This window comes from Neobacillus drentensis NBRC 102427 (assembly GCF_001591445.1).
Classification (GTDB): Bacteria; Bacillota; Bacilli; order Bacillales; family Cytobacillaceae; genus Neobacillus; species Neobacillus drentensis.
In genome coordinates this window covers 1-99,426 of sequence record NZ_BCUX01000024.1, presented here as the reverse complement: position 1 = coordinate 99,426, position 99,426 = coordinate 1, and the positions used below count along the sequence as shown (strand labels likewise).

101 protein-coding genes are annotated in these 99,426 nt (G+C 40.1%); 35 read left to right on the top strand and 66 right to left on the bottom strand.

The genetic code is table 11. The features are described from left to right. Positions 1-82: 82 nt before the first annotated feature. From BDR01S_RS13655 to BDR01S_RS13635, 5 genes are all read right to left on the bottom strand, one after another. Positions 83-1,228: a DEAD/DEAH box helicase gene (locus BDR01S_RS13655; protein WP_066251210.1), complete on the bottom strand. Its 1,146-nt coding sequence runs from the start codon at positions 1,226-1,228 to the stop codon at positions 83-85. Positions 1,229-1,333: 105 nt separating this feature from the next. Further along, entirely contained in the window at positions 1,334-1,633 is a 300-nt protein-coding gene (locus tag BDR01S_RS13650; protein WP_066363196.1) for a DUF5658 family protein, read from the bottom strand. Between the two features lie 119 nt (positions 1,634-1,752). After that, positions 1,753-1,962, bottom strand: coding sequence for a heavy-metal-associated domain-containing protein (locus BDR01S_RS13645; protein WP_066251204.1), 210 nt, complete (start codon positions 1,960-1,962; stop codon positions 1,753-1,755). Between the two features lie 16 nt (positions 1,963-1,978). Beyond that, a complete protein-coding gene (locus BDR01S_RS13640; RefSeq protein WP_066251202.1) occupies positions 1,979-2,431 on the bottom strand; it encodes a flavodoxin in 453 nt (150 codons plus the stop codon). A 118-nt stretch (positions 2,432-2,549) separates the two neighbouring features. After that, positions 2,550-2,801, bottom strand: coding sequence for an amino acid decarboxylase (locus BDR01S_RS13635; protein WP_066251201.1), 252 nt, complete (start codon positions 2,799-2,801; stop codon positions 2,550-2,552). 264 nt (positions 2,802-3,065) lie between these two features. Between BDR01S_RS13635 and BDR01S_RS13630 the strand changes: the two genes are divergently transcribed. Then, positions 3,066-3,398 carry a hypothetical protein gene (locus tag BDR01S_RS13630; RefSeq protein WP_157406168.1) on the top strand — a complete coding sequence of 111 codons (333 nt, stop codon included), beginning with the start codon at positions 3,066-3,068 and terminating at the stop codon, positions 3,396-3,398. A gap of 75 nt (positions 3,399-3,473) precedes the next feature. Here BDR01S_RS13630 and kynB read toward each other — a convergent pair whose 3' ends face one another. From kynB to BDR01S_RS13605, 5 genes are all read right to left on the bottom strand, one after another. Further along, a complete protein-coding gene (gene kynB / locus BDR01S_RS13625) occupies positions 3,474-4,091 on the bottom strand; it encodes an arylformamidase (RefSeq protein WP_066251195.1) in 618 nt (205 codons plus the stop codon). Between the two features lie 109 nt (positions 4,092-4,200). Then, complete coding sequence (locus BDR01S_RS13620) at positions 4,201-6,177, bottom strand: WG repeat-containing protein (protein WP_235846565.1); 1,977 nt, start codon at positions 6,175-6,177, stop codon at positions 4,201-4,203. Positions 6,178-6,291: 114 nt separating this feature from the next. After that, complete coding sequence (locus BDR01S_RS13615) at positions 6,292-6,657, bottom strand: SCP2 sterol-binding domain-containing protein (RefSeq protein WP_066251193.1); 366 nt, start codon at positions 6,655-6,657, stop codon at positions 6,292-6,294. A 169-nt stretch (positions 6,658-6,826) separates the two neighbouring features. Continuing rightward, complete coding sequence (locus BDR01S_RS13610; RefSeq protein WP_066251188.1) at positions 6,827-7,840, bottom strand: 4Fe-4S binding protein; 1,014 nt, start codon at positions 7,838-7,840, stop codon at positions 6,827-6,829. A 218-nt stretch (positions 7,841-8,058) separates the two neighbouring features. After that, positions 8,059-9,042: a Gfo/Idh/MocA family protein gene (locus BDR01S_RS13605; protein WP_157406170.1), complete on the bottom strand. Its 984-nt coding sequence runs from the start codon at positions 9,040-9,042 to the stop codon at positions 8,059-8,061. 202 nt (positions 9,043-9,244) lie between these two features. On the opposite strand from BDR01S_RS13605, the gene BDR01S_RS13600 reads away from it, so the two are divergent. Beyond that, positions 9,245-10,900, top strand: coding sequence for a glutamine--tRNA ligase/YqeY domain fusion protein (locus BDR01S_RS13600; protein WP_082797419.1), 1,656 nt, complete (start codon positions 9,245-9,247; stop codon positions 10,898-10,900). A gap of 37 nt (positions 10,901-10,937) precedes the next feature. On the opposite strand, the gene BDR01S_RS13595 is transcribed toward BDR01S_RS13600, so the two are convergent. From BDR01S_RS13595 to yfkAB, 19 genes are all read right to left on the bottom strand, one after another. Then, the gene (locus BDR01S_RS13595) at positions 10,938-11,999 is read right to left on the bottom strand and encodes a PAS domain-containing sensor histidine kinase (protein WP_235846564.1); all 1,062 of its coding nucleotides are present in this window, start codon (positions 11,997-11,999) and stop codon (positions 10,938-10,940) included. 19 nt (positions 12,000-12,018) lie between these two features. Beyond that, positions 12,019-12,468, bottom strand: coding sequence for a GAF domain-containing protein (locus tag BDR01S_RS13590; protein WP_066251182.1), 450 nt, complete (start codon positions 12,466-12,468; stop codon positions 12,019-12,021). A 15-nt stretch (positions 12,469-12,483) separates the two neighbouring features. After that, the gene (locus tag BDR01S_RS13585) at positions 12,484-13,137 is read right to left on the bottom strand and encodes a response regulator (protein ID WP_066251180.1); all 654 of its coding nucleotides are present in this window, start codon (positions 13,135-13,137) and stop codon (positions 12,484-12,486) included. A 13-nt stretch (positions 13,138-13,150) separates the two neighbouring features. Beyond that, entirely contained in the window at positions 13,151-13,816 is a 666-nt protein-coding gene (locus tag BDR01S_RS13580; RefSeq protein WP_066251178.1) for a sensor histidine kinase, read from the bottom strand. A gap of 52 nt (positions 13,817-13,868) precedes the next feature. After that, a complete protein-coding gene (locus tag BDR01S_RS13575) occupies positions 13,869-14,150 on the bottom strand; it encodes a hypothetical protein (RefSeq protein WP_066251175.1) in 282 nt (93 codons plus the stop codon). Continuing rightward, positions 14,137-14,448, bottom strand: coding sequence for a hypothetical protein (locus BDR01S_RS13570; protein WP_066251172.1), 312 nt, complete (start codon positions 14,446-14,448; stop codon positions 14,137-14,139). The genes BDR01S_RS13575 and BDR01S_RS13570 overlap by 14 nt, the downstream gene beginning before the upstream one ends. After that, entirely contained in the window at positions 14,441-14,632 is a 192-nt protein-coding gene (locus BDR01S_RS13565; protein WP_066251170.1) for a hypothetical protein, read from the bottom strand. Before BDR01S_RS13565 ends, BDR01S_RS13570 begins: the two co-directional genes overlap by 8 nt. Continuing rightward, complete coding sequence (locus tag BDR01S_RS13560; protein WP_066251168.1) at positions 14,622-15,146, bottom strand: QcrA and Rieske domain-containing protein; 525 nt, start codon at positions 15,144-15,146, stop codon at positions 14,622-14,624. The genes BDR01S_RS13565 and BDR01S_RS13560 overlap by 11 nt, the downstream gene beginning before the upstream one ends. Before the next feature lie 11 nt (positions 15,147-15,157). Then, positions 15,158-15,718, bottom strand: coding sequence for a 4Fe-4S dicluster domain-containing protein (locus BDR01S_RS13555; RefSeq protein ID WP_007086371.1), 561 nt, complete (start codon positions 15,716-15,718; stop codon positions 15,158-15,160). Further along, a complete protein-coding gene (locus BDR01S_RS13550; RefSeq protein WP_066251163.1) occupies positions 15,719-17,887 on the bottom strand; it encodes a molybdopterin oxidoreductase family protein in 2,169 nt (722 codons plus the stop codon). Further along, on the bottom strand, positions 17,874-18,956 hold the full coding sequence (locus BDR01S_RS13545; RefSeq protein ID WP_066251162.1) for a hypothetical protein: 1,083 nt from the start codon (positions 18,954-18,956) through the stop codon (positions 17,874-17,876). The genes BDR01S_RS13550 and BDR01S_RS13545 overlap by 14 nt, the downstream gene beginning before the upstream one ends. A 159-nt stretch (positions 18,957-19,115) precedes the next feature. Next, positions 19,116-20,297, bottom strand: coding sequence for a hypothetical protein (locus BDR01S_RS13540; protein WP_066251161.1), 1,182 nt, complete (start codon positions 20,295-20,297; stop codon positions 19,116-19,118). Between the two features lie 164 nt (positions 20,298-20,461). After that, entirely contained in the window at positions 20,462-21,652 is a 1,191-nt protein-coding gene (locus BDR01S_RS13535) for an HD-GYP domain-containing protein (protein ID WP_066251159.1), read from the bottom strand. Positions 21,653-21,873: 221 nt separating this feature from the next. Beyond that, positions 21,874-23,115, bottom strand: a complete 1,242-nt coding sequence (locus tag BDR01S_RS13530; RefSeq protein WP_066251158.1) for an ATP-binding protein — start codon at positions 23,113-23,115, stop codon at positions 21,874-21,876. A gap of 181 nt (positions 23,116-23,296) precedes the next feature. Further along, entirely contained in the window at positions 23,297-24,709 is a 1,413-nt protein-coding gene (gene bcaP / locus BDR01S_RS13525) for a branched-chain amino acid transporter BcaP (protein ID WP_066251155.1), read from the bottom strand. Positions 24,710-25,504: 795 nt separating this feature from the next. After that, complete coding sequence (locus BDR01S_RS13520) at positions 25,505-26,122, bottom strand: C39 family peptidase (protein WP_418303037.1); 618 nt, start codon at positions 26,120-26,122, stop codon at positions 25,505-25,507. A 315-nt stretch (positions 26,123-26,437) separates the two neighbouring features. After that, positions 26,438-26,884, bottom strand: coding sequence for a threonine/serine exporter family protein (locus tag BDR01S_RS13515; RefSeq protein WP_066251150.1), 447 nt, complete (start codon positions 26,882-26,884; stop codon positions 26,438-26,440). Between the two features lie 17 nt (positions 26,885-26,901). Further along, positions 26,902-27,663 carry a threonine/serine exporter family protein gene (locus BDR01S_RS13510; RefSeq protein WP_066251148.1) on the bottom strand — a complete coding sequence of 254 codons (762 nt, stop codon included), beginning with the start codon at positions 27,661-27,663 and terminating at the stop codon, positions 26,902-26,904. A gap of 58 nt (positions 27,664-27,721) precedes the next feature. Then, a complete protein-coding gene (yfkAB, locus tag BDR01S_RS13505) occupies positions 27,722-28,846 on the bottom strand; it encodes a radical SAM/CxCxxxxC motif protein YfkAB (protein WP_066251145.1) in 1,125 nt (374 codons plus the stop codon). Between the two features lie 216 nt (positions 28,847-29,062). On the opposite strand from yfkAB, the gene BDR01S_RS13500 reads away from it, so the two are divergent. Continuing rightward, positions 29,063-29,863 (top strand): formate/nitrite transporter family protein, encoded by an 801-nt coding sequence (locus tag BDR01S_RS13500; protein WP_066251143.1) that lies wholly within the window; start codon positions 29,063-29,065, stop codon positions 29,861-29,863. A gap of 156 nt (positions 29,864-30,019) precedes the next feature. Here BDR01S_RS13500 and recQ read toward each other — a convergent pair whose 3' ends face one another. From recQ to BDR01S_RS13460, 8 genes are all read right to left on the bottom strand, one after another. Then, the gene (recQ, locus tag BDR01S_RS13495) at positions 30,020-32,152 is read right to left on the bottom strand and encodes a DNA helicase RecQ (RefSeq protein WP_066251140.1); all 2,133 of its coding nucleotides are present in this window, start codon (positions 32,150-32,152) and stop codon (positions 30,020-30,022) included. 163 nt (positions 32,153-32,315) lie between these two features. Continuing rightward, a complete protein-coding gene (locus BDR01S_RS13490; protein ID WP_066251138.1) occupies positions 32,316-32,513 on the bottom strand; it encodes a hypothetical protein in 198 nt (65 codons plus the stop codon). Between the two features lie 130 nt (positions 32,514-32,643). After that, complete coding sequence (locus BDR01S_RS13485) at positions 32,644-33,738, bottom strand: CaiB/BaiF CoA transferase family protein (RefSeq protein WP_066251134.1); 1,095 nt, start codon at positions 33,736-33,738, stop codon at positions 32,644-32,646. Between the two features lie 15 nt (positions 33,739-33,753). Continuing rightward, complete coding sequence (locus BDR01S_RS13480; RefSeq protein ID WP_066251131.1) at positions 33,754-35,328, bottom strand: fatty acid--CoA ligase; 1,575 nt, start codon at positions 35,326-35,328, stop codon at positions 33,754-33,756. A gap of 182 nt (positions 35,329-35,510) precedes the next feature. Next, positions 35,511-36,668, bottom strand: a complete 1,158-nt coding sequence (locus BDR01S_RS13475; RefSeq protein ID WP_066251128.1) for a thiolase family protein — start codon at positions 36,666-36,668, stop codon at positions 35,511-35,513. Positions 36,669-36,682: 14 nt separating this feature from the next. Continuing rightward, positions 36,683-37,828 carry an acyl-CoA dehydrogenase family protein gene (locus BDR01S_RS13470; RefSeq protein ID WP_066251126.1) on the bottom strand — a complete coding sequence of 382 codons (1,146 nt, stop codon included), beginning with the start codon at positions 37,826-37,828 and terminating at the stop codon, positions 36,683-36,685. Positions 37,829-37,969: 141 nt separating this feature from the next. Continuing rightward, entirely contained in the window at positions 37,970-39,493 is a 1,524-nt protein-coding gene (locus BDR01S_RS13465; protein WP_066251122.1) for a long-chain-fatty-acid--CoA ligase, read from the bottom strand. Between the two features lie 179 nt (positions 39,494-39,672). Continuing rightward, a complete protein-coding gene (locus BDR01S_RS13460; protein WP_066251119.1) occupies positions 39,673-41,418 on the bottom strand; it encodes a sigma-54-dependent Fis family transcriptional regulator in 1,746 nt (581 codons plus the stop codon). A gap of 140 nt (positions 41,419-41,558) precedes the next feature. Here BDR01S_RS13460 and BDR01S_RS13455 point away from each other — a divergent pair, with 140 nt between their 5' ends. Beyond that, positions 41,559-41,765, top strand: coding sequence for a zinc ribbon domain-containing protein (locus BDR01S_RS13455; protein ID WP_066251116.1), 207 nt, complete (start codon positions 41,559-41,561; stop codon positions 41,763-41,765). A gap of 48 nt (positions 41,766-41,813) precedes the next feature. Here the strand turns inward: BDR01S_RS13455 and BDR01S_RS13450 are convergent, their stop codons facing one another. Next, complete coding sequence (locus BDR01S_RS13450) at positions 41,814-42,581, bottom strand: 3-hydroxyacyl-CoA dehydrogenase (RefSeq protein WP_066251114.1); 768 nt, start codon at positions 42,579-42,581, stop codon at positions 41,814-41,816. Between the two features lie 308 nt (positions 42,582-42,889). Between BDR01S_RS13450 and BDR01S_RS13445 the strand changes: the two genes are divergently transcribed. Next, positions 42,890-43,846, top strand: a complete 957-nt coding sequence (locus tag BDR01S_RS13445; RefSeq protein WP_066251112.1) for a D-2-hydroxyacid dehydrogenase — start codon at positions 42,890-42,892, stop codon at positions 43,844-43,846. A gap of 83 nt (positions 43,847-43,929) precedes the next feature. Here BDR01S_RS13445 and BDR01S_RS13440 read toward each other — a convergent pair whose 3' ends face one another. The 7 genes from BDR01S_RS13440 to BDR01S_RS13410 all read right to left on the bottom strand — a co-directional run bounded on the left by BDR01S_RS13440 (position 43,930) and on the right by BDR01S_RS13410 (position 53,587). Further along, on the bottom strand, positions 43,930-44,622 hold the full coding sequence (locus BDR01S_RS13440) for an ABC transporter permease (protein WP_066363193.1): 693 nt from the start codon (positions 44,620-44,622) through the stop codon (positions 43,930-43,932). After that, a complete protein-coding gene (locus BDR01S_RS13435; protein ID WP_066251106.1) occupies positions 44,615-45,538 on the bottom strand; it encodes an ABC transporter ATP-binding protein in 924 nt (307 codons plus the stop codon). Before BDR01S_RS13435 ends, BDR01S_RS13440 begins: the two co-directional genes overlap by 8 nt. A gap of 128 nt (positions 45,539-45,666) precedes the next feature. Next, positions 45,667-46,602 (bottom strand): sensor histidine kinase, encoded by a 936-nt coding sequence (locus BDR01S_RS13430; protein WP_066259703.1) that lies wholly within the window; start codon positions 46,600-46,602, stop codon positions 45,667-45,669. A gap of 3 nt (positions 46,603-46,605) precedes the next feature. After that, positions 46,606-47,304 carry a response regulator transcription factor gene (locus BDR01S_RS13425; protein WP_066251105.1) on the bottom strand — a complete coding sequence of 233 codons (699 nt, stop codon included), beginning with the start codon at positions 47,302-47,304 and terminating at the stop codon, positions 46,606-46,608. 34 nt (positions 47,305-47,338) lie between these two features. Beyond that, on the bottom strand, positions 47,339-48,559 hold the full coding sequence (locus BDR01S_RS13420) for an RtcB family protein (protein ID WP_066251103.1): 1,221 nt from the start codon (positions 48,557-48,559) through the stop codon (positions 47,339-47,341). 136 nt (positions 48,560-48,695) lie between these two features. After that, entirely contained in the window at positions 48,696-51,449 is a 2,754-nt protein-coding gene (locus tag BDR01S_RS13415) for a dynamin family protein (protein WP_066251101.1), read from the bottom strand. A gap of 401 nt (positions 51,450-51,850) precedes the next feature. Beyond that, positions 51,851-53,587 (bottom strand): acyl-CoA dehydrogenase family protein, encoded by a 1,737-nt coding sequence (locus BDR01S_RS13410; protein ID WP_066259702.1) that lies wholly within the window; start codon positions 53,585-53,587, stop codon positions 51,851-51,853. A 98-nt stretch (positions 53,588-53,685) separates the two neighbouring features. On the opposite strand from BDR01S_RS13410, the gene BDR01S_RS13405 reads away from it, so the two are divergent. Continuing rightward, entirely contained in the window at positions 53,686-54,192 is a 507-nt protein-coding gene (locus BDR01S_RS13405) for a hypothetical protein (RefSeq protein WP_066251099.1), read from the top strand. 70 nt (positions 54,193-54,262) lie between these two features. On the opposite strand, the gene BDR01S_RS13400 is transcribed toward BDR01S_RS13405, so the two are convergent. From BDR01S_RS13400 to BDR01S_RS13390, 3 genes are all read right to left on the bottom strand, one after another. Next, the gene (locus tag BDR01S_RS13400) at positions 54,263-54,985 is read right to left on the bottom strand and encodes an amino acid ABC transporter ATP-binding protein (protein ID WP_066251095.1); all 723 of its coding nucleotides are present in this window, start codon (positions 54,983-54,985) and stop codon (positions 54,263-54,265) included. Continuing rightward, positions 54,982-55,638, bottom strand: coding sequence for an amino acid ABC transporter permease (locus tag BDR01S_RS13395; RefSeq protein WP_066251092.1), 657 nt, complete (start codon positions 55,636-55,638; stop codon positions 54,982-54,984). Before BDR01S_RS13395 ends, BDR01S_RS13400 begins: the two co-directional genes overlap by 4 nt. 99 nt (positions 55,639-55,737) lie before the next feature. Continuing rightward, positions 55,738-56,565 (bottom strand): basic amino acid ABC transporter substrate-binding protein, encoded by an 828-nt coding sequence (locus BDR01S_RS13390; protein WP_066251090.1) that lies wholly within the window; start codon positions 56,563-56,565, stop codon positions 55,738-55,740. A gap of 476 nt (positions 56,566-57,041) precedes the next feature. On the opposite strand from BDR01S_RS13390, the gene BDR01S_RS13385 reads away from it, so the two are divergent. From BDR01S_RS13385 to leuD, 16 genes are all read left to right on the top strand, one after another. After that, entirely contained in the window at positions 57,042-58,034 is a 993-nt protein-coding gene (locus tag BDR01S_RS13385; RefSeq protein WP_066251088.1) for an NADPH:quinone oxidoreductase family protein, read from the top strand. Positions 58,035-58,202: 168 nt separating this feature from the next. Next, a complete protein-coding gene (locus BDR01S_RS13380) occupies positions 58,203-58,592 on the top strand; it encodes a hypothetical protein (protein WP_066363190.1) in 390 nt (129 codons plus the stop codon). A gap of 186 nt (positions 58,593-58,778) precedes the next feature. Then, entirely contained in the window at positions 58,779-58,916 is a 138-nt protein-coding gene (ykzB, locus tag BDR01S_RS25775; RefSeq protein ID WP_166256179.1) for a protein YkzB, read from the top strand. A gap of 96 nt (positions 58,917-59,012) precedes the next feature. Next, complete coding sequence (locus BDR01S_RS13375) at positions 59,013-59,339, top strand: MerR family transcriptional regulator (protein ID WP_174523450.1); 327 nt, start codon at positions 59,013-59,015, stop codon at positions 59,337-59,339. A gap of 213 nt (positions 59,340-59,552) precedes the next feature. Continuing rightward, positions 59,553-60,812 (top strand): ammonium transporter, encoded by a 1,260-nt coding sequence (locus BDR01S_RS13370; RefSeq protein ID WP_066251085.1) that lies wholly within the window; start codon positions 59,553-59,555, stop codon positions 60,810-60,812. A 73-nt stretch (positions 60,813-60,885) separates the two neighbouring features. Beyond that, complete coding sequence (locus BDR01S_RS13365; protein ID WP_066251083.1) at positions 60,886-61,833, top strand: DUF294 nucleotidyltransferase-like domain-containing protein; 948 nt, start codon at positions 60,886-60,888, stop codon at positions 61,831-61,833. Position 61,834: 1 nt separating this feature from the next. Further along, the gene (locus BDR01S_RS13360) at positions 61,835-62,566 is read left to right on the top strand and encodes an exonuclease domain-containing protein (RefSeq protein WP_066251080.1); all 732 of its coding nucleotides are present in this window, start codon (positions 61,835-61,837) and stop codon (positions 62,564-62,566) included. A 409-nt stretch (positions 62,567-62,975) separates the two neighbouring features. Continuing rightward, positions 62,976-63,884, top strand: a complete 909-nt coding sequence (gene ilvE / locus BDR01S_RS13355; protein ID WP_066251078.1) for a branched-chain-amino-acid transaminase — start codon at positions 62,976-62,978, stop codon at positions 63,882-63,884. Between the two features lie 11 nt (positions 63,885-63,895). Then, the gene (gene ilvD / locus BDR01S_RS13350; protein ID WP_066251075.1) at positions 63,896-65,566 is read left to right on the top strand and encodes a dihydroxy-acid dehydratase; all 1,671 of its coding nucleotides are present in this window, start codon (positions 63,896-63,898) and stop codon (positions 65,564-65,566) included. Between the two features lie 482 nt (positions 65,567-66,048). Then, complete coding sequence (ilvB, locus tag BDR01S_RS13345; RefSeq protein ID WP_066251072.1) at positions 66,049-67,776, top strand: biosynthetic-type acetolactate synthase large subunit; 1,728 nt, start codon at positions 66,049-66,051, stop codon at positions 67,774-67,776. Continuing rightward, on the top strand, positions 67,773-68,294 hold the full coding sequence (ilvN, locus tag BDR01S_RS13340) for an acetolactate synthase small subunit (protein ID WP_066251070.1): 522 nt from the start codon (positions 67,773-67,775) through the stop codon (positions 68,292-68,294). Before ilvB ends, ilvN begins: the two co-directional genes overlap by 4 nt. 27 nt (positions 68,295-68,321) lie before the next feature. Continuing rightward, positions 68,322-69,356: a ketol-acid reductoisomerase gene (gene ilvC, locus BDR01S_RS13335; protein ID WP_066251068.1), complete on the top strand. Its 1,035-nt coding sequence runs from the start codon at positions 68,322-68,324 to the stop codon at positions 69,354-69,356. Next, positions 69,343-70,887 carry a 2-isopropylmalate synthase gene (locus tag BDR01S_RS13330; RefSeq protein WP_066251064.1) on the top strand — a complete coding sequence of 515 codons (1,545 nt, stop codon included), beginning with the start codon at positions 69,343-69,345 and terminating at the stop codon, positions 70,885-70,887. The genes ilvC and BDR01S_RS13330 overlap by 14 nt, the downstream gene beginning before the upstream one ends. A gap of 32 nt (positions 70,888-70,919) precedes the next feature. Next, on the top strand, positions 70,920-72,026 hold the full coding sequence (gene leuB / locus BDR01S_RS13325; protein WP_066251061.1) for a 3-isopropylmalate dehydrogenase: 1,107 nt from the start codon (positions 70,920-70,922) through the stop codon (positions 72,024-72,026). A 104-nt stretch (positions 72,027-72,130) separates the two neighbouring features. Further along, entirely contained in the window at positions 72,131-73,552 is a 1,422-nt protein-coding gene (gene leuC / locus BDR01S_RS13320) for a 3-isopropylmalate dehydratase large subunit (protein ID WP_066251056.1), read from the top strand. 3 nt (positions 73,553-73,555) lie between these two features. After that, entirely contained in the window at positions 73,556-74,137 is a 582-nt protein-coding gene (leuD, locus tag BDR01S_RS13315) for a 3-isopropylmalate dehydratase small subunit (RefSeq protein ID WP_066251053.1), read from the top strand. A gap of 43 nt (positions 74,138-74,180) precedes the next feature. Here the strand turns inward: leuD and BDR01S_RS13310 are convergent, their stop codons facing one another. Further along, positions 74,181-74,495, bottom strand: a complete 315-nt coding sequence (locus BDR01S_RS13310; RefSeq protein ID WP_066251051.1) for a DUF3892 domain-containing protein — start codon at positions 74,493-74,495, stop codon at positions 74,181-74,183. A 162-nt stretch (positions 74,496-74,657) separates the two neighbouring features. On the opposite strand from BDR01S_RS13310, the gene BDR01S_RS13305 reads away from it, so the two are divergent. Together BDR01S_RS13305 and BDR01S_RS13300 are read left to right on the top strand one after the other, a co-directional pair. Next, on the top strand, positions 74,658-75,398 hold the full coding sequence (locus BDR01S_RS13305) for an RDD family protein (RefSeq protein WP_235846567.1): 741 nt from the start codon (positions 74,658-74,660) through the stop codon (positions 75,396-75,398). A 239-nt stretch (positions 75,399-75,637) separates the two neighbouring features. Next, a complete protein-coding gene (locus BDR01S_RS13300; RefSeq protein WP_066251045.1) occupies positions 75,638-77,197 on the top strand; it encodes a glycosyl hydrolase family 28-related protein in 1,560 nt (519 codons plus the stop codon). Here BDR01S_RS13300 and BDR01S_RS13295 read toward each other — a convergent pair. After that, positions 77,188-77,778, bottom strand: a complete 591-nt coding sequence (locus BDR01S_RS13295) for a DUF1836 domain-containing protein (RefSeq protein ID WP_066251042.1) — start codon at positions 77,776-77,778, stop codon at positions 77,188-77,190. The two genes, BDR01S_RS13300 and BDR01S_RS13295, sit on opposite strands and share 10 nt — an antisense overlap. A 130-nt stretch (positions 77,779-77,908) precedes the next feature. On the opposite strand from BDR01S_RS13295, the gene trhA reads away from it, so the two are divergent. Further along, positions 77,909-78,556, top strand: coding sequence for a PAQR family membrane homeostasis protein TrhA (trhA, locus tag BDR01S_RS13290; RefSeq protein WP_066251039.1), 648 nt, complete (start codon positions 77,909-77,911; stop codon positions 78,554-78,556). Between the two features lie 110 nt (positions 78,557-78,666). Further along, the gene (locus tag BDR01S_RS13285) at positions 78,667-79,488 is read left to right on the top strand and encodes a YitT family protein (protein ID WP_066363188.1); all 822 of its coding nucleotides are present in this window, start codon (positions 78,667-78,669) and stop codon (positions 79,486-79,488) included. Between the two features lie 331 nt (positions 79,489-79,819). Here the strand turns inward: BDR01S_RS13285 and BDR01S_RS13280 are convergent, their stop codons facing one another. The 11 genes from BDR01S_RS13280 to BDR01S_RS13230 all read right to left on the bottom strand — a co-directional run bounded on the left by BDR01S_RS13280 (position 79,820) and on the right by BDR01S_RS13230 (position 88,606). Next, entirely contained in the window at positions 79,820-80,194 is a 375-nt protein-coding gene (locus tag BDR01S_RS13280) for a DUF488 domain-containing protein (RefSeq protein WP_066251037.1), read from the bottom strand. Positions 80,195-80,301: 107 nt separating this feature from the next. Further along, entirely contained in the window at positions 80,302-80,532 is a 231-nt protein-coding gene (locus BDR01S_RS13275; protein ID WP_066251034.1) for an excisionase family DNA-binding protein, read from the bottom strand. Positions 80,533-80,611: 79 nt separating this feature from the next. Continuing rightward, positions 80,612-81,547 (bottom strand): dipeptidase, encoded by a 936-nt coding sequence (locus tag BDR01S_RS13270; protein WP_066251032.1) that lies wholly within the window; start codon positions 81,545-81,547, stop codon positions 80,612-80,614. Positions 81,548-81,643: 96 nt separating this feature from the next. Beyond that, on the bottom strand, positions 81,644-82,102 hold the full coding sequence (locus tag BDR01S_RS13265) for an SRPBCC family protein (protein ID WP_066251027.1): 459 nt from the start codon (positions 82,100-82,102) through the stop codon (positions 81,644-81,646). 140 nt (positions 82,103-82,242) lie between these two features. Further along, positions 82,243-83,511, bottom strand: coding sequence for an ArgE/DapE family deacylase (locus BDR01S_RS13260; RefSeq protein WP_066251024.1), 1,269 nt, complete (start codon positions 83,509-83,511; stop codon positions 82,243-82,245). Beyond that, positions 83,508-84,758 (bottom strand): Zn-dependent hydrolase, encoded by a 1,251-nt coding sequence (locus tag BDR01S_RS13255; protein WP_066251021.1) that lies wholly within the window; start codon positions 84,756-84,758, stop codon positions 83,508-83,510. The genes BDR01S_RS13260 and BDR01S_RS13255 overlap by 4 nt, the downstream gene beginning before the upstream one ends. A gap of 17 nt (positions 84,759-84,775) precedes the next feature. After that, the gene (allB, locus tag BDR01S_RS13250) at positions 84,776-86,134 is read right to left on the bottom strand and encodes an allantoinase AllB (RefSeq protein WP_066251019.1); all 1,359 of its coding nucleotides are present in this window, start codon (positions 86,132-86,134) and stop codon (positions 84,776-84,778) included. Positions 86,135-86,147: 13 nt separating this feature from the next. After that, positions 86,148-86,507: a hydroxyisourate hydrolase gene (uraH, locus tag BDR01S_RS13245; RefSeq protein ID WP_066251016.1), complete on the bottom strand. Its 360-nt coding sequence runs from the start codon at positions 86,505-86,507 to the stop codon at positions 86,148-86,150. Continuing rightward, on the bottom strand, positions 86,504-87,457 hold the full coding sequence (gene pucL, locus BDR01S_RS13240) for a factor-independent urate hydroxylase (RefSeq protein WP_082797421.1): 954 nt from the start codon (positions 87,455-87,457) through the stop codon (positions 86,504-86,506). Before pucL ends, uraH begins: the two co-directional genes overlap by 4 nt. 13 nt (positions 87,458-87,470) lie before the next feature. After that, positions 87,471-87,977 (bottom strand): 2-oxo-4-hydroxy-4-carboxy-5-ureidoimidazoline decarboxylase, encoded by a 507-nt coding sequence (uraD, locus tag BDR01S_RS13235; protein WP_235846562.1) that lies wholly within the window; start codon positions 87,975-87,977, stop codon positions 87,471-87,473. Further along, positions 87,974-88,606, bottom strand: coding sequence for a nucleotidyltransferase family protein (locus BDR01S_RS13230; protein ID WP_066363187.1), 633 nt, complete (start codon positions 88,604-88,606; stop codon positions 87,974-87,976). The genes uraD and BDR01S_RS13230 overlap by 4 nt, the downstream gene beginning before the upstream one ends. A gap of 254 nt (positions 88,607-88,860) precedes the next feature. Here BDR01S_RS13230 and BDR01S_RS13225 point away from each other — a divergent pair, with 254 nt between their 5' ends. The 4 genes from BDR01S_RS13225 (at position 88,861) to BDR01S_RS13215 (ending at position 91,649) form a co-directional block, all read left to right on the top strand. Next, positions 88,861-89,331: a nucleoside deaminase gene (locus tag BDR01S_RS13225; RefSeq protein WP_066251006.1), complete on the top strand. Its 471-nt coding sequence runs from the start codon at positions 88,861-88,863 to the stop codon at positions 89,329-89,331. Between the two features lie 24 nt (positions 89,332-89,355). Next, positions 89,356-91,092, top strand: a complete 1,737-nt coding sequence (ade, locus tag BDR01S_RS13220) for an adenine deaminase (protein WP_066251004.1) — start codon at positions 89,356-89,358, stop codon at positions 91,090-91,092. A 91-nt stretch (positions 91,093-91,183) separates the two neighbouring features. After that, on the top strand, positions 91,184-91,351 hold the full coding sequence (locus tag BDR01S_RS25770; protein ID WP_166256488.1) for a hypothetical protein: 168 nt from the start codon (positions 91,184-91,186) through the stop codon (positions 91,349-91,351). Between the two features lie 85 nt (positions 91,352-91,436). Further along, positions 91,437-91,649, top strand: coding sequence for a hypothetical protein (locus BDR01S_RS13215; RefSeq protein ID WP_066251001.1), 213 nt, complete (start codon positions 91,437-91,439; stop codon positions 91,647-91,649). Between the two features lie 81 nt (positions 91,650-91,730). Here BDR01S_RS13215 and BDR01S_RS13210 read toward each other — a convergent pair whose 3' ends face one another. The 3 genes from BDR01S_RS13210 to BDR01S_RS13200 form a co-directional block, all read right to left on the bottom strand. Next, a complete protein-coding gene (locus tag BDR01S_RS13210; protein ID WP_066250998.1) occupies positions 91,731-92,699 on the bottom strand; it encodes a bile acid:sodium symporter family protein in 969 nt (322 codons plus the stop codon). A gap of 57 nt (positions 92,700-92,756) precedes the next feature. Then, positions 92,757-93,758 (bottom strand): hypothetical protein, encoded by a 1,002-nt coding sequence (locus BDR01S_RS13205; protein ID WP_066250995.1) that lies wholly within the window; start codon positions 93,756-93,758, stop codon positions 92,757-92,759. Positions 93,759-93,836: 78 nt separating this feature from the next. After that, a complete protein-coding gene (locus BDR01S_RS13200) occupies positions 93,837-94,310 on the bottom strand; it encodes an Hsp20/alpha crystallin family protein (RefSeq protein ID WP_066250994.1) in 474 nt (157 codons plus the stop codon). Positions 94,311-94,569: 259 nt separating this feature from the next. Here BDR01S_RS13200 and BDR01S_RS25765 point away from each other — a divergent pair, with 259 nt between their 5' ends. The 4 genes from BDR01S_RS25765 (at position 94,570) to BDR01S_RS13180 (ending at position 95,603) form a co-directional block, all read left to right on the top strand. Next, positions 94,570-94,779 (top strand): hypothetical protein, encoded by a 210-nt coding sequence (locus BDR01S_RS25765; RefSeq protein WP_235846561.1) that lies wholly within the window; start codon positions 94,570-94,572, stop codon positions 94,777-94,779. 28 nt (positions 94,780-94,807) lie between these two features. Then, a complete protein-coding gene (locus BDR01S_RS13190; RefSeq protein WP_066250989.1) occupies positions 94,808-95,074 on the top strand; it encodes a hypothetical protein in 267 nt (88 codons plus the stop codon). Continuing rightward, complete coding sequence (locus BDR01S_RS13185) at positions 95,071-95,304, top strand: hypothetical protein (RefSeq protein ID WP_066250985.1); 234 nt, start codon at positions 95,071-95,073, stop codon at positions 95,302-95,304. Before BDR01S_RS13190 ends, BDR01S_RS13185 begins: the two co-directional genes overlap by 4 nt. A gap of 62 nt (positions 95,305-95,366) precedes the next feature. Next, a complete protein-coding gene (locus BDR01S_RS13180; protein WP_066250981.1) occupies positions 95,367-95,603 on the top strand; it encodes a hypothetical protein in 237 nt (78 codons plus the stop codon). Positions 95,604-95,819: 216 nt separating this feature from the next. On the opposite strand, the gene BDR01S_RS13175 is transcribed toward BDR01S_RS13180, so the two are convergent. Continuing rightward, positions 95,820-96,209 (bottom strand): cupredoxin domain-containing protein, encoded by a 390-nt coding sequence (locus tag BDR01S_RS13175; RefSeq protein WP_066250978.1) that lies wholly within the window; start codon positions 96,207-96,209, stop codon positions 95,820-95,822. A gap of 182 nt (positions 96,210-96,391) precedes the next feature. Here BDR01S_RS13175 and BDR01S_RS13170 point away from each other — a divergent pair, with 182 nt between their 5' ends. Continuing rightward, positions 96,392-96,781 carry a YuzC family spore coat inner layer protein gene (locus tag BDR01S_RS13170; protein WP_066250975.1) on the top strand — a complete coding sequence of 130 codons (390 nt, stop codon included), beginning with the start codon at positions 96,392-96,394 and terminating at the stop codon, positions 96,779-96,781. 64 nt (positions 96,782-96,845) lie between these two features. Here the strand turns inward: BDR01S_RS13170 and BDR01S_RS13165 are convergent, their stop codons facing one another. After that, positions 96,846-99,077 (bottom strand): GGDEF and EAL domain-containing protein, encoded by a 2,232-nt coding sequence (locus tag BDR01S_RS13165; protein WP_066250972.1) that lies wholly within the window; start codon positions 99,075-99,077, stop codon positions 96,846-96,848. Positions 99,078-99,426 lie beyond the last annotated feature (349 nt).

The following is a 99,426-nucleotide window of genomic DNA, read 5'->3' as shown; positions in this document are numbered from 1 at the left end:
TTCTTCCTAAAATGAAAGTCAAAAAGACCCTACCGTTGTGCGATATGGCCTTTTCCCTCAAAATAAATCCACTACCCTAACATTATCTCCGTAATTTCTGGTCCCTTTGTCCTTCTTCAGCAATCAGACCTTTGTAAAACACTCTTTTATGCACAGGAACATTTAACTCACGGCAATATTGTTTCAGCTCTCGTTCTTCCCGATCGGTAACAAGTGAAATCACAACGCCATTTGCACCCATTCTTCCTGTTCTTCCCGCTCTGTGCACATATTGCGATATATCCTTTGGAGAATCGATATGGACCACATGGGTAACCCCTTGAATATCAAGTCCTCTTGCCGCTACATCGGTAGCAATTAGCATATTCATTTTTCCATCACGGAACGTCTTTAATGCAGCCTGTCGTTCGAGCTTTTTCATGTCGCTATGGAGGATGCCAATCGATAGGTCTTTAAAATGTAATTTTTCCTTGAATACCTCAATTTCGCCGATATCATTAATAAACGCAAGCGATTTACTATTTTCTAAGCGAGTAATTTTTTCGAGGAGTTTAATTTTATCTCTCGGCTCGCATAGAAAATAAATATGTTCCACTTCTCCTGAAGAAGCAAGTTCATCCTTTTCGATGCGAAGAACTTCTGGGTCCTTCGTCATTTCCTTAGCCAATTTTTCCGTTGCTGGTTTCATGGTAGCAGAAAACAAAACAACTTGGCGGTCATTCATAGTAGATTTTACAATATTTTGGACAGTATTCAGATGCTCGTGAATGAGTAGCTGGTCTCCCTCATCGAGAACAACCAATTTTACTTCATGCATTTTTACTTTTTTCTGTTTGATCATTTCAAACAAACGCCCGGGTGTTGCAAAAATAACATGTGGACGCTTTTTTAATTTTTCAAGTTGGCGTTTTATGTTGGCCCCGCCAATAATTGAAGTTCCTCTGACTCCACTGCCTTCCGACCATTTTTGGAATTCTTGATAGACCTGCATGACCAACTCTTGAGAGGAAGCTAACACAACGGCTTGCAGGGATTGTAAACTAGGGTCGATTTTATTTAATAATGGCAGTAAATAAGCTAGCGTTTTACCGGTACCTGTCGGTGACTCGGCAATTAAATTCTTGCCTTCAAGGATCATTGGAATAGCTGCCTCTTGAATGGAAGTCGGTTGTTGAAATCCCGATTTATTCCACGCTTCCTGCAAGAAGGGATTTAAGGTATTTAACATATTGAACTCCTTTAATTAAAAATCATTTTACTTATTATTTGTCTTTCTATATCGTATTGATACTAACTGAATTACCTTGGAGTGTCTAGTGAATGAGGGTCATAGTCATGATGTAGAATTAAAATAGAGGGCAATCCAAACCATATGATAAACCAGGACGGAGAGATAAAGAACACATGTGGAAACCAAAAGAGTCTTAATCCACCCTTTTAATGGACGCAAGTAAAACAAACCAAGCAAGAGAAGAGGCAGAAAGATTTTTATGATGTAAAAATAGGACCAACTTTTTTCAATAACAAGCTTCATCATCGGATTTCCCTCTTCAATAATACCCGAAACAATCCCAAAATGGGTCAAAACGGCATCCAGCAATCCAGCAAATAGCAGGAATAGACAGAGTCTCATTATTTCACCTACCTTGATTTTTACAAGATGTAAAGCGTTTGTAATTTCATTTTAACGAATATTCAGTTCTTAATAAAGACTTTTATTTCCAAAAAAAACTGCCCTCATTGAGCAGTACATTAATCAAAAGTTCTAAGAGTCATTTTATAAAGGTTACGATTGATTTCCTCCGATAGAATAAGACTCTCGTTAAAGTTTATTTTTATTTTCCCACTACCTGATAATATCTTTACTTTTTCAATCCCATTGGTTCTTTGCATCTCTCTTTTAATCTTTCCAATACACCCTGAGCAAGCGACCTCGTTTAATGCCAATTCAATAATACTCATTAGAGCAGAACCCCTTTCATTTTAGAAATGATTTTTCTACAAATAATTTGCCAAATCCAATACATTGTTCTATTTCTGCAGTTGTTGGTACGAGGTCAATCTTTAAACCATCAAGAACAACATCCGCACCCAATTCCACTAATTTTTCAGTTAAAATTTCAACGGCCCTGCCCCAATGCTCATACGAAGAGTCACATGAGCCGAATGCGGCAGCCACTTTTCCTGTTAAATTTAATGAATCCATTTCATGATAAAAATCGAGAAACTCATCTGGAAGATCGCCATTTCCCCAAGTGTAGGCGCCTAAAAGAATGGCATCATAGTTCCGAAGTTCTTCCACGTCTATTTCTAAAATATCTTTTATAACAACAGTTAAACCCGCTTCTTCAATACCTTTTCCTATATGACAAGCAATTTCTTCTGTATTTCCCGTCATACTTGCATAGACAATTAAACAAGCTGCATTCATGATTCAATCACCTCTTGTTTTTCTTTAATTGTAATGCGAATCATTCTCATTCACATTGATTTACATCAAGAAATGCAAATCACTTCAAAGATGGATCAAAACAGATACTATAAAGTCATTAGTTAATTTCATCTAGCTTTATTGCCATAAGTCTAAAATGCATGGGTTCAAGTTCATTGACAATTACATTCATTCCAAATGATTGTAAACTGGCAATAAGCGGCTCCCCTCGATGTGGCAAGTGAATTTCAAATATAGTACCTACTGGTGCAGCCTTTACAAAATTCATTATTTCTCGGCGTGGATGTTCACCTTTTGCAATTCGCTCCCGGATATCCATGACTGCTTTTTTATTAACGATTTCAAACATTATTCTCGTCCCCTTTTATTAAGAATTTCAGATTATAATTAGTTTATCACCATAGGATTCTAATGAAATTGATTTATATCAAGTTTTAGTTTGGGCTATTCATATCGCATTCCACTGAGGTCTATCTTTTGGATGACGGTGGAATCTTTCAAGAAGATCATAATTTTGAAACCTTTGTGAACATTGCCTTCAATTTGATATCCCCTTAAGGAAACGGTGATAGAATGACAACAGGAAGATTTCAATATAGTGGAGTTGATAATGGTGTTTAATAAGATTTCTCTTATCGCATCACTGTTGTTTTTTTTATTAGGAACGAATGTCTTTGCCGATTTTCAATCAGAAGTATCTTCTCCTCAAAATAATCCGAGATTAAGCCAAACAGCTCAAATAGTTACCTTAAATTCAGATAGTCATAAAATTATAGCAGCAAATAAAAAGACGACAACACAAAGGGAGCATGCCGCATCCACTCTTATTCAAGAAAAGGATGATCAGCCCTCCTGGAAAAATTATGTTATTCCTGTTTTAGTTGGTTTATTTTTTATCTTCGGACTTGGGAGTTACTGGTTGATTATTCGCAGGAAACAAACTTAAAGCGAAAAAGCGTGAATCGAGATTCACGCTTCTTTTTTAATCCATAATCCATTTTGGTGCCTGACACCAAATCTACTACTTACGTAGCACTGCGCGAACGGGGCTGCCGTCTCCTTCGACTAGTGGGAGTGGCAGGGCAATGAGTTCGTAATCGCCAGGTTCGATTTCATCTAACATAAGTGACTCGAGAATGTGAATGCCATGTTCATTCAAGCTTTGATGGGCTGGCAGTTCCTTGCTGTCAATTGGATCGACGGATGGAACATCCAAGCCAATCAGTTTAATTCCCTTGCTCCCTAAAAATGGGGCTAAATTTGGCTCAATATGTGGAATCCTCTCAGGGAATTCATTGGGATTTTCCCACGCAAGGGTTCTAAATAACACCCGTTTGCAGCCATCAAGCTCTACTCCTATTAAATCACCCACACCAATGCTTTCTTTTCCAATCACATCTATTACTTTCGCAGGACCGATGTATAGATTAAGGTCCAGATCAATGATTTTTTTCCCTTCATTATCAAAATGAAACGGAGCATCCACATGTGTTCCCGTATGGGTACTTAATTCGAGCCTGCCCACATTAACAGAGCCGCTTTCCTCCATTGGCCACGAAACCTCATATTGAAAAGCAGTATCACCCGGCCAAACGGGCATTCCATTGTTTAGCTTTCTAGAAACATCAAAAATCTTCATTACAATTCACTCCCTAGACTTTATTCCAACGGTTGTTACCATTATTTCATATCTTTGTATCCTTTTTCATTAGATTCCATTAAAAAAGACAGGACTAATACCTGCCTCTTCAATGAAACGATTTCCAAAATTCACTGTTCGTATTAATGATATCTGTTAAATCGTCAAACGGAAGGGTAAAGGTAGGAAAACCTGCGGCAAATGCTGCGATTTCATATGGAAGAAAGTAGATATTCAGTCCTGCCTCACTAATAAAATATGGTTGATCCGCCTTTATGCCATGGTATTCATCAGGAAATAGGTAAGAAGCATATTTCTCACTATTTTTAATTTGAGCGCCAATCCTATCACTGATTATTTTCACATAAGAGCTTCCAGACTTAAAAAGGTCTTTTAATTGATACATGGATCCAGTCTTCAGGTTAATATGAGCATATCTTTCCACCGGCATTCCGTGTGCCGCACAAAACGGGTAGTCATACCCTGTCATTTTGATGACCAGTAAATTTTTTTGATAAAAAGGAATCTCATAATCACCCGTATAATTCGATACCAACTGTGTGTGTGCGGGAACGGGTTTTACACCCGCTAATTCTTTTAAAGCTCGATTTATACGTTCAGAATTTTCCATTCCATTAATCTGTGGATAGTAGACCAAATAATCCTTATTCGGTTTGTATTTATGCTCAACTACAGAATATTGGTTATTTAGGGGCAATATCCTTGCTTGTTTCCAGAGTAACTCTCCGGTTCGATTAAAATAGAGGAGGCGGTCGTCAATATGGCCCTTAATTAGTGTTTTCTCAAAGCTAAGCGAGCCGCTGCCACTGACCATCGGCAGATGTTCGTTTCTCTTTCCGTGTTTGTCGATAAAGTAAGTATGCTGATCATCGGAGACTGAAGCAAGACCGTCCTGAAATTTATTGATCACAGTAAATATAAAACCCGTGAGGATTTGACCCCCTGAATCTGCTAACGCGTAAATGGATCTTATACAAGGCTGTTTTGGATCCAGCTCCTTTCCGATGGCAAAGCGTCCCTCATCAAGATATAAGATTTGATTATAGTTTGTCTTTATCACAAAATGGCCCGTTCGATCAATCACACCATAGCGGTCGTTATTATTCTCTGATAAACTGACAATCGCTCGCCCATTATGAAATGTCTCTCCATTTGAAAATTGAGGTTCTATGACTATTTTCCCCTGTTCATCGATATATCCAATCTTTCCTTCATTAACTTTCTTAACGGAGAGCAGACCTTCGCCATAATTCCCTACATATGGAAAATGGTACGTTTGAATAACCGTTCCGGTCAGGTTGATTAGTTGAAACCTACCTTCTTTTGTTTTTACAATCGCTTTCCCCTGGACAAAATCACTGGCAGTTTCATAGATTATCGGAATAACTCCTTTCCCGCGTTTATTCAAATAACCATATAAATACTGTCCATGTTCGTCTATTTCGACCGCTCGTACACGTCCTTCCTTATACTCTCCAACAATGATCGAATATGCCTTTTCCGTGATTTCTTTGCCACTCTCATCTATCACCTTAAATCCTCGAAGGTCGTTGACAACGGCCCGTCCTTCGGAAAAAGGATCAATCGTGTCGTATTTAGGTTTTACTATAAAATACCCTTTGTCATCGATCACTCCTGATTTATCCATTAAACCAACAATAGCTAAATCATTTTCTTGAAAATCCTCCGCACGATCGAAGTTTTCAGGAAGAACCATTTTCCCTTTTGCATCCATATAGCCCCACTTGTTTCCCCCTATTTCCTTTCTTACAACAGGGAAAAGGTAAACGGCCCTTGTCTCTCTATAATCGTAAAGCGCTTGGACTGCTTTTTTCTCCACTTCAGGAGGAATTGGATAATAATATATAAAATGACCATTGTAATTTTTAAGCACAAATAAATAGGGCTTTCGGTTAAGACGATACACCCCAAAGATTTCAGGTAATCCATCACGATCGATATCCATATATTGAAGGATGGCTTGTTTATCTCGATATTCCAGTTCTGCCCCAATTGGGAGGTACGGTATAATCCAGTTTATTAATTCTCTGTTTGTACCAAACATCATAACTCACCCATTTTAGTTTTCTATATTTATATGATGAGTTGTGGGCTATGTGTTTAACCTCATACTAAAAAACACCGCTATTTGGATGAACCAAAATAACGGTGTTTACAATTACAACTGTTCTTTAATTTTATACTTCTTCACAATGCTTTCAATTTTAAAGCCTGTGCTGATATCCCCCTTTACCTTGACTTTTCCTGTCAATAAAGCCACCGATCCGTTTAGCTTACCTAATAAGGATTTTTTGAAATTATCATATGACATCTGCATCGTAACTACTGGAGTAGCTTCTACTCCTTCCTTAATCGTTAATTTTCCATCATGAAAAAAGTGCTGATAGGTCCCTTCGGCATCTCCGTGAATATCGTATTGAACAATGGATTCAAAGCCTTGAATCGGGCCGGGATTTTCATTAAATATTTCTTCAATTCTATTCATGAGGTCTGTTAAAGAATATTCATTAATTGCTTTTGCCATTTGCAAGTCCTCCCTTAAAATACCAAAAATTCCATCTAGTTTCATGATACTAATACGAACCTAAGTCGTACAATGAATACTTTTTGAACTTTTTGATTTTTTCTTACTTATTGCTTTTTAACATCTTCTTAGAAAAAAATAGCAACTGATGTCAGCTGCTATGAATCAATTATTTTATGTTTTTTACTTCCGGGATTAGTTGCTTCCATTCTTCATAGGAAATAATTGAATCCCAGTGACCGGTTATTTTTGCAAAAGTAATAATTACAAAAAATAACACGAAAAAGGTGACTGGAACAAACCATTTATTTACCCTTTTGCGAGCAACCGTCAAATTGAGTGTGTCTTTGATAGGGCAGGCCTCCACACAGGACATACAAGCGGAACAATTAAGGGAATTTACCTTTTCTACTTTGTGAACCTTTAATCTTTGCGGACATACCTTTGTACACATTTCGCAGTTCGTGCAAGTATCTTCATTTCGTTCGATTTTGGTAATTCTAAAGATGCTGCCTAGACCAATCAATGCACCGTACGGGCACAGGAATCGACACCAAAAGTTTCTAAAGAATAACGACAAGATGAAGATTACAATTATAAACTTCAAGGCGAAGCCTCCAAGATTTACGAACATTAGAAGCATTTTTACATCAGAAACCTTATTATATGGTTCCTCAAGAAAGCTTTTCGCTGTAAAGACATCCATTTGAACAACCATAAGTACAAAAAATAGCATTAATAGGTATTTAATAGGGGTTAATAGCCAGGATAACCATTGTGGAATTTCAAAATTCCTTTTAAAAATCTTCCTGCCAACCCAAGCAATCAATTCATTCGCAGTACCAACAGGACAAATCCAGCTGCAAAAAGATTTACGAAGGATGAGTCCCGCCCCAACGAAAAACGCGATGAGGACAAGGCCAGCCGGATGAATGACATCGAAATCACCACTCGTCAGCCAAACTTTTAAAGCGACTAGCCCACTAATAGGCAAAAAGCCTTCAACCGCAGATGGCCTTTCAACAAAAGGAGTTTTTCCGAGTGTTTCAAAATGCAAATAAAATTGATAGAATTGCAGACCTACATATAGTAAAAACAATAAAAATAAGCCCTGAACGGTATATCTGGTAATTTGGACAGGCTTACGTTTCAACTGTTTATGATACCATGCCTTTGATTTCATTACGTTTCCTCCAATCTTACTACCTCAACTATAATGAACTAACAAATCATGGCATGTGATAAAAGTCATTGAGAATATTGATTTCATAAATAGTTCACATTACCTGTTTCAAAATTGACAAATAAGCCATGGAGCAACTTAACGCCTTTCAAAAACAGAGTAATATCAATGGGTCTTCATAAAACAAGGCCAAGGGACTACATCCCCTGGCCTTGTTTTCACTTTTCTTTATCAAATATAATGTTATTTTGTTTCCTTGCTTCTTCAGTGATTCGGAGGACTATTTCACTCCAGCTTTTTAATTGCTGATATTCTTGATCATTTTTCGTTTCAATAATCCTGGCTATATTCGTACATTCATAAACCATGTTTTGTTCTTCAAGTTCAACACCCAAGATTTCGCGCTCTAATCCACGGTTGTCAACGAGAGTGATGTTTGAAATCGGAGCCGCGTCTTCAAGGACAAAGGTTCCCTTTTCCCCGTGGATTTCACAAGGTAATTCCGAATGAGATATTTTCGAACAGAGGATTGTACAAACAAACTTATCATATGTTAAGACAAGGGTCCCGCTTCCATCTACACCGCTGCGAAGGAAAACCGGATGATAGTTTACTTGCTTCGGTTCCCCAAACAATCCGACCGCTAAATAGAGCGGATAGACACCTAAATCTACAAGCGCACCACCGGAATACTTAGCAGAGAAAATATTCGGTTCCTCCCCTTGTAAAAATAAATCATAGCGGGAGGAATATTTCATGTAAGGTAACATCGTGCTTCGGAGCTCTCCGACCAGATGGAGATTGTCCTTTAAGATGTTGAAATTAGGGGTATGAATATTACGAATCGCTTCAAATAAATAAACACCATTTTCCTCCGCAGTCTGGTAGGCCTTTGCCAACTCTGCGCTAGTTGAAAAAATCGGTTTTTCACAGATGACATGTTTTTTATTTTTCAAAAATGTTAGGGTTTGTTCAAAGTGTACAGAATTGGGTGATGCTATGTATACAGCTTCTATTTCTGAACTTCTCGCCATCTCCTCGAGGTCTGTATAAAAATAGGATGCATTATATGTATCAGCTAATTGTTTTGCTTTATCCTCGGTTCTAGAATAGACACTAGTTAATTGCAACTGCCCGCTAAGCTGTGCCGCTTGGATAAAGGATTCTGTAATCCATCCTGTTCCAACTGTACCAAAGTTTATCATTGAATTTCACCTCTCATATAGATCTTCAAAAAACCATTGTAGTCTTTTTCCACTATACTTTCCAATTCCAACAACCAAAAAAATGAGTAAATATTCCTTTTCAACTGTGTTTTTCAGCTGAATTGTTGGGAACAATGGAAAAATATCAGTATTTATGTTATTTATAATATAGGAAGTAAGATGAAAGAGGTTGAAAAGGGTGGACAATCACAATTCAAATTTTATTAAAGATATTATGATAAAAGACTTAGAATCCGGAAAGCACAGCAAAATCGTCACTCGGTTCCCGCCGGAGCCTAATGGTTATTTACATATTGGACATGCAAAATCGATCTTAATCAATTTCGGCTTAGCCGATGAGTTTAACGGACTGACCAATTTACGTTTTGATGATACCAATCCGTTAAAAGAAGATATTGAATATGTAAACTCGATCAAAGAGGATGTAAAATGGTTAGGTTTTGAATGGGATAACTTATTATTTGCTTCTAATTATTTTGAAGAGATGTATAAACGCGCGGTTTTATTAATCAATAAAGGATTGGCATATGTTGATGACCTATCAGCAGACGAAATTCGCGAATACCGTGGAACACTTACTGCGCCTGGGAAGAATAGCCCCTATCGCGATCGCTCCATTGAAGAAAATTTAGAGTTATTTGAAAAAATGAGAAGTGGAATGTACGATAACGGTCAAAAAGTCTTGCGGGCAAAGATTGATATGTCCTCACCAAATATCAATTTACGTGATCCCGTTATTTACCGTATTGCACATGCGACCCATCATAATACAGGTGATAAATGGTGCATTTATCCGATGTATGCCTTTGCTCATCCACTCGAAGATGCGATTGAAGGGGTAACCCATTCGATCTGTACGATTGAGTTTGAGGACCAACGTCCCCTTTATAATTGGATTGTTGAACACTGCGAAATGGAGAGTGTCCCGCAACAAATAGAATTTGGCCGCTTAAATGTAACCAATACAGTGATGAGCAAACGAAAGCTTAAACAACTGGTTGACGAAGGATTTGTTGATGGCTGGGATGATCCGCGTATGCCGACGATTTCCGGAATGAGACGAAAAGGGTTCACACCAGAATCGATCCGTGCGTTTGTCAGTGAAACCGGAGTTCATAAGGGTTCAGGCGCAGTTGATTCGCAAATGCTTGAACATTTTGTAAGGGAAGATTTGAAATTAAAAGCACCACGGACGATGGGAGTCATCAACCCATTAAAAGTTGTGATTACGAATTATCCAGAAGGCCAAATTGAATTGCTGGATGCGGAAGTTAATCCAGAAAATCCTGAAATGGGCTCACGGAAAATTCCATTCTCCCGTGAAATTTATATTGAACAAGATGATTTTATGGAAGAACCACCGAAAAAGTACTTCCGTCTGTTCCCAGGCAATGAGGTCCGCCTTAAAAATGCCTATTTCATTAAATGTGAAGAAGTAGTCAAAGACCCAAATGGTAATGTCGTTGAACTACGCTGCACCTATGACCCGGAAACAAAAAGCGGTACAGGCTTTACGGGAAGAAAAGTAAAGGGCACGATTCATTGGGTCGAAGCTGCCCACGCAGTTCCAGCAGAATTCCGACTTTATGAACCGCTTATTTTGGATACAGCAGAAGATGCTGACGGAGTTGAAAAGTCCTTCCTTGAAAATGTGAATCCGAATTCAATCGAGGTGCTACAAGGCTTCGTGGAGCCAAACATGAAGGAAAGCAGACCACAGGAAAAATTCCAATTGTTTAGACACGGCTACTTCAACGTCGATCCAAAACATACAACAGTCGATAAACTTGTATTTAATCGGATTGTTTCCTTAAAGAGTTCATTTAAAATTTAAAGTAAAGAACCAAGCGCAAAAAACGCTTGGTTCTTTTTTATTCAGAAATGGAATTGGGTACTTCTAAGATAAGTTTGGTTCCCTGCCCTGGTGAGGAGCTTATCAATAGTTCTCCGCCGACAGAACGAGCACGCTCATCCATACTGAACAAACCTACACCAAGGGATTGATTTTTAAAATCAAACCCCCTCCCTTTATCTTCAATCATCACTCTGACTACATCATCCAACTCTCTAATCGTGACAGTTGCTTCACTGACTTCCGCGTATTTCCGGATATTTGTTAGTGCCTCCTGAATAATTCGGTAAATCGTCAGCTCAATGCGGATGTTTAAGCGACGATTTAACACACATTCAAAATAGACATCAATATGATAATGATCAGAATAACGGGAAAGAAATGAGCGGATCGCCGGAACTAAACCTAGGTCATCCAGCACGGACGGCCGCAGCTCCCATGAGATTTCACGGATTTCTTCAATTAATTGGGTGGCTTCCTTTTGCATCTGCTGCAAAAGTGGATGGTCCATTTCCGCTAGAAGGCGATTGATGGTAATCAAATGGCTATAAAGATTTTGACCGATCCCATCGTGTAAGTTTCGTGACAAGCGCTTTCGTTCGTCTTCTTGAACATTGATGATGGTTGTCATCATTTTCTGAAGTTCTCGTTCAACTCGCTTTCGCTCAGTGATTTCATAGCGAATCGCTAAGTATTGGTACGGTTTACCTTTTTCATTTAAAAAAGGAACAATTGTGGTATCCATCCAATAAAAAGTACCATCTTTCGCCCTATTACAGATTTCACCTTTCCAAACTTCACCAGCCCCAATGGACCTCCACATGTTTTTAAAAAATTCTTTTGAATGGAAATTGGAATTCACAATTCGATGATCTTGTCCCAGCAGCTCATCTCTTGAATATTTCGAGATATAACAAAATTGATCATTTACATATGTAATGACGCCCCGAGAATCTGTGATGGCAACGATAGATGATTCATCGAGCGCAAACTTTATATCTACCAATTCTTGCAATGACTTTTTTAATTCTAACTCAAGGTTTGCAAGATTGTTTGCAGGCTGGTCCATTTCCTTTTCCATTAGTATCCACCTGCGCCTTTCATAGTATCTGAGCCTTTAATATCTGTTCCAGGGCTTGACCGGTCTCTCTTACCCGCTGTTGATCCTCTTCAGAAAACGTAGTGGTTTTTCTATTCCCTATAAGCAAAACTCCTTTGGGAATAGCATTGAAAAATAATGGGACGGCATAGGTAGAAACAAGTTTTTCAGCAAGCATGATTGGATGGTCGGTCACTTTACCGATCACTCCTTTAGGAAAATCTGTCATCATCATTGGACTGCCGCTTGAGATGATTTTTCCAGCAATCCCTTTTCCGAAACGGACGGATATTCGTTTGTATTTATCGTTCAAGTTGCCGCTTGCATAATGCCACCTAACATCCGGGCCTACTTCATTTTGCATAGCTAGGGCAACAAATTCACACCCAACCTTCTCCATCAGCTGGTCGCACATCAGGGTAACCGCTCGCATTTCCTTAATCTCTTTCATCCCATGTAATTCTCCTTAGATACCATAACCTAATAAACCTTTTCTAACGGCATATTCCACTAACTCAGGTCTGGTTTTCATCTGTAGTTTTTCCATCAAGTTTCCTTTATGGGTCTCAACCGTTTTAACACTTATGACCAGTTGTACTGCTATTTCCTTATTGGAATACCCCTTTGCAATCAATGTGAGAACTTCCTTCTCCCGGTCTGATAATAAATTGTACGTATCATTTCCATCTTGTTTAACGCTGCCCAAATATTCCTCCATTAACCGCTTCGTTGCTGATGGATGAAGATAGGCATCCCCGTTAGCAACAGATTCAATCGCTGACATTAATTCGTCATGTGGGGCGCTTTTTAAAATGCAACCTGATGCTCCCCCTTGAATGGCTCGAAAAAGGTATTCCTCATCGTCATGCATCGTGAGAATCAAGATGTTTATTTCTGGCTTTAGCTTTTTTAATTCGGTCGTTGCAGATAATCCGTCTTTTCCATGCGGCATGCTTAAATCCATAACTACCACATCAGGTTTTAGCTTTAATGCCTTTTTGATTCCTTCGTTACCCTCTGACGCTTCACCAATTACTTCCATTTCCGGATTTGTGTTCAACAGCATTTTCAAACCCATTCTAACTACGGCATGATCATCAACCAACAAGATCTTTATCACTCTTAACGCCCCTTTACTCCCTACTTACTAACGGAAGGGATAGCACTATCGATGTTCCTTCTCCTATTTTAGAGGAAATGTGACACTGTCCGCCAGTTAGAAGCATTCGTTCTTTCATGGCCGCAAGACCTGATGATGGATGATTGAAATCCGTTTCGTCCGGTTGGAACCCTTTACCGAAATCATCAATGGAAATGATCAGTTCTGATTCGGACCAAATAAAATTTATTTTCGCATTGGAGGTATCGGCATACTTGGCAATATTAGCAAGTGCTTCCTGGCATACTCGAAAAACTGTGATTCGATTTTTTTCAGAAATCCACTTTTCTTTTCCTGATGACTCTAAATCGACAAGGATTCCAAATGTGGATGTATATAACTTAATATAGCTCTTCATGGCCGGCAGTAAACCAAGTGTGGTAAGGGTAGGGGGGTGTAATTCAACAGAAAGCAGCCTAATTTCTTGGATGGTCTTTTCAATTAACTGCGACATTTCGCGGACATAATTTTTCATCTCCGGCTCTTTTTCACTAGCTTCAATAAACTGCAAGCCTGTTAAAATGCTATATAAATTTTGTCCCACCCCTTCGTGAAGCTCTAGGGCGATTCTTTTTATCTCTTCCTCTTGGGAATTAATAATATAAGAGCTAATTTGCTGTTTTGAATTTAAGACATCCATTTCGCCCCTCCAAATTTTCAAGTTTTTTTCCTATAAAAAAGGCAGGTTCTTGTTAGAAGACCTGGACCTTTTTTACAGTATACGTTAAGCCGCTCTCCGAATCAAAAGCCGACCAATATCCTTCCGACTGACTGACTCGACTATTTAGCGGTACAGCAAGAAAATAAAAATCATCAAAATATAAGCGAATATGGGTTTTATCTGGACAAATCTGTACCTTTTTTATGGTTTTCTTTACGATAGGGGCCTGGTCTCCACCATCCCCATCTTGAATAGCAATCGCAACCGGACCACCAACAAAAGTATTCAAGTCTTCTAATTTAATGAGTTCCACAGCTGTTACACCCTCTCTTCACCGGATAGATGAACATCTTATAGCCCTGCAAATACTCCCAAAACTTGTCGCCGGCGTTTTCTTCGATGAATTGAATCGTTTCTTCCTCCGAGCTCCAGTCACTCATTCCCTTTAATTCCGCAATGACCATTTCCGCACCATCGATTGATTTTTTTTCAAGAAACCAATTCAACCGTTTTTTCGCAAAGGTGTTCTTCAATAACTCATCAATTTCTGCGGAAAAATCACCAGCTTCTGGACGGACAAAACAAAAATCAATATAGGTCTCGCTAGTCATGGACATTCACACCTTTTTTATAGATAAGGAATGCGACTGGAAATAAAATAACATTAATGATCGCAGCGATGATGGTATTTGTATAATTTTCATAGAAATATTGATGGACCATATATTGAGTGAAAATAATATTTAACATCAACACCGCAAGTAGTAACGCAACAGGAAGATAACTACGCTTCATAACGTTTCACCCCTACTGCATATACTGCATCATTTTCAACCTTTACATAAATTTCAGGAAGCGGACGACGCGGTGGGCCAGCAATCGGTGCACCTGTTTCCACATCGAATTTTCCGTGATGGCAAGGACACAGCATTTCACCCTCATTCTTTTTCCAAAACACAGGGCATCTTAGGTGGGTGCAGGCATTTTGGTATGCTACATATTTAGTTTCCGATAATCTAATTAAAATCGCACTGTCATGCTCACCCGGAAAGGCAAAGTCAACTGCGTCTCCGACTGGCAGCGCTTTGACATCGGTAATTTTTTGCTTTGGATATTTTTTATCTCCCAATCCCGATAATTCTTTCGCAGCCAAGGCCCCCCACGGAAGTGAGGAAACAGCAAATACTCCTGCCGCACCCACTAGTGTTTTCATAAAGCCGCGACGGTCAAGCTTTCTTTCATTATTACGGTTTATATTATGTGTGTAATTATCTTCATTGAACGGGATTTTATTATTTTTATCGGTCATGCGAATCCCTCCTAAAACAATTTAGTGACGCCCTGCAGGATACCAGGAAGATTCACTTTTACATTCGTTTCGCCTTCTAAGTAAGGCATACTTGTTACCCACTTACCGTTATCAAGGTTAAATTGCTTTTGTTTGGCTTCAATTTCTTCATCTGTCAGCCATTGCAAAGTATTAGACGGGCAAACGCTCGCGCACATTGGCGGGATGCCATCCTTAGTACGGTCAATACATAGGTCGCACTTGTACATTAAATTTTGCTCTGTATCAAACTTTGGAATTCCATATGGGCAAGCAATCGTACAGTTTTGACAGCCAATACATTTTTCAACAAGCGCCGAAAGCACCGCTCCTGTTTCGTGAATTTGGATTGCCTGCGCCGGACAGCTTCTTGCACAAGCCGGATTCACACAATGAAGGCACATAAGAGGCATGGTTTGACGGTTAACAAGCGGGTTAACGTCGTAAACATAGTTACGGTTACGTTCCTCATGCCCACCGCACTGTGTACAAGCCGCTAAACAAGAACGGCACCCTATACAGTTTTCAAGTTCAAGATATAGCCTCTTTTTCATTTACTGCACCTTCTTCATTTCTAGTTTTTCTATCTGGGCTGCACATGCTTTGAATTCCGGCATCCGTGACATCGGGTCAAGCGCGGCAATTGTTAATAGATTAATAGATTTATCGTGACCAAAATGGTAGGGTACAAATACGGTATCTTTTCGAATCGCTTCCGTAATTTTCACTTTATATTCAGCCTCACCTCTACGGGTAAAAAGGCGAACAAATTCTTCATGTGCAATATTATATTTTGCTGCTGTTTCCGGATGTACTTCTACGTATGGCTCTGGGCACATATCTCGTAAAAACTGAATCCGGCGAGTTTGATTCCCAGAAAGATAATGGTAGACGACACGTCCGGTGGTTAAGCGCAATGGATATTCTTGATCCGGCTCTTCAGCGGGTGGACGGTATGGAAGTGCACAAATTTTAGCTTTCCCATCTGGATGATAGAACTTTTTATCTAAGAACATATGTGGTGTTCCTTCGTCCTTTTCATCTTTACAAGGCCAGAAGACACCGTCTTGCTTGTCAATTTTATCCCATGTGGCTCCGTAATAATCAGCGTAGCCACCCTTAGAAGCTAAACGGAATTCGTCGGCTACGTCTCTAGCTGTTTTCAAATGAGAGAAATATTTTCCTCTTCCAAGATATTCTGCAAGCTCTACTTGAATCTGCCAATCAGGCTTTGATTCACCAAGCGGCTCTTGAGCTTTATTGATTTTTATGATCCGTCCTTCTAGATTTGTAACTGTTCCTTCATCTTCTGACCATGTAACTGTTGGAAGTATAACATCGGCAAATTCAGCAGATTCAGAAAGATAGAAATCTGCACAAACCATGAAATCTAAACCCTTCATAGCTTTACGGACAAAGTTTAAGTTTGGTGCAGATACTGCTGGATTAGAACAAAGTAAATACATGGCTCGGATTGTTTTTTGTTCCATTAATTCAAACATTTCGTAAGCAGACACACCTGGCTGCGGCATTTCTTCTGGAGTAATTCCCCAAACCTGGCATACTTCCTCAACATGCTTCGGATTCGTAAGTTTACGGTAACCCGGAAGTAAGTCTGACTTTTGACCATGTTCACGGCCGCCTTGACCGTTTCCTTGACCCGTAAAAGTGGCAACCCCTGATTTTGGACGGCCAATTTTTCCAGTTACTAACGCCATGTTGGTGTAAGCCGATACGTTATCGACCCCTTTATGCTGCTGCTCGATCCCACGGGCAAACATCACAACAGCATTTGGAGATTTTCCGTAAATTTCAGCGGCCCGAATGATCTTTTCAGGTGCAACGCCAGTAATTTCACTTGTATATTCTGGTGTAAATTCTTTTACTAATTCTTTAGTTTCTTCAAAGCCATTTGTATGATTATTTACAAAATCTTCATCAGCATAGCCGTTTTGAATTAGTAAATTTAATATTCCGTTTGCAAGCGCAAGGTCTGTTCCTGGTCTTAAATCTAGGTGCACATCTGCTCTTCTGGCAATTGGTGTTTCACGAGGGTCTGCCACAATTAAGTAGCCTCCTCTTTCCTGTACTGCCCACACTCGGAACATCGAAGTTGGGTGACACTCTGCTGTATTACTGCCTGCAATAAACAAACAATCTGTTTCATGAAGATCTGTCCAAGGTAATGTTGAACCGCGGTCAACACCAAAAGAGCGGAGGAAGCCACCAGCTGCACTCGACATACAGAAACGGCCATTATAGTCGATATAGCGAGTTTGCATCGCAACCCTAGCAAACTTCCCAGTTAAATAACATTTTTCATTGGTCATTGATACACCACTGAAGACAGATAAACTATCTTTTCCGTACTTGCTCTGAAGTTCAGCAAACTTTTTCGCAATTAGGCTGTAGGCTTCATCCCATGTTGCTTCACGAAAGCCTTCTTTAGTACCCTTTAGTGAGGCATCATCACGAATTAACGGTTTCAAGAGCCGATCATCATGGTTAGTTTGTTGGTACGCAGTAACCCCTTTCGGGCACATTTTTCCAACGGTTACTGGCCAGTCATAACGAGGCTCCACCCCAATAATTTTATTTGTTTTTGTATTAACTCGTAAATTCATTCCACATTGCATTCCACAATAGCTGCAGTGCGTTTTAACGAGTGTTTCATTTGGATGACGTAGATTTTCTATCTCCTTGAAAAACTTATCCCTTTGCATTCTGGTTTGCCTCCTTGACTTTAACTTGATGTGTTGCGAAGCCTGAGAATCTTGAGATTCTATATTTTCTGCGACATGGCAGGCATAGCTCAGCAAGATTAAAACCATCCTGCATGTTGAATTCCATATCATTTACACCCAATACCTGGATGACATCGTTTGACTGTTCTACAGAGACAAAATGATCTCCGCACACCTTACATTCTTTCATTTGCTGCTCACCATAGTGTTCACGGTAATTTCTAGCAAAAACACTCATTGGACGGAAAGGAATATGCGCTAGCTTTCCAAATGGTAAATAAATTAATGTCACGATCACGGAAAATTGATGAATCAGTGACATTTGCGGCTGCATCCAACCATGCAGAACAATATTTTGGAAAGTTAATAATAGTCCTGTAATCGAAATAAATAATAATAGATAAAGAGGTAAGAAATCATACATGAATTTTTGTTCTGCTCTCGCCTGCATGTTACTTAAGCGACGGTAAAGCGCCATGCACACGCCCGCAGTCACCATAATAGCTGCGATATTTAGTGCATTATAGGAGAACCAAGCAATAATTCCTTCGGCTTTAACATGCATTACGTTCATTCCAAATAACACGATCGTATAGTAGCCATTGTCTTCCATCGTAAAATACATCCAGCTGAACACGAGCGGAAAGGTCACCAAACACGCAAGGACACAGCCCCAGCCGATTAGAATATGCTGTACCCATCGGTAAAGCCCGCGATTTCGGATAAAATCGTAAATGGCTAAATGATTAACAGCCGTTTTCGGTGTACTTTTTCGTAATAAAAGCTTTAAGCCTTTTTTGATGATAATTTTGGTTGGCGGTCTTTCCCCCCAAGCAATAAAGCGGTAGAAAAATCCGCCGATAAATACGATTGTACCGACCATGTATCCGTATAGATTTAAGTCAATGTGCGTGAACATTCTTGTGCCAATAAACATTAAAATCGCGATTCCGACAACTGTTAGAAACATTGATTTAGCAAAATGTGAAGCAAAGGCATGATTGACTGATCTTCCTGTTTCTTTATTCGTTGCAATATTTGCTTGCATCCTAAGTCCCTCCTAAAAAAATAACACCACCGTTTTTCTTACTCTAATTGTAAGAAAAATGGTGGTGTTATAAATATCAGGGAGTTCCCCTATCATGGGGGAGAAAAACCCTTAGAAATGTTATTTTAGACAAATGTCTGTCACAATTAGTTTTGGGAACTAATTTTGAGTGTACTTTTTTCGCCATGAATATAGAAGAAGCAATAAACCAATTAGTATTTGCAGGGTAAAAAGGATTGCATCCCAAAACGGAAGAGAGGTCGGCCCTTTAGAAAAACCGGGAAGAACTTTTTCCCATGCAAATAATACCTGCGGGACATAAAAGAATGTATATAAGCTAACGGTTAAAGCAACTCCGATAGAGTAAAAGACTGAATAAAGGATAACAATTCTTCTTTCTCCGTCGAAGGTCACCTCTTTAATTGATGATACCTTCAGAAATGAAATCTTCTCCTTTATTGCCTGCTGAGCATTTTCCATTAAATTATAGCAGCCAGTCACATTTTCAAAAACGTAATATAAATCGGTTTTCATATATATGAAGCATTGGTAAACTATTCGAAGAAATGTATCTAGGACCATTACACTCATAATACCCAAGAATATTTCTGATCCATTCGCGAAAATTAATTGGCTAATTAATGCGATTGACAGGATAAGTGTATCAAAGCAAAGACCCGCTAAAAACAATACATTCCTTTTTTTTGCAGGAAGTTTCCAAACCGTTGACATATCAGTCTCAAGGACAACAAGAATTAAACGATGCCCGACCTCCAATTTAGTTGGAAGATTCTGAGCCCGCATCGCCAATATGTGCCCCAACTCATGAATCAAGACAAGCACGGTAGTAATTCCTAACCAGGTAAGGATATTCAAAATCATTAAATCAAACACAAACAAATCCTTATAATGCGGAAATAAACTTGGATGGGATAGAAGGATGACTACATTGACTAGCAATAAAGTCAAGTAAATAAGGAAAGCAAACTTATTAAAGAAAAATTTCCCGATCTTTGGCGAAATCCATAAAAAGCCCAATTTTTCTTTTTTCTCTCCCTTAACCTCAATCTTACTGCCATCAATTTCAGCTATAAGCGCTAACTCAAAAAGCTGTTCAGCAAAATCAATTAGGTTAACTTCATCATTCGGGTATTTTTTTTTAAGATGTAGCTCTATCTCCCCTAATGGTTTTCCATTATTAATCATACGGATTGCTTCAATACAAATTTCAGGCATCTCAAAAAATTCTCCTGAAATTTTATCTTCAACAATAAAATTTCTTTTATCTTTTCGAATCTCGATAGGAACTAACGAGAGAGTATTATTTAGTGTTAGCTTCATTATTACACCCTTTAACTTGCAATCTAAATATAAAGAAGGATGCATCGCAAGTTGCTAGCATCCCCTTCTGCAATGTTTTACAACCACCCACACCACCAACACGAAAAAACAGTTGCTTTAACTTTTTTTAATTTACGGATTTTCAAGGTATCACCTCCTAAAAATTATTTAGAAGCTTCTATAATATTTGCATTTGCCACTACAGTGTTTTCATCAAAATTATTATGAATTTCCCTCCATTTTGGAAGTACTTTTTTAAATTCATCTACTAATTCAGGATCAAACTGCGTACCTTTGCCATCTAAAATCCGCTCATATGCAGCTTCAACAGTTAATGCAGATCGATAAGATCTTGTTGACGTCATAGCATCAAATGCATCAGCAATTGCAGCCACCCTAGCAAGATATGGTATTTCATTACCTTTTAATTTATCAGGATATCCTTTTCCATCCCATCGTTCATGATGAGAGCGAATTACCTCAATATTATTACTTAATCCCACAACATTTGATACAGCCTCTGCACCAACAATAGTGTGAGACTTTATTACTTCATATTCCTCGTTTGTCAAACTTGTTGGTTTCATCAAAATTTGATCAGGAATATTAATTTTTCCAATATCATGAAGTAAACAAGCAAAATTAAAGGACTTTAACTCTTCATCATTGAATCTATTACAATGTTTAGCCAGCACTAAAGCATAACTTGCAACTCTCTCACTGTGCCCTCTTGTGTACGGATCCTTAAGCTCAAGCGTAGCTATTACACCTTTAACAAGGCCAACAAGTTGATAGTCAAATGACGTTTTTATCGCCTTTACGTATGATTGAAATCGGTTTAAAAGGATAAATGAAAAGACTGATAGAATTGCTAACAATAATATTCCAATTAGTACATTTGGAGTTCTAATAACTATTCCTACCAAAATGTATTTCAACAATAAACCAAATGAAACAACTTTTAAAAAAGGAGTATTAACAAATATAGGTGATAATAACAACCAAAAGATTTCGACCGCATTTCCGCTCTTATAAAGTTCTGGCTTACCATAATAAGAGATTATCTCATTTATGGTCATTAAAGATGTGTAACAGATAAAATATATGTATTTAATTAGATAATACTTTTCCTTCTTATTTAAATAAATTGCTATTGGGATTAACGCAAACATTATCAGGTAAATCCAAGAACCCAATATATCATCAGCTTCAATTTTCAATTTAGGCGTGTACTTAGCAATAAAACTATAGGATACATCGAACGCAATATAGATAATATAAAATAGAACTAAAAACCACTTAACTGTTCTGCCTTCTTCATTTCTAATATTAGAATCTATTGTTTGTTTTTTCATAAGTACTTCCCTCACGTAACGAATAAGATTACTTTTTATCGACAACATCATTATTTTTCTGACAAATAATCCTACAAAAAAGCTTATTCAGCACTTTTCTTTTAATTATAAATCATTTGTTTTAATAGAAATAGAGAAAACAAGAATGATTTATGTATAAAATATAAATATTTTAAGCAATATTGTAGATTTTTCACTTTTTTTTCATAAAAATGATGACTTTATTTGTGTTTGATAGGTAAAACTACCTCTATTCTAGTTCCTTTTTCAAGGATACTATCAATGTTTAATTCGCCTAGATGGTCTTTTATAATCTGATTCGTAACCATTAACCCTAAACCGGTTCCATCTTTTTTCGTAGTAAAAAACGGTTCTCCAAGATTAAGGATGTTCTCATCAGCAATTCCGCCTCCTTCATCCAGAATGGAAACGGACATTTTATCCTTTTCTATTACTTTAACACGTATTTCTATCTTGCCACCCTCTGTCATAGCTTCAATGGCATTTTTTATCAAATTAATAAACACTTGCTTTAATTGTTTTTCATCACAATCGAAGGGTGGTAATGGTCCAGCCATTATTGTTTCAACAGTAACTCCTTGTCTCTCAGCTTGTTGTTGCGTAATCGATAATGTATAAGCAATTATTTCTTCAATACTGGCTTTCTCATAATGGATTACCCTTGGTTTACCAATATACATCAGGTCATTAACTATGGAATTAATCCGATCGATTTCCTGAATCATGATTGGATAGAAATCATTTGTGTTTGGGTATCTTTCCTGCTGCAGCTGTGTAAAACCCCTTAATGACGATAAGGGATTACGGATTTCATGACCAATTGCTGCAGACATTCGACCAATAACTGCAAGCTTCTCTTTTTGACGCAGCTCCTCATAAACTGAAGTTAACGTATTAATATAAGAATAAAATCGTATTAATAGAATATATGCAATTGCAGATAGAATTGCGGTTATAACTGTTGGTGGTAAAACATCAGTGGTTTTTAGGACCACTCCTAAAAAAATGTATTTTCCAATAATACCCAACGATACAGACCAAAAGTATTTTTTATTCACAAATACTGGTGAAAAAAATATTAAAACCAGCTCTACTATATTACCCGATGCAAATTTAGTTGAATTTCCAAAATAAATCATTAAGTTATCAATAACATCAATGAGGATATAGCTCACTAGTAAAAAGTATTTAACAGGATATGGATTACCTTTTTTAATTTTATAAATTGAAATTGGCAACATACTAAACACTAATATAAATTGCCAATAATTAAGTCCCTCCTTAGGAATCCCCATTTGCCCATAAGATGTATATTTAGGTAAAACATAATAATAAAAAATATCAAAGATAATAAAAAAGCTATAAAATAGCCATAGAAATAAATTAATCGCCCTTTTCTCTTCAAATATTAATTTAAGTTTCGTATTGTGTTTATCTTTCATGATAGTTACACCTCAATCATGTTTCTTCGAAAAAGTAGTTAATTAGTCCGTTTCCTATTCTAACATTTTTCCTCAATTTAAATTACATTTTATTTGTAAAAACAATGAATTTCGACATATTTCGATAAAAATCCAACAAAAAGGAGCTTACTCTAGGTAGGCTCCTTTTTGTTGAATTTAGCTAACTTTTTTTCAATGGATCCACTGTTTTATTCAAGGTTGAATGCTTCCGACCATATCCGAAATAGACGAATAGTCCGATCACAAGCCACACTCCGAAGCTAATCCACGTTGTTTTTGGTAACTGAACAATTAAATACCCACAGAACACAAAAGCAAGAATTGGAATATAAGGAACAAATGGAACCCGGAAGCCTGTTTTCGGTGCTTGTTTATTTTTGCGAAGATATAAAATCCCCACTGAAACCGTCATAAAGGCAAAGAGTGTTCCGATATTTGTTAGTTCCGCAAGTTTGTTTAAAGGAACTAAACCTGCAAAAATCGATACAAGTAAACAAATAATCCATGAATTTGTCATAGGTGTCTGCTTATTCTTATCTACTTTTGAAAATACCTTTGGCAAAAGGCCATCACGGCTAATTGCATAAAATAAACGAGATTGTCCATAAAGAAGAACTAATAATACTGTGGTGATTCCTGCAATCGCGCCAAGCGAGATAAAGCCGGCCACCCAATCCTGATGAATATAATTAAGAGCAAATGCCACTGGGTTTTTTACGCCTAGCTCTTGGTAAGGAACGATTCCTGTTAGAATAGCAGAGACAGCAATATATAACACCGTACATACTAGTAAAGAGACGATAATACCAATTGGCATATTCTTTTGCGGATTTTTCACTTCTTCCGCAGCAGTTGATACGGCATCAAAGCCAATATAAGCAAAGAATACCGTCGCCGCACCGGCTGTTACACCTGAAAATCCAAACGGCATGAATGGTGTCCAGTTGGATGGCTTTACATACCAAGCACCAACACCGATAAATAACAAAACAATGGCTAACTTAATAATTACCATAATCGTGTTAAAGCGAGCAGATTTCTTCACACCCTGAGTTAAGAGTAAGGTGATAATTACTATGATAAGTACAGCCGGTACATCGATATATGTTCCGTTTGCCGGATCATATGCACTTGTTATTGCCTTCGGAAAATGAATACCAAAGCCAGCGAGTAGTCCTTGTAAATACCCGGACCAGCCACTAGCAACAGCAGATGATGCGAACCCGTATTCGAGGATTAAATCCCAACCCAATATCCAGGCAATTAACTCCCCAAAGGTCGCGTAACTATACGTATACGCACTACCTGATACTGGAACAGTAGAAGCAAATTCCGCATAACAAAGGGCAGCGAATGCACATGCGAATCCTGATATAATGAAGGATAAAATAAGTGCTGGCCCTGCATGCTCTGCAGCAGCAACCCCTGTTAATACAAATATTCCTGTTCCTATAATAGCGCCAATTCCCAGCATGGATAAATCAAAAGCCCCTAAGTCTTTCTTTAAGACTATATCTTTTTGACCAGCCTCTTGTAAAAGATCCTGGATTGACTTTTTTCTAAATAAATTCATTGTTCTTACCTCCTTAAATTCATGTCGGAATGTTCTGAAAAAATAGTCGACATAAAATTGTATATCGAAATAATATAACCATTTTACTAAAAAAGCAATATATTTTGAAATTTTTGATTATTTGAAGATAATCCCATGGAAAATATAGTGTTTTCATTATTGCCTTTTTCCGGAGAGTCTAAGTACTACTATATAAATATAATAAAATTAATTTCCAAGTTGCTTTTATTCATACACAAAAAACCGATGACTGTGAAATCTTTCAAAGTCATCGGTTTCATTTAGTGTATGCAATATTTCTGCTATATCTTTTGTTATTCCTTTAAAGAGGAAAGTATTATCATTATTACTATTATTATTATTGACAAACGTCTCATAGTCCTGTAATATTAGTATTTGTGCTTCATATTTAATTGTAACTTGTAAAAGAGAAGATAACGCAAAGTAAGAATTTTTCTGGCATTCTGCTTATGTTTTAAAATTAAAACTTATTCACACTGGATCGGCTTCGGAGCCGTTAGGATGTAAGAGAGGTAGGGCTTACGTCGTTTAGGTATAAAACCTTCAGGTGGAAAAATAACCGCGGCAAACTTGTTTTTATAAACAATGATTATTATATAAGTTTTTACTTGCGATCGCTGACTAGAATTGCAGCCACACAAGTTACGATAAGAATTCTTGAATAAATTAAGCAAAGAAGGCAGAGGGATATTTTATTCCTCTGCCTTCGCCCATTTTATAGAATCTAAAAAGTCGATGAGAAAAGGCCTGATTCCAAATCAGGCCTTTTCGTTTTTATTTTTTAATAACAATTGCTTGCTTCCCCATTTGCTCCCAAGCTTTAATAAAACTAGCCCGATTTAACTTCTGATTTTTTTCACCGTATGGATTGTTAATATAGATATATTTTTCATCATACCCCGTGATCACAACACTATGTTCACTAAAGGTAATATCAATGTTTCCCTGCGGCGTATTCCACGTTTGAAAAACAGAGACAGGTGCAAAGCTCGATGTCGTAATAATCCAGACAGGAAGCCCTTGCCCTACTTGTTCTAAAATTTCATCAAACGAATGATTGGTTAAATTAACAGCTCGGTCACCGACGTATTTTTGGGCAACCTCAAAAACGGGACCATTATAAACTCCTAGTCCTGGTCCTTTGGCCATATCACCGACAAACCCAGCATTTGGATTACCTTTTTTCCCGTTATTATAGGTTAACGGAACGGTTTTCACTTTTTTTGATAACTCATTTTTCGTCACTTTTAGACCGTGAAAATTAAGAATCATCGCTAGGCTCGTTATTTCACAACCGTTGTAGAGTTTAGGAGCGTCCATTTGATTAATTAACGGAACATCTAACTTGATACTATCAGGCAATTTCGGTGCTTCTTTTGAAAAAAGAGCCATGGTCCGTGTTTTTAACGATGCAGCTTCAGTAACTTTTTCAACTGTTTGATAGTTAAACTTTCCCTTATAAATCGTTTGGGCACTGATACTTATAATGAAGATAACAGTAATTGCAATTAATATTTTATTCATATATAAACATACCATTCCTTGTTATAGACTTTGTTGAATGACAATTAGTAATAGTAATATACTACTATACTACCCTACTAAAAAACAATAAAGGAAACCATTTACCAATTCATGATAATCTTTAAAGCTTAAGTTTTCCTTAAAAAAATTCCCTTTAGTAGTTTTTTCACTAAAGGGAGTAGGTTAAATTCGTACCTTATTATGGTTAATTTTTCGAATGATTTGATTGATTACCTCTGAGAAGACTAACCCGAAGGCAATCGAGCCTGCCAGCATCAGAACTTTTGCAGCTAAGGCTATTGCTGAATTATAATCGTTCTCAACGAAATTTCGCATCGCATCATAGGCAAGCCCTCCAGGGACAAGTGGAATTATTCCTGCGACGCTAAAAATAATGACAGGTGTTTTATAGAACTTTGCTAATTGCTGACTGAGAACAGCTATAAAAACAGTCGCTGCCAGTGTGGCTAAAATGGCATTATTTGAGTAATCCTCTAGCAGGTAATAAATTAACCAACCGCCTGTACCAATCAGCCCGCACTTCACTAATGTTTCTTTTGGTACATTAAAAAGAATTCCAAACGCCCCCGTTGCCAAAAAGCTTGTAAGTGCCTGAGCAAGAACTGCCATAATAATTATACCACCCCTTACAAAAATGATAAGACAACCGCAATTCCTGCCCCAATTGCAAAAGCAGTCAGAAATGCTTCCGCCCCCTTCGATAGCCCTGAAACTAAGTGTCCGGCCATTAAATCTCGAATCGCATTGGTCAATAAGAGACCAGGAACCAATGTCATCACTGATCCGATTATAATTTTATCTAATTGCTGACCGACTCCCATTTTCACAAACAAAAAAGAAAACAATCCAATCACAAACGATGCTAAGAACTCCGAGAAAAACTTGATGGGGATAAAGCGATGGAAGTAGACAAAGCTTAGGTACCCCATTCCGCCTGAAATCATCGCTGGAATAAAATCATTCCAGCCTCCCTCAAACATAATCATAAAACAACCACTGGCGAGCGATGCAGCTGCCACTTGGACCCGAAAAGGGAACGTTACATCTAAAGAATCTATTTCTTGTAGATATTCCATTGCTTCTTCCAGGGTCACATCTCCACTCGTAATTCTTCTCGAGATGCTATTGACCATTGAAACTTTTTTCAAGTCGGTTGACCGCTCCGATATTCTAATCAGCTTCGTCTTTGTTGGCTCTGTCCCTTCTGCTGAAAAAATAATGCCGGTTGGAGTTACATAGCTATGCGTCCGTTCTATCCCGAAGGCTGCAGCAATGCGCATCATCGTATCTTCGACCCGGTAAGTCTCCCCGCCGCTTTGGAGCATGATTTTGCCCGCGAGCAGGCAGACCTCCATAATTTCATAAGTACGTTCTACTGGTTTTTCCATTTTTCTCACCACACATAATTCTGCACATTTTTTACTTAGTTTAAATTAAAACTCAGGTTTAATCAAAATTGATTAGCTCAGTTTTCATCTTAGTGAAATCAACATCAGGATAATAGCTGTTTTTCACAAGGATATTAGGTCCTAAACATTTAACCGCGGGGCAATGACAGCTTAATTCCTTTGCAATTGTTGACGACTGCCAGGTTTCATATGCATGTAACAGATTTGTGGTCTGAATATTCCCTAGGGGTGGTGTATCACCGAAATCTGTCACAATAATATCTCCGTTAAAAATATTTACATTCAGTCGCGAACGGCCATCAGGGTCATTTCTGACGGTGACATTTTTACTTTTATATAAGCGTTGAAGGAGAGTTAAATCCTCCTGTTCACTGCTGCATGCATAAAATGGGAGCGTGCCAAACAGCATCCACACTTTTTCATCTCTGACATCTAGTAAATGATGGATCGCTTCTCTTATTTCATTAAGTGATAAGGTTTCGAGATTGCTAGCAAAATCGCTTGGGTACATAGGGTGTATTTCATGTCTCTGGCATAGCATTTCATCAACAATTTGGCGGTGAATTTTCTCTAAATTGGGGAGTGTCCGCTTGTTTAACATCGTTTCAGCAGATACCATTACTCCTGCTTTTACCAGTTCACGGCTATTTTCTATCATTCTTTTAAAATACTTTTCCCGTTGATCGTATTCCGGCTTCCGTTCCATTCTCGCAAAGCCACCCTCGACAAAATCATCGACGGTCCCCCAGTTATGAGAGATATGTAACACATCTAGGTAGGGCACGATTAATCCATAACGATCTAGATCAAGTGTTAAATTGGAATTAATCTGCGTCCGTACACCGCGCTCATGGGCATATCTTAAAAGGGGGACAACATAATCTTTTACCGAGGATAAGGATAACATCGGTTCTCCTCCGGTAATGCTAAGTGATCGAAGTGTCGGGATTTCCTCTAATCTTTGGATGAGCAAATCAAGAGGAAGCGCCTGTGGATCCTTTGTTTGGAGTGTATAGCCTACAGCGCAATGCTCACAACGCATATTACAAAGGGTCGTCGTGGTAAATTCAATATTGGTTAACTGTGGCTTTCCATATTGATCAATATCTAAATAGGCTTCCCACGGGTCATGTGAAGGGGTAATTTTTTTCAATTTTAACATAATGACTCCTTAAAATCAGTCTTCAAAAAACTTCTCCATTATAACTGAATTATGGGTGTTATTGCTATTTTTAACCATTACAAATGTTTATGTTTTAAAAAATGCAATTATTCTAAGCTTGATTAATGATAAATTTACTTACTAATACATAACTACAGCACTTTGGATAAAAAATAAACGGATAATATCTAATTGAGAATGGTGGGTGGGATTAACATGGAAATGCAGCCTTTAGGAGAAGCCGAAAAACTCGCCCTCAAAAAGCTGAAAATCTTTCGGCAAAGCATCCTTCGTTATATTTTACGGGCGGCGCTTGCCAGTATGTTTATTGGCTTTGGGGTCATTGTAGCATTTAAAACGGGGAATTTCTTCTATGTTAAGGATAACCCGTTTGCCTATCCGATGGCAGCGCTCACATTCGGAGCTGCCATTATTTTAATTGCCTATGGCGGTGGTGATTTATTTACCGGTAATACGTTTTATTACACCTATGCCGCACTGCGCAAGAAAATGACCTGGATAGACGTTGTAAAACTTTGGATTTGCAGTTACGCAGGTAACATTCTCGGCGCGGCGGTTTTTGCCTTTATTATTTTTACTACGGGACTTTATGAAAGTTCCGAGGTTAACGGCTTTTTACTCCATGTTGTGGAAATAAAGATGCAAGTGCCAATAACACAGTTATTTTTCCGAGCCATACTCTGTAATTGGCTTGTCTGCATGGCCTTTTTTCTTCCGATGGGGTTAAAAGGAGACGGACCGAAAATGTTTGCGATGATGCTATTTGTCTTTTGTTTCTTTATTTCCGGGTATGAACACAGCATCGCTAATATGTGTACGTTTGCCATTGCCTTAGTTTTAAATCATCCGGGCACGATTTCGTGGGGTGGAGTCATTCACAATCTAGTCCCGGTGACAATCGGCAACCTGATTGGCGGCGCTGTTTTCATGGCGATGATGTACTATTATGCCAATAAGCCATTTTTAGCTGAATATGATAAAGAACAGGGCAGCTAAGTTAATTTGCTGCTCTGTTCTTTAATAAAGTGTGATATCGACAAATTCCCGGGGAAATATCAACAAGATAACAGGGATATCGACAACTATTATGAATATTCTAAAAATACAGTCAAATGTAATATTTCTCAAATATGTGCATTTCTTTAGCAAAACCTATTTCATTTTACTGATAAAATAAACATAGGCTTTGATCATAAAATAGCTTACTTCCTCTGGAAGCAGTTCCTTGATTGGTTTGAGGCGGTCCCGTCCTGCTTCTGCCAAAGCATTTTCTAAAAGCGGCATATATTCTGCTGGAATATATTTGCTAAAATCGACGGCTAAACCTTGTTGTGCACATTGAAGTAAGTGGGTCTCAACCGTGCTTACCGCCAAATCCCGCTGCTCGGCAATTTCCGCAATCGAAAAATTCCCCTGATGTAATTTTAATGTCTCTAAATGAGAGTCGGTTACCCCGGCTTTTTTGGCAGGTTTCTTTGGAGTCTTCTCAACAGGAACCAACTCACTTTGATAATCTACATTAGTTTCGCAAAAGGTACGAATGGCTTGAATAAATTCAAGACCATATTTTTTAAGCTTCAGTTCTCCTACACCGCTGATGTGTAAAAACTCTTCAGTCGACTTCGGAAGTTTCGCACACATATCCTTTAGGGAAGCATCAGAAAAAATCACAAACGGAGGTACTTTTTCTGTTTCAGCAATCTGCCTCCGCACCTCTCTTAATACTTCAAACAATGGGTCATCCTTCGATACTTGTTTAACCTGTACCGTTTCACGGCGATGAACCTGCTCTTTACCTAACAAGATATCTTTCCCTTTTGGTGAAACGAACAGGGTTGGAAATTGACCTTGTTCGATCGCAATTAACTCCTGTGATATCAGAAATTCAATAAAGTCACTAACATCCTTTGAACTTCTATCCTTCATGATTCCATAGGTCGGAAGCCTGTCGAAGCCCATTTCTGTGACTTTTTTATTTTTCGAGCCGGTTAACACTTGTGCCGTGATCGTTTTTCCAAACCGCTGCCCCATCCGGATCACACAAGACATCACCATTTGTGCTTCTTTCGTTACATCGATGCTTGTCCTCGTATCCAAGCAGTTGCCGCATCTGCCGCACGGTTCAGTCTCAGTTTCACCAAAGTATTTTAAAATAAATTCCTGGAGACAGTTTTCCGTATGGCAATAATCAACCATTTGCTGGAGCTTTGCTAACTCTTGTGTCATTCGGCTCCGGTCACTGGATTGATCTATGAGAAAGCGCTGAATTTGCACATCCTGTGAGGAATGAAGAAGAATACATTCACTTTTAAGACCATCCCTGCCTGCACGACCCGCTTCCTGATAATAGCTCTCCATGTTTTTAGGCTGCTGATAGTGGACTACATAACGGATATTGGATTTGTCAATTCCCATCCCAAAGGCAGAAGTGGCGACCATAACCGTTGCTTTATCTTCTAAAAATCGTTCTTGCTCCCTGTTCCGCTCGACATCCCCCATCCCGGCATGATAACGAGCCGCCTTAATGTTGGCTTTGAGCAATTTTTCGTATATTTGGTCAACATTTTTCCTAGTTGCTGCATAAATAATGCCTGCTTCTTTTTCATTCTTTTTTAGATAGTCTTTTAGATACTTGTCCCGATCCTGTCCCTTGATAACGGTAAAGGACAGATTTTCCCGCTCAAATCCGGTAATTATCGTATTTTCTTCATTAATGTCTAGGAGATTACAAATATCCTCGCGAACCTTTGGAGTCGCAGTCGCAGTTAGGGCTAAGACCATTGGCCTTTGCGGGAGGCTGTTTATTAACTGTTGAATATGGCGATAGCTTGGCCGAAAATCGTGGCCCCATTGTGAAATACAGTGGGCCTCGTCCACAGCTACAAGCGGGATGTCCATGCTGTAAAGGTCTTCCATAAAATCTCGTGATTCCAATCGTTCCGGCGCAATATATAGTAGCTTGTAATTTCCCTGAATGGCTTCATGCATCCGCTTATTTGCTTCACTGTAACTTAACGAACTGTTGATAAATGTGGCGGGAATACCAACTTGAATGAGGGCATCTACCTGGTCCTTCATTAAAGAAATCAGCGGGGAAATGACAATCGTGGTACCTGACAAAACAAGTGCAGGAATTTGATAACAAATGGATTTCCCGCCGCCCGTTGGCATGACAGTAATAGTGTTTTCGCCGGACAAAACAGAACGAATGGCCTGCTCTTGGCCTGTCCTGAAGGAGCTATAACCAAAGTGGGATTCTAGTAAGGGCAGTGCTTTTTCAAACAACATACTTCCTCCTTTCGATTCATAAATAACCTATTAAGCTAATGATAATCTTCCTCTATTATACTGCTTGTTATTGGATTTTCAAAAGGCATTTATTCTTTTAGTTGAGCATTCTATAAAATAAAAAAACGCTTAGGCTAAGCGTTTTCTCTTATTACTTCATTTACTTTTCATTCCTATTATTCTCTTTTATTGCTTCAATCAATAAATCCAACTTTTCATTTCTCTGTTGATCCAATTTAGTTTTTTCATTCATAAACCTTAACGTTCTTACAATGAAATAAATGCCAAAGCCAAGAATCACTAAATACAATAAAATTGGAATGATCGCGAAAAAACCAAATAAATCCGTTCTGGCCATACTGGAATTCCTCCCCTAAAAATAGATTTATACCATTATTATACATTACCGTTTTCATATTATTGAATATTTCGTCTGTTAATAAAAAAACTAGACTGCCCACGTATTCTCGGCAATCTAGTTTTTCCTTTTATATCAAAATATTATTCAGTATTTCATTCCTGTGCTCATTTTTTTGAGGAGGAGGTGCAATTGATTCCTGCTTTAGGTCACTGTGCATTTTCACCTGAAAGTCTCCCCATGTTGAAGCAAAGATAAGCTCTTTTTCTCGAAAGTAGGGGTTCGTGCTTAATTCCCCAATCTCCAGTACTGGTGCCATACAGCAATCTACCTTTTGCGCAAATTCAATCCATTCATAAAAAGTTTTACTTTTAAAAAGTACCGTGAGTTCCTGAAAAACAGGGTTAGCATCATCTGTTGCAGAAAAATGCGCACTGAACCAATCTTCATGTCCGTTAGCCTGGCAAAAATTAGCCCAAAATTTTGGCTCAAGTGCGCCAAGGCTCATGTAGCGTCCATCCCTGGTTTCATAAAGGGCGTAGGAAATGATGCTGCCGTTAAGAACCTTAATGCCAGTTCCTTCACCGTCTTCTTTTTCAACCATGACATGGTTGCCTAATAATGACACCAGTTGGTCAGTAATGGAAATAGAATGATAGCTTCCTTTTCCTGTTAGTACTCTCGAAACGAGTCCCGCAAGAATCCGTTCATTAGCCGCAAAACCACCAATATAATCACCAAGGGTAATCGACGGATGGACCGGTTTGCACGTTCTATCCTTGAATTGGGCTAAAACCCCGCTTAATGCCATATAATTGAGGTCATGGTTCCCCAGTTTACTTAACGACCCCTTTTGTCCATATCCTGATATCGAGCAGTAGATGATATCAGGCTTTACAGTTCGAACGGTCTCATATCCTAAACCGAGCTTCTCCATGACACCTGGTCTAAAGCTTTCAATAATGACATCTGCATTTGCAATTAATTTAAGCGCGGTGTCGTAACCTTCCTTCTCCTTTAAGTTAAGGCTAATGCTCTTTTTCTGACGGTTGTTTGCAAGAAAAACCAGGCCATTCCCCTGTTCGGAAATCCCCATATGCCGGGCGGGATCCCCTTCAGGCGGCTCCACCTTAATAATTTCTGCACCTAGTTCTGCAAGTCGTAAGGTTGCGAAAGGACCAGGCAAATAGTTGGTAAAATCAATGACTTTTATACCTTTTAACATAGTCAGGACCCTCTTTTACGAATTTGTCGTACCTGGGGTAAATAGCTCCTCCAGTTGTTTTCTCAAGACAAACTTCATGATTTTTCCACTGGCATTCCGAGGCAGTGCATCACAGAAAATGTATTTCCGCGGGCGTTTGTAAGTGGCAAGCTGATTGCTGTTTTTACAGTGGTTATCAAGTTCCTCCTCCGTTACATTCGGATCCTTTTTAACTACAAATGCTGAAACAGTCTCACCCCAGCGATCATCTGGCTGACCAACTACTGCTACATCAAGGACACCTGAGTGGGCATGCAAGAGATCTTCAACTTCCCTTGGATAGATATTTTCACCGCCACTGATAATCATGTCATCGACACGGTCGTTGACATAAAGATAGCCCTCGTCATCGAGATAACCGATATCTCCCGAATGGTACCACCCTTTATATAAAGCTTTTGTGGTTGCTTCCTCACGGTTGAAATAACCAACCATCATACATGGCCCTTGCACAATAATCTCACCGGTTTCACCGACTGGAACGACATCATCAGGATCTGATGGACCGTCTTCTCTCGTGCGGACGACCCGAATATCATGGCTTAGGGCAGCCTGCCCTGCAGAACCTGCTTTCCTTAGTTGGTCCGTCTCCGATAGGAAGGTAATCGCCGGACCCATTTCTGTCATTCCATAGGCTTGAACGAGCGAAATTCCCAGGTTGTCATGGAGCGCATGAACAAGTGATGGGGCCATAGGTGCCGCACCATATAGACCAAGCTGTAGGCTGGATAAGTCATACTTGCTTAGGTCATCTTGAAGGAGCATATTCCACATCGTTGGTGCCGCAAAGAATTTTGAAATTTTCTCTTGTTCAATTAACTGGAGGATCGATTTTGGATTGAATTGGTGCAAAATGACATTACTTGCCCCTGCATGAATCCTTGGCAGAAAGGCACAATGGAGTTCCGCGCAATGGAACATGGGTGCAGTTACTAGTCCAACATCTTCTGCATTAAGTTTGCAAGAGGCAATGCAGAAAACACTTTGGTCCACCATATTGCGGTGGGTGTGCATAACTCCTTTCGGCCTCCCCGTTGTCCCGCTGGTATAGATAAATGCATATAGATCGGTTTCCTTTACGTCCGCCTTGACATCCTTGGTTGATGAAGCTGCCAGTTTTTCCTGATAGCTAGCCGTATACGCGGGCGCTTCATCATCAATGAACCAGAAGGTGGTCTTGTCAAAACGATTAGCAATTGCTGAAATAACAGGTTCTAAAGCTTTTTCAAAAAGAACAACCTTCGGGGTGGCATCAGAAAGAATATAGGCAACTTCTTCAGGCGTTAACCTAAAATTAATTGGATTGAATATCGCACCGATTTTCGCACAGGCGAAAAAGGTTGTTCCCAATTCTTCAGTGTTAAACATGAAGGTGGAAACACGGTCGCCTTTTTGCACACCTTCTTTCAGGAGGGCGTTGGCGAGACGATTCACCTGCTCGCTCCATTCCTTATAGGTGTAGCGGACATTTTTTCTGACATCGTAAATCGCTTGTTTGTTCGGATACTTTTTTACCGTTAAATCAAAGATTTTTCCAATCGTTGTCGTCATTGAATCGCCTCCATTACTGAAACTTATTTTGTCTTTCGTATGTTTTGCAGGTTTATCGGCGAATTTTGGTGGTCTATCAGCGAATTTGAGTGGTCTATCAGCGAATTCCTGCGGTCTATTGGCGAATATGGATGGTCTATTGGCGAATTTGAGTGGTTTATCAGCGAATCTAAATAACTCTGTTAATCTAAACGTTCAATGATCGTTGCATTTGCCATGCCATGACCTTCGCATATCGTTTGTAATCCGTAACGTCCGCCAGTCCGCTCCAACTCATGCATCATCGTCACCATTAGACGCGCACCACTGCCGCCTAGCGGATGACCAAGGGCAATCGCTCCGCCATTTGGATTTAACTTTGCAGGATTGGCACCCGTCTCTTTCAGCCAGGCAAGCGGGACAGAGGCGAAAGCTTCATTGACTTCAAACACATCAATTTCATCAATCGATAAGCCAGACTTTTTCAGTGCCATTTGAGTTGCTGGGATTGGCCCCGTCAGCATCAAAGTTGGATCTGAGCCTACCACCACGCGTGTGTGGACACGGAAGCGCGGTTTCAAACCAAGCTCTTCTGCTTTTTCGCGGGACATTAGTAATAAGGCAGCAGCCCCATCACTTATTTGACTGGAATTTCCGGCATGAATCACACCATCTTCTTTAAAGGACGTGCGGAGGCCAGCCAAGGCTTCTAAAGATGTTCCTTTTCTTGGACCGGAATCATCCTTGACGATAGTCATTGTACCGTCTGGAAGCCTTACCTCAAGTGGGAAAATTTCTTTTGCAAAATAACCTTCTTCCTGTGCCTTTAGTGCTTTTTGATGACTTTCAAGGGAAAATTGATCAAGTTCTTCACGGGTAAATCCATAGTTTTTAGCAATCCGCTCGGCTGACAGTCCCTGATGAATCATTTCGTACTTTGACCTTAAATTAGGACTAAATGGTTCCTCGGCCCCTTTGTAGTTGGAACCCATCGGAACACGGGACATGCTTTCAACACCGCCGGCAATCACTACGTCCATATCACCTGCAAGAATGGCTTGAGCAGCGAAATGCACTGCTTGTTGACTTGAACCACATTGACGGTCAATCGTTGTCCCTGGAACCTCGATTGGGAAGCCAGCAATTAATGCTGCTACTCTAGCAATGTCGCCTGCTTGCTCACTCGCCTGGGTCACACAACCCCAAATGACATCCTCCACAAGCGCTGGGTCAATCCCTGCTCGACTGACTAGTTCCTTTAATGTGAGCGCTGACAAATCATCGGGACGGATATCTTTCAGCACGCCATTTCTTCTTCCCACTGGTGTACGTACAGCTTCAACAATTACTACTTCACGCATAAACATCTTCCTTTCTATAATCCTAGATTTTTCGCAATGATTGTTTTCATTATTTCGTTGGTGCCTGCGTAAATGCTGGAAACCGGAATATCACGGAATCTTCTCGCAATCTCGTATTCTTCCATATATCCATAGCCACCATGGAGCTGCATACATTCTGCGGCAATCTTCTTCGCGATATCAGTCAGCTTCCATTTCGCCATCGAGACCTTCGTTACGACGTTTTTCCCTTCAATATGTTCGGCAATTAATTGGTCCAAAAAGGCTCTGCCCATTTCAATATCTGTAGCCATTTCCACAATTTTAAACTGGGTGTTTTGGAACTGGCTGACTGGTTTTCCGAACGCTTCTCTTGATTTTACATAGTCCATTGTCATTTTGAGCATCACTTCTGAGGCCGTTTGAGCTCCAATCGCAACAAGAAGGCGTTCCTGTTGGAGTTTTTCCATTAAATAAAGAAACCCTTTGCCTTCCTCCCCAAGCAGGTTCTCCTTCGGCACTCGGCAATCTTCAAAAATCAATTCCGCCGTATCCTGGCAATGGAGGCCGACTTTGTTTAGCTTTCTCCCTCGTGAAAAACCGGGCGCATCTCTTTCAATGACGAGGAGGCTGACCCCTTTATGCTTTGGAACGGCATTCAAGTTCGTTTTGACTGCCACAACAATAAGGTCCGACTGAATCCCATTCGTAATGAACGTCTTTTGGCCATTAACGATATAGTGGTCACCATCCAACTTTGCCGTTGTTTTAATATTGGCAAGGTCTGAGCCTGTACCCGGTTCCGTCATCGCAATTGCGGTAATGATTTCTCCTGTAACACACTTTGGCAGCCAGCGCTGTTTTTGCTCTTCTGTCCCATAAGCGGTGATGTAAGGAACAACAATATCATTGTGGAGGCCAATCCCCACTAAACCTGAGCCGACTCGTTCCAGCTCTTCATTAATGACTACGGCAAATCCCCAATCGACCTCGCTCCCACCGTATTTCTCATCGATATCTGGACAAAGGAAACCCTGTTCGCCCATCTTTTTCCAGAAGGAGCGCGGAATTATCCGGTCCTCCTCCCACTGCTCATAAAAGGGATATGCTTCTTTGTCCAAAAACTTGCGTAATGACTTACGAAAAATTTCATGATCTTCATTTAAATAGGGATGTTTCATTCACAAGTACCTCTCTTTCAACTTGGTAACGGTTACATTTTTTAAAAGTACGACGAGTTCTTCCACAAAAGTATGATGGATTTATTTTACAAATCACAGCTGTTTTCATAAAATTGTTGTAAAAATATTCCAACCACATCTCTAAATGGTTACATTTCGCATCTTCTCACGCAGTTGATATTTCAGTACTTTCCCGGAAGCGTTCCTCGGAAGCTGCCCTTCGATAAAAATCCTCCTTGGAACCTTATAGCCCGCTAGCTTCTCCCGGCAGAAATTCTTCAATTCCAACTCATCGATCACCGCACCTTCCTTTGGCACAATGATCGCACAAACTGCCTCTCCCCAGACCTCATCCGGCAAACCTATAATGGCTGCATCGAGGACATTCGGATGTTCAAAAAGAACTCCTTCAACCTCTACGGAATACACATTTTCTCCGCCCGAGATAATCATATCTTTTTTCCGATCGACTAGCGTGATATAGCCTTCTTCATCAATCGTCGCTAAGTCACCGGTATAGAGCCAGCCATTTTTTAAGGTGCTCTTCGTTTCCTCCGGCTTTTTATAATACGCCTTCATCACCATGTCACTGCGGACAATAAATTCACCAATCACTCCAGGCAACACATCATTGCCTTCTTCATTGACCACCCTTGTTTCCGTTAAGAAAATGGGTTTCCCGCCCTTGCCGAGATGATGTTTATGTCCTTCTGGATCAAGGAGAATTCCGCCTGGACCTGCTTCGGTTAGGCCGCAAAGGTTATAGAACTGATCTGTTTTAAAGAGCTGAATACTCTTTTTGACAGGCTCGGGTGCCATTGGGGCTGCCCCGTATCCAACTCTTTTAATAGAAGATAAATCATAATCTGCCGCATTAGGAACTTGGAGTAGAAAGTTATACATGGCTGGAACCGCAAAAAGGTGGGTAATTTTATGCTCTTGAATCGCTTGGAGCGCTTTAACTGGATGAAAGTCGCGATGAATGATATGTGTCGCACCTAGTGCAACACCAGAAATAAGAAACAAGTTCAATTGAGCTGAGTGAAACAGCGGTGCAAGGTGGAGAATTCGTTCATGCTGCCGAATCCCCATATTAATGACGACAGCAATTCCTACTTTAAAAATTTGACTATGATCAAACAGCGCTCCCTTCGGACGTCCTGTTGTCCCGGATGTATATAGGATTTCTAAATCATCCTGCTCAGACACCTCCACATCAGGTTCCGCCAGGTTATCCGATAAAATCCCTTCATATGAGTAGTGTCCTGTTGTGTCAGGTTCCCCAACGGTAATGACGAAGCGGACATCTGTTCCCTGTTTAGCAGAAACAATAATTTGCTCGAATTCTTTATCACACACAACAAAAGCCGTATCCGATTGATCTAAAATATAGTGAACCTCTGAAGCAGATAGGCGGAAATTAACCGGTACGGCAATCGCACCAATTTTAGCAGCTGCAAAAAAGGTAAAGACAAAGTGATCCGAGTTCTTCATCATCAATGCTAGCTTGTCACCTTTTTTCACACCCTGCTGTAATAGGCCGTTTGCGAGTTTGTTAACTTCTTCATTAAATTGGCGATACGTATAGATTCGTCCTTCGCATTCAATGGCTAGTAATTCAGGGAACTTACGGGCATTTTGCGCTAATAGACTTCCAATATTCATAGAAAGTATCCTCCCCCAAAACAAGACTTCCCCAATTTTAATGCAATTTTTATGCCACTATACGGAAAATCATTCTAAAGTCTATCAGCCCTGAAAATACATCTGCACTAAAATAACAAACTGTATTCCATCCAAACAAAGAGGACAATATAATGTCCATTTTCCGGACACTATTCTCCTTAGGTTGGCAGTTTATATTTTTTGATTTTTTCATATAAACCTGAGCGGCTGATTCCTAGTAATCTAGCTGCTTTAACCTTATTTCCCTTCACTTGGACCAGTGCCTTTTTAATCGCCTCAAGTTCCGCGTTCTCGACCAGTGATACACGAAGAGAAATATCTCTCATAGAAACCTGCTTCACCATATATTCGGGGAGATCCTCAAATCTAATTTTTCCATTTTCAGCAAAAGTCATCGCGCGCTCCATGACATTCCGCAGTTCGCGGACATTTCCGGGCCAAGCATAATCTAGTATCACTTCTCTTGCTCTATCTTCAATCCCTGTGATGCTGGTTCCTAAAATTTGATTCAGCTCAATCATGAATTGACTAATCAAATGATCCGTATCATATAGCCGTTCGCGCAGTGGCGGGACGTTTAATGAAATCACATTGAGTCGATAATATAAATCCTCTCTAAAAAGGCCCTCTTTGACCATTTCTTCAAGGTTACGATTGGTAGCTGCAACGATTCTGACATCCACTTGAATTCTTACCGTTCCGCCGACTCGGTAGAATTCTCTTTCTTGAAGCACACGCAGCAGTTTGGCTTGTAATGAAAGGGACATATCTCCTATCTCATCAAGGAAGAGCGTCCCACCATTAGCCAAATCAAATTTTCCAAGTTTGCCTTTTTGCCTTGCACCCGTAAAGGCCCCTTCGTCATAGCCAAAAAACTCTGATTCTAACAAATCCTCCGGGATTGCAGCACAATTCACGACTATAAATTTTCCTGTACTTCTTCCACTACTATTATGAATTGCTTGAGCAAATAATTCTTTCCCTGTGCCACTTTCACCGCGGATCAGAATAGTAGACCTGCCTTTTGCTGCTTTGGCTGCACTTTTTTTCAACTTTTCCATATATGGGTCAACTGTAAATAGATGCTCCCAAGTAAACCTGGCAGACGCTGATTTTTGGAATTGCTGGTGATAAAAGCTCGCCTTATTCTCAGCCTTCTGCAGTTTTTTAAATAACTCACTGACCTCGTTTAATTGTCGGAACACTATTTTTCCAATCGCTCCGATGACTTTTCCATCCTCTAAGATAGGAATTCGGTGGACTATGTATTTAATCCCATTAATTTCAAGGAAACCGCTAATCTCGGCTGTTGCTGATTGATACACGTTGTTTAGATGAAGGTCCGGCAATACTTTCATAACCGGTTTGGAAAGAACGGATTCTGGTTGAAGATTAAATAATTCGAGCAGGGGAGGACTGACCATCTGGATGTTTTTCTTTTCGTCTGTCATAACAATTCCGTCATAGGCATGGTCTAATGCCGTTTCTAAAGTTCTTTTTAAGATTTTTACTGTTTTTAATTCTTGTGATGTTTGCAGGAGGGACATGACCATATCTGTTTTCGTGAGGATTCCAACGACATGGTGGTGCTCATCAATGACCACACCGGTACCCACCGGACTGTTTTTCACAATCATTTCAATATTTTCATAGGGAGTGTCAATTGGCAGCGTTTCAACATGTTCTTTCATATATGATTTGATAGGGGTGGTTAAGGGCTTCCTGTCCATGATCATTTGAAATAAACCGCTCCGCGTAAAAACGCCAACCAGTTTTCTGTTTGTATTTGTAACCGGGAGCAGGTTCCACTTCTTACTGTTCATCAGACTGATTGCTTCAGATAATCTCGTATCCTCGGTGACGATGCAGTCTACTGGCGTAATTAAGTCGTTAAATTGGCTCATTTCATCCCCCCTTTTCTAATATCTATATTGTAACAAAAGTGAAGGATATTTTTGAATATTTAACAAAATCTATTATATATGGGAACTTTTATCCGCATTCATCGTAAATAAAAAGAGGAATCCATTCGAGGAGTGAGATCATGAGTGAAAAAGGCTGTATTAAATGTGGCAGCAGGGATACAGGTACGAAAGATGTAGCAATGACAGGAACGGGTCTATCAAAGATGTTTGACCTTCAACACAATACCTTTACGGTTGTCTTTTGCAAAAACTGCGGTTACTCAGAGTTTTACAACAAAAAAACCTCCACTGCTTCAAATATTATTGACCTATTCTTTGGAGGGTAATGGGGTGAGGGGGATTCCCAATGGAATTCCCCTTATCTCTAAGCACTTTTATTTTGGCTGCATTCGAATGGCTCCGTCAAGCCGGATGGTTTCTCCATTTAGCATCGAATTTTCAACGATGCTTTGGACGAGCTGTGCATATTCACTCGGGTGTCCCAGCCTTGATGGGAATGGCACCATTTTTCCAAGTGAATCTTTCGCCTCTTGCGGAAGTGTATCAAACATCGGTGTGTGGAATAGCCCCGGGGCAATCGTCATTACGCGAATCCCGTAGCGGGCTAATTCTCTTGCGATTGGCAGGGTCATTCCGACAATCCCGCCTTTAGAGGCACTATAGGCAGCCTGGCCGATTTGCCCATCAAAAGCGGCAATTGAAGCAGTATTAATAATTACGCCCCTTTCACCTTGTTCATTCACTTCATTTAGAGTCATCTTCTCAGCAGCAATCCGAATCACATTGAATGTACCGATTAAATTCACATTGATGACTTTAGAAAAAAGAGAAAGATTATGCAAACCATTTCTCCCGAGTACTTTCTCCCCTATGCCAATTCCTGCACAGTTCACGACTGTATTCACACCACCCATAAACTCAGATGCTTGCTCGACTGCGGCCTGGATGTCTTCTTCTATTGTCACATTCGCTTTAATAAATAAAACTGCTTCCTCCAAGTCGTTTTGGAGCCTTACACCATTTTCTTCAGATTGGTCAAAAATAACGGCCCTCCCGCCATTTCTAACAATGTTTCGTACCGTTGCCTCCCCAAGTCCTGAAGCACCTCCTGTAACAACTGCTTTGCAAGTATTAATTTGCATATATATTTTCCCCCCTAAAAAATCTTATTTGAATTATTCGCAAGAATTATGCCAAATGTGAGTTCCGCTGAAATTTATACGCTGCGATTTAAGTTAAAACTAAATTGTTTGTTGTTTGGACAGAGCATGTTGGAAAGTGACCAAATAATGAACACTTTTATCTAATGAACTTGTTATTGGTAGTTCTGTTTTTTTCACAAGATCTTGCTCCTTGTCTTTGATACTAGTAAACAAAAATCTTACCATTTCCTAAAGATTCAGTTATCATAATTAAAGTATATATTGTTTAAACGGAGGAATCCTTACCTATGAAAAAAATGGTTATCACCCGCAATATCGAACCACATCACCGTGAACAAATCCAGGCGCTTATTCCTGAATGGGAATTGTTTGCCGGCAAAGATAAACATATTTGGCAGGATCATGTTAAGGATGCTGAAATCATCGCTGGTTGGAAAAACGGGTTAGAAGAATATTGTCTCACCCCGGAATCAAAGCTAAAGTGGCTTCAAACTTGGAGTGCTGGCGTTAATAGCTTACCACTGGATGAACTGAATGCTAGAAACATCTTCCTAACAAGTGCCAATGGCGTACATGCCTACCCAATTTCTGAGACCATTTTTGGCTTGATGCTCGCCTTAACGCGAAAAATTCATACCTATGTTAAAAACCAACAACAGAAAACGTGGCATCATGCACATATGGGACTGGAAATGCATGAAAAAACAATTGGAATTATCGGCGTCGGGACGATTGGAAACGAAACAGCGAAAATCGCTAAAGCATTCGGCATGCGCGTGCTTGGTGTCAGGCACTCCGGAAAGCCGGCTGACTATGTAGATGAAATGTTTACTCCAGACCAATTAGATCAGCTGCTTCCAATCTGTGATTATGTGGTAGTTACGTTACCGCTTACGAAGGAAACCTATCAATTGTTTGGGGCGGGTCAATTTAAACTAATGAAGAGTTCCGCCTTCTTTATTAATATTGGTCGGGGTGAAATTGTCGTGGAAGCGGACCTGATCCAGGCATTAATGGAAGGAACCATTGCCGGGGCAGGACTCGATGTATTTGAAACCGAACCGTTAAGTCCTGATAGCCCGTTCTGGGAGATGGAAAATGTGATTGTCACCCCTCACACCTCCGGAGCGACCGAACACTATAATCAGCGAGTGATTGAAAATATCTTGATACCTAACTTAAAAGCTTATCTTTCAGGTGAGGTTCCACCGATAAATCTAGTTAATTTTTCAAAAGGATATTAATAAAGGTGTTATTCGACTGGATTTGCTTTTGAAAGTATTACAAAAATGGCTGCCCAATTGACTGGGCGGCCATTTTTGTTAAGCTAGTTTATATCTACTTTTTCAATATTCCTAAACGAGAAATAAGCGATGAGACAGCCTGCTAGAGCAAGTAAGATCGATACAACGAAAAACGAGAAAAGATTAACGTTATCGACCGAGGAATTGGAAAGCGAAACCAAAACAATACTTGAGACAATTGTAGCCGGAACAGATTTTTTCCTCATTCCAAAATACAATGGAATGAGTGCCAAACCAGTAGCGGCAATTGCTCCAAGGGTCATGCTTATCAATCCATCCTTTAAGACCGCGACGGTTAGTGCCTTAGGTACAAAGTGTAAAAAGGAATCAGTTAAATAAAACAAGCTTCCAATTAAGAGATTCGATACAAAAATCGTTAAGAAGGTGAAGCAAGCAACAATGATTAACTTTGCAACCATAAATTTTTTACGGCTAATCGGATACATGAAGAGCAAGATAATCGAATTACTTTTATATTCATCAATGATGATTCTTGAGATCAGTACCGCAGCAAAGATAATAAAGGTTGGACTGATTATGCTTCCTATTGCTTCAAACGCCATTTCATAGCTGGCAAAGGCGACACTTCCCTCGCTCTTATCGGCAAAATAAATCAAACAAAGCAATCCCATGATCACAATATCAGCAATTAACACACTTTTTAAGTAGGACAATAGTTTAAACTTTTTTATTTCAAGACTGATTAATTTACGCACTGATTCCGCCCCCATTAATTAATGTGATGAAATAATCTTCGAGTGAGTGGTTCTTTTTATTGATTTCCTCAATCAGGACCCCATTTAGAATAAGTGTCTTCGATATTTCAGATTGAGTACTTCCCGTATCATAGATTCTGAATCTTGACCCATCGACTACTTTAAAATTCGTTAAACGGAGTTCTTCCTCTAATACATAAACCGCTTTATTCACATCATTCACGGTTAATTCAATATAATCCATATTTTGTTGATGGATTTCTTCCATTGAAACCTCTTTGATTAATTCTCCGTCACGAATGACTCCAATAGTATCGGCGATTTGTTCAATTTCACCGAGAATATGGGATGATATCAACATCGTCATTCCATACTCACGACAAAGCATATGAAAAAGATCGCGAAGCTCTTTAATCCCTACCGGATCAAGGCCGTTAATTGGTTCATCCAGAATCAATAATTCCGGTTTGGTGATGATTGCACGTGCGATTCCCAACCGCTGTTTCATCCCAAGTGAAAACTCCTTAACCGACTTATCTTCGATGTTTGTTAATTTAACTAAATCCAAGGCTGAGTCAATTGCCTTTTTGTCATAATAGCCCATATATTCGCAGTGCAACTCCAGGTTTTCCCTGGCAGTCAGCCGGTCATAGAATACAGGGTATTCGATAATCGTGCCCATCCGCTTTAATACTTCATAGGAGGTGTTGGTCAATTTTTCACCAAAAATTTCAATTTCACCGCTTGTAGGTTTGACTAAATTGGTAAGCATCTTCATGATGGTAGTTTTACCTGCACCGTTTGGTCCAAGGAATCCATAGATTTCGCCTTTTTTTACCTTCATATTAACTTTGGTAATAATTTCCTTACCCTTATAGGACTTAGTCAGTTGATTGGTTTTTATTACAAAACTCATTGATTTCAGCTCCCCTTCATCTTTAACTACTTTTATTCTAGTCAGTAGAGTTTTCTTTTTTATTAATCAAATCTTACAAAAATCTTAAGAAAGAAAGGATGTCTCTAAATGAGGCACCCTTCGTTGTTTTAATATGTAATTCGTTTCAGTTTTACCGTAAATGTTGTTTTTTCGTATGGCTTGCTGGTGAGGAGGATTTGACCATCCATTTTTTCAACTAGCCTTTTGGTAATGGTTAATCCTAGACCGCTTCCTTGAAAGGATTTATTTCTTGAATCTTCAAGTGTGTACATTCTTTCAAACACCAAATCCTTATGGAGTTCACTAATGCCTTTTCCTTTATCCCACACGTCCACATAAACAGATTGCTCATCACTTCGAAGCATTAATCCAAGTACTTTTCCCGCCGCGCCGTATTGGATGGCATTCGAAATTAAGTTATGAAACACACGGTCAAGTTCTTCCTCATTGGCTAGCGCATAAAGATTTTCTTCGGGTAGTTCGATTCCGACATCAAAGCCTTTTAAGGTTAGGACCTCATAAAAATTTAAAATATTTTTTCGGCACAGTTCATTCATGTTCACCCTTGTAAGAGGAATATCCTTATCGCCAGATTCAAGTTTGGCTAAATCAAAAAACTTCTTAATGAGATCCAAGACTTCCCCTGTTTTATCATGGATTTTCTCTAGAAGTACCTCGGCTTTTTGATTACTTCTATTGGAATCATTCAACATAATCTCGATATAACCAAGGACTACTGTCAGCGGTGTTTTTAAATCATGGGAGATATTCGAGAGCATCTTCCGCATTGAAATTTCCGTTTTATTGTAGTTGGCCATCATTTTTTGGTTATGTTCTAACAGTCGATTGATTTCAATTAATAGCTGTTTAACATCCGTATTATCCGTATGTAATAAGAGTTTTTCATCCGTTTTTGCATCGATCATCCGTTTCAGCCTTTTGTGGATATAGGTTAAATTTTCTTGGCGATGTCTTTTGCATCGATATTGCAAAAAGTTAAGCAATGCTAACATGAATATGATAAGGAGTAAAAAAATGACCATCATTTAAAACTCTCCAAGCTTATAGCCAATTCCCCATAATGTTTTGATATATTGGGGAGAGGAGGGGTCATCTTCAATTTTTTCCCGCAGCCGTCTCATATGGACGTTAATCACATTTTCATCACCATAATACTCATCTTCCCAGACTAAACTATAAATTTGTGCCTTTGTATAGACACGGCTTGGATGAGAGATAAATAGCTTTAAAATATGAAACTCTTTGGCTGTTAACTTTATTTCTTTTCCGTTTTTCTGTGCCGAAAAATTATCTAAGTCTATCTTCAGATTTCCAACAATCAGCACTTTTTTCGCTTGCTTTTGTTCTGTACGGGAATAGTCGGTCGCTCTTCTAATGGCTGCTTTTACCCTTGCTGTTAGTTCAATCATCGAAAATGGCTTCGCAATATAATCATCCGCCCCAAAGCCTAACCCTAATGCTTTATCCAAGTCTCCATCCTTTGCTGACATGATCAGAACTGGAATCATACTTTTCTCGCGAATGATCTTTAAAAATTCCATACCATCAAGTTTGGGCAGCATTAAGTCAAGAAGAATCAAGTCAAACGTATCTGCTGCAAACACCTCTAGTGCCTCTTCCCCATCGAATGCCGGTATCACTTCAAAACCTTCTTTGGCAAATTGACCTTGAACCATTTCACTAATGGCCACGTCATCTTCAACTAATAATATTTTATGTTTCATCTTTTCCCCCACCCGTTCCCCTTTGTTAGCTCTATCATTTTTTAAATCGACCAAGTGTAAACTTTTCACTCGCTTTATAGACCGGTTTAATGAATTCAGCAATCTCAACGGTTTCTTCGACCTTTTCCAAAATTTCATTCATGGACTTATAGGCCATTGGTGCCTCATCTAAGGTTTCTTCTGAAACAGATGTTGTCCAGACACCCTTCATTGTTTGATGAAAGTCGTCCATGTTGAGAGTTTTCATCGCTTTCGTCCTGCTCAAGACGCGGCCTGCCCCATGCGGTGCCGAATAATTCCAATCCTCATTCCCTTTACCGACGGCTAAAATCGACCCGTCTCTCATATTTATCGGAATAATAAGTCGTTCTCTTCTTTGCGCGGAAACGGCCCCTTTTCGTAAAATCAAGTTCTCGGTGTCGATATAATTGTGGACCGTATCAAAGCGGTCATTCTCCTCAAATCCCATATTTTCCGTAATCGCTCTGGCAATTTCTTCGCGGTTTGCTTTTGCAAAGGCTTGGGCTAACTTCATGTCATGTATATAGTGATCAAAATCCTCTCCTTCTAAATAGGCGAGATCATTCGGAATGACAGGATTCTTTTCTTTATAGCTTTGAATCATTGCTTGGATTTCCTTTTGACGTCCTTGTGCCTTCAATTGGTCAATGGCATCAGTTAAATCCTGCTGACGAAGGTTTGAGATAGCTACTTTTTGATAATAGGTGGCGATCTTCGCCCCAACATAGCGGCTTCCGGTGTGTATGGTTAAATAGTGATAGCCATTGGAATCAACTGAGACTTCAATAAAATGGTTACCTCCGCCCAGCGTCCCTAAACTATAACGGCTTCGATCCTCACTCAATATATGCTCTGCCTTAAATTCTTGAATGGCGGGAAAATTCGTATTTATAAACCCGACTGTTTCATCGGTATGAATCTCCTGTCCACTCGGGACAAACGTACGGATCACTTGATCCAACTTATTAAAATCAACTTTTTTATCCTGCAGCTTAACAGTTAACACGCCGCAGCCTACGTCAACACCAACAAGGTTCGGCACAACCTTATCCTGAAGCTGGATGGTCGTTCCAATCACACAACCTTTTCCAGCATGATAGTCTGGCATAATACTAATCTTTGTGTCCTTTAAAAAAGCTTGATTGCACAACTCTTGAATTTGCTCAAGAGCAGTTTCCTGCGGGTAGTTGGAAAATACTTTTGCTGCAGTTTGTGTACCCGTTACCTTAATCACTCGTTTTCCCTCCTTTAAAGCAGATTATTACTAGGCTACCATTTTATTGGAATTTGGGCAAAGGAATTTCAACGACAATTTTTTCTAAAATGAAGAGAAGGAGGATGTATGTGGACATCCTCCTTCTTCTGGACAGTTAGTATATGGTTTGCATGCCTTTGCCTGCTACGGTCATCCATTCAAATTGACGCAGCCTAACTTCAAACAGCGTTAAAGGATCGCGGAACATTTCAGGATTGGTATTCATATTCGTCAGCATTTCTTGGTTCGTCTGAATTCCTGAACGAGCTTCTTCCGCTGAACGATTTAACAAATTCAATGGATTCTTGAAAAATAGGATAACATCTCGTTCCAATGATTTTTCAAACAGCTCAAATTGCCGGAAAAACTGTTGATTGACTGCTGAAATAGCCTCAATATAATCCTCATTTTCTACAAAAGCTTTGTATTTATTAAAGAGGAGTGCCTTATTTTGTGACAGGGCACCAAACAACTTCCCAGCGCTTTTTAGTAAAAATTGCGAAGGTGTTCTGCGCAGTAGAATATTGATCGTTTCCAGTTGGAAGCGACTTGTCATTCGATCAGTATCGCGGTGCCAATCATCAAGCACCTTGAAATCACAATCAAGGACGAGGCGTTCTTCCCCATACATGTGATTAAAACTTTCACCGATTTCATTCAAAAATTCCTGACTCTGCACGAACTCCTCATTACAGCCCTCAATCCACTCTTGGAGCAAGCGGTAATATTTAGGCAGTACTGTCTGATCTAGGTACTCCTCTAGTCTTTTATTCATCTCATCATTAAGTTCTAAGTGAATCTTGCTAAAATTGCTGTCTTCTTTTATAGAAGTAGAACACTCTTGAAGCATTTTTGGAACGGTCACTGCAATATCCTTTTCGATTGTCTCTTTGATGGCACGGTATGACTGTACAACGGCTTTTGTTTTTTGTGTCTCCGTATCCTTCAATTGATTAACGGCACCCGTTAACTTCTGTAGCATTTCCTCGTTCCAGCGGACCGATTCTACCAATTGATTTTCAACTTCCAGCCGTTTTTGCATGAGACCGGCGATTGTGGTTCGGATAAAGAATAATAGCTTTGCCAGACGTTTGTCTTCGATGTTTCTTGTATTTTTAATCGATTGGATAAACTCTTTTAAGTCCTTTAACTGTTGGCTGCTTTCATATTGCGAAGAAAAAGCGAACACTTCCGCATCAGGTAAATAGGATTGAATTCTCGTCCTGGTTTCATCGAAAACTCTTATCGCTTCTTGCTCATTGACTAGCGTATCCGTCTTACTGAGCAGAAAATGGACAGGAATATCAGGTGCTAACTCTTGGATTTTCGCAAGGACTGTTCGTTCCTTATCTGTAAACGGTGCGTTGGCATCGAGTACAAACAAGACGGTATCGGCCAATTGCAGATTCTTCAATACTTCATAGGAGTCATTATAGTTTCCTTTTAATCCGGGAGTATCAATGAGCGCAACCTTATTTTCCTGCAAAAAGGCATTTGGGCGCTTAAATTCAATCATCGATTCCAAGGCATTACGGCGGCGGTCCATCCGTTCTTGAAAATCGGAAAAACCGGATAAACTTGTAATCTCTCGGTCTGTAATTTCCGTGATTTCTTCTTCCGTTGAATCTTTAAACATCACCAACGAAGAGGTTGGACTGTCCTGTAAATCTTCTCCAAGCACTAAGTTAACAAACGTCGATTTCCCACTTCCGCCTAACCCGGTAATAAGAAGATGCTGCGTGTCAAAATCGACTAACTTCTGGACAATCCATTTTACACGATGATTCTCACCCATCTCACTCGATTGTGCCCAATTCGTTATCGCATGAAATAGTGTCAGGCACTCTTCTAATTCGTCCATATCAGATTCCGTCATGCTAATTAATTTTTCAGCATCACTTACGATTGACATACTGATGCTAGCCGGAAAAAGCTCATTCCATGAGAGAACAGCCGCGGCTGCAAGCACGGTATCTTTACGATCCGCTAGTCGTAACCAGTTGGTCAGGAAGTCGGGAATAAAATCCTGCAGACTTTTAATGAAATACCTACCATCAATTAAATTAAAAAATGCTTCCTTATGATGGCCCGAAAGAACAGATAAGTTTCCTGATTGGTTGATATCCAGATTTAATAACAGTTGGTTCATTTCTCTAATCCAGGTAAAATACGATTCATCATTCTTATAGCTGTCCCAAAGTGTAGAAACAAGTCTTTCAAATATTGGTTTATTCAGGCTGAACAATTCAAATAATGCCTGGGAAAAATAACTCGGCGCATGATTTCTTGTCACACCCTTTTCCACGTAAGAAATAAGCATTTCATACCACTCTAATGATTCTGTTCGTTTTGCTTCGTTTATTGCCAGTTCAACTGCATGATTCCAGTCCTGCTGCTCCTCAAAAAAGTTACGCGCGATTTCTGTTACATTCGGATAATCCGGGTTTGAGATGATTGTTTTTTTAATCACGGCTAAGGCTAAGTCGAGCTTTCCACGCTCGATATACAACGAAAATAATTGTAAGGCTACTTCTGTATTTAAAGTGAGATTATTAGTCGCAATCGCACAATAGAGATCTTCGGCCGTTGATAATAGACCTAACTCATAATAAGCATCGGCTGTATTTTTCTTCGCCCACGGTTCCAGTTCATTGATAATATTCTCCCACTTAAAAATGGCAGCCTCATAATCTTTATGATGGAAATATACTTCACCCTGCGCGTAACGAATCGTGGATAAATCAGGTAGGTCCTTTACCGCTTCTTCCTGAAACAATTCACCAAGCACCTGAATCGGATGAATATTTTCATGTTCATTAATGAACATTTCATAATACGTTTTCTGTTTTAATTGTGTCTCTAACGTCATATCTTTCCCTCCAATTACAACCACTCTCTGTCATTCTTATGGAAAAGAGGCCTAATTATTCTATATACTATTCGACCAATTATCTGATTATAAGTCCCAATTATACGATTCTAACAGAGCAATTTTTAAAAAAGATGACAATAGTATTTCATTTTGGAGACATATTACATATGTTTCGGGACTTATTACATATTCTCGGACTCTTATTACATCTTTTTCGGAACTTATTACATATTCTCGGACTCTTATTACATCTTTTTCGGAACTTATTACATATTTTCAGTGGCTTATTACATATTTTCCAAAACTTACGACATTTACTGGATATTAATTGGAAACCCCATCATTTATAAGCGGAAAATAAGCCTGCCACCTTAATGGCAAGCCTAACTAGTGATCATTTATCTTGCCGTCACCGGTTTCTCACTCTTTATATTCAACACAATTTCATCAAAATAATTGACTGTTCTCATTTCTTCATTAAATAAGTAAGCAGACTTCCAGGTTTCCTCTAAAAATACCTCCATTACCTTGATCGCACGACGGTCACCACTTGCTGCCTGTTCCAGTGCGACAATACTCTCAAAAATTTTCACCATAAGTTCGGCTGCCTTTTTCGAGTGAAAGGTTTTATGGTCGGTAGATGCCGTACGTAATGATTTCGATAAGTTTTGTAATTGAATTAATTTATTTTCTATCAAATAAGTCCACTCAGAAGGCAAATGAGCAACCCCCCGTAAGCGTTGAGTCATCTCTTCTAAAAACAGTTCCTCTGCTTTATACTTCTCGATTAACCTTAGAACCTCCAACCCAAGAATATTGGCAGTTCCTTCCCAGACAGTCAGGACCTGGGCATCCCGTAATAGTCTCGGAGTAACGAAGTCTTCGATATATCCATTCCCACCGTGTATCTCAATCACTTCGTGTGAAAAATGAATTGCTTGTTCTGCTGTTTCTTTTTTCAAAAGGGCGATATAGAGTCGATTGAGAATAGTTTCTTTCTGACTTGCTTGATTATTCATGACCCGCTCAAACAATGGAAGATAGGTGAAAACGGTCCGGGTTTCAATTTCCAGCTTTACAGCCAGACGTGTCAGCGTGTCCTTGATCATTGGATAGTCAACGAGTTTACTTCCAAACGCATCCCTTCTATAGGCATACTCTTTTGCTTCATGATAGGCCCTTCTCATAATTCCTAAAGAGGCAACAGCATTGCAGACTCTTGAGAGATTAAGAGCTTCCATCATATAGTAAAAGCCTTTCGCCGGATCGCCAACCACAAAAGCGTCGGCGCCTTCAAATTCTACCTCCGCAGAAGGGACGGCCCTGACGCCTAGCTTATCCTTTAAGCGTCGTATCCGAATTCCATTAAGTGAGCCATCCGGTTTATGCCAGGGAACAGCAAACAAAGTCAGCCCCTTTGTCCCGGACGGCGCCTCTTCTTTCCGTGCTAAAACCATGGCCACCCCGCACATACCAGCATTGGAGGCAAAGTATTTTTCTCCATAAAGTTTGAAGTGGTCACCGTCTTCAATAGCCTTTGTTTCATTTGCGCCAACATCAGAGCCGCCCTGGCGCTCTGTTAAAAATGTCGCTCCCTCATAGAGTGGGACCTCACCTGTTGAAAGAACATGCGGCAAAAACCGCTCCTTCATTTCGTCAGAAGCATATTGGGTAAGTAAATAAGCAGTGGCCATCGACAAGGTGACGGGACAATAGAATCCCGGTTCTGTTTGTGAGAGCAGATACCCTTGTGCATAAGAGTAAATGTAATTTCCCTTTTCCCCGAGGGCTGGAATTTCTTTATGGACATATCCGACAATTCCGGTATTGTAAGTTTCCTCAACGGTTCTCCTGTAGCCTTCGTTCACCCAAACTTCAGAAATATCTTCACCGTACGCATCGTATTTGTTTAAGCGCGGCTGTCCTTCCCGGTCCGTAAACCTGGCCCGGGCATCAATATCAGTAGCACATTTCTCACCAAAGACTGTCAGTTCCTTGTCTGCAAATTCGAAAAAGGCTGGATCGAGTAACTCTTTAACCAATTCTTGAAAATGTACATCGTCTTTATAAAAATTCAAATTGGGAAACCTCCTATTTTTCAGAATAATCAATAAATAAAGTATATCATTTTCCATTGCAGTAAAAAATAAGTTTAGGCTGATTTTGGACATCCTTTCCTTTTAATCTACTTTCAACGTATAATTGGTTCAAATGCATAAAGGGGAAATCTTCGTTGGAAAAAGAACAAGCTATTTTTTTAGCAAACTGTATCGAGACCTCTAACCCATCGTCCTATGGGATTAAAAAACTAGAAATTACCTGTGGCAGCTTGCCGAAGTTCCATCAATGGACAAACGGGAAACCCACATTAGCTGCCTATGAGGTAACCCGGCCAGAAAACGATACGGGCTATTATTTTGTATTCATTGATTGGCATCGAAATGACAACTATTATTTAGTCATTTATGCACATGACCGGTCCACTACCTGTGCTGAAATCAGAAAGATTCAAGAGATTAACGGAGATTCATATATTGTTTGGTCATACATACCATTAAAACGAGACGGAAAAAATAACCAAAGAAAAGCCTATTTTAAGCAAATGTTCGGTTCAACAACCGTTCAAATCAAACTGCCTGCTACACCATTTGAAGTCGAAGTATTTTTGGGACAATTATTTAGACTCTGTCAAAACAGGATAAAAGCAGACCGAATCGTAGAAGTGTTTGATGTGGAATAATGAATGAAGTGTAAGTGGAATCAAGGAAAACTAGCATAGGAAAAGGGAGGCCTTTCCGCCTCCCTTTTGGTTATAGTACTTTACTTAAAAACGCCTTCGTTCGTTCTTCCTTCGGGTGATCAAATAATTCAACTGGAACATTTTCTTCGACAATCAAACCGCCATCCATAAAAATCACCCGATCGCCCACTTCTTTGGCAAAGCCCATTTCATGTGTGACGACCACCATTGTCATGCCTTCTTTAGCCAGGTCCTTCATAACCTCCAATACCTCGCCGACCATTTCTGGGTCCAGCGCTGAAGTTGGTTCATCAAAAAGCATAATTTTCGGTTCCATGGCTAGTGCCCTTGCAATCGCAACACGCTGCTTTTGCCCTCCAGATAAAGAGTCGGGAAAGGCATCTGCTTTTTCCTCTAAGCCGACTTTACGTAAAAGCTCCAAACCCTTAGCCCTTGCTTTTTCTTTGGGAATATTTCTTACTTTCATGGGTGCGAGCATAATATTATCAATGACTTTTTTATGCGGAAAAAGATTGAATTGCTGAAACACCATGCCCACTTCTGTTCTTACTTTATTGATGTCTGTATTTTTATCAGTCAAATCGATGCCTTCAATTAAGACATGACCACCCGTAATCGTTTCCAGCATATTTATGCAGCGAAGGAAAGTCGACTTTCCGGAACCGGATGGTCCGATTACTACGACTACCTCTTGATTCTTGACCGTCACATTGATGTCCTTGAGGACCTCGTTTTTGCCAAAGGATTTTTTTAAATTCTTCACCTGAATCATTCGGTTGCCAACCTCCTTTCAAGAAGATTTAACAGGAAGCTTAAGGAAAGTGTTAACACTAGATAAATTACTGCTGCCGCAATATACGGTTCCCAGACACGGAAATATTGTCCTTGCATCGCTCGTCCCCAATACATAAGTTCAGGAGCTGCAATTAAAGCTGCCAGCGATGACTCTTTGATTAAGACAATAAATTCATTTCCAAGTGGTGGAATCATCCGTTTAAAAGCTTGCGGAAGGATAATAAACCGCATAGCTTGTACATGATTCAACCCTAAAGAACGAGCGGCCTCCATCTGCCCCCGATCAATCGATTGAATTCCTGCGCGGAAGATTTCAGCAATATATGCCGCAGCATTTAAAGATAAAGTAAGTATAGCAGCTAAAATGGGATTTGTTTTATCTAGAAAAAGAGGTACAACGGCAAAATGGATTAATAATATTTGAACAAGTAATGGTGTGCCTCGAAAAAAGGTAATGTAAATGGTAAAAGGCCAAGCGAGGAGCTTATTTTTCATAATTTTCCCTAATCCAACTAATAAGCCAAGAATGGTACCAATCAAAATACTGGCGATTGAAAGCCCAATGGTTAGTATCGTTCCCTTAAGAAAAAAAGGAGCATATTCGACTAAAATATCCCAACGAAAATCCATACGTAAATCCCCCTATTAACAACAAGCTAATTATATGAATCTAACTAGCAAAAATTGCGTAACTGCTATAATAGGAGTTACGCAATTTCTTAAGCAATATTACTGCTGATCCTTTAGGATCTGTGTATCCGGTTCTACTTTAAACCACTTCTTGTAAACTTCTGCATAGGTTCCGTTATCAATAACTGCTTTCACAGCCTTATCAAAGTCTGCTTTAATCTTGCTGTCTTTTGGAAACATGAGTCCGTAAAACTCCTTAGCAAAAGCAGCTGAATCCTCAATTACCACGAAATTATCTTTCGGGTTGTTTTTTACATATTCCTCAATAACCGTGTTATCAGCAACGACCGCATCTGCTCCGCCGCCTTTAAGTTCTAAGATTGCTAGATTATTATTTTCAAACTTTTTAATTTTATCACTATTTTTGCCTAAAAGACCTTCAACCGCTTCTTGTCCAGTTGTCGCATTTTGAACAGCTATCGTTTTATTATTTTTTAAATCGGCTGCACTCTTAATGTCGCTATCTTTTGGAACGAGGATCTTGTTAGTTGATAAAAAGTATGGTACTGAAAAATCATAGCTTTGTTTTCTTTCATCGTTAATCGTGATAGAGGAAATTCCAATGTCGGCGATTTTCTTATCTAATTCAACGAAGATTGGATCCCAGCCAACATGCTCCACATTGATTTTATAGCCGGCTTCCTTTGCTACTGCATTAATAAAGTCGATATCAAACCCGACAACTTCCCCTTTATCCTGGTATTCAAACGGTGCATAGGCAGCATCTGTAACGACACGTAATGTTTTCTTTTCTGCATCCCCACCCGTTGTTTTTGTACCACTTGTACTTTTACTCGTTCCACAGGCGGAAAGAACTAAGAGAAGTGCCACCATTAATACAGTCGAAACTAATTTTAATTGCTTCATTTTTCTACCTCCAATATTTTTTCTAAAAAGTATTTTTTAAAAAGATTAATAATATTTTGAATATACATGATTATAACCTGTTTTGAGTTTATATTCAATATTTTAAATATTTTACTATATTAATACTGTAATAAACTGAAGTGTTAAAAATCGCACAATAATATCTTTTGTCGAATTCCAATATTGTGAAAATCACCAATTTATTCTTTGTTCGTGGAATTACTTATTCAGGATTTCCTATGAAGGAAATCCTAAATAAGTAAAATTAACCAGACGAGAATTATACGGATGTGAATGCATGCGTTATACAAGATTGTGGATTAGCTTAGTAAACGAGGCAGCCCGCCTTCAGTCATTCAACTCTGAAGGCGGCTTTTGGGTCTACGTCAACCTTATACCTGTCACCTCCCTGTCATTGATTAGTTGCAGGTGTTTAGATATATTTAACAAATCGAGATTTCAGAGGGGGTTAAAAAATGAACGAACCATTTAAGGCATTAGTCGTTAACAAAACAGAAAGTGACTTTACTGTAAACATAAAAGAATTAACCATTCCAGACCTTCCAGCGGGTGACGTTCTAATCAAGGTCGGCTATTCAAGTATCAACTACAAGGATGAATTGGCGAGTACCCCTGATGGGAAAATTGTCAGATCCTACCCTTTCATTCCAGGAATCGACTTAGCGGGTGTCGTGATCCGTTCGAATGATGCCCGTTTTAAAGCAGGCGATGAAGTGATTGCTACTAGTTATGAGATTGGTGTCTCTCATTATGGCGGCTTTAGTGAATATGCCCAGCTTCCCGCTGAATGGGTTGTTCCATTGCCTGAGGGTTTATCATTAATAGAAGCAATGGTTTACGGTACCGCTGGTTTCACCGCAGCATTATCCGTTCAACGCTTAGAGGAAAATGGAGTAACACCTGATAAAGGAAGTGTTCTTGTTACTGGTGCTACAGGCGGGGTTGGCAGTATCGCTGTAGCCATACTTGCAAAACGTGGCTATCATGTAGTTGCAAGTACTGGTAAACAATCAGAACATGATTTCCTCATTGACTTAGGAGCGAGCGAGATTCTTTCCCGTGAGGATGTTACAGGAGAAAAAACCAGAGCGTTAGATAAGCAGCTTTGGGCGGCTGCAGTCGATCCAGTTGGCGGCAAAACACTTGCCTCTATTCTTAGCAAAATAACGTACAACGGCTCTGTGGCAGTTAGCGGTCTTACTGGTGGCGGCGATGTCCCTACAACCGTATTCCCTTTCATTCTAAGGGGCATAAATTTGCTCGGTATTGATTCCGTATATTGCCCAATGGAAACTAGACTGGCCTTGTGGAAGCGGATGGCCACTGACTTTAAACCAGATCATTTATTAAAAGTAATGACAAAGGAAGTAACTCTTGAAGAATTACCCAATTATTTATCCTCAATTCTTAAAGGTGAAGCACGAGGAAGAACCATCGTAAAGCTATAAAAATTTCAATTCTGAGATGACTTTAGTCATCTCATTTTTTATTTTATGGTAAAGCTCCTAGAGATGTATATCCATATAGCCAGAGGCTATCAATGGGCATTCGCCGTTACTCCCTCCATACACCTACATAATCTATAAGGTATTTACCACATAAGGAGAGATGCCTAAATGAATCCGTATGGTTATTATCAAATGCCTCAAATGTCCCAAATGCCGATTGATCAAAATGTCTATGTCCAACCTGAACAAATGAATTACTATGGTCAACCTGAACATGTAAATTACTACGAGCAACCAGAATCATTTAATAACATTGTACAGCCTGAGCAATTTAATCCCTATTTACCGGAACAATATGACCCTGCAAGACAGCCACAGCAGGTTGAACGCAGACTTACTCAATTGGAGAGGGCTAATGAACGCCAAGAACGGGAGATCGATCAACTACAACGCCAAGTAGCTCAACTTGACCGCCGACTCCAACGAGTAAATCAACGCCTGCGTGCCGTTGAAAGAAGATTTAACATCCCATTCACACCATTTGACGGAGAATACTAAGAATAACTTGAAGAACCGGACACTTGCCCGGTTCTTTTTGCATTCACAATCTCATCGTCAGATTCTTTTCCCAACCCTAAGGTTACGAATTAAAAATCCTGTCAGTTTATCTAACAAAACCACTGACAGGATGTGAAAATTCAGTTAACTTTTCATTATAAACAATGAATGAAAGGAAGATTTCAAATGTATCGAAGAAACGATATAAAACTCGCTGAAAGAATCCTTCAATTAGATAAATTAAGAGATGAGTTGTATGAAGAACTTATGAAAACAATGGGCTCCCAAGCGAACGAACTTTTAAGGAGATTGCAAAATTATTAATTTTAGTTTAAAAGTCTAGTCCCATGTAAGAAAATCTAACATATAATATAATAAAGAGAAAAACATGTGAAAATTAGGGTGTGGTGAGCGAATAAAATGGGAAAAGACATGTCTTATAAAGATAAAAAGGTTATTACCATTGGAATCGTCAGGGACCTCACCGGTCTCTCGGAACGACAAATACGCTATTACGAAGAACGGAAGCTTATTTTTCCTGAAAGGTCTGCTGGAGGAAGCCGCAAATTTTCCTTTTCAGATGTGGAATTACTGATGGAAATCGCCAATAAGATTGAAGACGGCATTCAAACACATGATATTAGGAAAGAGATGCTGCGTGAGCAAAAGAAACACAACCAAGAAGATGTCCGCAGAAAAATGATCCAGGGGCAGCTAAACGCCCAATTTGGTTTACGGAAAAAGTGAGAAGCTTATCTTCCTCCCCATTCCTTTTAAAAAAAGGGATGGGCTTTTTCATTCCTTCCTCTCCAATTAGTAAACAGCAGGGATTATCCCCCACTTTTAAAAAGCATGTTAGATTTCCTTCCAAACTTATAGAAACCAATTCAGAATCATGTAAGAATACTTACATACCAAATGTTAAGAAAATTAACACCATTTAAAAAAGGGGGAGAATAAATGGATACTTTATTCTTAATGAACAGTCTTTGGGTAATGCTAGGTGCAATACTTGTCATTTTAATGATCGGCGGGTTCATCCTATTAGAAACAGGTTCCACCCGCATGAAAAACGCAGGACATATTGCTGGTAAAACTATTCTCACATTTAGTATTGGCTCGATTGTATTTTGGGCAGTTGGATTCGGATTAATCTTCGGTAAAGGAAATGCTCTCATCGGATTTTCAGATTTCTTATATTCTGGCTATGATATCGATAGTTTATCACTCTCTGGCTCCGTTTTCTTTTTATTCCAATTAGCTTTTGCAGGGATTTCCTTAACAATTGCCTTTGGCGGTTTTGCTGAACGAGCAAAATTAGCAGTATATCTAGTATTCGCGGTATTATTTTCTGTTATAGTTTATCCACCAATTGCTCACTGGATCTGGGGCGGCGGCTGGTTAGCGGAGATTGGTCAACAAGATTTCGCTGGTTCAACCGTTGTTCACTTAACTGGTGCCATGGCGGCCTTGGCAGCGACGATTTTATTAAAACCACGGATTGGAAAATTTAATAAAGATGGTTCCGCCAATAATTTAGCGGGTCATAACCAAGTATTTACGGCATTAAGTGTTTTACTTTTATGGGTTGGTTGGTTTGGGTTTAACGCAGGCAGTACTTTATCTGTTGACAAAGGCTTCTTCGGTTTCGTCGCATTAAACACAAACCTTAGTGCTGCAGCCGGTACTGTTGCAGCCATGATTATCTCTTGGATCGTATTGGGTAAGGCAGATGTTCCAATGATGTTAAACGGGGCATTAGCAGGTCTTGTAGCGATTACTGCATCTTGTGCATTTGTTGATACCTGGGCCGCTGTGCTGATTGGTTTTATCTCTGGAATTCTAGTATTTTATAGCATTCGCTTCTTTGAGAACAGAGGAATTGATGATCCGATTGCGGCCCTCTCTGTCCATGGTACTGCTGGTGTCTGGGGAACATTATCCACTGGTTTCTTTGCAACAAAGGAATTAGCCACTGTCGGAAAACCTGGATTATTTTATGGCGGCGGCTTCCACCAGTTGGGAGTTCAAGCACTGGGCGTTATCGCCTCTGGTGCCTTCGCCCTTATTGCATCCTTTATCCTACTCGCCATTATTAAAAAAGCAATGAATGGCTTGCGTGTCACAGAGGAAGAAGAGATTATCGGCTTAGATATGAGCGAACATGGAAGCTATGGTTACCCAGAGTTACTCAAAGCAGAACATACAAAAGCTCTTTAAATACTTTAATAAGTGTGCAAGACCCATTTAAGTCTTGCACACTTTCTAGACTTTTTAGGCGGAGGTGAAGATTATGACGTACTCAGGAATTACTGATTATAGAAAAAACCAGATGAAGGATGCTGCCCGGGATCATTTTAAACTAAACAAACTCCATGACAGTTTAATAAAACAAGTTTTGGATATTTCCCTAAAAGAAGTAATCGCCAGATATGGTCCCCCGCCGGCAGCTTTTTCCTTTTTTGTAATGGGGAGTGCAGGACGTTTCGAACAATCAATTTGGAGCGACCAGGACCACGGCATCATTTATCTCGATTCAACTACGGAAGCAAAGACTTATTTTTTATCATTAGGCAAGGAAATTTCAAAAGGCCTCTATCAGGTTGGTTATCCTTATTGCGACGGGGGTGTCATGGCAGGAAATCCGTTCTGGTGTAAATCAAATACCGAATGGCAAAAACAAGTTAACAGCTGGGCACTAGACGCGTCCTGGGAATCGTTACGCTATCTACTTATTTTTATTGATGGACGTTCAATATATGGGCAGCATCAGCTTTTGGAACAACTAAAGAGCTTGGTTTATCAAACAGTCCAAAAAGAACAACTTTTACCAAGACTGACAACCAATACGCTTCATATCAAAAAAGGAATTGGCGTATTAGGTCAGCTATTAGTGGAAACACACGGGGTACATACCGGATCCCTCAATATAAAGGAGACTGCCCTCTTTCCATATGTGAATGGGGCTCGTTTATTGGCGGTGAAGGCAAATCTACAGCTGACCTCTACTCTATCAAGACTCGACAAACTGCAAATAGATAACAGGGACTTATATAAAGCGATGTTTTTAAAACTATTAAACTATCGTCTTCTCTATGCCAGCCAAACAGACTATGATTCCGGTCACTATCTACAGATAGACATCCTAGCAAAAGAGCAAAAAAATGAATTAAAAGACATCATAAAACATGGGATTACTTTTCATCAACTCGTAAGAAAATTAATCGAAAAGGAGGGATAACATGAGAATGAATGATCTGGCACAGTATTTTAGACAAATTTCCGGCAAGGTTAGTTCTAGTATATATGCTGGGATTCAAGGGCAAGGAAATCTACAACAACGCTCATTCATCCGCCAGCTTCAGAAAGAATTGAATGAAAAAAACAACTTAGATACCCCGCTTAACGAATTAGAAGTCGTCGTATTTGATTTAGAAACGACCGGTTTCTACCCAGAAAAAGGAGATCGAGTGCTCTCAATTGGAGCGGTTAAAATGATTGGTCAGCATATTGAAGAGAATGATTCTTTTTATTCTCTCGTCAAATCAGACCTCCCCCTATCCGAAGAAATCATAAATTTAACCAATATTCATGAGAGTCATTTAAGAGAGGCTCCGGAAGCCAAAGATGTTTTAATTCAATTTTTTAACTATGCAGAAAGCCATATTCTTGTTGCACACCACTCAAAACACGAAAAGTCCTTTATGCAAAAAATGACATGGGATCTGTTAAAGACTCGCTTTGAACATCGTATCATTGATACGTCCTTCTTAATTCGCATATCAGACCCCACCATGAAATCATTATCACTTGAGGAAGTTTGCAATAACTGTGGGATTGCCATTAAAGACCGCCACCATGCACTTGGCGATGCGATCATGACAGCGCAAATTTGGGCAAGCTATTTAAACATAGCTCAAAAAAGCGGATATAGTAATTTACGAGAAGTGTATGAACATCTTGCAAAGCTTTGAGCCTCAAAAAACTATCTTAAACTAGTTTTTTCTCGTAAGTGAATGCCCATTTCACCCTTGAAAGTCCAAAGAGTTTCCAACACCTCCATCTTACTTATATCTGAATATTCTCCCTGTTTTAATTCTTCAAAAAGACAAAATAACCTTAAAATAAAAAAATTTCAAAAAAATTTTTTTTGCTGTTTTCCTTATCACAACAATGATGTAAACGCTATCAACCTTTTTAATTTGTTTGAATTGTCAGATTTTTATGTTGACCATGTTTTCGATTGGTTGTATGATTATCGAAAATAATCATCTATTCATTCACTGCTATGGCACCTCACCATTGGGGTTGGGTATAGCAATATATTTTAAAAATTTAGTTTAGACACTTAAAGCGTTCTATCACAAAAGAGGAGTGGTTAGGTTGGGGAGTCAATGGATTTTCCTTGGCGGCGAATTCGTCAAGAAAGAAGATGCTGTAGTCTCAGTTTTTGATCATGGTTTTTTATATGGTGATGGTGTATTTGAAGGCATACGCGTTTATAGCGGAAACGTCTTCAGGCTCGATGCTCACCTGAAAAGACTATTTGAATCAGCACAATCCATTATGCTGAATATTCCATACACTCAGGAGGAAATGACACAGTTAATCGTCGATACAATCAGAAAAAATCAGCTGGATAGCGCCTATATTCGTGTCGTTGTTTCTCGTGGAAAAGGGAATCTCGGCTTAGACCCTTCATCCTGCGCGAAGCCAAGTGTCATCATTATTGCTGAAGAATTGAGTATGTATCCTAAAGAGTATTACGATCGTGGAATTAAAATTGCATCTGTTCCGAGTCGTAGGAATCGCCCAGATGTGCTAAGCCCACAGATTAAATCGTTAAACTACTTAAATAATATTCTTGTTAAATTAGAGGCTAATCAAGCTGGGGTTGAGGAAGCATTAATGCTGAATGATCAAGGTTATGTTACTGAAGGCTCCGCTGACAATATCTTTATTGTAAAAAATGGTGTCATCTATACCCCTCCTGTTTATTTAGGAGCGTTAGAGGGAATTACCCGGAACGCCATCCTTGATGTCGCAAGAGCCAAGGGCTATGACGTAAGAGAATCACCGTTCACAAGACATGATGTGTATGTGGCTGATGAGGTGTTCTTAACAGGAACAGCCGTTGAGGTAATTGCTGTAATTGATGTAGATGGTCGTAAAATTAAGGATGGAAAACCAGGCGTGGTTACGAAAGATTTATTAGAAGAATTTAGAAAAATTGTAACAACAGACGGTGTGGCTTGTTACCCAACAGGTACTAACCATGCAATCGTCAGTTAGGAGCTAGATAAATGCGTAGCGATATGATTAAAAAGGGAATTGATCGGGCACCCCACCGCAGCCTTTTATATGCAACAGGGGTAAAAACGAGTGACCTTGAAAAGCCGTTTATCGGTGTCTGTAACTCGTTCATTGAAATTATCCCAGGACACAAACATCTTAATCATTTCGGTGAGATTGTAAAAGAAGCCATCCGTGAAGCTGGCGGAATTCCATTCGAGTTTAATACGATTGGGGTCGATGACGGCATAGCGATGGGGCATATTGGGATGCGCTATTCCCTTCCAAGCCGTGAATTGATTGCCGACAGTGCTGAAACTGTAATTAATGCTCATTGGTTCGATGGCGTGTTTTACATTCCAAACTGTGACAAGATTACACCGGGAATGTTAATGGCAGCGGCAAGAACCAACGTTCCTTCTGTATTTGTATCAGGCGGACCGATGGAAGCCGGCGTCTCACCTTCAACTGGAAAGAACCTTTCTCTTACTTCTGTATTTGAAGGGGTTGGTGCTTACCATAACGGAACTATCAGCCAACAAGAGCTGCTAGAAATAGAAAACAATGCCTGCCCTACTTGCGGATCTTGTTCAGGGATGTTTACAGCAAACTCCATGAACTGTCTAATGGAAGTATTAGGGATGACTGTTCCTGGAAACGGAACAATTATTGCAACATCAGATGAAAGACATGAATTAATTCGGCAAGCGGCAAGACATTTAATCGAACTAGTGAAAAAAGATATTCGCCCACGTGACATTATTACGAGAGAAGCTATCGATAATGCTTTTGCCCTCGATATGGCGATGGGTGGTTCAACGAATACCGTACTTCATACATTGGCAATTGCCCATGAAGCTGGAATTGACTACGATTTACGCGAGATAAATAAAATTGCCGAAAGAGTTCCTTATCTGGCAAAAATTATGCCAGCATCCGATTATTCAATGGAAGACATTCATCATGCAGGCGGAGTTAGTGCCATTATTAATGAACTTTATAAAGTAAAAGGCGCCTTACATGATAATTGCTTAACCATTACCGGGAAAACTCTTTCAGAAAATGTGAAGGAAGCAACAATTACGAATGAAAATGTCATCCGGACAAAAGACAATCCATATAGCCCAGTTGGTGGACTATCCATCCTATATGGAAACATTGCTCCAGATGGCGGTGTAATCAAGGTTGGTGCCGTTGACCCTTCAATCAAAACCTTCTTGGGTGAGGCTATCGTTTTTGAAACCCAGGATGACGCACAAGAAAACATCAATAACGGTACCGTTCAAGCAGGCCACGTGGTGGTTATCCGCTATGAAGGTCCAAAAGGCGGACCAGGAATGCCTGAGATGCTCGCTCCTACTTCCGCCATTATGGGGCGTGGATTAGGGAAAGAAGTTGCCCTGATAACAGATGGACGCTTCTCAGGAGCAAGTCGCGGGATTTCCATCGGTCATATTTCACCGGAAGCAGCCGAAGGCGGTCCAATCGCCCTTGTTGAAAATGGTGATAAAATCTTAATAGATCTGGAAGCACGATCAATTGAACTTCTTGTAGATGACGAAGTTTTGGAAGAAAGACGTAAGGAATGGGTAAAACCAGAGCCTAAAATCAAAACTGGTTATCTTGCAAAATATGCAAAACTTGTTACATCTGCTAATACCGGCGGGATCATGAAATTTTAAACTACTTAAACCAATGGGAACTCGTAGTACCCCTCCCCTTCCCAAGGAAGCTAAGGTACTAGCGTTAAATGATATTCATTTGACAAAAAAATATTAATAAATCGATGACGGGAATAAAGGAATAAGATTTAGTATTTTCAGAGAGCTGGGGTTGCTGGAAGCCCAGTAATACAACTTATTCCGACATCATCCCTGAGTGTTGAGCCGAACGGTCCTGACTTTAGTAGGCTCAACCGGGTGTCCAAATACTTTTGAGCACCTGTTACAAAAAGAAGCGTTCTTTCCTTTAGTAGATCGCTTCATAAGGCAGTATTCGTAAGGATACTGTAAAACCGGGTGGTACCGAGAAAAAGGAAGGCCTTTTCTCCCCGATTATTCTGCTATTGAGGTTCTTGACTGCAGTTTATTAGGGAGATTGGGCCTTTTTACTATGTATTAGCTGAATCTTTAATATATTCAAAACCCTAAGGAGGGATTACGACGTGAAAGTAGAAGCAAAAAAGCTTGAGGTCCAAACTAGTACCGAGCCAAAGACCGGTGCAGACCTTCTCATCGACTTACTGAAAAAAGAAGGTGTGGAAACACTGTTTGGATATCCCGGTGGTGCCGTACTTCCAATATACGATGCCATTTATCGCGCCCAGGGTACAATCGAGCATATTCTCTTCCGACATGAACAAGGAATGATCCATGCTGCTGAAGGGTATGCCCGAGTTACCGGAAAACCTGGTGTTGTCATTGCTACCTCAGGACCTGGGGCAACCAACCTTGTAACCGGGATCACCGATGCGATGATGGATTCCCTGCCTCTCGTTATTTTTACCGGGCAGGTTGCACGTAGCGTGATTGGAACAGATGCCTTCCAAGAAGCGGATGTAATGGCGATTACCACACCAATCACCAAGCATAATTATCAGGTACAATCGATCGAGGACTTACCACGCATCGTCAAGGAAGCCTTTCATATCGCTTCTACTGGACGACCGGGGCCCGTTTTGGTCGATGTGCCAAAAGATATTTCCGCAGGCTTTTTAACTGCAGAACCTGAAGAAGCGAGCATTGATTTACCTGGATATCAGCCAACAACAAAGCCAAATCCATTACAAATTAAAAAGCTTGCCGATTCGATTTCAAAGGCGATCAAGCCTGTCATTCTATCAGGCGCTGGTGTTCTCCATGGGAAAGCATCGGCTGAACTAACCGCTTTGGCAGAAAAACACCAAATCCCAGTAGTCACCACATTACTTGGACTAGGTACTTTTCCGGCAGATCATCCCCTTTCTTTAGGAATGGGTGGAATGCACGGAACCTATGCAGCGAACATGGCCATTTATGAATGTGACCTCCTAATCAACTTTGGAGCCCGCTTCGATGACAGACTAACAGGTAACCTTAAACACTTTGCACCTTTTGCGAAGGTTGCCCATATTGACATCGATCCAGCTGAAATTGGTAAAAATGTTCCAACAAGTCTCCCAATCGTTTCTGATACGAAAGAGGCACTTACTGAACTGCTTGGGCAGGATATTGAATCACCAAATTCTGCTCAATGGCTGGAAAAACTGGGCCAAAACAAGCAGGAGTATCCGCTTTGGTATAAACATGATCCAAACGGAATGTGTCCGCAATGGGTCATTGAAGCAGTCCATAAAGTTACAAACGGTGACGCCATTGTTGCAACCGATGTTGGCCAGCACCAAATGTGGGCAGCACAGTACTACACCTTTAAAGAGCCGCACCGTTGGATTACTTCCGGCGGACTTGGAACAATGGGCTTTGGCTTCCCTGCTGCGATTGGGGCACAAATCGCTGAACCGGACAGCACGGTCGTTGCGATTGTTGGGGATGGTGGTTTCCAAATGACACTACAAGAATTATCGATTGTTTATGAAAGAAACCTTCCAGTTAAAATCATCATCGTCAACAATGGTGCACTTGGAATGGTTCGCCAATGGCAAGAGCTATTACATGGTAACCGCATATCTGAATCGATTCTTCACTCTCAACCGAATTTTGTTAAATTGGCCGAAAGCTATTCCATTCGTGGATATCAGGTAAACAATCAAGAGGAACTTATCACAATTTTACCTGAAGTATTCGCCCATAATGGTCCTGTTCTTGTTGATGCACGTGTTCTTCAACAGGAAAAAGTCTTTCCAATGATTGCCCCTGGCAAAGGGATTCATGAAATGATAGGGGTGAAACCATGAAACGCATCATAACTGCAACCGTCCAAGATCGAGCCGGTGTACTCAACCGCGTAACCGGACTATTGCAAAGACGTCAATTCAATATTGAAAGTATCTCCGTTGGTCCAACAGAAACGGAAGGTGTTTCAAGAATGACCCTGGTTGTCGAGATTGAAGATGAACAGCGTCTCGAACAAGTCACAAAGCAGCTTAATAAACAGATTGATGTTTTAAAAGTTTCTGATATTACGGATAAAGCAGTCGTTGTCCGCGAATTGGCCTTGATTAAAGTAGCCAGCAGCAGCCAGCTCCGCAGTGAGATTAACGGAATCATTGACCCATTTCGTGCGATTGTGATTGACGTAAGTAAGGAAAGCTTAGCTATTCAAATCACCGGCAAACCTGAAAAAATTGATGCTTTACTAGAATTGCTTCGCCCTTTTGGAATTAAAGAGATTGCCAGAACAGGGTTGACCGCTCTATTGCGTGGGCATCAACCGCAAGTAAACGAACTAACTCACCACACCCTATTAAAATAATAACTTACCTTGAAAGGATGATCGATAATGGCAAAAGTACTATATAACGGAGATATTCAAGAAGAGGTTTTAAAAGGAAAGAAAATCGCAGTAATTGGCTATGGTTCACAAGGTCATGCACATGCCCTAAATTTAAAAGAAAGCGGCTTTGATGTTGTTGTTGGATTGCGCGGTGGAAAATCATGGGATAAAGCAGTGGAAGATGGTGTTGATGTTCGCACTGTTGCTGAAGCAACCGCTGAAGCTGATGTAGTAATGGTTCTTCTTCCTGATGAAATGCAGCCAAAAGTTTACAAAGAAAGCATTGAACCAAACCTTGAAGCAGGTAATTCCCTTGTTTTTGCGCACGGCTTCAATGTTCATTTTAACCAAATTGTCCCTCCTGCTGATGTAGATGTATACCTTGTAGCACCAAAAGGACCAGGACATTTAGTACGTCGTACGTATACTGAAGGTGCTGGTGTTCCTGCCCTTTATGCAGTGTACCAAGATGCGACTGGTCAAGCACGTGACCTTGCCCTTGCCTATGCAAAAGGAATTGGTGCTGCCCGTGCGGGAGTTCTAGAAACTACATTCCAAGAAGAAACAGAAACAGATCTTTTCGGAGAACAAGCTGTCCTTTGCGGCGGTACAACAGCCCTTATCAAAGCAGGATTTGAAACTCTTGTTGAAGCTGGTTATCAGCCTGAAGTTGCCTACTTTGAGTGTTTACATGAATTAAAACTAATCGTAGACCTTTTATATGAAGGTGGCTTTGAAAATATGCGTTATTCCATTTCCGATACTGCACAATGGGGAGATTTCGTTTCAGGACCACGTGTCGTAAATGCGGATACAAAAGCTCGTATGAAAGACGTATTAACAGATATCCAAACTGGAGTGTTTGCAAAAGGCTGGATCCTTGAAAACCAAGCAAACCGCCCACAATTCAACGCCATTAATCGCGCTGAAAACAATCACCAAATTGAACAAGTTGGCCGTGAGCTTCGTGCATTAATGCCGTTTATTAAAAACAAACCAGTAAATGCAAAGAAGGAAGTGGTGGTAAATGGTTCACGTTAACATCTTCGATACGACATTACGCGATGGCGAACAGTCCCCTGGTGTGAATTTAAACCAGCTTGAAAAATTAGAAATCGCAAGACAACTTGAACGGTTTGGTGTTGATATTATGGAGGCCGGTTTCCCGGCTTCCTCCCAAGGCGATTTTGAAGCAGTAAGAGCAATCGCCCGGAATATTAAAAATGTATCAGTCACAGGCCTGGCAAGAGCGACGAAATCGGACATTGACATTGCGTGGGATGCGTTAAAAGATGCTGCAGAACCAAGGTTGCATGTTTTCCTTGCAACCTCCCCTATCCATATGCAGTATAAACTAATGAAAACACCTGAGGAAGTCACTCAAATTGCCGTAGATATGGTTTCCTACGCAAAACGAAACTTCCCTCATATTGAATGGTCAGCTGAAGATGCGTCTCGCTCAGACCTTGATTTCCTTGTTCAAATAATTACCAAGGTCATCGATGCCGGTGCGACAGTCATTAATCTACCTGATACGGTCGGGTATACCACACCAGAAGAATATGGACGGATGTTCCGCTATATCCGCGAAAACGTTCCTAATATTCACAAGGCTTCCCTATCTTGCCACTGTCATGATGACTTAGGGATGGCTGTTGCCAATTCACTTGCTGCCATCGAAAACGGGGTGACCCAAGTCGAAGGTACCATTAACGGAATTGGAGAACGTGCCGGTAATGCTTCGTTAGAGGAAATTGCTGTGGCCTTAAATATTCGCAAGGATAAGTATCCTTACTCTACCAATCTCGTATTGAAAGAAATTAAGCGTACCAGTGACCTTGTCAGCCGCTTTACAGGCATGCTCGTTCCTCCTAATAAAGCAGTCGTTGGAAAAAACGCCTTCGCGCATGAATCAGGAATTCATCAGGACGGTGTCTTAAAAAACACGTTAACCTATGAAATTATTACCCCTGAATTAGTCGGGGTCAAATCCAATGATTTAGTTCTCGGCAAACATTCCGGCCGACACGCCTTTAAAGATAAAATTGAGCAAATGGGCTTTGAACTTTCGGATGATAAACTTGTTGAAGCGTTCACTGCTTTTAAACAATTGACCGACCGGAAGAAAGAAGTTACCGATGAGGACCTCTTTGCTATCTTAACCGATATTCAAACGACAGCAGTTGATATTAAAAAATATGAACTGGTTGCCTTTCAAGTCCATTACGGATCAGCGAACTTGCCGACAGCCACTGTGGCACTAACGACACCGGAAGGTATTCGAGTAGAAACCGCCCGTACTGGTTCTGGTAGTGTGGAAGCCTTGATGAACACCTTAGAAGCATTGATTAAAGAAGAAATCCATCTTACAGATTTTAGGCTGAGTTCCATCGGTCAAGGACGGGATGCACTGGCAGAGGTCCATGTGAAAATGACCGTGAACGGTACACCTGTAACCGGACGCGGCTCAGCACAAGATGTACTAGAAGCTTCTGCAAAATCATTCTTGAACGCTGTGAATCGAGTATTTTTTAATCAAAATACTGCAGTCAAAGAAACTGCAACTCTATAAAAAACAAACAATAAATGAGGAGGTTGCTTCTAATGAAAAAACGTATTGTCTTACTTCCCGGTGATGGCATTGGTAAAGAGGTTATCAATTCTGCGAAAGACGTGTTAAATGCAATTGCTGAAGAATACAATCATACATTTAGTTTTGAAAGCCATGAAATCGGAGGAGCAGCCATTGACCTTTATGGCACACCACTTCCAGAAACAACCGTAGATGCTTGTAAACAAGCGGATGCGGTATTGCTGGGTGCTGTTGGCGGGCCAAAATGGGATAGCAACCCCTCCCATTTACGTCCTGAACGAGGCTTGCTTGGAATCCGAAAGGCACTTGATTTATATGCAAACTTAAGGCCAATCAAGGGATTTAAAAATCTTCTCCATGCATCACCCTTAAAGGAAGAAGTAGTCTCTGGAAGCGACCTCCTTATTGTACGTGAATTAACTGGCGGTCTCTATTTCGGAACACCTAGTGAACGCCGTGACAACGGAAACTCGGTTGTTGATACATTAGTGTATTCCCGTCAAGAAATCGAGAGAATTGTTGATAAAGGCTTTCAAGCAGCTCAGCAACGGCGCGGTCATCTAACTTCGGTTGATAAAGCGAATGTGCTTGAATCTAGTAAGCTATGGCGCGAAATTGTCGAAGAGAAAAAAGCTCAGTATCCAGACGTAGCGGTTGAACATGTATTAGTCGATGCTGCGGCGATGAAGTTAATTACGAACCCAACCCAATTCGACGTAATCGTTACCGAGAATCTATTCGGCGACATCTTAAGCGATGAAGCCTCTGTTATTACAGGATCACTTGGTATGCTCCCTTCTGCCAGCTTAAATGAGAATGGGGTCGGCCTTTATGAACCGGTTCATGGTTCTGCCCCGGACATCGCCGGAAAAGGTGTGGCTAACCCTGTTGCAATGATTTTATCAGCAGCACTGATGCTTCGCTATTCCTTCCAACTGAATGACGAAGCAAACGTGATTGAGGATGCGGTTCAAGCGGTTTTAGATGCCGGTTTCCATACAGGCGACATTCAAGTTCCAGAGGGACGTCTAGTTGGAACAGCTGAAATGACAAAGCTGATTGCTGATTATATTAAATCGCAAAACGCCTCAAAATGTATCGCCAGTTGTTATTTCTAAATGATTGATTCGGTGGGTAAATCGTCTTTATTTGGCGGTTTACCCCTAAATTTATCTAAAATATAGGTAAGACCCTATAAATTCATTATGTGAGGAAGGACGCTATGCATACACCAAAAAATATTATCCAAAAAATTTGGGAAAAGCATGTTGTACATCAAGAAGAAGGAAAGCCCGATTTATTATATATTGATTTACACCTTGTTCACGAAGTAACCTCTCCTCAGGCATTTGAGGGCTTACGAATGAATGGGCGTAAAGTGCGGCGCCCGGATTTAACTTATGCAACAATGGATCATAATGTTCCAACCCGCCAACGTCTAGTGATCAATGACCCTATTTCAAAAAAACAAATCGATACTTTACAAGAGAATTGTCAGGAATTCGGGGTTACACTCGCTGACATTCATCATCCGGATAACGGAATTGTCCATGTAATCGGACCTGAACTCGGGCTTACCCAGCCTGGTAAAACCATTGTGTGCGGTGATAGTCATACTTCGACACATGGTGCATTTGGTTCGCTTGCTTTTGGGATTGGTACAAGCGAGGTCGAGCATGTTCTTGCAACACAAACACTGTGGCAAGCACCTCCTAAAACGTTAAATGTCAAAGTCAATGGAAAGCTTGGTACAGGTGTAACAGCAAAAGACTTAATCCTTGCCATCATCGGTAAATTCGGTGTCCAATTTGGAACAGGTTATGTAATGGAGTACACAGGTGAAGCCATCCGTTCCCTCTCTATGGAAGAACGGATGACCGTTTGTAACATGTCGATTGAAGCAGGTGCAAGAGCTGGGCTTATCACTCCAGATGAAACCACTTTTGAATACTTACGTGGTAGACGCCATGTTCCTCAGGGAGAAGCGTTTGAAGAAGCGGTTGCGGAGTGGAAAGCTCTTGCTACCGATGAAGGTGCATCCTATGACCGTGTCGTTGAAATTGAAGCTGCAGAAGTCGAGCCACAGGTAACTTGGGGAACAAATCCTGGAATGTGTATTCCAATTACGGCTAATGTTCCAAATCCGGACGAAACTGAGAAACCTAGTGAAAAGGACGAAATTAAACGTGCGCTTGAATACATGGGCCTTGAAGCTGGTCAGCCGATTTCAAGTGTAAAAATCGACCATGTTTTCATCGGTTCTTGTACAAATTCACGTTTAAGTGACCTGCGAAGTGCAGCTGAGGTTGTCCGCGGCAAAAAGGTCAGCCCTACGGTTACAGCGATCGTTGTTCCAGGTTCATTTAGCGTGAAGCTTGCGGCAGAAAAAGAAGGTCTTGATAAGGTCTTTACCGATGCAGGCTTTGAATGGCGTGAAGCAGGCTGCAGTATGTGCCTAGCAATGAATGACGATATCGTTCCACCAGGTGAACGCTGTGCCTCTACTTCCAACCGGAACTTTGAAGGACGTCAAGGGAACGGTGCTAGAACCCATCTTGTTAGTCCTGAAATGGCGGCCGCTGCCGCTGTGGCAGGTCACTTCGTTGATGTTCGCCAAGTCTCTGCAGCACAGGAGGTTAGATAGTTTATGGAACCGTTAAAGACTCATCAAGGCCTTGTTTACCCATTAAATCGGTCAAATATTGATACTGACCAGATTATTCCAAAGCAGTTTTTAAAGCGGATCGAACGCAGTGGCTTTGGCCAATTCCTTTTTTACCATTGGCGTTTTGATGATGAAGGAAATCTCCGTCCAGATTTTTCTTTAAATAATCCTAAATATCAAGGCGCTTCGATTCTTGTGGCCGGTGAGAACTTTGGCTGCGGCTCCTCTCGTGAGCACGCACCATGGGCTGTCCAGGATTTTGGATTCAAGATTGTCATTGCCCCAAGTTATGCGGACATTTTTAAAAACAATTGTGTAAAAAATGGGATCCTCCCAATTCAGGTTAGTGACGAACAAGTTCAGTACATCATTAGAAAAGCTGAATCGGAAGAATACCAATTAACCGTCGACCTTGAAAATCAAGTGGTTTATGATAACGAGGGCTTCAAAGTTTCATTCGACATTGTCCCATACCCGAAAGTCATGCTGCTAAATGGCTGGGATGAGATTGGTGTTACCCTAACGTACGAGGATAAAATCGCTGAATATGAACTAAGTAAATAATTCAAAAATGAGCTTGGAAACCCAGGCTCATTTTTGATTGCCATTAAAATTCAGGTAAATGGTCTAAATTATTTTCTTTGATCCCGTCTGGTTCACTGCGGATAATGTCACGCCCGTATTTGTGGAAGACATCTACATGCGCAATATTCCCAGCCTTAGCCTCATTTAAAGCCGTGATATAATCCAACTCACGTCCAGTGCTCGTTTTAAAAGCAATAAGGTCTCCGTCATCGTTCTTCCTAACCGACACGAACTCCTCTTTTCCATCAGGGTTACTCTGAGCTGCTTCCACTTGTGCTCGCTGTTGGCTTTCCTGCTTGTACTCCTCATATATTTTTTGATAATCTTTTTGTTCCAACGCTTTCACCTCCGAACACTTGTTAGTATTTTTCTTTTTGAAAAAATTATCCCAACGTAGAAAAGTGTCGAAAATTCTTCAAATTCGACCGATATTGGAAAAAACTACAAATCTCCTTACGTGGTATAATTTACCTAATTGGGGGGCGATCAATTGGAACCAATGGCAGGAAATGCATGGTTTTATATTCGAGATCATCATCAACAGGGGCCAGTGGGGTTGTTTGAACTGAAAAAAATGTTTGAACAAGGCGTTTTGTCAGGGGAAACATTTATTTGGACAAAAGAGATGAAATGCTGGCAAATGGCGAAGAGTCATCCTTATTTTTCAGAGGACTTCTTTCTGACAGATTATGCAGAACAACCACAAGAAAATTTAGCGGGTCAATGGAAGGAACAACAAAAGGATACGTATCCGAATGGAAGACCCTTTGTTCGTTACATTGCCAGACTGTTCGATCTTTCTTTATTTTCATTGTTTCTTATCACATTAGTATCAATCTTCTCACCAAAATTTGTGGTAGCTTCATCACCCATCTTTATTTTTATCCTTAGCTTAATCCTCTATATTTTAGTAGAGGCCATCATCCTCTCCATATTTGGGAACACCTTAGGTAAATTTATCCTCAATGCACGAATAAGAACGATGACTGGAGAGCCAATCACTTTTATCATGGCACTTAAGCGAAGTATTTTAGTGACGGCAGTCGGAATGGGATTTGGGATCCCATTGATTAACCTCATTTGCTCTTATTTTTCTTATTTTGATCTTAGAAAGAATGGAAAATCAACTTGGGATCAGCACATTGGGACTGTGGTTTTATATGGTCAAGTTAATTTAGCCCGTATTCTTTTCGTTAGTCTTTTCTCCCTTGCGCTTATAATTGCCGGGTTTGTAATTTAGCAATTGCTTTGTGAAAAACTGAACAATAATAGCATAGACTCAAAAAATTCAGAACCCACCAATCGCAACTCATTGGAAAAAGGGTCAAAATTAAGATTGGCCCCTTTTCATCATTTAAATATCTCCTTTTATCAAAGTAATTTCAGAAAGATTCTCCCCCAAAAATGTAAATATTATTTATCGTCCAAAAATGTCATAATACTTTTAATAAGAATGTTGATGATTGGGGTGAAAAATAATTGTTAGACAAATATCATGATCCAAGAAAAAACGGTGCCTTGCTTGAACAGTTAGCGGACCGGCTGGTAGACATCAAAAGCGCCTTACAAGAAACAGAAAAACTATTTAAACAAGTTAGAAGAAAAGAGATTCCTCTCAGCCCGCATTCTGCACCTTCAAAGTCTTTATATCAAAAAGTGACGGAGGCTTTTTTTCGACCATTATCCACTCGTTCGTTTTCCAGTGAACAAGTTAAAATCAAGATGAGTACGGATGGGAACATTTTTCCTGATTGGAAAAGCCTATTAGATGAGGAATATTCTAATTTAGAAAATAATGTGGGGAAAGAGCTCAATGTGGTAGATTTCGGTGCAATTGGAGATGGAAAAACGGATAATACCCTTTCTTTTAAAAAAGCGATTGGCGCTGGCCGAGTGAAAGTAGTTGTACCCGAAGGAGTATTTATTACGAAGGAAATTCGGCTGCCGTCATGGACCATTCTAGTTGGAGCGGGAAAAGGTGTAACGACGATAAAACTTCATGATTCGGCTAAAAAAGGCACCAGACTGATCACAAACATGAATCATTGGAGAGGAAACCATCATCTATTCGTCGGTGCCCTAAGTTTGGACTGGAATGTAGAGAGGCTTGGCGATGCTGGGAAAACAAGTACGTGGGGAAATCATTCGAGCTGCTTAACGTATGCAAATGTGACCTTTGGCTGGGTAAAGGATGTTGAAGGGATAAATCCGGGGCTGCATTGCTTTGATATCTCATCGACTTTGTACAATTATGGGGGCGATGGCTTACGTGCCCGCGGGGGCAGCAAGTATGTCTGGCTCGATAATTTAAATGGCTATGGCTTCGGCGACGATGGGATCACCACTCATCACAGTGATTATATTTTCATCTCCCGCTCTCATATGTGCGACCCAAGTGGACGTGCCCACCGAAAGGGCTTTTCGAATTCGAACGGGATTGAGATTGATGACGGTTCGAGGAATGTTTTGCTTGTCAATAATTCTTCAGCTCGGTGTTTTGGCGGGGTGGAAATTAAAGCGCACAAAAATTCCACGGCCGCTTCAAATGTACAAATTGTCGGACATATTTCCGTCAGCGATAACCGTTCGTTTAACTTCCGTCATATCGGACATCACAAAAGTACAGACCCTGAATCACAAACGGCCTACAATATTTGTGCCACCCATCTGGTAGTCCTCGCTCCGGTCTTTACTGAGTTATATAAAGACTCTACACCGCGTGGAATGGTGATCTCCGCTTATAAAAATGTTGTGATTAACCATTTTACTTTAATTGGTGATCCAGATTATGACTACAAAGGCAACCCGGTAATTGCTGTACAATATCGGGCTAGAAATATTGTCTTGCATAATATTTCTTTTCGAGATTTTAGAAAGGCTGGAAGTGATATAAAAATATTCGGAGGCGAAAATCGAGCGGATTCTATTCAAATTAATGATGTGATAAGCCGAAATTCCGCGCCCAAGCAGATTGATATCGGCTTAGGAGTCGAAGATATTTCCATTAAAAATACGAAAAGCGTCAAAAATTATTTGTGACGCTTTTCGTATTTTTCTACAGTCATGTCATCAACCAGTTTTTCAGCGACTTTCCGATATAAATTACTCATATGAACAAGTGAAGAAATCATTAACACCTGTTCAAGATCGGCTGAGTTTCCTTTTTCATCCTCAGTAATCTCTTCATTCACATCCTTTACCCTTTCCGAAATGTCAGCTTTAAAATCCTCGACATTTTGTCGTGTTAAATGCAGATAACTAGAATAAAAGGACTCTAACTCCATCTCCTCTTTGATAATTTTTTGATTAATCGCTTGAAGTGTCACTTTTATATCATTGATGGAAAGTGCCCCTTTTAATTGGTAAATCAAGCTCATCAGGATGAGGTGTTTTTTTGAATACTTCTTATTCTGGATTGGAAAAATGAGTTTGCCTTTTGCATAGTTGTTAATCATCGTTTTGGTGAGAACCTTGTCGTCTTCATACCGCTTCGTTTCGTTGAATTTATTTTCAAACAACTGAATCACTTGGTCCATGTATAAATCTATTTGTGGAATCTCATCTAAAGCTAGGCCTACATCTAAGCCAAGTTTCTCAATAATTTGTTGGATATTTTCCATTCGTTTAACCCCGTTCATTGTCATTATTTTTTTATTATACCTTAAGATATATGCATTGACTAGATGTTGATATGCGAGTATTATTATAAGTAGTTATTAAAACTACATGCAATGTTGGGAGGCAATTAAAATGAACAATTACATTCGCGAACCAATCAATGGACTTACCCATTTAGCCGGAGCCATTTTATCTTTTGTCGGACTACTTGCGATGGTTATCAAGGCGGCAGCAACGACAAATTCACCAACTGCCATTACTGCGGTCATTATTTTCGGGGTAAGCATGATTTTGCTTTACTCGGCATCGGCTACCTATCACATGGTGATTGCTCAGGATCAAGTGATTGCCTTTTTACGGAGACTGGACCATTCGATGATATTCATTTTAATTGCCGGTACGTACACACCCTTTTGTTTTATCAGCCTGAACGGAAAAATAGGCGCGATTCTCTTTTCGATTATTTCTGGGATTGCGATTAGCGGGGTTGTCTTTAAAATGGTCTGGTTTAATTGCCCGCGCTGGATTTCAACTGCCTTGTATTTAGCGATGGGCTGGATGATTGTATTTGTCTTCTCGCCGCTAACCGTCAGCTTAAACCCGATTGGATTATTTTTGCTCATACTTGGGGGCATTTTCTATACCATTGGCGGGGTCATTTACGGAGCAAAGCCTAAGTTCTTACAATCAAAATACATGGGCTTCCATGAGATTTTTCATATTTATATATTGCTTGGGAGTTTGTCTCATTTTTTAACCGTTTTCCTATATGTTATTTAATTTTTTATAACGCCTTAATTGAAGGGCGTTTTTTTTTTTGAAAATAAACTATCCACCCTTCGGACAAAATAACACCATGAATACACCACAAAATGATCGAGGTGTTCCTGTTGTTACGATTGATTTTTCAAATGATTGCCATTGGACTTTGTTCCATGTTATTCGGATTTGCCTTTAACACCTTCCTTATTCCTCATCAATTAACATCCGGTGGTGTCACAGGTATCGCCTTTTTTATTCACCATTTTTTAGACGTCAATACCGGGTCGATTATTTTGATTATTAATATTCCTTTATTTCTATTAGGAGTAAAATACTTGGGAAAAAAGTTTATTTTGCTGACAGGCTATGCTGTTTTTGTTTTATCAATGAGTATGAAATTTATTCCGATTCACGCCATTAGCAATGACATTCTTCTTTCTTCCATCATTGGAGGGGCTCTTTATGGTATTGCCGTTGGAATTATCATTCGGATTGGAGGCTCAACTGGCGGAACGGATATTGTTAGTCTCACACTGGCGAAAAAAAGGAACCTGCAGGTGGGCTTTTTAAATATTTGTATGAACTTTTTGGTGGTGGGGATTTCCGGGCTGATTTTTGGATGGGGGATCACACTTTATACGATTATTGCTATTTATGTGTCCGGCCGCGCCGTAGATATGGTGTACACTAATCAAAATAAATTAACGATAACGATTGTGACGGAAAAGTTTGAAGAGCTTACGGATGCGCTAATCCATTTGCATGCACGCGGCGTTACAGTAACGGATGCAGAAGGTGCATACACCCATAAGCCCAAAAAGGTGTTAACTACGGTGATCACCAAATACGAATTAAATGAAACAAAACATGCGATTAGAACGGTAGATCCGAAAGCTTTTGTAAACATAATGCAGACGATGGAAGTGATGGGCCGTTTCCGCAGAGATTAATAAGGGACTGATGCCCGTTGTGGTTCATTTTTATAGTTGAAGGTCATTAGTCGCGTTGACTAGTTACCGTGGAGGAGATTTTTTAGGATTCACGGGCATTAGTCGTCTTCACTAGTTACCGTTGATGTGATTTTTTATGCTTCACGGGCACTAGTCGCGTTGACTAGTTACCGTGGAGGCAATTTTTTGCGCTTAACGGGCATCATACACTTTCTATGATTACCGATCATGCAATTTTCCACTCTTCAAGGTCACCATACGCCTCCTATATTTACCATTCATCCTTTTTTTCAGCCTTCGCGGGCACCATACACCGGACATCACTCCCATTTCATCGTTCCATCTCAGCTAATCTGCCTAGTTCCTCCATCAATACCAATGCGTGATTGTATACCGGGTCCTTTGCTCCATATAAGAGTGTTACTGGGCCCTTCGCTGCCATTTCAACGATTCCCAGTATATACTCTCGCTTCTGTTCAACTGAGCGAAGTTCATCAAGGTATCTGCGACGAAATTCTTCGAATAACTCGGGCTTATGACAAAACCACTTCCGTAGTTCGTTGCTAGGAGCTAGATCTTTATGCCAAAACGAAAGCCTCGCCGCTTCTTTCGAAATCCCCCTCGGCCACAAGCGGTCAATTAAAATACGGCACCCATCCGATTCGTCGTAGGGCTCATAGACCCTTTTCATAAAAATATTTTCCATACTTAACCTCCAATTGGTGTCAGGCACCAAATCGCCACTACGTCCACCCCGTATGGACAAACCCACAGATTTGTCCACGAATGGTGTCAGGCACCAACTACTTAAGATTAATCCTCGTCTTTTACGTCGATGCTTTCCGGGATGGGTTCGTTTAGGATTTCTTCGATGAGTTGTTTGTATTTTTCCATTTGTTTTAGGTGGGTACTGAATTGTTCTTTGTAGATTAGGTACTCTTCCCCGTCAAATAAGGCACGAATTTTCTTTTGTTGGATTAGGCCTTTAACGGTTGCCTCTGGAACCGATAAATATTCTGCTGTCTCTTTTACTGTAAGGTACAATTTAAATTCTCCTCTTTAAAAAAACCGTTTTTCTTTCCTGTCGGCAATTTGCCAACGATCATTCCCTTTTCTCAAACCTTCATCGTCCAAAACCCGGCCGGTGGTCCAGAAAGTTTTGATAGGCAAAGCCGCGGACGACCTCTTCACTGTAATATTTTAATAGCTCATTAATAAGATTTTGGCTTTTTGAGGCGTCATCCAAATTGGTAATAAGAGTAGAAATCCCATCAAAATCCGAGCCGAATCCAATCTGTTTGACCCCGCCTAATGAGCAAAAGTGATCAATATGTTTCACAAGGTCCGGAATCGTTACTTCGCCCGATTCTTTTACAAAAGGTGGATGGTAGACAACATGAATCAACCCGCCTTTGGCAAACATCGCCTGAGCCTGTTCATCTGTTAAGTTTCGCAAATGGTTGCAAAGTGCTCGTGCATTCGAGTGACTTGCAATCGGATACTTGGCTAATTCAATGACCTCCCAAATCCCCTTGTCGCTTAAATGGGAAACATCGGTCAATATTTGATGCTCATTATTAAACTTGACAATTTCTTTTCCGAACAGTGTCAGCCCAGCGCCACGCGGTTCTCCGGCACCATCTGCGGCAAGATTGGCTTGATTCCACGTCAGACCAACAGAACGTACACCGAGTTGGCAGAGAATATGGAGCTTCGCTAAATCGTTGCTAATTGCATCGACGCCTTCAAGTGTTAGCATCGCCCCAATCTGACCAATTTTTAAATCGTCAAAATCAGACCAGTCTTTGATATGGACCATGTCAGGATTTTTCCCAAGCACTTCCTTGTAAAAATAATCGATCTGCTCGAGGGCTACTTGAAATTTCTGGTCCCCTTTAATTTCCGGTTCGATAAAAATCGCAAAGCACTGCACTTTGATTTGGCCTTGCTGTAATCGAGTCTTATTTGTTTGTAATTCTGGCGCGTCAGCGAATCGCAACGACCCCTTAGCTTCTTGGAGTTTCAATAGAGCGTCACAATGTAGATCAATTATCTTCAAATCCAACGGACTCCTTTTTATCAAGAGTTTAACATATCAAAGAGAGCTAGGTGGATAAATTACCTAGCCCAACAAGAATTTAAGTTTCGGAAAAAACTAATTAGCTGCTTCCGCCATTTTTTTAATACTAGGCAGCACCTTTTCCCAAATCTCCGCACTTAAATCGCGGTATTTCTTCCCATCCGGCATCACAGAGAAATCCCCTTGCAAAATATGCAGTGTTGTTTTTCCATTATACTCAGACAAGTGGAAGGTGATCCCGTCTTCCTCCGTAACAAGTGCCTTTTCCTCACTCCGAACATCAAAAACGGTAAAGCGTAGGAGTTTTTTTGGCTCAAGAGCCGTCACATCCCCTTCGACTATTACCGTCCCATCCTCGCCTTTCCATAAAACAGGACTGCCAAGCTCCCAAGTGGAGTCAAGATGAAACTGTGGTCCCCCGCTTGAAAATTCAGTCGCCCAATGGTTATTGTACTCATCGACTGTAATAACATCCCATACCTTTGACGCCGGAGCATTGATTTCAATCGTTTGGTCGACAAATAGTTTATTCATATGTACCTCCTAGGTAAGATAAATCCATTATATATTTACCAAATATCCCTATCACAATTATAGACCAATAAGGTAAAGGAAACCCGCCGTTTGATTGGCGAGTCTCATGTTTTCCCATAAAATTAACTCTCAATTATTAGTTAATCCTTTCCGGCCCTTCCCTCCCCCAGTAAATCATAAAGTGTACAAGCAATTATTTTGGTGGCCGTAACCAAATCCTCTAGACGGATATTCTCATCCGCCCGGTGTCCATTGGCCTCTTCAAGCCTTTTTGGGCCGACACCAAACATAATCGTCGGGATGCCCTTTTCATAAAAATGGCGGGCATCGGCATAGATTGGGACTCCGTTAATGGCTAATTCACCCTTGCCCTTCATAACGGACTGCCAATTCGACGATAATGCGGTAATCAGTGGAGAGTCTTCTGGAACAGGACCAAAGCTTTCTGCTTGAAGGATTTTTCGAATTCCAAGTTTAATCCCTTCGGTCGTCTGAACTGCTTCCTCAACAACTTTTCTAAATTCCGCTTCCGCTTGTGCCGCGTCTTCACCTGGAATTAATCTACGGTCGACCCTTAGCGTACATTGATCGGGCACAACATTCGTGTTAATTCCACCTGAAATGAGACCGATAACCAAGGTTGGATGGTCAATCCCAGCCACAGGGGATTTCTTCGCCGTGAGCGTTTGGCGGTATTCATATAACCCATTTAATATCTTAGTTGTCGCCTCTAGCGCATCAATTCCTGTATGGGGCAGAGCAGCATGGGCAGACTTCCCTGTTGTTATCACTTCAAAATGTAAACAGCCGTTATGGGCATTCACTGCCGAATAGGTAAAACCAGCCGAAATCGCCATATTAGGACTTATAGTTCTTTGTTCGAGCAGTCGTCTAGGGCCTAATTCTCCGCCTGTTTCTTCATCAAACGTAAATGCAAGGTCGATTTCCCCTTGCAACTGTTGACTGATTCCCGCCTTTTTTAAGGCTAAAACGGCGTAGGAATAAGCAGCAATATCGGATTTAGAAACTGCCACACCACGCCCATACATCTTCCCATTAATGACCTCTCCTCCGTATGGGTCAACACTCCAGCCTAAACCTGGCGGTACGACATCACCGTGAGCATTTAAGGCGACACACAGTCCTTCCCCGCCCCCAAACTTTGTGCAGCTAAGGACGTTAGCCAAACTAATCATTCCAGCGGCCTTTACTTCTTCCTGGTCTACCTCTAATAACGAAATCTCCTCAAAGCCGAGTTCTAGAAGCTGTTGCTGTAAGAATGCGGCAATCGGGTAACAGTCACCAGCCGGGTTATCCGACGGGACTTGCACGATCCTTTGTAAAAAATCAATCATTTCCGCTTGGTGCTCCTCAATCCACCGGACCAACCTTTCCTTATCCTGATTCATAATGCTCCTCCTTTTTGCTGTGGATACGCTAGTTGATGTAATAATTGGCTTAGTACCTCAAGACCCTTTTCTAAGTCGGTGGGGGATGTATATTCCAATGGTGAATGGCTGATTCCTCCCTGGCTTGGGACAAAAATCAAAGTAGTTGGACAAATTTGAGCAAACAACTGAGCATCATGCCCCGCCCCGCTGTTCATCACATGATAGGAAACCTTTTCCTTTACGCAAATCGTCTCTATCCTTTCATTTAGGCTTGGATCCATTTGAACTGGAAGAACCTCATGCCATTTTTCTATCTCAATCTCTAGCACCGCTGATGCGGCAATGGCAAGAAATCGACTGATAAATCGTTCACAAAAGGAGTTTAAAACAGACTCGACTGGATGTCTGGCATCGACTGTAAAAACGATTTGACCAGGTATGACATTTGAAACATTCGGCTCTACAAACAGCTGACCCACCGTCGTGACCAAATTTTCATCATATTCTTTAGCAAGTTCATATAATTCATGAATCATTAACACCCCGCCACTCAAGGCATCTTTTCGCCATTTCATTAATGTTGTACCGACATGATTGGGTTCGCCTTTTACTGTGATTCGAAAGCGTTTTTGACCAACAATGGTTTGAACAATCCCTATCGATTTCGCTAGTTTTTCAAGGCTAAGTCCTTGTTCGATATGTAATTCAACGAATGCATGAATATCGTTACGGACCGTGTAATTATCAGCTTCAAGCCCAAAACCAGCCTCTTTCATAGCAGTTTCAAAGCCAATTCCATTCGAATCCCTAACACCGATCATATCGGCTAAAGAATAGGTGCCTGTCACCAGCCCTGACCCCGAACAGGCAATCGGAAAACGGCTCCCCTCCTCTTCACATAATGAGACCACTTCCAGGTTTAGAATTGGCTGCCCATACTCCTTTTTTAGATGGCTTAAAGCTAGGATGGCAGCAACAATTCCATAGGCACCATCGTACTTACCGCCAGAAATCACCGTATCAACATGGGACCCAACTAGTATTGTTGGAGCCTCTGGATCTACGGTTGGCAGTCGTCCAAATAGGTTTCCAATCGAATCGAATTTTGTCTTGAGCCCGAGCAGCTCCATCCATTCCCGTAAAGCTTGCTGCGCTTCCTTCCAAGGTTTGGAATAGAGGGTCCGAGTCACTCCACCTTCACTTACTGCACCAAACGAACTGAGCCACTCAATCGCTTCAGCCAAATTATTGGGGAACTGCTTCATCACTCGCCCTCCCTTGCTTAAAGGCAAACACCTAATTTTTCCTTAAACACCCCGGATTGATCATCATAAATGACCTTTCCTCGAAGAATAGTTTTCTTAACCCTGAGCAAAAACTCCCTATTTTCATAGGGTGAATAGGCATTTCGAAAAGCCAATGACTGTTTATCCGCAACCGTTGATTCATCTAATCGTATCAACACTAAGTCCGCATCTAAGCCTGGACGAATTTGACCTTTTCGGTTAGCAATACCAAACCGTTCAGCCACTTTTGACGTACCTAGGGGTAAAATTTCACCTAGGTTTATTCCACGCTTAAGCGCCTCATCAAGAAGCGCAAGCCACGTAAATTGAACTCCTTGAATCCCACCCCATGCATCCCAAATCGAATCCGTTGCTTTCATAGAATAAAGACACGGGGAATGATCTGAACCAATCGTGTCTATCCAGCCTCTTTGAATGCAGTCCCAGAGCCCTTCGACCTCTTCGCGTGCTCTTAATGGCGGTGCACATTTGAGAATGGCGCCCTTTTTTAAAAAATCCTTTTCATCAAAAATTAAATAATGCGGGCAGGTTTCAACTGTAACATCTACTCCGCAATTTTTAGCTTGTTCGATAAGTCCGACTACTTTCGCTGAACTGATATGCACAAAATGCAGGGCTGTTCCATATTTTGCAGCAAGCTCTAGGGCATAACTAACTGCTTTCTCTTCTGCCGATACGGGCCTGCTCGCGAGAAAGGCTTTTCGCTCATTCATCCCAGCCCTATTTTTATATAAAGCTGTCAATTTATTAATCTCCTCATCCCATTCCGCATGGAGAGCGAGAATTTTCCGATGCTCCTTTGCAGCCTTCATCGCTTGTTTCAATCCATCTGGTGATACAAACTGGAAATCATCGATCCCGCTTTCACTCATAAATGCCTTCCACCCAATGATCCCCTCACTCATTTGAGAGAGTTCATGGCGGTTCTTGATGTTCGTGTCTGTCATTCCTCCCCAAAGAGCGTAATCAACATGTGACATGGTTGTTAAATACTGCTTTTTATCTTGTAAACTCTTAAAATTAGTAACAGAGGGTGCACAATTCAGTGGCATATCAAAAATGGTTGTGGTCCCGCCAATAGCCGCGGCACGGCTCCCGGTCTCAATTCCTTCCCAATCGGTTCTGCCCGGGTCATTGAAATGGACATGGGCATCAATAAAGCCGGGAACCACCAGACAGCCGCTTGCATCAATCATCGTATCTGATTCCTCTTTCCACGGCTCTCCTTCATTTTTTACAAGCGAGTCAATCCGTTCATCAATGACTCGAATGTTTACCTCTCGAAAGCCCTCCTCGGTAAAAACAAGCCCATTCTTCACCCATCGTTCATCCATCTTAGGATCCTCCTTAACTCCCGCGATACGTATTGTACCCACCCGGGGAAATCAACAATGGTACATGATAGTGGGAGGCGGGTTCTGAAATGCCGAAGCGAACGGGAACACAATCCAGGAATGAAGACTCCCCGAGAAAAGTGCCGTGTTTCCGAAAATAATCTCCAACATGAAAACGAATTTCATAGATTCCTTTATTCATATTGCGCCCCTCGATGAGAGGGTGATTGACGCGGCCATCTTCATTCGTATAGGTGGATAGTAGGAATTCGAATTTATTGTCTGAACCTACCCGCCACATTTCCACTAACACACCGCTTGCCGGTTTTCCCAAACTTAAATCAAGGACATGGGTAGTTACTTTTCCAGTCATGTCGGTGATTCCCCGGGATTTTCTAAATCTTCACGTGTCATGGAGAAACATTGAAACCCAAACGGAGGACGCGGTTCGGTAAAAACTTTTCCTTCTTGTGAGGCAGGAATTTCGTCTAAAACAGTTTCCCAAGTACGGTTATTGGATTCAAAACAAACTTCCACTAACTGCGGAAAGCGCTTTAATATCCGAAGACCAATCCGGTAGATTAAATTTTGAATGGAAGGAGAGTTTTCTTCATGAAAAACGGTATAAGCAATATCCCTGACTTGCTCTGCTGCAACATACCCATCTTTCGTACTTCCTCGGGCGCCCTCGAAATCGTGATAGCGCCACCCGATATTTAAAAAGATAAACAGCGGCCTGTCGTATGATTCCGGCAATGTTGTATATTCATCCTTTATAAAGCCGAAAAAAGAGCTTCCTCGTACCTTTAGAAGCTTTAGTCCTTTCAAACTGCTTAGATGATCGGCTGTGATGATCTCTTCTCCGGAGCGCTTCACTTCAACGGATGCAACAGACTGTTCATTTAATGAATAGCGAAACACCAATGGACTCGGTTCAAAACTACCTTTCGTCGGCACTTGAAGCTCGTCGAATAGGATTTGTTCGCTAGAAATGTCAACAGCACTCATATGTGGATAGGTCTCAAGGAAACGGCGGGCGACAAATTCTAGAAACCCTTCTTGTGTCGAACCTTGATAATCGCCGGCATGCTTTAGAATGAAATTTTTCATCGAATCGGTTGCTACCACTAAGGTATTATCTCCATCTTTAAAGGATGATAAGAAGGCATCCCCTTCCACTGCTACCTTCACATTCATTCCAAAAAGAATATTGCTTCGGCCAGTAAAAGCTGATTCAGGAATCGAACGGACTCCTGTAAGCGGGGCTGCATACGTACGGTAAACCCAAACATCATCTTTTCCATAGCGCATCGTTCTTTTCATCTCATCATCCCCTTTATTGAATAACATCATATACGCGGAAGCCGGCAATTTTATAGACCTCATTTAAGGCTGTCAGCAACTCTTGTTCATAGGTATTACCTACCCGTTCTTTCATCGCAGCTAGGATTGCATCCTTGTTTTGTCCTTTCACTGCCATAATAAAAGGAAACTCAAATTGCTCAACATACCTTTGATTGAGTGAAACAAACTCTCCATAATCCTTTGTCGAGAGCTTATCAAGACCTACACCAGCTTGCTCCTTTTGCGATACCTCTGATATTTTTAATCTTGTCCCGAGATCTGGATGGGCACGAAGCAGGGCCAATTGCAAGGTCCGATCGGCATTTTTCACCACTGCCACCATCGTTTGTAAGAGTTCCTCGCGAGATTTAAAGGGCAGACAATCCCACGACATTGTGGCCACCCATGGGGAGTGCTCAAACACCCAGCCTACTTTACTCACAAATTCTTCTTTATTCATTTGATTTACTTCTACGATGGAAGTCCTCTGACTATTCACTTCCTGTGGCCACACCCTTTCAACCATTGATAGTCATTTTTAGTATCGACATCAAAAAAGTCCGCATCATTTTCATATTCTACCAGCATTCCGGTTAATTCCCTTTTTTTAAAAAGCTGTCTTGCACCTTCGTCGCCCACTAGTTTCAATAAATCAGGAACCATTTGTGGTGAAAAAATGATCGGTGGTCTTGGAATTCCCTGAAAACTGGCGGCAAGGAATGGAACACGACCTTGCAGTAGATATCGGGATACCATATCATTGATGATTCTTAACGGCAGGAGAGGTTGGTCAGCGAGAAGGACCATGATTCCCTTTGGTTCCGTTTCCATCGCTGCCAGCAACCCAGATTGTAAGGAATGGGCTTGCCCTTTATCTGCTTCTCGGCAAACAACAGCTTTCCAGCGTTCCCGGAAGGTGGTTTCAAAAAGGGTGTCGTCAATCCAACGGAGCGAATCCTCTTCCCTTTTCACAACAATCGTAAAGTCCAGTTTAGAATTCACTGCCTTTTCTAAGACTGAATTACCAATTGTTTTCCCGCCGAAAGGGAGTGCCAGCTTGTTAACTCCCATCCGGCGGCTCTTGCCCGCGGCAAGATAGACTGCGATGACCCCGCATTTATCCTTCAAAAGAAAGCACCTTTTTATTCCAAACAGTTAACATTCCAACCCGAGTACTGTTCATTTATGACCTCCTGTTTTTTTCTAAGTTATATAACTCTATATATATTGAAAGACCTCTTAAAATACACCCATGTTCTTTTCCAATTTTCTTAAGGTCAGGTTGATTTACAGTAGGTAGTTGAACAATATTATTAAAGCTACCTGTCATCTTTTTTCATGATGAAAAATAGACTAATTGAAAAATAGAATGGAGAGGTTCTATGTCAGATTTTCACTTTATGGAAAAAGCGATTGAACTGGCCTTAAATAATGTGTTAACGAAACAAGGCGGACCTTTTGGAGCAATTGTCGTCAAGGATGGAAAAATAATTGGTATGGGGAAAAATGCAGTAACTGCAACAAACGATCCAACCGCACACGCCGAAGTGCAAGCCATTCGTGATGCGTGCCGATTTTTAAACGACTTTCAGCTTACCGGCTGTGAAATTTATACCAGCTGCGAACCTTGCCCGATGTGTATTGGTGCTATTTATTGGGCACGCCCTAAAGCTGTTTATTATGCTTGCACGAAGCAAGATGCGGCAAAGATCGGGTTCGATGACCAATTTATTTATGACCAACTCTCCATTCCCGTTGAAAATCGTAAAATACAAATGAAAAAAATTTTTCCAACGAATGGCGATTTGCCGTTTAGAACCTGGGAGAATGCAAATGATAAAGTGGAGTATTAAATTGACAGAAGAGGATGTTGTTCTATGGAGGGAAACCAATTAAAAAAAAGAATCTCTGTAGCATCTAAACGAGAACCAGCGGATACTGTCATTAAAAATGGCAAAATTATCGACGTCTTTAATGGAGAAATAATCGAAGGTGATCTAGCGATTGTCGATGGATACTTTGCGGGTATCGGAGACTATGAGGGAAATAGGGTGATTGATGCAAAAGGCCGTTATATCTCCCCTGCTTTCATCGATGGTCATGTTCATATCGAATCCTCAATGGTCACACCTAACGAATTTGCCAAAGTCCTTCTTCTGCACGGCGTGACCACTGTCATTGCTGACCCTCATGAAATCGCCAACGTATTAGGAGTTGACGGAATCCAATATATGCTTGATTCCTCTGAAAACTTACCGTTTGACTTTTTCTTCATGCTTCCTTCATGTGTCCCTGCGACCGAATTTGAGAATTCGGGGGCTACTTTACATTCAGCAGATTTAAAACCATTTTATCAGCAGCCACGTGTACTTGGATTAGCCGAGGTCATGAATTTCCCAGCTGTCCTAACAGTTGAGGATGATATGCTCAATAAAATCTTAACAGCAAAACAATTTGGCAAAAAAATTGACGGTCACGCGGCAGGGTTGTCTCCCAATGATTTGAATGTGTATATGGCAGCAGGCATTTCCACTGATCATGAAAGTACAACAGCTTCCGAAGCAAAAGAACGTCTCAGAAGAGGAATGTACTTAATGATTCGTGAAGGTACGGTTGCAAAAGATTTACAGCAATTAATTCCAATCGTCAATGATCACAATGCACGAAGATGTTTATTCGTAACGGATGATAAGCATTTAGATGACCTCATCCAAGATGGCAGTGTTGATCATAACGTCAGACTCACGATTGCTTCAGGTTTATCTTCAATCATGGCGATACAAATGGCAACGATCAATGCTGCTGAATGCTTTGGGCTCGAGTCTAAGGGGGCAATTGCACCTGGATACAAAGCAGATTTCTTCCTATTCGATGATCTGGAGAAAATAAAGATAACAACCGTTTTTAAAGATGGAATCGCAGTGGTCGAGAATGGAAGGCTTATGATTGAATCACAGAATCATACGCTAGTTGAAACAAAGCGGTTAAGAAATTCTGTCCGTTACCATGAGCTTACGGAAAATGATTTCCACATTCCATTAAGAACAAACAACGCAAATATTATTGAGATTATTCCCAATAGCCTTGTAACGCGTCATCTTATTGAAAAAGTTGATAGGAGTGATTTGGGGTTATTTCAACCTTCCATTAACAATGACCAATTAAAGCTGGCAGTGATTGAGCGCCATCATTTGAAAAATCAAAAAGGTTTAGGGATTGTCAAAGGTTTAGGTTTAAAGTCCGGAGCCATCGCCACAACCATTGCTCATGATTCCCATAATCTTATTATGGCCGGAACGACTGATTTTGATATGGTAGTTGCTGCAAAAGCCATTAAAAATATCCAAGGGGGTCTCGTGGTGGTCAATCATGGGCAAGTGATTGCCTCATTGGAGCTTTCCATCGCAGGGTTAATGTCTGACCGGCCATATCAGGAGGTTTATGCCAGTCTAAATGAAATAAATCTTGCCCTCAAAGAAATTGGTGCAAACGACCACTTCAACCCATTTTTAACGATTTCATTTTTAGCACTGCCTGTTATACCAGAACTAAAGCTAACAGATAAGGGACTGTTTCAAGTAAGCAAATTTCAGCATATAGATCTCGATGCATAGGAAATAATAAAATAGCCAGCATAGATGCTGGATAGAAAAATAGATCATGTCCCTTAACTCTCATTTAACCTTGGTTTGAAAGGATGAAACAATGAAGAAAAGTATGTTTAATGATGGCGATGAAGTTCATATCCGTTCTTCGGGAGAATCAGTAACCATCCATAAATCTCAATATGTAAAAAATATGAAACGGTACTCTTACATTGTCAATGAACATCCCAATACCTTTTTCTTTGAGGAAGAACTAACAAAAGAGTAGTTTATTTTGATGGAGACTTAATATTTGTTTAATTACAAAGGAGAAAAGCCCCTTACTGTCGAAGTTATAGTAAAGGGGTTGTCCAATGAATAAATCTGAATTATTAAAAAATCTACACTCTTCCAGTCGGAGTAATTTATTTTCAATTGAGATTCCAAAGGCTGCAAAAGAAGATGAAAGACTTATTGATGGCTTGGTTAGAGAGTTGGTAAAAGATGGTAAAATAAAATTAAGAGAAGTTGTGCAAAGAGACTGCTCCATTTATTTATCCGGAATTATCAAGTATGCAACCAAGTAATCCCTACTTGTGAGGGAGTTCCCTCAAAAAACATCCCCTCGCAAATAATTCCGAGGGGATTTCTTAGTTTAAAACACAATTTTATAACGCAATCGATTCTTGCCTTTCGATTTTTTTATTATAGTATCGATTAAGAAAATACCCATTTAACGAAGCAAGGGTTTGCTGAAACAGCATACCGACAACTACCGGTACCGCAACCGCAGCCGGGAAGTAAGTAATGGCAATCACTGCACCGGCACTAATATTCCTCATTCCGCCAGTGAATGTTAGCGAAATAACAGTATCTCGCCCACCACTTAAAAATCTCCCAATAATAAATGAAAACAAATAACCAGTCAGCGCAATCATAAAGACAGTTAGGGTTATACCCACTAGTTTAAGGTCTATATGTTTTAAATAGGGTGCGACAACTGCCCCATTAAGCATGACTACAAATCCAATGCTGATTTTCGAAAAGGGTGCAAGCCGAGTCCCTATTTGGTCTTTAATTCTCCCCTTTGTCACTTGGTTTAGGTACATCCCAATTAGGGAAGGAATCACAACCATCCCCAATAGACCCTTCATGATATTAAAAAAGTCCATTTCTATTTTTCCACCTATAAATAACGAAAGCGAAAATGGAACAATAATTGGCGAAAGCAACGTATCAATTAAAATAATCGATAAGACCAATGGAATGTTTCCTTTGTATATGGCCACCCACATGAAGCTAGTCACTCCTGTTGGAATGACCATGCCTAAAACAAGTCCAGTGATCGTATAAATATCGCCGGAAAAAGCCACATGACCCACACCCCAGGCCCAAATTGGCATCAGGACGTGGAGAATGGCCATGGCAATAATAATTGGAAACGGATGAACAATCACTTCTTTTAATGAACGGAAATTAGAACCTAAACTGCCAGCAAAGGTCATAAATGCAAAAATCCATGGAATTAAATAGGAGAAATCCTTTAAGTGAACACTGAACAATACCCCAGTCAGCACACCCACCGGAGTGATTAATGGCATGATTCTTTCTAGTTGTTTATTTAACTTTTGCAGCATAAAAACTCATCCCATTTCACTTTAATTGGGTACACACCATTATCAAGAATACCACATTTATAGAGGATTTTCACCTAGGGAAGGGTCGTCCTCTATAACAATGTCAGTATATGGTATATCTGCATCAGGTGGCATGGGATTCACGTGAGAGGATGACTCATTATTTTGGGAATCTGGCTGCTTTTCTTCTTTACTTTGGGGTTCTGGCTGTTTTTCTGCACTGGTTTGATTTTTTTCCATTTCCTCTTTTACAGCCTTCATTTTTGCTATATCCTCTTTTACTTGCTCAGTTATTTGCTTCGGTACAGCATCACTTCCGTATGTAGCACCAATGTTTAGGGCACCACTCAGATGATTAATGCCAAGCTGGGAAATGTTGTTGTTTTGCTCATATTTATCTAAATAAAGCTTATCTATATATAATGTGTTACAAATGGAATCTTGCTGTATAGTCGATTCTTCTGTTTCCACCATTTTCTTCGTTAATTCATTACATTTTTCTGTAAGATTATCCATTCTTTTAAGTAGCCCGGCTTGTACTTCATTAACCAGTAAATAATTATTTTCCAATGCAAGGACTCTCATTTTTATATTTGAATCAAATGATTCAACATCTAATTCTTCCGGCTCGTCCCCGTCAAAGGGTGAGCCTAATGCTGTCATTCCTTCTAATTTCGATTGATTATTTCTCTCTTCCTTAGAGAAACCGTTGAATTGAAGGCTTTCTTGTTCCATTAGCTTCAAAATTTGTCTCTCCAACGACATTACTTTTTCATGCATCATTTCTTGTTTTTTAATATGAGTAGCTAATTTTTCTGAAAGATGTCGTTCCACTAAATGAAGTATCTTTCTTTCCCTCTCTTTTTCTTCTTCTGCGGACAAGGATTTTTTTTCTCCACTGCCCATTCCAAACATGAATGCCCGAACTTGTTTTTCAAGCTTTAACAAACTTTTTATTTGAACTTCAAGTGCATTTATTCTTAAAATTTGCTGTTCTATTTCATTCAAATCATTTTTCGGTTTTTTACTTTTTTGATTAAAAATCCCTTTCATAGACATAATAAATCCCCACAATTATTTATTTTTTCCCACAGTATAAAGTCTAATGAAAACCAGTAATTCTACAAACAAGTTAGTTTACTCAATTGGTACTTGCTCTTCATTCCTAAATTGCCGTTTATATGCAACAATAAGAAGTCCATTATGGAATCTTGCCCGAATCTGATTTGGATACGTGGGTTCAGGGAGCTGAATTATTCGTTCAAAATCACCTTGATATCTTTCTTTTTGCACTAGCTCACCTTTATTTATCTGGTTGTTGTTTCCTTTAATTAATAGCTTTGTACCTGACACAGACAATTGAATATTTTCTTTCGCGTAACCGGCCAGATCCGATATCAACATTACCTCCTCATCTGTTATGTGGATATCTGTGGGTGGAAACGTTTTTGCTTGTCTAGGTTCTAAAGAAGAGTCACCGGCCTGCCAAAGATCTGAATTATTCTTCATAAATTCATCTAAGGAGGACTGTCCTAATATCTCATTCCAAAAATCGGTATTCTGATATTTTTTTGCCAAATCCATCCATTGCAACATCTTATTCATATCCATGGTGGATCCCCCCTAGCGATGTAACGTAGTGATTTAAATTATCCTAATAAATGTCTCATCTATAGATAATCATATTTAATTTTTATTAATTCATTCATAATAAAATCTTTACAGCTAAACTATAATAAATATTATCATTCCAATCTTATATACTATCTAGATTAACAGGTAACATAATTTCTACTTTAGATGCATATCTTTCAATACCCGGGAAGAAAAAAAGGAAGGATCATAATCTATGTTCTTTTTACCAACTAAGGTGAATATAGGCGCTTTTAAACTGAATAATATTGATCATTCAAGTTCAATATCATTTAGTTCCACCATTAAAAAAAACAGAAATGTAAGTGCAAAAAAAAATCAAGGGTTTGGGCAGCAATTGGCAGATAATACTCTAAGAGTTTACTCAAAAAGTTCAGTCATAGATAATGATATAGAGGATTCTTGCACAGAAAGATCAAGAATTTAACCTTTATGAAATACTTAGGAGGTTTGACATGGCTGGTTCGGTCCCTTATATCAACATAAATATTAATATTATTAAAGTGAATTCCTTTGAGAATGCATCAGCTATAAATGTTGGTCAAAATCTTTTGGCTGAATGGCATAATTCAGACAAGAAAAATATGGGATTAGGGCAAAATATGGGAGATGGAACAAACTTTTTTGGTACGACGAGCAGTGTTGATGATCGGGATCAGCTTGATGCCAATACCTCTTTTGAAACAGCTAATCTACCTAACCCCTTAGGAATGACACCATGACATTAGCGCCAGTTGTACTCAATATTTTAGGTATTAAGATTAATGCTATTGACCATGGATCAGTTGTCAATCTTGGTCCAAGTCAGCATCTGGATTTATTTGTTTCATACAAACGGAACCAAGGAATTGGGGAACAGAATGGAGATTTATCCCCCATCCTACAATCTCAATCAGGGGTATGGGATATGGATTTAATTGACAGCCCGACGGTCAAATCAAGTTTTTTGTAGTATCCCTTTTGGGACCAATCTTCGGCTTAGAGGATTTTCTATTAATAAATTGAGGTGTTTATATGGTATTTATCACTCCGACGGTCATAAATGTCCTTGGATTTAAAATTAATACTATGGATAATGGAGCTGTGGCTAATATGGGCTCGTTTCAATTAATCGACCAATTAGTGAGCTATAAACGGAACCAAGGAATTGGGGAACAAAATGGGGATCTATCCCCTTTCAATTTTCCAAGCGTTGCTTTGTTTGATCCTGACGGCAGCGATAGTAATACCGTTAAAAATAGTGTGGTTTAAAACAGCCGAACCGCTCGAAAAAATCAAAAAAAGTTCTTCCTCAAGCTACAAGAATACTAATCTTGTATGTAATTATACGTAGCTTAAAGCCTCGGGAAAACCGAGGTTTTTTATCAGTTTGAAGGCCTACATTGGATTAAATGTAAGCCTGAATGATAAAAAATAAGTGCACCTTCAAGGTATACATAGTAAGTAGCCGTATACCTTATTGGCCCTTTATTTAACTATTACTTTCCCAACCATTCCTCCCTGGAAATGGTACCGACATATCAGTTCATATGTACCTGGCTGTTTCGGTTCCACGGTAATGGTTTTTTCTTTTCCTGGTTGTACCTCGGCGTCAATTCCGAGCTTTTCCACTGTGAAGGTGTGCTCTTTCTTACCTTTGTTTTTCAATATCAACGTTGTGGTTGTTCCATTTGAAATAGTGATGGCGTTCGGATTAAAGTAATTATCGTTCAATTCGACCTCAAGCGATTTAACCGTCTCCATGGGCTGAGTTACATCACCGGATTCGGCAAATACGCCGGTTGAGCCTAGAGTTGTCATAACCACAGCCATTGCAAGCACAACAACCAATCCTATTACCCGCTTTTTCACAGACATTCGTAATCCCTCCTTTCCTAAACCCTAGTATTTTCTAGTTCATAAATTTTTATCAGTATAAAATTAGTTCCAACATGCATTCATTATGTATCATGAATTATACAAAACCCTCCAGTAACCAATATCGACAAGGATACATACCGTATATTGCCTTGTGTTTTAAATATGGAAGGAGAGTGCCCATGTATTATTACCCATATCACTATCCAATCTATCCTCCATTGCCCGTTTACCCGCCTCAATTAGTGGTACAGACATTCCCCAGGAGTTATCCGCCAGTAGATGTTAAAATATTTGAGAAGTCTGTCAAATCCTTTCGGCTATTAATGGAGCAAGGAAGTATATTGCTTGATCGACTAGGAGATTCAGACTTTGCTCGCAAAATGATGACTGCAGCCCAGCAAGGAAAAAAAGCGGAGGTTGATCATTTAATTAGTAGCATTGGATTAAAAGTCCCTGTTACCACAAAATTCACCCCAACTGGTGTCGACTTCGAGCTCTTCACTCAACCAAACGCAAACATGCCTGGTAGCTGCTGTACCTTAAAGGTGTACATGAAATGGGGAAATTAATCATTAGAAAAACACTCCTTCCGGAAAAGACCAATTAAATGGATCCAAAAAAGTGGTACCCCAATCAAAATGGGATACCACCATTCTTTTCATTTCTTGATAATAGATATTCAACCATCTCATCTGCAGGAATTGGCTTACTAAAGAAATACCCTTGACCAATCTTGCATTCATTTTCCTTTAAAAAATGGAGTTGTTCATTTGTTTCGATTCCTTCAGCAATCACAGAAAAGTTTAAATTCAAGCCCATATCTATAATTATTTTCACCATTTTTCCTTGATTGGAATGATAAATTATATCATCGACAAATGATTTATCAATCTTTATTTTATCAATTGGAAGATGCTTTAAATAACTTAAAGAGGAATAGCCTGTTCCGAAATCATCGATTGAGAGAAGGACACCCAGTTCCTTTAATTTATTTAAAATAATCGTTGAGTTCTCAAGATTTTGCATAATACTTTCCGTTATTTCTAGCTCTAAATGAATACCCTTCAGATCAAATTCGTCCAATAAAGCGGAAATATATTCGATGAGATGGTCATCCTCAAATTGACGGACCGAGACATTTACTGCGATAGGAAAGTCGTGAAAACCGAGCGATTCCCACGCTTTTCGCTGCCTGCAGGCTTCCCGTAAAACCCACTTACCAATTGGAACAATCAAGCCCGTTTCCTCCGCAAGTGGGATAAATTCTAACGGTGCAATCAGACCATGTTTAGGATGCTGCCAACGGATTAATGCTTCAATTCCTACTAATTCTCCTGTTATCAAGGACACTTGCGGTTGATAATGAAGCATCAATTGATTCTGTTCCAGTGCTTTTCTTAATCCAGTCTCCATCTCCATTTTCCTTATATATATCCCATTTAAATTGGAGGAATAAAATTGAAAATTATTTTTACCACGTTCTTTAGCCTGGTACATGGCCGTGTCTGCATTTTTTATTAAGGTTTCCACATCTATTCCATCGGCAGGGTACAAGCTAATCCCGATACTTGGTGTAACAAAGAACTCTTGATCATGGACTTCGAACGGATTTGAGAATTCAGATAGGATTTGCTGGGCTACATGTTTGGCCCGTTCCTTATCAATATCTTCTAATAGGATAATAAACTCATCCCCGCCTTGCCTTGAGACAACCCCATCATTCTTCACCGTCGCTGCTAAACGGGCGGCTACCTTTTGAAGAATGAAATCACCAACCGTATGACCCTTTGTATCATTAATAATCTTAAACCGGTCTAAATCTAAAAATAAAACCGCCAGCATTTTGTCATCTTGTTTAGCTAAGATTTCGTTTAGATGGTTTCTGAACTGATTTCGGTTAGGCAGGCCAGTCAATGAATCATAAAAGGCCATATACTGTATCGTTTTCTCCGTTTTCTTTCTCTCCGTAATATCCCTTCCGACCACTTGCACAGCAGATCTTCCTTCATAAAAGATGGTGGTTGCTGCCATTTCAACATCTATAGTCTGACCATCTAGCCGATTCACCTGGAATTCAAATCTTAATTTCTCTTGATTATGGAGCTCAAAACTGCCTGCTTTTTGCCTTATTGAATGAACAATATTGGAAGAAGCAAATTTCAGAGCAGACTCACCAATTACTTCTTCCGGACTCGATGCCCCAACTAACTTCCAACCAGCCTCATTTATATATTCTATTTTTTCCAAACTGACAACCGCTATAATATCAGGTGACATTTCTATTAAACTACGATAAAGATCTTCGCTTTCTTTCCGATCCGTAATATCAAACAGGACACTATTGAAATCTACAAAATTACCTTTACCATCAAGTGTTGGAAATCCTCTATCCGAAATCCAACGAACTTCACCATCCGGTCGGACAATTCGATATTCACTTGTGACGGCCTCTCCCCTTGCTAATTTTTTCGCTCTCTCATCTAAAACGGCTAAGTCATCCGGATAAATTACCCTTTTCCAAAGATCTAGGTCCTTATAAAAATCAATAGAAGAATACCCATATAATTTTTCAATCCCGGGTGTAATTAATAAAGCGTCTGACTTTAAATCATGTGACCAAATAGCTATATCTAACGTATCAAATATATTCTTTAATTTTAGTTTATTTATCCGAAGTTCATCGTCCTTCCTGCTCTGTCCTTTTAAGAAATGAATGAGGACGGGAAGGATGCCTATCAGAATAAAAAGCGAAGCAAATTTGATAATACCCACGGAAGGAAAAAATAAATCTAATAACTCCGACACGACAATCAGACTAAATAGGAGCATCCAATTTAATCTATCGTTTGTCTTTTTGATCCTCATTCTGGCTTCTCCCTTTTCTGCATCAACTTTCTGGCTTTTCGAAACCGACTAAACATGGCATTATCTTTAAAATAACAAAAAATGATATACATAACAATCGAATTGAAACGATTACAACATTTACATAATATTTAATTGATTTGGCTGTTCAAAAGTTCGTCATAACATTTCAAACATAATGTGAACTTATCACTATACCCATGTTGTTAAATGAAAAAATGAAATATAGTGTAATCATAAAGAACAAACAAAATTCGAAGGGCGGAATGAATTATGTTTAACAAATTTTTAAGAGAAAATAAAATTGCAGCGGCTATTCTTACAGTCTTACGTTTATACCTTGGCTATT

Excerpts from the sequence above, each read along its gene's own strand:
- BDR01S_RS13655 (WP_066251210.1), bottom strand. The coding sequence starts at position 1,228 with ATGTTAAATACCTTAAATCCCTTCTTGCAGGAAGCGTGGAATAAATCG.
- BDR01S_RS13650 (WP_066363196.1), bottom strand. The coding sequence starts at position 1,633 with ATGAGACTCTGTCTATTCCTGCTATTTGCTGGATTGCTGGATGCCGTT.
- BDR01S_RS13645 (WP_066251204.1), bottom strand. The coding sequence starts at position 1,962 with ATGAGTATTATTGAATTGGCATTAAACGAGGTCGCTTGCTCAGGGTGT.
- BDR01S_RS13640 (WP_066251202.1), bottom strand. The coding sequence starts at position 2,431 with ATGAATGCAGCTTGTTTAATTGTCTATGCAAGTATGACGGGAAATACA.
- BDR01S_RS13635 (WP_066251201.1), bottom strand. The coding sequence starts at position 2,801 with ATGTTTGAAATCGTTAATAAAAAAGCAGTCATGGATATCCGGGAGCGA.
- kynB (WP_066251195.1), bottom strand. The coding sequence starts at position 4,091 with ATGAAGATTTTTGATGTTTCTAGAAAGCTAAACAATGGAATGCCCGTT.
- BDR01S_RS13620 (WP_235846565.1), bottom strand. The coding sequence starts at position 6,177 with ATGTTTGGTACAAACAGAGAATTAATAAACTGGATTATACCGTACCTC.
- BDR01S_RS13615 (WP_066251193.1), bottom strand. The coding sequence starts at position 6,657 with ATGGCAAAAGCAATTAATGAATATTCTTTAACAGACCTCATGAATAGA.
- BDR01S_RS13610 (WP_066251188.1), bottom strand. The coding sequence starts at position 7,840 with ATGAAATCAAAGGCATGGTATCATAAACAGTTGAAACGTAAGCCTGTC.
- BDR01S_RS13595 (WP_235846564.1), bottom strand. The coding sequence starts at position 11,999 with ATGGAAAAGGAAATGGACCAGCCTGCAAACAATCTTGCAAACCTTGAG.
- BDR01S_RS13590 (WP_066251182.1), bottom strand. The coding sequence starts at position 12,468 with ATGAAAGAGATTAAGGAAATGCGAGCGGTTACCCTGATGTGCGACCAG.
- BDR01S_RS13580 (WP_066251178.1), bottom strand. The coding sequence starts at position 13,816 with ATGGATGTCTTAAATTCAAAACAGCAAATTAGCTCTTATATTATTAAT.
- BDR01S_RS13570 (WP_066251172.1), bottom strand. The coding sequence starts at position 14,448 with ATGACTAGCGAGACCTATATTGATTTTTGTTTTGTCCGTCCAGAAGCT.
- BDR01S_RS13565 (WP_066251170.1), bottom strand. The coding sequence starts at position 14,632 with ATGAAGCGTAGTTATCTTCCTGTTGCGTTACTACTTGCGGTGTTGATG.
- BDR01S_RS13560 (WP_066251168.1), bottom strand. The coding sequence starts at position 15,146 with ATGACCGATAAAAATAATAAAATCCCGTTCAATGAAGATAATTACACA.
- BDR01S_RS13555 (WP_007086371.1), bottom strand. The coding sequence starts at position 15,718 with ATGAAAAAGAGGCTATATCTTGAACTTGAAAACTGTATAGGGTGCCGT.
- BDR01S_RS13550 (WP_066251163.1), bottom strand. The coding sequence starts at position 17,887 with ATGCAAAGGGATAAGTTTTTCAAGGAGATAGAAAATCTACGTCATCCA.
- BDR01S_RS13545 (WP_066251162.1), bottom strand. The coding sequence starts at position 18,956 with ATGCAAGCAAATATTGCAACGAATAAAGAAACAGGAAGATCAGTCAAT.
- BDR01S_RS13540 (WP_066251161.1), bottom strand. The coding sequence starts at position 20,297 with ATGAAGCTAACACTAAATAATACTCTCTCGTTAGTTCCTATCGAGATT.
- BDR01S_RS13535 (WP_066251159.1), bottom strand. The coding sequence starts at position 21,652 with ATGAAAAAACAAACAATAGATTCTAATATTAGAAATGAAGAAGGCAGA.
- BDR01S_RS13530 (WP_066251158.1), bottom strand. The coding sequence starts at position 23,115 with ATGAAAGATAAACACAATACGAAACTTAAATTAATATTTGAAGAGAAA.
- bcaP (WP_066251155.1), bottom strand. The coding sequence starts at position 24,709 with ATGAATTTATTTAGAAAAAAGTCAATCCAGGATCTTTTACAAGAGGCT.
- BDR01S_RS13520 (WP_418303037.1), bottom strand. The coding sequence starts at position 26,122 with ATGGCTCTTTTTTCAAAAGAAGCACCGAAATTGCCTGATAGTATCAAG.
- BDR01S_RS13515 (WP_066251150.1), bottom strand. The coding sequence starts at position 26,884 with ATGGCAGTTCTTGCTCAGGCACTTACAAGCTTTTTGGCAACGGGGGCG.
- BDR01S_RS13510 (WP_066251148.1), bottom strand. The coding sequence starts at position 27,663 with ATGGAAAAACCAGTAGAACGTACTTATGAAATTATGGAGGTCTGCCTG.
- yfkAB (WP_066251145.1), bottom strand. The coding sequence starts at position 28,846 with ATGTTAAAATTGAAAAAAATTACCCCTTCACATGACCCGTGGGAAGCC.
- BDR01S_RS13500 (WP_066251143.1), top strand. The coding sequence starts at position 29,063 with ATGGAAATGCAGCCTTTAGGAGAAGCCGAAAAACTCGCCCTCAAAAAG.
- BDR01S_RS13490 (WP_066251138.1), bottom strand. The coding sequence starts at position 32,513 with ATGGCCAGAACGGATTTATTTGGTTTTTTCGCGATCATTCCAATTTTA.
- BDR01S_RS13485 (WP_066251134.1), bottom strand. The coding sequence starts at position 33,738 with ATGTTAAAAGGTATAAAAGTCATTGATTTTACCAACTATTTGCCTGGT.
- BDR01S_RS13480 (WP_066251131.1), bottom strand. The coding sequence starts at position 35,328 with ATGACGACAACGATTGGAAAAATCTTTGATTTAACGGTAAAAAAGTAT.
- BDR01S_RS13475 (WP_066251128.1), bottom strand. The coding sequence starts at position 36,668 with ATGCGTGAAGTAGTAATTGTTGAAGCTGTACGTACACCAGTGGGAAGA.
- BDR01S_RS13470 (WP_066251126.1), bottom strand. The coding sequence starts at position 37,828 with ATGAAACATCCCTATTTAAATGAAGATCATGAAATTTTTCGTAAGTCA.
- BDR01S_RS13465 (WP_066251122.1), bottom strand. The coding sequence starts at position 39,493 with ATGAATATTGGAAGTCTATTAGCGCAAAATGCCCGTAAGTTCCCTGAA.
- BDR01S_RS13460 (WP_066251119.1), bottom strand. The coding sequence starts at position 41,418 with ATGAGCCAATTTAACGACTTAATTACGCCAGTAGACTGCATCGTCACC.
- BDR01S_RS13455 (WP_066251116.1), top strand. The coding sequence starts at position 41,559 with ATGAGTGAAAAAGGCTGTATTAAATGTGGCAGCAGGGATACAGGTACG.
- BDR01S_RS13450 (WP_066251114.1), bottom strand. The coding sequence starts at position 42,581 with ATGCAAATTAATACTTGCAAAGCAGTTGTTACAGGAGGTGCTTCAGGA.
- BDR01S_RS13445 (WP_066251112.1), top strand. The coding sequence starts at position 42,890 with ATGAAAAAAATGGTTATCACCCGCAATATCGAACCACATCACCGTGAA.
- BDR01S_RS13435 (WP_066251106.1), bottom strand. The coding sequence starts at position 45,538 with ATGAGTTTTGTAATAAAAACCAATCAACTGACTAAGTCCTATAAGGGT.
- BDR01S_RS13430 (WP_066259703.1), bottom strand. The coding sequence starts at position 46,602 with ATGGTCATTTTTTTACTCCTTATCATATTCATGTTAGCATTGCTTAAC.
- BDR01S_RS13425 (WP_066251105.1), bottom strand. The coding sequence starts at position 47,304 with ATGAAACATAAAATATTATTAGTTGAAGATGACGTGGCCATTAGTGAA.
- BDR01S_RS13415 (WP_066251101.1), bottom strand. The coding sequence starts at position 51,449 with ATGACGTTAGAGACACAATTAAAACAGAAAACGTATTATGAAATGTTC.
- BDR01S_RS13410 (WP_066259702.1), bottom strand. The coding sequence starts at position 53,587 with ATGGAAAATGATATACTTTATTTATTGATTATTCTGAAAAATAGGAGG.
- BDR01S_RS13400 (WP_066251095.1), bottom strand. The coding sequence starts at position 54,985 with ATGATTCAGGTGAAGAATTTAAAAAAATCCTTTGGCAAAAACGAGGTC.
- BDR01S_RS13395 (WP_066251092.1), bottom strand. The coding sequence starts at position 55,638 with ATGGATTTTCGTTGGGATATTTTAGTCGAATATGCTCCTTTTTTTCTT.
- BDR01S_RS13390 (WP_066251090.1), bottom strand. The coding sequence starts at position 56,565 with ATGAAGCAATTAAAATTAGTTTCGACTGTATTAATGGTGGCACTTCTC.
- BDR01S_RS13385 (WP_066251088.1), top strand. The coding sequence starts at position 57,042 with ATGAACGAACCATTTAAGGCATTAGTCGTTAACAAAACAGAAAGTGAC.
- BDR01S_RS13380 (WP_066363190.1), top strand. The coding sequence starts at position 58,203 with ATGAATCCGTATGGTTATTATCAAATGCCTCAAATGTCCCAAATGCCG.
- ykzB (WP_166256179.1), top strand. The coding sequence starts at position 58,779 with ATGTATCGAAGAAACGATATAAAACTCGCTGAAAGAATCCTTCAATTA.
- BDR01S_RS13375 (WP_174523450.1), top strand. The coding sequence starts at position 59,013 with ATGGGAAAAGACATGTCTTATAAAGATAAAAAGGTTATTACCATTGGA.
- BDR01S_RS13370 (WP_066251085.1), top strand. The coding sequence starts at position 59,553 with ATGGATACTTTATTCTTAATGAACAGTCTTTGGGTAATGCTAGGTGCA.
- BDR01S_RS13365 (WP_066251083.1), top strand. The coding sequence starts at position 60,886 with ATGACGTACTCAGGAATTACTGATTATAGAAAAAACCAGATGAAGGAT.
- BDR01S_RS13360 (WP_066251080.1), top strand. The coding sequence starts at position 61,835 with ATGAGAATGAATGATCTGGCACAGTATTTTAGACAAATTTCCGGCAAG.
- ilvD (WP_066251075.1), top strand. The coding sequence starts at position 63,896 with ATGCGTAGCGATATGATTAAAAAGGGAATTGATCGGGCACCCCACCGC.
- ilvN (WP_066251070.1), top strand. The coding sequence starts at position 67,773 with ATGAAACGCATCATAACTGCAACCGTCCAAGATCGAGCCGGTGTACTC.
- ilvC (WP_066251068.1), top strand. The coding sequence starts at position 68,322 with ATGGCAAAAGTACTATATAACGGAGATATTCAAGAAGAGGTTTTAAAA.
- BDR01S_RS13330 (WP_066251064.1), top strand. The coding sequence starts at position 69,343 with ATGGTTCACGTTAACATCTTCGATACGACATTACGCGATGGCGAACAG.
- leuB (WP_066251061.1), top strand. The coding sequence starts at position 70,920 with ATGAAAAAACGTATTGTCTTACTTCCCGGTGATGGCATTGGTAAAGAG.
- leuC (WP_066251056.1), top strand. The coding sequence starts at position 72,131 with ATGCATACACCAAAAAATATTATCCAAAAAATTTGGGAAAAGCATGTT.
- leuD (WP_066251053.1), top strand. The coding sequence starts at position 73,556 with ATGGAACCGTTAAAGACTCATCAAGGCCTTGTTTACCCATTAAATCGG.
- BDR01S_RS13305 (WP_235846567.1), top strand. The coding sequence starts at position 74,658 with ATGGCAGGAAATGCATGGTTTTATATTCGAGATCATCATCAACAGGGG.
- BDR01S_RS13295 (WP_066251042.1), bottom strand. The coding sequence starts at position 77,778 with ATGGAAAATATCCAACAAATTATTGAGAAACTTGGCTTAGATGTAGGC.
- trhA (WP_066251039.1), top strand. The coding sequence starts at position 77,909 with ATGAACAATTACATTCGCGAACCAATCAATGGACTTACCCATTTAGCC.
- BDR01S_RS13280 (WP_066251037.1), bottom strand. The coding sequence starts at position 80,194 with ATGGAAAATATTTTTATGAAAAGGGTCTATGAGCCCTACGACGAATCG.
- BDR01S_RS13265 (WP_066251027.1), bottom strand. The coding sequence starts at position 82,102 with ATGAATAAACTATTTGTCGACCAAACGATTGAAATCAATGCTCCGGCG.
- BDR01S_RS13260 (WP_066251024.1), bottom strand. The coding sequence starts at position 83,511 with ATGAATCAGGATAAGGAAAGGTTGGTCCGGTGGATTGAGGAGCACCAA.
- BDR01S_RS13255 (WP_066251021.1), bottom strand. The coding sequence starts at position 84,758 with ATGAAGCAGTTCCCCAATAATTTGGCTGAAGCGATTGAGTGGCTCAGT.
- allB (WP_066251019.1), bottom strand. The coding sequence starts at position 86,134 with ATGGATGAACGATGGGTGAAGAATGGGCTTGTTTTTACCGAGGAGGGC.
- uraH (WP_066251016.1), bottom strand. The coding sequence starts at position 86,507 with ATGACTGGAAAAGTAACTACCCATGTCCTTGATTTAAGTTTGGGAAAA.
- pucL (WP_082797421.1), bottom strand. The coding sequence starts at position 87,457 with ATGAAAAGAACGATGCGCTATGGAAAAGATGATGTTTGGGTTTACCGT.
- BDR01S_RS13225 (WP_066251006.1), top strand. The coding sequence starts at position 88,861 with ATGTCAGATTTTCACTTTATGGAAAAAGCGATTGAACTGGCCTTAAAT.
- ade (WP_066251004.1), top strand. The coding sequence starts at position 89,356 with ATGGAGGGAAACCAATTAAAAAAAAGAATCTCTGTAGCATCTAAACGA.
- BDR01S_RS25770 (WP_166256488.1), top strand. The coding sequence starts at position 91,184 with ATGAAGAAAAGTATGTTTAATGATGGCGATGAAGTTCATATCCGTTCT.
- BDR01S_RS13215 (WP_066251001.1), top strand. The coding sequence starts at position 91,437 with ATGAATAAATCTGAATTATTAAAAAATCTACACTCTTCCAGTCGGAGT.
- BDR01S_RS13210 (WP_066250998.1), bottom strand. The coding sequence starts at position 92,699 with ATGCTGCAAAAGTTAAATAAACAACTAGAAAGAATCATGCCATTAATC.
- BDR01S_RS13205 (WP_066250995.1), bottom strand. The coding sequence starts at position 93,758 with ATGTCTATGAAAGGGATTTTTAATCAAAAAAGTAAAAAACCGAAAAAT.
- BDR01S_RS13200 (WP_066250994.1), bottom strand. The coding sequence starts at position 94,310 with ATGGATATGAATAAGATGTTGCAATGGATGGATTTGGCAAAAAAATAT.
- BDR01S_RS13190 (WP_066250989.1), top strand. The coding sequence starts at position 94,808 with ATGGCTGGTTCGGTCCCTTATATCAACATAAATATTAATATTATTAAA.
- BDR01S_RS13185 (WP_066250985.1), top strand. The coding sequence starts at position 95,071 with ATGACATTAGCGCCAGTTGTACTCAATATTTTAGGTATTAAGATTAAT.
- BDR01S_RS13180 (WP_066250981.1), top strand. The coding sequence starts at position 95,367 with ATGGTATTTATCACTCCGACGGTCATAAATGTCCTTGGATTTAAAATT.
- BDR01S_RS13175 (WP_066250978.1), bottom strand. The coding sequence starts at position 96,209 with ATGTCTGTGAAAAAGCGGGTAATAGGATTGGTTGTTGTGCTTGCAATG.
- BDR01S_RS13170 (WP_066250975.1), top strand. The coding sequence starts at position 96,392 with ATGTATTATTACCCATATCACTATCCAATCTATCCTCCATTGCCCGTT.
- BDR01S_RS13165 (WP_066250972.1), bottom strand. The coding sequence starts at position 99,077 with ATGAGGATCAAAAAGACAAACGATAGATTAAATTGGATGCTCCTATTT.